This window comes from Halpernia sp. GG3, assembly GCF_052976925.2.
This window is the reverse complement of the sequence record NZ_JBRIIR020000017.1, coordinates 576,714-692,056: the sequence shown is the minus strand read 5'-3', so window position 1 is coordinate 692,056 and position 115,343 is coordinate 576,714. Positions and strand designations below refer to the sequence as shown.

The following is a 115,343-nucleotide window of genomic DNA, read 5'->3' as shown; positions in this document are numbered from 1 at the left end:
AGTGTTTCACGAGTAAATTTCAACGCACACGGCTTCACTGACAGAAGAAATGTTGCTTATGGAGAAAGTCATGATGAAGAAAGATTGATATATAAAGACTTAAATTATGGTGCAATAAATGGCGCTTATAACACTAAAGATTTAGCAACTGCTTTACAAAGACAAAAAGCCTATGGCGCGATATTCTTAACCGTTCCGGGACCTAAAATGATTTGGCAGTTTGGTGAACTTGGTTATGATTTCGGTATCAATAGATGTGTTGATGGAACCTATAATAACAATTGCCGATTAGATTTAAAACCAGTCGCTTTTACTTTAGGTTATGATCAGGATCCTGCGAGAAAATCGGTTTATGATACTTGGGCAAAAATTTTAGCAATAAGATTAGGAAATCTAGTTTTTGACACTAAAACATTCACCGTTAACTCCGGAGACTTAATGCCAAGTATTTATGTTTATAACGACGCCTTACCAACAACCACATTGAAAAACGTTGTTGTTCTTTCTAATCTTACGTTAACTGTTCAAAATATCAATCCTAATTTGCCGTATACTGGCACTTGGTACAATCTGATGGACAACTCTTCTAAAGGTTATACTTCTACAACTACGCCAATTACTTTACAACCTGGTGAGTTTATTATTTTAGGAAATCAACCTTCTGCTACTTTAGCAACCGATGAAACTAAAGGAAATATAAACAGTGTTAAAATTCAGTTAGAGCAAAATCCGGTTTCAAACGGAGAAGCTAGATTAAAATTAAGCAATGCTAAGAACGGAACTGTTTCAATTTATGATCTCAGCGGAAAAATAATAAAATCCGCAAAAACAGAAACTGATAATGGAACGCAAGTCTTACCATTAAATAATATTAAATCGGGAATGTATTTAATACAGTTGAAAACCGACAAAGGAAATGCAGTAACAAAAATGATTGTGAAATAATTACAATCATGCATCCAAAAGAAAAGCAGGAAAATAATTTTCCTGCTTTTTTTATTTAAATTTTAGAAGCTATTTATAATTGCACCATTTCCGTCACTTCCACATCGTAACCAGCGACCAAAGGTTTCAACTTAGGATTTTGAGTAATAACCCTAAAATTATTAACGCCTAAGTTTTTCAAGATCTGTGTTCCAATGCCGTAATCATGAAAGTTAGATGCCAAAGTTGGTCTTGCTTCTTTCCCATTTTGAAAATCTAAAAATTGCTGTAATTTTCTTAAAGTATTTTCCGAAGTTGAAACATTATTGATAAAGATCACAACGCCTTTTCCCTCGTCATTTATTTTGTTAAAGACTTTTTCCAGCAAAGGTTTTTCGCCAGTATTTAATCGGCTTAAAACATCGAAATAAGAATTTGAAGATTGCACCCGAACTAGAACAGGCTCATTTTCAACCCACGTCCCTTTCGTTAAAGCAAAGTGAATCTGGTCGGTACTCGTTTCTTTAAAAGCGAAAAATTGAAAATCGCCGTAAAAAGTTTGCACTTCTTTTTCCTCAATTCTTTCTATTAAATCACCTTTCTTGAGTTGATAATGAATTAAATCTTCAATCGAAATTATTTTTAAATTATGTTTTTTTGCAAGCACCATTAAATCTGGTAAACGCGCCATTTCGCCATCATCATTCATAATTTCACAAATAACACCACCTTCTTTTAAGCCTGCTAATTTTGTCAGATCAATCGCTGCTTCTGTATGGCCGGCTCTTTTAAGAACGCCGCCTTTTTTTGCACGAAGCGGGAAAATATGTCCCGGACGCATAAAATCTTCTGGCGAAATAGTTTTATCCATCAATGCCAAAATCGTTCTCGAACGGTCACCTGCAGAAATACCAGTGGAAACACCTTTACCTAAAAGATCAACGGAAACTGTAAAAGCCGTTTCCTTTGGATCGCTACTTCTTGTTACCATAATATCTAAACCTAATTCATCACAACGTTTTTCAGGAAGCGGCGTGCAAATTAAACCTCTCCCATAAATGGTCATAAAATTGATTATTTCTGGTGTTGTCAACTCTGCTGCAGAAAGAAAATCACCTTCATTTTCACGGTTTTCATCATCTACAACTATTATGATTTTGCCATTTTTAAGATCTTCAATGGCTTCTGGAATCGTATTTAAAATAACTTCTGACATTTCTTTTTTAAATTTTCACAAAGGTACTTACAATTAGGGCAGTAAGCAATTTATTAAAAGAGTAAAGTCAGGATGTAGATTTATAAATTTTCGATGAATTTCTTCCGTTCTTCAGGAGTCGGAAGATAGCATTTTGCAGAAGCTATTTTTTGCCGGTTCTTCGCAACTATGTCGTAAACTTTATCGGAAAGAAATGTTGGGATAATTTTAAAAATTCCCATTAAAGAAAATCTTCCGCCCAAAACAGAAGCAATTTTTAAAACCGCTTTTGATTTTTTTAAATAAAATTTACCGGAAGAAAAAAGATATAAAGTACTTAAATCATGCTTTTCAAGATTTCTATCTTCTAAAAACTTTTGCCCAAAATCAGATTGCAAAGCTGAAAAAAGAAACTCATCTTGATGGTCATTTTGTAAAATCCAGCCCACCCAAAAATTACAAAAACCACAGTCGCCGTCATAAAAAACCACGTATTTATTTTCTAAATTCAAAGCACTTTATTTTTTTACCTTAATTTGGTCTGGAGATACATTATTACTTATTCTAGTGTCATTTTCAATTTTTCGAAAATAATTAACAACTAAAACTTTTTGTTCTGCGCTGAGATTTGCGTCAGTATGTATAATTGTATACGAACTTAAGGGCATTTCGCCACTTTCTACTTCTTCTGCTGCATCACTCAACTTGTGTGCTTGTCGCTCTGGTGTGTAAGTTGCAAAATTAGAAAAGTTTAAATTTTTTCTAGCTTCATCAATATGGTCTTTTAAAAACCAAGCAACTGGCTGAATATTAGTATACCAAGGATATATTGTTTCGTTAGAATGACAGTCATAACAAGAAGTTTTAATAATTTTTGCTACATTTTCAGGTGTGTTCTTAATTACCAAAAAATCTGCACCTTTATTAACCATCGGATTTGTTTTATCAATTCTAAAAAATTGTATAATTACGAAGGCAATCAAGAGGACAATTAATACTTTTTTCATGATTTTTAATAATATATAAATTTATGAAAATTTTGTATAATTCTATAAAATTAAATTTACGATTTTATGGAAGTCTACTTGTAATAAATTAAAACTTACCTTTGCAAAAATTTTTGGGCTTCAATACTTGAAGTAACCCATTAATAATTACTTTATTAAACAAAATTTTATGTCAAACATTGTAGCCATTGTCGGCCGCCCAAATGTGGGTAAATCAACCTTATTTAATAGACTTTTAGAACGCAGAGAAGCCATCGTAGATTCCGAAGCTGGAGTTACCAGAGACCGTCATTACGGGAAATCTGACTGGAATGGTGTAGATTTTACGGTAATTGACACAGGAGGATATGACATCGGAACCGACGATGTCTTCGAAGTAGAGATCCGCAAACAGGTTGCGCTGGCTGTTGAGGAAGCCACTTCAATTATCTTTATGGTGAACGTTCACGAAGGCTTGATTGAAACTGACGAAGAGATTTTCAAACTACTAAGGAAAGCAAACAAACCAGTTTATCTGGTGATCAATAAAGTCGATACGAATAAAGAAGAACTTGCAGCGACAGAATTTTACCAACTCGGTGTTGAAAATTATTTCACATTATCTTCTGCAACTGGTTCTGGAACGGGAGAATTATTAGATCAAGTCGTAAAAGATTTTCCAACTACAGAATACAAAGATTCATTTGAAGGTTTGCCAAAAATTACCATTGCCGGTCGTCCAAATGTCGGAAAATCGACCATGACAAATGCACTTTTGGATGATAATAGAAATATCGTAACTGATATTGCCGGAACAACGCGCGACAGTATTCAAACATTATACAATAAATTTGGGCATGAATTTGTATTAGTTGACACCGCAGGAATGCGCCGTAAAGCCAAAGTAAAAGAAGATCTGGAATTTTATTCCGTCATGCGCGCCATTCGTTCTATCGAATATTCTGATGTCGTAATTATCATGGTAGATGCCACACAAGGTTGGGAAAGTCAGGATATGAATATCTTTGGCCTCGCTCAAAAAAATCGAAAAGGCATTGTGATTTTGATTAATAAATGGGATTTAGTGGAAGATAAAACCACCAACATGATGCGGGATTTTGAAGAAAAAATTAAAGATCGCATTGGTCAGTTTACAGATATTCCAATTTTATTTGTTTCTGCATTAACGAAACAACGTATTCTAAAAGCCGTTGAAGTAGCAATGCAAGTTTACGAAGACCGTAAGAAACGCATCAAAACTTCAAAATTAAATGAAGTAATGTTGCCAATTTTCGAAAGAACGCCGCCGCCAGCAAACAAAGGGAAATATATAAAAATTAAATACTGCGTTCAATTACCGACACCATCGCCGCAGTTTGTATTCTTCTGTAATCTACCACAATACGTCAAGGAAGCGTACAAAAGATTTACCGAAAACCAGTTGCGTAATGAGTTTGGTTTCACTGGAGTTCCTATCGAAGTTTATTTTAGACAGAAATAATTTTTTCAGCAGCAACAAAATTTGTTCGTCTTAGAAAATCAGTCCCGCTTTCCGCTGTATCTTTTTCTTTTAAAAAAAGAAAAAGGATGCCGCTTCAATCGGGGCTAATTCGACTTATATTTTTTTGTCCGACCTTTTACAAAATCAAAACTTCAAGGTTTAAAAACTTTTTCCGAAATTAGCAAATCACAAATCATCAAATCAAATGACTACAATTCTCTCGGAACAATTTTCACTCGTCAATTCTTGGATAAACGATTTACGAAACGTAGAAGTTCAACATGACCGCATGAAATTCCGCAGAAATATGGAACGAATTGGAGAAATTGCAGCTTTTGAAATCAGCAAAACTTTAGAACAAAAAGCAGTTCAAATTACGACACCTTTAGATAAAATAACCGCTCAAGAAATAGCAGTACAACCAGTTATTACCACTATTTTACGCGCAGGTGTTCCACTTTTCCAAGGATTATTAAATTATTTTGATAAAGCCGATTGCGGTTTTGTTGCCGCTTATAGAAAACACGACGCCAATGATTATTTCAGTATCAAACAGGATTATTTAACGTGTCCAGATTTAAACGACCGACCTTTAATCGTCGCAGATCCGATGCTCGCAACGGGTGCCAGTTTAATTGAAGCGCTGAAAGATCTATTAAATCACGGTAAACCGACGGAACTTCATATTGTCGCCGCAATTGCGAGTCAACAAGGTGTAGAAACTATTCAAAATGCTTATCCCAATGCAAAACTTTGGGTTGGCGTTATTGATGGAAAATTGACTTCAAAAGGCTATATAACGCCAGGTTTGGGCGATGCGGGCGACTTAAGTTACGGCGAAAAATTGCAGCGGTAATTTATAAGTTTTCTTTTTCCTTTAAATATGTAAAATGATTTAAAAGCAAACGGATTTCATTAAACTCAAAATCATTTGGTAATTCGCGCTTCCAGTCATTTAAAGATTCAAAAGAATTTTTATTAAAACTTTCTTTAAAAGTATTTAATTTTTCTTTGGCGAAAATTCGTTTTACATCCAAAACACCTTGCTCAGCAAATCGAGCCAAATGTCCATAAATAGTTTCCGTGACCAAACCGCGCTCTTTGGAAATTTCGGGAATTGTTTTACCTTCTTCAAATAATTTAAAACTTAAAATATGCGACGGCACTTTTATAATTTTAGTAGAAATCTGAACATTATTTTTAGAATCAAATAAGTCACGTTCCAGTAATTTTAAATCGCGCAAACCTTTCAGATAGTCTTCCAGATCATCGATAAAAGTTCGTAGATCTTCATTGTAGGCTTTTAAACCTTTTATTCCTTTTGTTTCAGAATAGAATTCTTTTAAATCTGAGAATATTTTCTCATTCGTATTTTTAAAAAAGAAATTCACCGCGCCGCCGGATTTATCCTCAATTTCCTGCCATTCAATTTTATTTAAAGAAAACTGATAGGATTTTTGAAGCAATATTTTTTCAAATTTATCATAAACCTGAACCAAAGCATCGGTATCAATTTTTAATTTTAAATAAAGTTGTTTGGCTTTTACTTTATCTAAAAATTTACTTTCTTGCGCAGAAATATTCCAAATAGTGAGAGATTCTTGAAACCAGCGACAATCTGTATATCTTAAAACTTTTCGAATGCTGTAATCAAATTTTTCCGCACTTAAAATAGTTTCCAATTGGTCGTTTGCATTTGTTGCACCTTGAAAAACTGAGATTCGCGCATCACTAAAAATAACTTCAGGTGTGATTTTAGATTTTAAAACAATTCCTTCTAAAGTTCGGCAACGTGATAATGCGACATAAACTTGACCCGAAGCAAAACTTTTTCCCGCATCAATTATCAATCTGTCAAAAGTTAAACCTTGAGATTTGTGAATCGTAACCGCCCAAGCCAAGCGAATTGGATATTGTTCAAAACTTCCTAAAACTTCCTCTTGAATATTTTTTTGGCCGTCTAAACTATATTTTTTCTGTTCCCAAACTTCTTTTTTAAGCGTAATTTCTACATCGCTTTCATCTAATAAAACGGTCACTTCTTCTTCATCGAGATAAATAACTTCTGCTAATTTTCCATTAAAATAGCGCTTTTCTGTAGCATCATTTCGGATAAACATTACTTGTGCGCCAACTTTAAGTTCTAAAACATCTTCGTTTGGATATTGATTTTCTTTAAAATCACCGACGATTTTTGCCTCGTATTTAAAAAGCTTGGTTTTTAAATCACGGATTTTTTTGTGGTTAATATCATCCGCCATTTTATTGTGCGAAGTGAGATAAACGTAGGCTTCTTCTTTCGGTTCAAAATCCGGAAGATAGCGGGAATTTAGTTTTTCAAAATCGATTTCACGTTTGTCGCCTTCGCGAATCGCATTTAAAATAGAAAGAAAATCTTCGTCCGTTTGACGGTAAACTTTTTCTAATTCAATGGTAATAAACGGCAATTCTTTAATGGCTAAACTTTCAAAAAAGAAAGGTGAATTGTAGCATTTTTTTAAAATATGCTCATCCCGAACAACGGGCGGAAGTTGGTATAAATCTCCAATAAAAAGCATCTGAGCGCCACCAAATTTCTGCTGATTCCGTCTGATGTGTCGCAAAGAAAAATCCATCATATCTAAAACGTCGGCGCGCAACATTGAAACTTCATCAATAATTATAATTTCAATCTCGCGAAGTAATTTTAATTTGTCTTTTCTGTATTTAAAATGCGGCATTAGATCCGCAATATTCATGGCGTAATTTGTATCAATTCTTTCGGTAGTGGGAAGAAAAGTGCGCAATGGCAAACTAAACATGGAGTGAATGGTAACGCCACCAGCGTTTATAGCAGCAATACCAGTTGGCGCAACAACAATGTGCTTTTTCTGTGTTTTTTTAACAAAATCATTTAAAAAAGTCGTCTTGCCGGTTCCGGCTTTTCCAGTCAGAAAAATACTGCGGTTGGTAAATTCTAGTAAATCAAATAGAGAATCATTCATCTCTACAAAAATAGGAAATGAGAATTAAAGAAAGTAAGTTGTCGTTAAAATTAATTGGTTTATCGCATTATTTTGTCAGATCTTGCTCTCTTAAAATTTTTGTAGCAGCCCATTTTGCATGGGAAGAAGGTTGAATATTATAACCCATTTCTTGCGCATAAACTTTTGTGAATTCTGCACCAAAAAATATCAACTGACATGAATAATTAATCCAAATCATCAATAAAATAACGCTTCCGGCAGCACCGAATATTGAGGTGGGATTTGACACTTCAAAATAATAACTTAAAATAAATTTACCAATATTAAAAAGTAAAGCCGCAACGAAGGCGCCCATCCAAACCGATCCCCATTTTATTTCAACGTCTGGCAATACTTTAAACATCATCGCAAAGAGAATCCAAATCACACCAAAACTAATAAGGAAATAGATCACTTTCATCAAAACAAAAGTTTCTAGACCAAAGAAATGAGTGAACCAGTTATTAGCAATGCCAATTAATGATGATAAGATTAAACTTACCAAAAGCAAAAAACCAATTATTAAAATCATTCCTAACGAATTAGCGCGGTCTAAAAGGTATCTTTGAAAGGCTTTTTTTGGTGCAGATTCTACCTCCCAAAGTTGGTTTAAGGTTCTTTGCATTTGAAAGAATAAGGTGGTTGCGCCAAAAATTAAAGCAAAAACGCCCACAATTTTCATAGCTATATTGTCATTATTTATGACCGCACTTGCAACCATACTTTGAACATTTTTTGCAATCTCAGGTCCCATAAAAGCGCTGATATTTTTCGTAATTTGTCCGTTTATAGCATCATCACCGAAAAAAATTCCAGCAATCCAAGTGATAATTATAAGCAATCCAGGAATAGAAAAAATGGCGAAATAAGCGATTCCAGCACTTTCTTTCATGGCTGATGAATTGTTCCATTCTGTGAAAGTCTTTTTGAAAAGTTGCCAGGTAAGTTTGAGTTTTTTCATCAAATGTTTTTAAAGTTGAACTTTTAGCCAAAACTCATTTAACATTATTTGTACCAACTCGAATATTTTACATAATTATCAGCAATTCGCTCTACCTCACCTTCTAAAAGTTCCGGTGAAATATCTTTTATTCTTCTTGCTGGAATTCCTGCCCAAACTTCGCCTGAACGCACATGCGTAGATTGTGTAACGACAGAGCCTGCGCCGATAATAGAATTTTCTTCAATCAAACAATTGTCCATTACAATGGCTCCCATTCCGATCAAAACATTGTCTTTTACAGTGCAACCGTGAACAATAGCATTGTGTCCGATTGAAACATTATTACCGATTATTAAAGGAAATTTTTCATAAGTGCAATGTAACATCACATTATCCTGAACATTGACTTTATCACCCATTTTGATAAAATTCACATCTCCCCTAATTACGGCATTATACCAAACACTGCAATCTTTTCCCATTTCTACATTTCCAACTATCACGCACGTTTCCGCTAAAAAAGTATTGTCACCAATTTTCGGTGTGTGTCCTAAAACCTCTCTTAAAAAAGCCATTCTATTATTTTTTAAAATTAAATTATCAGTAAAATTCAAAGACTAATTTACGCAATATATATCATTAAAAAAATCTACTTACATTGCGATTCTTCTAATTTTGAAAGCGTATTTTTGTAGAGTAAACTTAAAAAATAAAATGCAGCAAATATTAATAGAGCCTACCGAAAACAAAAAAGTAATGAAATTTGTAACGGATTACACTCTAATACCTGGTTCGGTAGAACTGGACAGAGATTCTGATATTTCAGAAATACCTTTAGCAAAAGACCTTTTTAAATTTCCATTTGTCGAGAAAATTTTTATAACTGCTAATTTTATTGCCATTGCAAAACAGGATTCTGTCGAGTGGGAAAATGTTATTGACGGTTTGAAAAGCATTATCGAAGAAGAACTTTCAAGCAATCCAAGAATTTATCAGCAAAAAAAGAAAGAGGTTTTTCAGGTTTATTCCGAAATGACACCTAATCCAAATGTGATGAAATTTGTTTCCAACAAAACATTATTGCAAGGTTTTGTAGAAGTAAAAACGAAGGAAAGTGCCGTTGTAGTTCCCTTAGCAGATGAACTTTATAACAAATTTGATTTTGTAAAAGAAGTTTTTATTTCAGATAATTTTGTAGCAGTTACGAAAACTGAAATTACAGAATGGCATGAAGTAATGGTTGATGTTACGGCATTTATTTCAGACTTTTTAAAAGAAGGAAAAACTGTTTCTCATGCAAAAGCCCAATCTCATGAAAAGCCAGTTGAAAATTTAATTGACAGAGATTATACTGAAACAGAACAAAAAATTTCTGATATCTTAACAGAATACGTTGCTCCAGCAGTGGAAAGCGATGGTGGAAAAATTTCATTGATCGGTTATGATGAAATTACCAAAACTGCTAAAATGCTTTTGCAAGGCGCTTGCTCCGGTTGCCCAAGTTCTACAGCGACTTTAAAAGGCGGAATCGAAACGCTTTTAAAGCAATTTTTACCGGAAATTGTGGAAAATGTGGAAGCGGTAAATGGATAAAAAAAATCAGTAATGAATAGTAATTAATTGTTCATTATCAATCACTTATAAATATGAAAGGAATATTATTAGTTAATCTTGGCTCGCCAAAATCTACGAAAGTAGGAGATGTGAAAACCTATCTTGATGAATTTTTGATGGATGAAAAAGTGATTGATTATCCTTGGTTTTTCCGTTCACTTTTAGTTCAGGGAATTATCCTAAATTTTCGACCTAAAAAATCTGCCGCTGCTTACCAAACGGTTTGGATGGACGAAGGTTCACCACTTATCGTTTTCACGGAAAGAATCCAAGTGAAACTTCAAAAATTATATGATATTCCCGTAGAAATTGGAATGCGTTACGCGCAACCGAGCATTGAAAGCGGAATCAGAAAATTAGTAGAAAAAGGAGTGACTGAAATTGTTTTGTTTCCACTCTATCCGCAATATGCCATGAGCACGACGGAAACGGTAATTGACAAAGCTGAAGAAGTAAGAAAAAAATATTTCCCGGAAGTTAAAATAAATTACATCGAACCGTTCTACAATCGAGAAATTTATATTGATTGTTTAGCCGAAAGTATTCGTGAGAAATTACCGGAAAACTTCGATGCTTTGCAATTTTCATTTCATGGTTTGCCAGAACGTCATTTATACAAAACTGATCCTACAAATACTTGCAAAATCGGCGAATGTTGTTTCCGGGAAAATAATCCGGCGCATCAATTCTGTTACCGGCACCAATGTTATAAAGTAACAGAAACCGTCATCAAAAAATTAGGTTTACCTAAAGAAAAAGTACTTGTTACCTTTCAATCCCGTTTGGGAAATGATAAATGGATTGAACCTTACACGGATTTTACATTAGAAAACTTACCCGCCAAAGGCATCAAAAATCTCGCAGTGGTTTGTCCCGCTTTCGTTTCAGATTGTCTGGAAACTTTAGAGGAAATCTCTGTGGAAGGCAAAGAAATTTTCGAACACGCAGGTGGCGAAACTTTCAATTATATTCCATGTTTGAATGACGAAGACCGCTGGATAGATGTGGTGAAAATATTGTGCGATGAGAAATTAAACGAGTTCTATCTGGTTTAACAACTTACCTGACAGGTTGTCTATATTCGCCATAACCGATCAATCCATCGTAACTTCGGCCAAAAGGTTGGTAATATAAAAAAGCCTGGTAAAGATTTTCAGTTTGCCAGAAATTACCATTAATTTCTCCCAAATTTAATTGACCAAAAGTGTCTTTTGTTCCAAGAATGTAGTTGTAAAATCCCTGTTTTAAATAAATTTTCGCAGTATATCTTTTTGAGGCTGAATCATAAGACATTTCACTTTCTTTATTTGGAATATAATCATTAAACTGACCTAAAACATAAAGTTGCTTATCGGTTCTTTCTGAATTTAAATTGAAATAAACCCAAGAATAATCTGCTTCTTTATCGGCATTCCTTTCGATTCCTAAATCATTTCTTCTAAAGTAAAACGCGCCATTCACATCGCCCTGATTTTGATAATTTAAAGGATTAGCGAAAACCGGGAATAAATATGTCTGATTTTTTCCTTCGGTATTTTCTACATTTGCCACCTGATCAAAAGCTTGGTTAATAATTTTATTGTCGAAATAATAAAACTCATTATTTCCTGGAAACGCCAGATTCAGTTGCTGAAATAATACTTTGCTTCCTAAACTTGAACTTGGTCTTTGATTGAAAATACCATTTTGAAAATTATTGTTTTGAATGACATTTAAACTAATAGAATTTAAGTTTGAAGATAAATCCGTTCCATTGGAAACTGCTTGCACTTCTACTCTTTGGTTTAATTGTGGATGTCTCGCATCTTGAAATCGTGTGATATTTAAGGCCAAACTAACGCCATCTTCTACAACGCAAAATCTTTTTGTAAATAATGGTTTAGAAGCCGAATCTTGATAAACTATGATCTTATAATTTCCTGAAATCTTTGGTTGAATCTTATCATTGGGGAAAGTCAAAGTATAATTAGTATACGGTTGAGTTGTATTAAAAGAATATTGAAACTGATCAATTAATCCATTTAAACTTCCAACGGCAAATTCTGTAAAAAACAGATTATCATCTTCCCAATTTCGATCAAAATGCTTGATGGTATATCTGTAAGTTTGGCTGGAATTAGATAAATCATCAAATTTTAAAATTAACTGTTCATTAAGCCTAATAACCGGCGTTTCATCATTTGTTTTTGGATTAAAAAGCTGAACACTTCTGATATCTTGCGCGAAAATAAGCACAGAAAATAAGCAGAATAATAAATTAAAAAACTTCATAAAACGAAGATAAGAATTAAAATTTGAAAATTTGAAAATCAGATAATTTGTAAAATTATAGGCATAAATTTGTAGCTAAATTAAATAAAATGCTGTACATAAAATCTTTTACTTTCAATCCGTTTTCAGAAAATACGTTCGTCGTTTATAACGAATTTAATAACGCTTATATTATTGATCCCGGAAATTTTACGCCTGAAGAAAATAATATTTTAAAACATTTTATCTCAGACCATGATCTGAAAATTGAAAATATCCTTTTAACGCACGCGCATATTGATCATGTTTTAGGTTTGCAATGGGCTTATGATGAATATGAAGTTCCGGTGATGATTCACGAAATTGAGCGTGAAATTTTAGATAGAAATCCGATTGATGCGATGCGATTTGGTTTTCAGTTTAAAGCTTTTATGGGAGAAATTCTTTATTTAAAAGAAGACGATATTTTAAAATTAGATGAAGATGAATTGAACGTTCTGCATCTTCCGGGACATTCGCCGGGACATATTGCATTTTACAATGAGGCACAAAAAATAATAATTTCCGGTGATGTTTTGTTTGAAGGAAGCATTGGCAGAACTGATTTATATAAAGGCGATCATGCACAACTTTTAGAAAGTATAAGAATGAAATTATTTAATTTACACGCTGAAACGCAAGTTTACAACGGCCACGGAAATCCAACAAATATTGGTTTTGAAAGAGATTATAACCCGTTTTTTAAATGAGAAAACCGCCAAATACTTGACGGTTCCCTTGGATTATGAAAAAAACTAAAATTAAAAATCTAAGGTGATGCTTCCTCTCACAGCGGCCCCCATTATTGGTCTAGCCATGATAATTCCGTTTCCGCTAGGTGAGCCAGCTCTTGGATCTCCTTCCGTAATGCCGATTGTATTAAAGACATTAGTCGCATCAACAGCGAAACGAATTTTACCTAATTGATAAGAAGTTCCTGCGCCGAACTCACTAAATGCAGGTAAAACTTGCACGTTTTTTTCATCCTGAAATCTTTTGCCGTAGTAATTATAACTTACATAAGTGCGCCATTCTTTGGTTAAATTATACGCTGGTGAAATATTAAAATATAATTTCGGCATTCTTCTTACCACTTTACCTTCCAAAATACTTCCGCTTGCTAGGTTTTTATATTCGGGATTTTGATAAGTTCCATTGGCAGTAATTTCTAATTTGTAATTAAATAACCGTGCATAAGTTTCAAACTCCACACCATAATTTCTGGTATTTGCAAAGGTATTTTCTGAAGAACCATCAGAAAAAACATCTGTAAAAGATAAGTTTTTGAGTGTAGAATAAAATGGAATTACAGAAACGTCAAAAGTGGACGTGTAATATTTGTAACCCGCTTCTATTTGGTTGGTTAGAGCCGGTTTTATTTTGCTTAAATCTGAAATATTATTATAATACGCTTCCTCATTTGGTGATCTAAAACCATGAGAAAATCTTGCGTAAACTGCACTTTGTTTACTGAATTGGTAATTTCCTGCGAAAGTATAAGAAACCTTATCCACGTTGTAGTTCCAATAGGTATATTGATTTCCTAAAACACTCATATTATCATCTGCAGTAGTCGTGTTAAAACCGTGCGTTCCATCAGTAGTAAGACCAGAATTATTAAGATTTCCTGTCGTAGTATTTACAGAATAACCTTTATAAAAATCTCTGCTATATCTAATACCACCATTTACACTAAAACCTTCAGAAATATTATAATCTATATCGGTATAAACGTCATTTAGACTGCCTTCTATTTGAGAATCCCGCAATAAAAAAGACATATCTTTTACGCCATTATAAGTTTTAGAATAGCCTGTAGAATTTGGGGTGAGTGAAGTATCTACTAGATTTAAAAGTTGTGGTTTGTCTGTAGCTGTAGTTAAAATATTGCTCCAATTCCAATATTGGTGTGATTTCCAATTAGATTTATAAAATCCTGCGGTAATATTTCCTTGATCTAGTTTGTAATTAAATTTTAAATCATTTACGAAATTATTCATTTGCTTATCAATGGCCCAAAAACCTAATTTCTGAACATATTGTGGATTTACAACTGCTCCACCTTGCACTAAAGAATATTGATAATTATTTCCTGCAATTCCATTATCATTAGCAAAAGTCTTCCCATCTTGCGGGCCGCCCGCAGGGAAAATTGCAGTGTAATTCATATTGATATCTGTAAATCTGGTTTTATTTGTAACACTAAAATTATCACCAAGATCATACTTAAATTCTGTCGTAAATACATCCATTTTTGGATGAATCCCATTTTCTAAATCTCTGCTAAAAAAACCACCACCAGCTTGTGGAATATTGAGCTGACCAATTGTTCTATAACTATAAGTGCCATAATTAGGATCAAAACCGGGGAATTTTGATAATTTATTTCCATTTTGTATTAGAGGAATTGGGAGATAAAATGTAGTCCTATCGTCTAATTTTTTATAAGAAACTTTAGCATAGCCTTTATCAAAAACATATTTTAAATTTGCTCGAAACTGACCGCCTTGGTTGGCTTTGTAACCAGTTTTTCTAATACCATTATCCGATCTGTAAAAACCACCAATATTAAAAAACAATTTATCTTGCACTATCGCACCGCCTAAATTAATGTCAGTTCGCATTAATCCGTAACTGCTAGTTTCTAATTTCGCTGTTCCTTTAAATTTATTTGTGCCTTCTTTAGAAATAAAATTGATAAGTCCGCCCGGTGAGTTATTTGCATAAATAGAACCAGAGCCTCCGCGCAAAGCTTCTAACCTACCTGTTGTATTATCTACTCGAAAGAAATTATCTGCATTTGCAAATTGAAGTGCACCGTCTTCAAAAACAGGTAATCCATCTTCTTGCACTTGTACAAATTCATATGCACCTGCCGAAGGGATCCCTCTTGCGAAAAGATTATTTCCCGTTTCACCACCCGAAGTTTCTACAGCAAAACCTGGAACTCTTTGTAACAAAGCCGCTGCACTGATCGGATTTTGCTTTTCGATATCCTTCGCCGTAAAGGTAGAAATAGCCGTGCTGGATTCTATTTTCTTTTTGGGTCGTGAGTTTCCTGTGATTACCACCTGATCGATAGATGAAGTTTTCACAGAATCTTGCACCGTTTCCTGCGCGTAAGTATTGTTAAAATACAGCGATGCCACTGCAGAAATTAAAATAATTGATTTTGTTCTCATTTTTAAAAATTTTTATGATTTTTTTAATTTTATATAAACGCCATTAGTCCAACCAAAACCATCTTGATTTGGATATTCTCCACCTCCAGCAACTAATTGTTTATCGATAGCATTATATTTTTCCATAATTCTTCCAGTTTCTTCATAAACCCTTTCAACATTACTACACCAGTTTGATTTAATTTTTTCAGCTAAAGAATGGAGGCCATAATTTTTCATTGCTACAAAACCAATCCATTGGAAAGGCGCCCACGCGTTTGGATAATCCCATTGTTGACCAGAATTTTTCGTGGTCGTAACCAGGCCACCGTCAAAAAGAAACTTTTTCGATATCGTTTTTGAAATTGCCTTTGCTTGATCGAGATTTGACAAGCCAAAAAACATAGGATAAAGCGTTACAATATTTTCAGAAATACTTTGACTATTTGTTTCAATATCAAAATCTTGATATAACATTTTATCTTCGTTCCAAAAATATTTGTTGATTAAATTTTTTCTGCTTTCTAACCGATTACGATAAAACTCTGATTTTTTATCTTGCTTTAAATTTGCAGCTATTTTTGACAAGGTACTTTCCAGATGCCATAAAAGACAATTTAGATCTACCGGTAAAATATTTAAAGTATTAATGGTTTTGAGATTTTCATTATCAGAAAACCAACGGCTAGAAAAATCCCAACCTGATTCACACGCTGCCCTAATATTTCTATAAAATTCAGAATTTGTACTGTTTTTTTGATCCTCTAAATCAATACGATAACTTTCCGGACGTGGTTCGTTCTCTGAATCATAATATCTATTGAGAAAATAACCTTCTTTAGTTTTATAAACTCTATTTAATGCTTCACCATTTGATAATTTTTCTGAGCCGTTCATCCAGAAATTATATTCCATTTCTAAAATCCCAAAATATTGGATATAAAAGCTCTCATCTTGCGTAGATTCCACCATTAAATCTAGCATTGTCGAAAAAAAAGGTGGTTGTGAACGGGTAAGAAAATGCGATCGGCTTGCATTTGGCACAAAACCAAATTCCTCAATAAGGTAAGCGCAATTCTCCAATATATTTTTCATCATTTCTAGCTTCCCAGAAATCTGTAAGCCCAGCATTACAAAATAGCTATCCCAATAAAAAAATTCATTAAATCTGCCCCCAGGAACAATATATGATTTCGGTAATTTTAAAAGAGTCCCAATATTATCTTCTGCTTTTTTAGTAAAAACATCCCAAAGCGAATCAATATAAGCTTCAATTTCTAACGATTTTCCAGATCTTAATTTCTCTTCAGATTCTGTAAAATTGAAATTATTTAAAACGAAATCTTTAAGATTAAAATAAGTTAAAGATTTTTCATTCTCATACTTACTCATTATTAATGAAATGGGAAATTTCGGTATTGCATCTGTCATCGTTTTTTGATCCTCAAATATTTGAGACATTTGCACATCTGCGAACAAACTTTGAATTTCTTTTATGTAAAATAAGTCACTCATTAAGATAATTTCGTTTTGTCCACTTTAATGTTATTCATTATAATGGCTGATATTAGAAGTAATAGTAAAGGAACAAGTGTTAAATAAAAAGCGTTTTGACCACTATAATTTTGGAATACAAATCCTGTCAAAATAGAACCTAAAGTCCCACCAATAGCAGAAAAAACCACAATTAATCCCGACATTGCACTATGAATATATTTTGGAATCGAAGCTAGAATAACAGAATTGATACTAGGGTAAATTGGCGCTAGAAAAACCCCCATTAACGGGAAAAAATAAACCACTAGCGGCGCATTTAGCCAATTAATATTAGAATTTATTTTTACATGATGAGTTAAAGGTAGTACCAACAAAATACTTATTGCGAAGCCAACAATGCAAAAAGAGACCACATAAATCCAATTGAATTTTTTTGAGAAGAAACCAGATAAAAATCTACCCAATGCAAATGAGCCTGCCAAAATTGCGCCCGCTTGCACACTCATAGAAGTCGGAACCTTTAAGATTTCTTTATAAAATGTGGGTGTCCAAGTCTGAAAACTTTGTTCTACTAATACAAACAGAAAAGCGCATATTAGAAAGAAAAATACCTTTTTTAACTTAAATAACCCTGTGCTATCTTTAATATCAGACAGAAAACTTGATTTTTCTTTTTTAGCCGCACTTTCATCTAACTTTGAGAAAAATAATATAATAAAAGACAAAAAAGAAAGTAAACCTAAAAGCCAATAAACATTCAACCAAGTTGTAGATTTTGGATTATTATCATCTATAAAAAGGCTAAATAGAAGATTTCCTGCCAAAACACCAATCATAAAAAAACCCTCCAAAAATCCCATAAAACTCGCATGCTCTTTATCGGTATTTGTTACAAGACCAATTGAGGTGAACACGGAAACTTTTATTAAAGCGAAAGAAATCCCAACAATTAAAAATAAAATTTTAAAAAACCAAAAGGCATTAGCGAAAGGCATTATTAAACACATGCAACCTACTGCAAATAAAGCGATTAGCATTGATTTTTTTATCCCAATTCGCGGTAAAAAAGAGGCTAATAAAAAAGAACAAATTGCAATTGGTAAATCTTTAAAACCCTCTAAAATACTTGCTTGCGACTTTGTAATATCAAAATTTTGCTGCATCTGTAAAATCACGGTTCCTACGGAATTCAGTAAAATTGCAAACACAAAATAATTTAGAAATAAAGAAATTTTTATTTTGATATTTTTCATTTAAATTTTTCTATTTACAAATCTAGAAGTTGTTTATTAAGATAAGTTTAACTTTGTAAACCAATATTTGAACAATATTAATATATTTGACAAATCAATACCGTAAAACCTATTAATAGATGAACGTTTCATTTGAAAGAATTACTCCAGATAAAAAAAGTTCATTTCGAACACTTCACAACACTGCACCCATAAAAGACTTTAAATGGGAATACCATTTTCATCCTGAGATAGAATTGGTTTGTATACCAGCGGGAAACGGAACTCGGCATGTCGGTTATCACAAAAGTAATTATACAGACGGAGATTTGGTATTGATAGGCAGTAATATTCCGCATTCTGGATTTGGTTTAAATTCATCAGACCCTCATGAAGAAATTGTCTTACAATTTAAACAAGAAATTTTACAATTCCCCGCGGAAGAAACTGATACAAATAACATTAAATTTCTGTTGAAACAATCTCAGTTTGGACTTCAGTTTACGGGTAAAACAAAAAGAGAAATTATTCCTAAGTTGAGAGAAATTTTAGATACAGAAGGCTACAAGAGATATTTACTTTTACTTGAAATTTTATTTTACCTCTCGAAATCAAAAGAGTTTACTATTTTAAACAAGCAAATTACGCCATATAAAATTATTGCAAAAAATAAAATTAGATTACAAAATATTTTCACTTTCGTAGAAAAAAATTATCATAAAGAAATTGATATTAATGAAGTTGCAAATCTCGCAAATCTCACATTACCTGCGTTTTGTAATTTTTTTAAAAAAACAACAGAAATAACATTTACAGATTTTGTGAATCGCTTTAGAATAACCAAAGCCTGTTTGTTTTTATCTCAAGGAATGACAGCTTCTGAAGTATGTTTTGCTTGTGGCTTTAATAGTGTTTCCTATTTCAGCAGAATGTTTAAAAAATACACCTCTAAAAAACCCTCTGATTATAGCAAACAATTATGATAATTTTCTATCCTTTTAAATAAAAAATTTGGCTCTATTCCAAATATACTATTTCCATTTAATTCCGCAACCAATACTCGGTTTTTGCACTTCTTCCTGATTTTCGCCAGCTAAAAGATTTTCAAAAGCGATAATTAAATCTTCGCCGGTTACTTCTTTTTGATTTCCCGGGCGAGAATCGTCCATTTGTCCACGGTAAATTAAATCTAATTTGTCATCGAAAAAAAAGAAATCTGGCGTGCAAGCCGCGTTAAATGCTTTTGCAACACTTTGACTCTCATCATATAAGTAAGGAAATTTAAAACCTTCATCGTCCTGAAAATCTGCCATTTTATCAGCAGAATCCACCGGATATTTTTCAGCATTATTAGAATTAATGGCGATAAATTCAATTCCCTTTTTGCTATAATCTTCATACAATTCTGCCAATTGATCGATCACATGCAACACAAACGGACAATGGTTGCACATAAAAATAACCAACGTTCCTTTTTCACCTTTTAATTCTTCCAAGGTTTGGGATTCGTTCTTTTCTGAAGGATTAGGAAGTTCAAAAAACGGTGCTTTTGTTCCTAAAGCAAGCATATTAGAATTGGTATCAGACATTATTTCTATTTTTTTAATATTAATTTAGCACTTCAAAGGTAAGATTTTAAGAACGTCTTCCCAAGAATAATTATGAGGCAAAATGCTTACATGTTCTAACTTTTTATTCCAGGTTGTTTGGCGCTTTGCGTAACGTCGGCTATTTTTTTTAATTTCCTCGATGGCAAAATTCAAATCATATTCGCCCTCAAAATAGTTGAAAAGTTCTTTATAACCAACCGTTTGCAGCGGCACTAAATTTTTAAATTTTTCTAAATTTTTGACTTCTTCCAACAAACCATTTTTTATCATAACATCAACTCTTTTATTGATTCTGTCATAAATTATTTCACGTGGCGCATCCAAAAGAATTCTAATAGTTTCAAAATCTCTTTTTGGTTGGTGCGCTTTAATATTTTCCGTATACGTTTTTCCAGTTTGCCAGATAATATCAATCGCGCGTAAAAGCCTTCTGGGATTATCTTTGTCGACAATTTTAAAATAGTTGTAATCTAAATTTTCAAGAATTTGCTGTAATTTTCCTAAACCTTCATCTTGCCAGATCTTCATTAATTTCTGTTGGTTTTCTTCATTGGCTTCGGGCAAATTGTTTAAACCTTCTACCACGGCTTTTTCATACATTCCGCTTCCACCAACCAAAACGGCAAAATCATTTTTTTCGAAAATTTCCTTTAATTTTTTTAGCGCCTCAATTTCATATTGCCCGATAGAATAGTAATCTTCCACTGAAAGATTTCCTATGAAATTATGCGGAACTTCGGCTAATTCTTCATCCGAAGGAACTGCGGTTCCGATTTTCATTTCTTTAAAAAACTGGCGGGAATCACAGGAAATAATTTCTGTATCAAAATAGTGCGCCACTTTTATGGCTAAACTGGTTTTGCCAATTCCTGTAGAACCGATGATGGAGATTAATTTTTTAGCCAAAATTTTTTTTCAAAAATACCTAATCGTTGGGATAATGAACTGCTTTATTTAATTCAATTGGATTATTATATTTCTTCAAAGATTTTCTAAACGCATCTTCATAAACTTTAAGTTCTTCCATACTCGAAATCCTTAGGTTGTCTTCAGTCATAAAATTACTTTTAGTGATATCAATAGTTCCGTCGTGCGCAGGCTTTACAGGCGTAAAATAGGTTTCCAGTTTCATTTTAGCATATTTTAAAACTGGGATTTCTACCGCTCTTCCCTTAAAACGTTTATAAAAATCAAGAATTTGCGTTTCTTTAATGTTTTCAGATTTAACCAATGTAAATTGGTAATTATTTTTATCATCAGAAATCTCAACTATTAAACCAGGAAGTCCGTTAAATTTATAAGGACCTTCTTGAAAAGGAATTTCTGGTGCAAACCAGCCTTCCCAGTTTCTGCCGCCCCAATTTGTAGTGGCTTTTTGAACTTTCAGATTTGCTAGCATTTTTGTTTCTGGAGAAATCTTCCATTTTTGGGTGGCATTTTCTACAATTTTAAAGGTATCAAATCCTTCAAATGCAAAAACTTCATAATCTTTGGAATTGGATTTAACTCGGATGTAATCATTCATTTTACCACCGAAAGTCATATCTCCAGTCTTTAAAAGTATTGAATCGGAAATAAAAAAGGGTCTTGCATAATAAAAACTTTCATCCGGATTTATATCCAAATAATAATTTTGTTTTGAAATTAAATTTTCTGCAGAATCTTTTTTATAGTGAATTTCATAAATAAATCGGTGTGTTTGCGCGGAAAAGCAAAGTGTCAGAAATAAAAAAATAAGGCTAAATTTTTTCATAAAATTTAATTTTATCAAATGTAAATATTTTAATTTAAAATTTTAATCAAAAAAATCCCAAGAACTTTATAATTCTCGGGATTCTCAACTATTAAAAAATAAACTTATGATAAACTATTATTTATACAACGGCGTAAAAATCAAATTATTATAATTTTTTTTTTCAAACCTGTCAGATTTCATTTTTTTTCAATTAAATCCTTATCTTTAAAACATAAATATTTTTATGAACTTAGAATTTAATAAACGAGAGGATATCAACAAACAAAAACTTTCAGACATCAATCATTTGCTGAAAGAAATTAACAAAGGCGGTGGTGAAAAACGTTTGCAAAAACAGCGTGATGAGGGAAAAATGACCGCGCGCGCGCGGGTTGATTATTTATTAGATGACAAAAAAGATTCCATAGAAATTGGTGCTTTTGCTGGTTTTGAAATGTATGAAGAAGAAGGAGGTTGTCCCGCAGCTGGCGTTATTGTAAAAATGGGCTACGTTTCTGGGCGCCAATGTTTAGTTGTAGCAAATGACGCTACCGTAAAAGCCGGTGCATGGTTCCCAATTACTGGCAAAAAGAATTTACGAGCGCAAGAAATTGCCATGGAAAACAGATTACCAATCATTTATTTGGTAGATTCTGCGGGCGTTTATTTGCCAATGCAGGATGAAATTTTCCCAGACAAAGAGCATTTTGGGCGCATTTTTAGAAATAATGCGAAGATGAGTTCCATGGGAATTATCCAGATCTCTGCGGTGATGGGAAGTTGCGTTGCGGGCGGTGCCTATTTGCCAATTATGAGTGACGAAGCGATGATCGTTGATAAAACGGGTTCTATTTTTCTTGCCGGAAGTTATTTGGTAAAAGCTGCGATTGGTGAAAGCATTGATAATGAAACACTTGGTGGCGCAACAACGCACTGCGAAATTTCTGGTGTTACTGATTATAAAGCCAAAAATGATGCAGATGCTTTAGACCGAATTAAAAATATCATGAAATCTTTGGGTGATTTTGAAAAAGCCGGTTTTGATAGAATTGAAAATTGTGAACCAAAAGAAAATCCTGAAAATATTTTTGGAATTATGCCAAGTTTACGCAATGAACAATACGATACAAAAGATATTTTAAAATGCTTAACCGACAATTCTGAATTTGAAGAATACAAAGCAGATTATGGAAAAACAATTATTTGCGCGACAGCCAGAGTTGATGGTTGGAGCGTCGGAATTATCGCCAACCAAAGAACTTTAGTTAAAAATGGAAAAGGCGAAATGCAATTTGGCGGCGTAATTTATTCTGATTCTGCGGACAAAGCGACGCGTTTTATTGCCAATTGTAATCAAAGAAAAATTCCTTTGGTTTTTCTTCAGGATGTGACTGGTTTTATGGTCGGCTCAAAATCTGAACAAGGCGGGATCATCAAAGACGGCGCAAAAATGGTAAATGCCGTATCAAACTCAGTTGTTCCAAAATTCACAATTATCACTGGAAATTCCTATGGTGCTGGAAATTATGCAATGTGCGGTAAAGCTTACGATCCAAGATTGATTGTTGCTTGGCCGTGGGCAGATTTAGCGGTAATGGGTGGAAGTCAGGCGGCAAAAGTTTTAGTTCAAATTCAGGAATCTACTTTAAAGAAAAAAGGAAAGATTTTGACTGATGAGGACCGTCAAAAATTATTAGATGAAATTTCCGCTAAATATAAAAAGCAAACAGAAGCAACTTACGCTGCAGCAAGACTATGGACGGACGCAATAATTAATCCAATCGATACCAGAAAATGGATCTCAATGGGTATCGAAGCTGCCAATCACGCACCGATTTTAGAGAAATTTAATTTGGGTGTGATTCAAGTTTAATTTTAAATAAATCAAAAATAGTTCGATATAAAAAAGGGTAAAATAAAAATTTTGCTTTTTTATTTTATAATCTATGAATAGTTTTTGTAAAAATTTAACAAGAAAAAAACTGCATTTTTGAATCAAATTTTAATCCTCATTAAACAAAAAGATTTCTAACACGGACAAAGGATTCAAACAATATGTGATTTTATAGCAGAAGTAATTACCTTTTTCATAAAGTAATCATACATTTGTTTTTAATTTTTACCGATAGGTGTTGAAACTATGAAATATTTACAATTTTTAATTATTTTTTTAATATTTAATAATTTTAACGCACAGGAATATAATGATCCTATTCCGTTGCATGATACTTTCACTATAGACTCAAAAAAAGTTAAAGAAGTAAGAACGATTAATGTCTGGACTCCGCCTGAATATAAACTAATTTCAAATTCCCTACCCGTTTTATATATGCTGGATGGCGGTGTAAAAGAAGATTTTCCACATATCGCAAATACACTGGCAAAACTTATAAAATCAAAAGAGATAAAACCCATTATTTTGGTTGGAATAGAAAATACAAAGCGCAGAAGGGATCTAACTGGATTAACAACAGTTGATGCAGACAAAAAAATTGCACCAATTGTAGGTGGTTCAGAAAATTTCAGAACGTTCATTAATGTTGAATTATTTCATGAAATCACTTAGCGTTACCAAACAACCGGCGATAAAGGAATTTTGGGTGAATCTTTAGCCGGACTTTTTATTGCAGAAACGCTTCTTATAAAACCAGAGATGTTTAAATATTACATCGCTTTTGATCCTTCACTTTGGTGGAATGACGAATATTTAGTTAAAAACACAAATAATTTACTTTCAAAAGCGTTGCCAAGTGAGAAAAGATTTTGGTTTGCAAGTTCAGGTACAAAAGAAATTTATAAGCCGGTGAAAAGATTTAAAAAAATACTTGGTTCAATGAAAATCACAAATCTAATCTGGAACTTTTCAGATGAACCGGCAGAAGATCACAGTACAATTTTCAGAGCAAATATAGAAAAGGCATTAATCTGGACTTTAAATAATTCTAATAACACCGTTAAAATCAAATGATTTTATCCGAAATTTTACCTCAAGAATCTTTAGAACAAAGAGCCGTTCACCAAATTATTTACAGTGTTGGTTTAATATACCATTTTATTTGGAGATCACTACTATATAAAAGAAGCAGCGTTTAAAAGTTGCTAATAATTTTCTATTATAACGATTTTTTATCATGAACCGGTGTTGACTGTATCTTTTTTATGAACGTCTCGGGATATTTATATAGGCGTGCTGTTTTTATCGTGGCCAGAGATTATGATGCGTAATGAAAGTAATTTTATTTAAATATTTTTTAGTTTTCAAGCACAAAAAAGCCTCAATCTAGTAAAAGATTGAGGCTTTAAAAAAAACTGGCGGCGACCTACTCTCCCGCGTTAGCAGTACCATCGGCGCTAGAGGGCTTAACTTCTGTGTTCGGAATGGGAACAGGTGAGCCCCTCTGCTAAAACCACCCTAAAGGCTGTTAAAGTTGTACAATGTAAGATGTACAAAGTATATGGGTATTAATTAGACTGAAGATTGAAGAGCAAGGAGTCAAGACTTTAAAGTCTTGGTTCTTGGTTCTTTTATCTTGATTCTAATTAAAAAATCGATAAAAACGTTCACAAAGAGCAAACCAGTATTGCACTTTTAAGCAGCTTAAAGTATATTAAGCTATAAATCTACGGGTAATTAGTACTACTCGGCTATGACATTACTGCCTTTACACCTATAGCCTATCAACGTTGTCATCTCCAACGACCCTTAAAAGATGTCTCATCTTGAGGCAGGTTTCGCACTTATATGCTTTCAGTGCTTATCCTTACCAAACGTAGCTACTCTGCGATGCACTTGGCAATACAACAGATACACCAGAGGTTTGTTCAAATCGGTCCTCTCGTACTAGATTCAAGCCCTCTCAAACATCTAACGCCCGCAATAGATAGAGACCGAACTGTCTCACGACGTTCTGAACCCAGCTCGCGTGCCACTTTAATGGGCGAACAGCCCAACCCTTGGGACCTTCTCCAGCCCCAGGATGTGACGAGCCGACATCGAGGTGCCGAACCTCCCCGTCGATATGAGCTCTTGGGGGAGACTAGCCTGTTATCCCCGGAGTACCTTTTATCCTATGAGCGATGGCCCTTCCATACGGAACCACCGGATCACTATGTCCTGCTTTCGCACCTGATCGACTTGTAGGTCTCACAGTCAAGCACCCTTATGCCATTACACTCTACGCACGGTTACCAAGCGTGCTGAGGGTACCTTTGAAAGCCTCCGTTACTCTTTTGGAGGCGACCACCCCAGTCAAACTACCCACCACGCAATGTCCTTCCTAAAGGAAGTTAGGCTCTAAATAAACAAAGGGTGGTATTTCAACGTTGGCTCCACGAACACTAGCGTGCCCGCTTCAAAGCCTCCCACCTATCCTACACATTGTTTATTCAAAGTCAATACGAAGTTATAGTAAAGGTTCACAGGGTCTTTTCGTCCCATTGCGGGTAATCGGCATCTTCACCGATACTACAATTTCACAGAGCTCATGGTTGAGACAGTGCCCAGATCGTTACACCATTCGTGCAGGTCGGAACTTACCCGACAAGGAATTTCGCTACCTTAGGACCGTTATAGTTACGGCCGCCGTTTACTGGGGCTTCAGTTAAGACCTTCGGGATAAATCCCTAAGCCCCTCCCTTAACCTTCCAGCACCGGGCAGGTGTCAGACCCTATACAGCATCTTTCGATTTAGCAGAGTCCTGTGTTTTTGATAAACAGTCGCCTGGGCCTCTTCACTGCGGCCCCATCATCACTGATGGGGCGTCTCTTCTTCCGAAGTTACGAGACTATTTTGCCTAGTTCCTTAACCATGATTCACTCTAGCACCTTAGGATTCTCTCCTCGACCACCTGTGTCGGTTTTGGTACGGGTTGCTTCAATTCGGCTTTTCTTGGAACCGCTTTCCCTACAACAACTTCGCCCGAAGGCTAGGTCTTGACTATTCCGTCAGTCTTCAGTAAGTACGGCAATCCGTCCCCTTTTTAGTATGAGCAAGTATGGGAATATTAACCCATTGTCCATCCACTACCCCTTTCGGGTTCGCGTTAGGTCCCGACTAACCCTCAGCTGATTAGCATAGCTGAGGAAACCTTAGTCTTTCGGTGAGGGGGTTTCTCGCCCCCTTTATCGTTACTTATGCCTACATTTTCTTTTCTGTCCGCTCCACCACATCTCACGATGCAGCTTCTGTGCAAACAGAATGCTCCCCTACCAGATATAACTCAAAAGTTATAAATCCATAGCTTCGGTACTATACTTATGCCCGATTATTATCCATGCCGAACCGCTCGACTAGTGAGCTGTTACGCACTCTTTAAATGAATGGCTGCTTCCAAGCCAACATCCTAGCTGTCAATGCAGTTCAACCGCGTTATTTCAACTTAGTATAGATTTGGGGACCTTAGCTGTTGGTCCGGGTTCTTTCCCTCTCGGACATGGACCTTAGCACCCATGCCCTCACTGCCACGAAACATTTATTAGCATTCGGAGTTTGTCAGGAATTGGTAGGTGATGAAACCCCCGCATCCAATCAGTAGCTCTACCTCTAATAAACTATATCGCAACGCTGCACCTAAATGCATTTCGGGGAGTACGAGCTATCTCCCAGTTTGATTGGCCTTTCACCCCTACCCACAAGTCATCCGAAGACTTTTCAACGTCAACCGGTTCGGTCCTCCACTTTGTGTTACCAAAGCTTCAACCTGCCCATGGGTAGATCACAAGGTTTCGCGTCTAATCCTACTAACTAAGCGCCCTATTCAGACTCGCTTTCGCTCCGCCTCCGTACCTTAAGTACTTAAGCTCGCTAGTAAAATTAACTCGTAGGCTCATTATGCAAAAGGCACGCCGTCACCCAACTTGTGGGCTCCGACCGCTTGTAGGCGTACGGTTTCAGGTTCTCTTTCACCCTTCTATTCGAAGTGCTTTTCACCTTTCCTTCACAGTACTTGTTCACTATCGGTCTTTCAGGAGTATTTAGCCTTGGAGGATGGTCCCCCCATATTCAAACAGGATTTCACGTGTCCCGCCCTACTCATTTATCACTTATGTATGCCTTTCATATACGGGGCTATCACCCTCTATGGCTGTTCTTTCCAGAACATTCTACTAAACATATAAAAGCTTTTGGGCTAATCCGCTTTCGCTCGCCGCTACTTACGGAATCTCTTCGATTTCTTTTCCTCCGGGTACTTAGATGTTTCAGTTCTCCGGGTTTGCTCTCTAAATAAATTTAGAGTGACTGGTCTTCAACCAGCCGGGTTGCCCCATTCGGACATCTGCGGATCAATTCGTGTGTGCCGATCCCCGCAGCTTTTCGCAGCTTACCACGTCCTTCTTCGCCTCTGAAAGCCTAGGCATCCGCCATACGCCCTTAACGATTTCTTTCCTAATATTTTTATTTTCTTAAAGCACTTAAAAGTGCTTTGGTTTTCTCTTTGTGATGTCTTTATCGTTATTGTCAATGATCTTTTATTCTTACAAGTCATCTAATACGCAGTGTTGTTTTTGGCTCCACCGCAACTTTAAAATCAGATTCCTAAATAGTGAAAAATAAAGGTACGAACCTTTCTGAATTATAAATTATTAGCCTTTTGGCCCGTAATTCTTAATTCTGCATCTGTTAATGCTTAATCTTTCGTCTATGTAATGGATATTTTTAAATATCTTCTTCGCTTGTTACTTTTCGTAACTATTTTTTTGTCTTTATTCTATTACTTTCGTAATTGTGGAGAATATCGGAGTCGAACCGATGACCTCCTGCGTGCAAGGCAGGCGCTCTAGCCAGCTGAGCTAATCCCCCTCTAAATTGAGTGTGTGAGTTTTTGATTAAATAAAATAGAAAGTAATTAAACTCATTATCTTTTCTGATCCTTACTCCCTTACTCTTAATTAGTAGTCTCGGGCAGGCTCGAACTGCCGACCTCTACATTATCAGTGTAGCGCTCTAACCAGCTGAGCTACGAGACTGTCTTTTAGACTAACAGATTCAAGATGCCAGATACAAAACATTGTCTTGATCTTGGCTCTTGCCTCTTGTATCTCTTTCCCTCCTACTAATCTTTAGGGGTTTATTTTTATAAAATACCAACCGAAGTAAAAAAACTAAAGCGACTAAACTTTTTTGTTAAAATGTTGTGCACTATTTAAAGTACTTGTTTGTTTATACTCGTCCTAAAACGAGTCTCTAAAATGAGATGTTCCAGCCGCACCTTCCGGTACGGCTACCTTGTTACGACTTAGCCCTAGTTACCTGTTTTACCCTAGGCAGCTCCTTTTACGGTCACCGACTTCAGGTACCCCAGACTTCCATGGCTTGACGGGCGGTGTGTACAAGGCCCGGGAACGTATTCACCGCGCCATGGCTGATGCGCGATTACTAGCGATTCCAGCTTCATAGAGTCGAGTTGCAGACTCCAATCCGAACTGAGACCGGCTTTCGAGATTCGCATCACATCGCTGTGTAGCTGCCCTCTGTACCGGCCATTGTATTACGTGTGTGGCCCAAGGCGTAAGGGCCGTGATGATTTGACGTCGTCCCCACCTTCCTCTCTACTTGCGTAGGCAGTCTCACTAGAGTCCTCAACTTAATGGTAGCAACTAGTGACAGGGGTTGCGCTCGTTGCAGGACTTAACCTAACACCTCACGGCACGAGCTGACGACAACCATGCAGCACCTTGAAAATTGTCTTGCGAAAGGTCTATTTCTAAACCGGTCAATTCCCATTTAAGCCTTGGTAAGGTTCCTCGCGTATCATCGAATTAAACCACATAATCCACCGCTTGTGCGGGCCCCCGTCAATTCCTTTGAGTTTCATTCTTGCGAACGTACTCCCCAGGTGGCTAACTTATCACTTTCGCTTGGTCTCTGAGCCCTAAAGCCCAAAAACGAGTTAGCATCGTTTACGGCGTGGACTACCAGGGTATCTAATCCTGTTCGCTCCCCACGCTTTCGTCCCTCAGCGTCAGTTGAATCTTGGTAACCTGCCTTCGCAATTGGTGTTCTAAGTAATATCTATGCATTTCACCGCTACACTACTTATTCCAGCTACCTCAAATTCACTCAAGACCTGCAGTATCAATGGCAGTTTCACAGTTAAGCTGCGAGATTTCACCACTGACTTACAGGTCCGCCTACGGACCCTTTAAACCCAATAAATCCGGATAACGCTTGCACCCTCCGTATTACCGCGGCTGCTGGCACGGAGTTAGCCGGTGCTTATTCATATAGTACCTTCAGCTAGATACACGTATCTAGGTTTATTCCTATATAAAAGAAGTTTACAACCCGTAGGGCCGTCGTCCTTCACGCGGGATGGCTGGATCAGGCTTTCACCCATTGTCCAATATTCCTCACTGCTGCCTCCCGTAGGAGTCTGGTCCGTGTCTCAGTACCAGTGTGGGGGATCACCCTCTCAGGCCCCCTAAAGATCATTGACTTGGTGAGCCGTTACCTCACCAACTATCTAATCTTGCGCGTGCCCATCTCTATCCGCCTGAGCTTTCAATATTAAATGATGCCATTCAATATGTTATGGGATATTAATCTTCCTTTCGAAAGGCTATCTCCCAGATAAAGGTAGGTTGCACACGTGTTACGCACCCGTACGCCGCTCTCTAGAATCCGAAGATTCTATACCGCTCGGCTTGCATGTGTTAGGCCTCCCGCTAGCGTTCATCCTGAGCCAGGATCAAACTCTCCATTGTATGTTTGTCCACCCTAACTCAAAGTTTATTAATTGACGCTTTAGTCTTTTTCTTACTTGGTTGTTATTTGTATTTTCAATGATCTGTTTCGCTCTTCGCCTCCTCGTATGAACTTCTGTCGTTGTTCTTAATCACGATTTGCGAGTGCAAAAGTATAAAGTTTATTTTAATCTCACAACTATTTTTGAAATAAATTTCTGAATAATTTTTCTGACTATATTATCGCTTCATCTTCGCTTCAATATCTTTCGATTTTGGTTTGCAAAAGTATAACTTAATTTCGAACTTAACAACTCTTTCTAAATAAATTTATAAAAAAATTTTTGCCCTTATTAATGCCTCTTCTTCGCCCCCTCTTCTTTCGATTTGAGAGTGCAAAAATACACCATCTTCTAACACCTCACAACTATTAATTATCCCTGCACACAAATTAAATCCTAAACACCTGTCAATCACCTCTAAAAATCTTCGCGTTCCTATCTCAGTTTTAAATTTAAACCCAACACCACTATCCAAACAGCAACATCAACAAAAAAAAACCCAACATAAAAAATAAATCTCTATTATTTATATTGCTAAAATAAATCGCGACCTTTAAAAAAGTTAAAAATAATATCAACTTAAAAATTTCAAAAATATCCTATAAGTCATTAAACCTAAGGATGAGCCTATCACATCTGCTAATATGTCGAGTAACTCAAATGACCGTCCCATATGCATCACTTCCTGTAAAACTTCTGTTCCTAATCCGTAAAAAAAAATAATGGTGAAAAAATAAATGATATTTAATTTTTTAAAGGAGATTAACAGACAAAATCCTAAGAAAGCAAATATAGATAGATGTATTAGTTTATCGATACCAGGAAACATAAACCAATATTCCTGATTTTCAACGCCAGGTTTTAAAAGCATATAAGTGAGAAATGCCCAATAAATGGGCAAAACTACTTTTCTAAATGTGGGCCGAAACTTATCCAACAATTTCCTTATATTCATCTGAAGTTAAAAGCTCACCTTCTGATCCACCATCACTTAGTTCTACTTTTACAATCCATCCTTTACCGTAAGGATCAGAGTTTAGTAATTCTGGCTCACCCTCCAAGTCACTATTAAATTCCAAAATTTTTCCTGATAAAGGCAGAAACAAATCTGAAACAGTTTTTACAGCTTCTACGCTCCCAAAAACATCACCTGCATTTAATTCATCATCCACACTATCTACATCTACAAAAACAATATCGCCAAGTTCGCCTTGTGCAAAATCTGTAATGCCTATCGTCGCAACATTATTTTCAATTTTAACCCACTCGTGGTCTTTTGTGTACTTCAACTCTTCAGGAATAGTCATAATTATTTTTTTTAAAGTTTAATCAAGCAAATTTAATTTAAAAATTATAACACACCAATCTATTTTGCTGCAAAATAATTTAAAACATAAAAAAAACCAAATTGTAAACCTCACATCTGCTATATTATAAGTCTTAGATTTATTTTTTAAATGAATGTTGTAAATAAAAAGTGGAAATTTTTTAATATTTAAAAAGTAAAAAAATATTTAATCTTAAAGAATTTTATATATTTGCAGCATTAACAATTATTAATAAAAACAAAAATTATGTCAGACATTGCATCAAGAGTAAAAGCTATCATCGCGGATAAGCTTGACGTTGAAGAATCAGAAGTAACTCCAGAAGCTAGTTTCACTAATGATTTAGGCGCAGATTCTTTAGATACTGTAGAATTAATCATGGAATTTGAAAAAGAATTTAATATTCAAATCCCAGATGATCAAGCAGAAAAGATTACAACCGTAGGTCATGCTATTGCATACATAGAGGAAGTAGTTAACAAATAATATTTGCAGAAAAAAAATTTATGGAATTAAAAAGAGTAGTTGTAACTGGTTTCGGAGCGATAACGCCTATTGGTAATAATGCGCAAGAATACTGGGAAAATCTAGTAAAAGGTGAGAGCGGTGCCGCTCCGATTACTCTTTTTGATACTGAAAATTTCAAAACAAAATTTGCTTGTGAAGTTAAAAGTTTTGATCCCCTTAATTATTTGGATAAGAAAGAATCCAAAAAAATGGATCGGAATACTCAGTTTGGAATTGTGGCTGCGAGAGAAGCAGTTGAGCATTCCAGAATTATAGATGATAATTGCGATAAGAATAGAATTGGAGTTATTTGGGGTTCAGGAATAGGTGGTCTAGAAACTTTTGAAAAAGAAGTTTTAGGATGGGCAGCTGCTACCGGAATTCCCAGATTTAATCCATTTTTCATTCCAAAAATGATCGCTGATATCACGCCAGGTCATATTTCTATTGAATACGGCTTTCATGGTCCGAATTACACAACCGTTTCTGCATGTGCGTCTTCTGCTAATGCTTTGATTGATGGCAAAATGCTGATTCAACTTGGAAAAGCGGACATTATCGTTTGCGGCGGTTCAGAAGCAGCAATTACTGCGAGTGGTGTTGGCGGGTTTAACGCTATGATGGCACTTTCTACAAGAAATGATGATCCAAAAACAGCATCGCGACCTTTTGATAAAGACCGAGATGGTTTTGTTTTGGGAGAAGGTGCAGGTTCTATAATCTTAGAAGAATATGAGCACGCAAAAAAACGTGGAGCTACAATTTATGCGGAATTAAAAGGAGGAGGTTTAAGTGCAGACGCACATCACATGACAGCACCACATCCTGAAGGACTTGGAGCATACCTTGTTATGAAAAACTGCTTAGAAGATGCAGAAGTTTCTGCTCATGAAGTAGATCATATAAATATGCATGGTACTTCTACACCCCTTGGTGATATTGCCGAATCAAACGCCATTTCAAGATTGCTGGGTGATCACGCCTTTGACATTCAAATCAATTCGACAAAATCTATGACAGGACATCTCTTAGGAGCGGCTGGTGTAATTGAAGCGATTGCCGTTTTAGGAAGTATTACGAACTCAATCGTTCCACCAACTATCAATCACTTCACCGATGACGAAAGAATTGATTCCAGACTTAATTTTACCTTTGGTAAAGCAGTTAAGAAGAATGTTGACATTGCGATGAGTAATACATTCGGTTTTGGCGGCCATAATGCTTGTGTATTGTTTTCAAAAATCTAAAATCTTCACATGGAATTTCAGAAATATTTTTCTAAATTCCTTTTAAAGGACAAGAAGAAAAAATTTTCTGAAGAGGATTATTTATTTAAAACCGAACTTGAAAAAATTTTAGGTTTTCAAATAGAAAATATTGAGATCTACAAAGAAGCTTTTTCCCTTCGTACTTCATCAAAATTAAAAAATAAAAAAAACTACGAACGCTTAGAATTTTTAGGCGACTCTGTTTTGGGCACTATTATCTCCTGCTACCTTTTTGAGAAATATATTTCCTCCAACGAAGGTTATCTTACTCAAATGAAGTCTAAAATTGTTAATCGGAAAAATTTAAACCGATTAGGAGACGAGTTAGGCTTAAAAGAACTTATACGAAACAATCACAGTTTAACTTTAAGTGAAAATATTTCTGGTAATTTACTTGAGGCGCTTATTGGCTCAATATATTTAGATTTAAGCTATGAATTTTGCCATAAAATAGTACTTGAAAGGCTTTTTAAAGCAAGTGACATCATTAAACTTGAAAATAAAATTATAAGTTACAAGGGCTTGCTGTTAGAATGGAGCCAAAAGAAAAAGGTCGCTATATGTTACGAAACCTGTGAGGAATTTCAAGCCAATAATAATTTAGTTTTTAGAAGCTATGTAATTTTAAACCAAGGGAAAATTTCGAACGCGACAGACAGTTCCAAGAAAAAAGCTGAAGAAAAAGCAGCACAACGCGCTTTCTACATTTTAAACAAAAAAGAAAATATTGTCGAAAACCAAAAAATTATTTCTTGATGAAGAGGAAGAAGAAAATCTAAACTTAGGTCTTTTAAGGCTTTCGCTTGAACTTCCCTCACATGAATTGTTTTATAAAATCAATATTTTAAATGCCTTTAAATTTACCCGGATAAAAGATCTAATAATTCACGGTAATTACTTCCAATATAATTTCCCACGTTTTGAGGCCTATCACCATCTTAGTAAAACCTGCATTCAAATTATCGGTAATAAATCAGAAGTTAGTTACATATTGAAGGAACAAAAAGAACTGTTTAATTCCGAAAGCGAAATGGCTGATCTTTTTAATGAATTGCCGGATGTTGATTATCTTATAAAAACCTCAGATTTAATTGATGATTTTTCGCTAATTTTGTTGCCGGAAAATTCTGTGTTTAATATCCAGACTTTCTCCTTAAGTTCAACAGATGAACGCTACCAACTAATAAAATATTATGAATAAATTTTTAAAGAAAACTAAAATCATCGCCACCTTAGGACCTGCATCTTCCTCAAAAGAAGTAATGCTAGAAATGGTAAAAGCAGGTGTTGATGTTTTTAGAATAAATTTTTCCCACGCCGATTATGATTTAGTGCGTACGAACGTAAACACGATCAGAGAGATCAATCAAGAATTCGGTTACACAATTTCAATCTTAGGAGATTTACAAGGACCTAAACTTCGTGTAGGAGTTGTTAAAGAAGGTTCTTATTTAAATCCTGGTGATATTCTTACCTTCACTAATGAAAAAATAGAAGGAGATTCGAAGAAAGTTTACATGACTTATCAAAAATTTCCGCAGGACGTAAAAGTCGGCGAAAGAATTTTGATTGACGATGGTAAACTGGTTTTAGAAGTTATTGAAACCAATGAAAAAGATACTGTAAAAGCAAAGACAATTCAAGGTGGACCACTGAGTTCTAAAAAAGGAGTAAACCTTCCGAATACAAATGTTTCCCTTCCAGCATTGACGGAAAAAGACATAGAAGATGCTAATTTTATCTTAGATTTAGAATTAGACTGGATCGCACTCTCCTTCGTGCGTCACGCTCAGGACATTATAGATTTAAAAGAGATCATTAATAATCATCCGACTAATAAACTAAAAACACCAATAATTGCCAAGATTGAAAAACCGGAAGGTGTAAAAAATATTGAGCAGATTTTGATGGAATGCGATGCAATAATGGTAGCTCGGGGAGATTTAGGTGTAGAAGTTCCAATGGAAGAAGTTCCTGCCATTCAAAAAACTTTGGTAGAAAAAGCAAGATTTCATTCAAAACCGGTTATCATCGCAACTCAAATGATGGAAACAATGATCAACAGTCTTACGCCGACGCGTGCCGAGGTAAATGATGTTGCAAATTCCGTTCTTGATGGCGCAGATGCAGTAATGCTTTCTGGTGAAACGTCCGTGGGAAGATATCCTGTAGAAGTCGTAGAGAATATGACTAAGATTGTAAAAAATATTGAAAGCACTAATTTTTATCAAAATAAAAATGCTCCAATTGAGAAAGACATAAACTGCATTGATGAACGTTTTTTAACAAATAGAATTTGTCTTGCTGCAGTTAGAATCGCAAAAACAACCAATGTGGAAGCCATTGTGACCTTAACTTATTCTGGTTATACAGCATTTCAAATTTCAGCGCACCGTCCCAATTCGCATATTATTGTTTTCAGTGCTAATAAACGCGTTATTACGATGCTCAATCTTCTTTGGGGTGTTCGTGCCTATTTTTATGACATGAATAAATCTACTGATGAAACAATCGTACAGGTGAATACTCTCGTTCACCATTACGGTTTTGTAGAAAGTGGAGATTACGTCATCAATCTAAATGCAACGCCTGCTAATGCTGATGGAAAAACCAACACACTCAGATTGACCACTATTTAAAATTATTTGGGCGTATCCCGCACGGCTTTTCAGCCGTTTGGGTCGCGCTATTCATTACAAGTCCTCAGAAAATACACAGAGCGCTGCTTTTCAAGCAGCGCTCTGTGTATTTTCTTCCGGGCTTTCCATTACTATCGCTTACGCAGTGTGTTTTTTCTATCACATATATTTTTAAAAAAAAATTCTTTTACTTTCAAACTAATTTTTACAAAATAGATAGATAAAACATTTTTCAATCTCTACAACCTTTTATAAGTGGGCTGGCTCTGCGAAAATAAAAGATGTAAAATAAAAAATCTGAGAACTCTGCATTCAACAGCTCGGTATTACAATAATCTTTAAGCTCTAAAATTTTCTTACCTTTCATAAAAACAAAATTTATGATTTGGCAAGGCAGATTCGATGGAGATAATCCATTATACCACCGCATTTTTCAGCGTGTAACTTTAGAAAATAATTTCGATAATCTTTCCGAAAATGATTTTGCACTTCAAGGATTTGCCGTTGATGAAGGCGTAAAAAGAAATAAAGGTAGAATTGGCGCCGCAGAAGCGCCGGATTTTATCAGAAAAAATATGTCTAATTTTCCTATAACGAAAGCCGGATTTGTTTTGAAAGATTTCGGAAATATTACCTGTGAAGATCTAGATCTAGAAAAAGCACAACAAAAACTAGCTGAAAATGTCCATAATTTATTAGCAAAAAGAGCTAAATCTATCGTTTTAGGCGGCGGTCACGAAGTCATGTTCGCTCACTATTCTGGAATTAGAAAAGCCTTCCCTACTTCAAAAATCGGAATTATAAATATTGATGCACATTTTGACAACCGTGAAATTAACACAGAAATTGGCGCTAGTTCAGGAACTGGATTTTATCAAATTGCGGAAAGCGAAACTTTAAATTCTCTACATATTGGTATTCAAAAAAACTCAAATACCTTAAAATTATTTGATTACGCGCATCAAAATAACATGAAATACATTCTCGCAGACGAACTGTTTTTTGAAAATCTTCCAAAAGTCTACGAGAAAATAAATGCCTTTTCGGATTCTGTTGATGTACTTTATCTCACCATTTGTATGGATGTTTTCAATGTTGCGATTTCACCAGGCGTGAGCGCGCAATCTTACAACGGAATTTTTGCAGATGCATCATTTATGCATTTTTACCGCCATATTTTAAATAATAAAAAATTAGTCGCTTTAGATATAGCCGAAGTTAATCCCAGTTTAGATTTACAAGAGCGAACTTCACGTTTGGCTGCAAGTTTGGTGAATGAATGGTTAATGGAAGATTAAAATAACTTTAGTGGTTGCAACTAAAAAGTAGTCTATCTTACAAAAAGGGAGAATCTATCTATTTAAATTGTTTTCATTTCAATTTTTTCCGAAATTCACTATATAAATAAAAAAAAATGAATCTAGATAAATCTCAACATACTTTTGAAATCTGGCGTAAAATTCCATTTACTGAACGCCAAAATCTACTGTGTAAGTTATCTCAAACTTTATTAGAAAAAAAAGAAATCTTCGCAGAAATTATTACTAAAGAAATGAATAAACCCATTTCCCAGTCGCTTTCGGAAATAGAAAAATGTGCAGCAATGGCAACGTTTTATTCAAAAGCAGAAAACGTTTTAGAAACAAATAAAATACAATCCGAATTTGATTATTCGGAAATTCACTTTGAACCAATGGGAATTATTTTAGGCGTGATGCCCTGGAATTATCCCTTCTGGCAAGTCTTAAGATTTGCAGTTCCTGCAATTTTAGCGGGAAACGTGATCATAATGAAGCACGCAGCTATCTGTTTAAGATCAGGTGACGCGCTACAAGAAGTTTTTGAAGAAGCCGGATTTCCCAAAAATGTTTTTACCCATATAAAGGTTTCCCATGATGAAATCGAAACCATATTAGCAAATCCATTGGTTCAAGGTGTGAGTTTAACCGGAAGTGAAAAAGCAGGAAGCGCAGTTGCCGCCGCCGCCGGGAAAAATATTAAAAAATCTTTATTAGAATTAGGTGGAAATGACGCGTTCATTGTTTTAGATGATGCTGATTTAGATAAAGCTGCAAAAAGCGCGGCGCTTGGAAGATTGCAAAACTGCGGACAAACCTGCGTAGCTTCCAAACGTTTCATTATTCAAAGTTCTATTTATGACAAATTTTTAGAAAAATTTGTGGCAGAATATAAAACTTATATCGTCGCAGATCCGATGGATAAAGAAACCAAAATTGCAGGAATGGCGCGGGAAGATCTTGCCGATGATTTAGAAAAACAATATAAAAAAGCGGTTGAGAACGGCGCAGAAATAATTTTACCTTTAGAAAGAATTGATAAAATTTCATTCCAACCAGGTTTACTCAAAATGAATGTTCGAAATCCTATTTTAGATGAAGAATTATTTGGACCTGTCGGAATGATTTTAGAAGCAAAAACTGATCAAGAATTGTTGGAAATTGCCAATAACACGAAGTTTGGTTTGGCAAATGCCGTTTGGTCTAAAGATAAAAAACGCTTAGATTATTTCATAAACGGTTTAGAATCCGGAACAGTTTCTATTAACCAAATTACAAAATCTGATGCGCGCTTTCCTTTTGGCGGGACAAAAAATTCGGGTTATGGCATTGAACTTTCACTTGACGCTTTGAAAGAATTTACGAATACGAAGATGGTTTTAGGGAAAATTTGAAGCATTAAAGAAACACTATTTTGTCATTCCGTAGGAATCTAAACCATTAATTCCATTGCTGAGATTTCTACGCAATGACAAAAAATAGATTAAAGTTGCGCTAAAATTTTATTTTAAAACGGTCATTAATAAAATCTAAAATTTCTACGAAACTTTTTAATTCATTGATTTCAGGATATTGCTTTATGTAAGTTTCAGGATTAGAATAAAAGAAACTGTTAAAATTATCACCATTTTTATATCTTATATAATATCCACTACCATCCATAACCTTCATTTCCTCTGAAATTATCTCATTTTGCTTATTTTCTTCATTGTAGGAAATTGTTTTTTTTACTTTTTTATAATTGAAGAATTCTTCTTTTGGTAAGAATTGAATATTTCTTACTTCAAAATTTAAAAAAGTTTCATTTGAACATTTAAGTTTAGTTATTTCCGGTTTTACTTCAATATTTTTACCAGATTGAGATGGCATTCTTATGCTGATTAACTCAGCGTTGCATGAGTCTTTATTTAAATAAATTCTAAATATTTTTTTTACATCACTAATTGCAAAATCTTTATAAATTCTAATTTCTCTTTCATTTTCAATTTTTTCTGGAATTTGAGCGTAATAATCTGCACTTCTCTCTTGTTGAGCATATAAAGAAATTGGAATAAAAAATAAAAATATTTGTAAAAGAAATTTCATTTAAAAAAACTAGATTTTTTATTTATGCTATTTTGCTCATAATATTCTGTTTCTCAGCAAAAGCGATCGCTGCTTCTTTTACCCACATATTATCTCGCTGCGCTTTATTTTTAGTTTCTAAACGCTTTTTATTGCAAGGTCCGTTTCCTCTCAGAACTTCCATAAATTCATCCCAAGGTAAATCACCAAAATCATAATGTTGTCTTTCTTCATTCCATTTTAGATTTTCATCGGGTACTTTTAAACCTAAAAAATCGGCTTGCGAAACGGTAACATCAATAAATCTTTGTCGAAGATCATCGTTACTTTCACGCTTTACTTTGTAATTCATTGATTTTTGTGAGTTTGGAGAATCAGAATCATTCGGTCCAAACATCATTAAAGACGGCCACCAAAAACGATTAAGGGCTTCCTGCGCCATTTCTTTTTGCTCTTTTGTGCCTTTACAAAGTGTCATCAAAATTTCATAACCTTGTCTTTGGTGAAAAGATTCTTCTTTACAAATACGCATCATTGCTCGGGAATAAGGTCCATAAGAGTTTCCCATGAGCATAACCTGATTCATAATTGCAGCGCCATCTACGAGCCAACCAATTGCGCCAATATCTGCCCAACTAAGTGTTGGATAATTAAAAATACTTGAATATTTTGCTCTTCCAGAGAGCATGTCATTGTAAGTAGAATCTCTATCCGCGCCGTTTCCGCCGTTATTTAAAGTTTCCGAAGCGGCGTATAAATAAAGTCCGTGACCCGCTTCATCCTGAATTTTGGCTAAAAGCGCCATTTTTCGGCGTAAAGACGGTGCTCTGGAAATCCAGTTGGCTTCCGGTAACATCCCAACAATTTCTGAATGGGCGTGTTGCGAAATTTGACGAACCAATAATTTTCTGTAATCTTCGGGCATTACATCTTTTGGTTCCACTTTATTTTCGGCCTGTACGTAATCTAAAAATTTATTATTTTCCATTATATTGAGATCTTAGAATTGAGAGGTTAGATGTGGACTTTAAATATTTTGCAAAGTCCATTTCAATTAGCTTAAATATTACAATTTGCTAAATTAGCTATTACTATATAATCTATAGCAATTTTCTTTCCATAATTTCATCTTTAGTAAAAATTCCTACTTTTCCACTTGAAAATTCGCCTGCGACAAAACTTACTAATTTATTGCCGTCGCTAATTTCATATTCTTTGAATTGATATAAAGTCAGTTCCTCGGGATGTCTCACTTCAACATTTTTATCTGTGCAAGCCCAATAGAAATTCCAAATATTTAGACCTTCTACTTTAAATTCTTTGTCAATTTCTATAAAAGAGTTAAATATCCAAGTTTCCATAGCAACACTTTTTATTTTTTTTAACTTAAATTTTCATTTAAACATCATAACTTAACATTACAATATTAGTTGTTGGATGACATTGGCAGGTGAGCACAAAACCTCGCGCAACTTCATCATCCGTTAAAGCGAAATTTTTATCCATAAAAACTTCACCTTCCATAACTTGCGCCTTGCAAGTGCAACATACGCCGCCTTTGCACGCAAAAGGCACGGGAAGTTTATCATTCAAAGCCTGATCTAAAATACTTCTTTTCTTTGAATTTAAATGAAATGAATATTCATCATCGTCAATAATCAATGTCACCATACTTTCTAAGTTAGGAATTGCTTTAAATTCATCGCTCATTTCAGCATTTTCTTCATCATCTGGCGCCGCATAATATTCAAACATTACCTGAAGAGATGGTACCTTCTTTTCATTTTTTAAATAAGTTGAAACATCTTTGATCATTTCTGATGGTCCACAAATAAAGAAAATACTTTCTTTTGGATTAATTTCTGGAAATCTTTCAAATAACTGCTCTAATTTTTGTGATGAAATTCTGCCTTCAAATAATTCATCTTCAAAATGTTTTTCCCGCGATAAAAGGTAAATAACTTTTAATCTGCCTTGAAATTTTTCAACCAAAGCATCAATTCTTTCTTTAAAAATAATATCATTTAAACTTTTATTGCTGAAAAAAAGATAGGCCGTACTTTCCGGTTCTTGATGCAAAGCCTCAATTAAATTAGAAAGTACTGGCGAAATACCACTTCCAGCGGCCAAACCAATATAATTTTTTCGATTGCTTTTATGATAATTGGTATAAAAATGTCCTGCTGGTGGCGAAACTTCTATTACATCACCCAAATTTAAATTTTGATTTAAAAAAGTGGAAAATTTCCCTCGATCTAAATGCTTTACTAAAATTTCCAGATTTTCATTTCCGTCTGTTGGGGAATTTACGATAGAATAAGAACGGCGCAGATCTTCGCCATTCAAAATCATTTTTAAATTTAAATATTGTCCCTGTTTAAACTGAAAAGTATTCTTTAAATCGTCCGTAATTTCAAAAACTATATGCGCAGAATCATTGGTTTCTTTTATGTAATTATTGACTTTTAAATCGTGGAAATGATGCATTATTTTACTTAAAGTGATTATTAACAAATATAAGGAATGCTAAGCGAATTCTCTAAAAAATTTAATGAGTGTTTTTCGGAAATTATGTCTCACAACAAGAGATAAAATTTAAATTATTCGGAAAAAATGACTTACTTTATTATGAAATTTTAAATAGAATAGATTTTGACGTTATAATGAAATCACAAATAATATAAGCAATAATGAATCTAAATCAATATACCACAAAATCCCAAGAGGCAATCCAGAAAGCACAGCAAGTGGCGATGGAATTTGGGAATCAAAGCATAGAGCCACAGCATTTATTAGAAGGCATTTTGCAGTCAGAAGAAAATATTTCTGTTTTTTTAATGAAAAAGTCTGAAGCAGAATTGAATTTAATTCGTGAACGTAATAGAGAAAATATTGAAAAATTACCAAAAGTAGAAGGTGCAAATATTTATTTATCACAAACGGCAAATAAAGTTCTACTCGATGCACCAAATATTGCCAAAAAAATGGGCGATGAATATGTAACGATTGAACATCTTTGGCTGGCTTTATTTGAAACAAATTCAGAAGTTTCAAAAATGCTTAAAGATATGGGCGTTACTAAAAATTCCTTGGAAAGCGCCATAAAAGAATTACGAAAAGGCTCGAAAGCGACTTCTTCAAGTTCGGAAGAAACGTATCAGGCTTTAAATAAATATGCGAAAAACTTCAATGAATTAGCCGCTGAAGGAAAACTCGATCCTGTAATTGGTAGAGATGAAGAAATCAGACGGGTTTTGCAAATACTTTCCAGACGGACAAAAAATAATCCAATTTTAATTGGTGAACCCGGCGTTGGTAAAACCGCGATCGCAGAAGGAATTGCACATAGAATAATTTCCGGCGATATTCCTGAAAATTTAATGGATAAAACAATATATTCTTTAGATATGGGTTCATTGATTGCGGGCGCAAAATTTAAAGGTGAATTTGAAGAGCGTTTGAAATCCGTAATCAACGAAGTTATAAAATCCGACGGACAAATTATTTTATTCATTGATGAGATTCACACATTAGTTGGCGCAGGCGGCGGTGAAGGTGCAATGGACGCAGCAAATATTTTAAAACCAGCTTTGGCAAGAGGTGAATTAAGAGCAGTCGGTGCAACTACTTTAAATGAATACCAGAAATATTTTGAAAAAGACAAAGCCTTAGAAAGACGTTTCCAGAAAGTAATGGTTGAAGAACCGGATACAGAATCTGCAATCACAATACTGCGCGGAATTAAAGATAAATACGAAGCACACCACAAAGTTCGGATAAAAGATGAAGCGATAATTGCGGCTGTGGAACAATCTCAACGCTATATTTCTGATCGGTTCTTGCCAGATAAAGCCATCGATTTAATTGATGAGGCTTCTGCAAAACTAAGAATGGAAATTAATTCCAAACCTGAAGAATTAGATACTTTGGACAGGAAACTTATCCAAATGGAAATAGAATTGGCTGCAATTTCTAGCGAAGGAAATGACATAAGAGTGAATCATCTGAAAGAAGATATCGCAAAAGTGTCGGAAGACAGAAACGAAATTAATGCAAAATGGTTAAAAGAAAAACAGAAATCTGAAGATTTAACTGCTATTAAAAAAGATATTGAAGCCTTAAAATTAGAGGCAGAAAGGGAATCAAGAGCGGGAAATTACGCGAGAGTAGCTGAAATTCAATATGGGAAAATTAAAGAAAAAGAAAGCGATTTGCAAAAACTGGAATTAGAAATGCAAAATCACCAAAATGAATTAATTAAAGAAGAAGTTACGGCAGAAAATATTTCCGAAATCATCTCTAAATGGACCGGAATTCCAGTCACAAAATTAATACAATCTGAACGGGAAAAATTATTGCATTTGGAAGATGAACTTCATAAAAGAGTGGTCGGTCAGGAAGAAGCGATAGAATCTGTTGCAGACGCTATCCGTAGAAATCGAGCAGGTTTAAATGATGAGAAAAAACCAATTGGATCATTTTTATTTCTTGGAACGACTGGTGTTGGTAAAACTGAGTTGGCAAAAGCACTTGCAGAATTATTGTTCGACGATGAAAATAATCTGACCAGAATTGACATGAGTGAATATCAGGAAAGCCATTCTGTGTCGAGATTAGTAGGCGCGCCGCCAGGATATATTGGTTATGAAGAAGGGGGGCAATTAACGGAAGCCGTTCGAAGACGACCATATTCTGTGGTGCTTTTAGATGAAATTGAAAAGGCGCATCCGGATGTTTTCAATACACTTCTACAGGTTTTAGATGATGGAAGATTGACCGATAATAAAGGAAGACTGGTTAATTTTAAAAATTCAATTATTATTATGACTTCCAATTTGGGTTCCCATTTGATACAGGAAAATTTTGAAGGTTTAACGGAAGAAAATCACGATGAAATTTTAGAAAAAACGAAAATTGATGTTTTGGCTTTATTGAGAAAAACTTTGAGACCAGAATTTCTGAACAGAATTGACGAAACGGTAATTTTTCAGCCATTAACGAAAAAAGAAATTGGCAAAATAGTTCACTTTCAATTGCATGGTTTCAATAAAATGTTGGAAAGTAGAAATATTTTTATGACAGCAACTGACGACGCGATACAATATATTACGGATAAAGGCTACGAACCAAGTTTTGGTGCAAGACCTTTAAAAAGAGTGCTTCAACAAGAAGTTTTAAATAAATTATCAAAAGAAATCCTAGCGGGAAAAGTGAATGACGGCGACAGAATTACGCTGGATTATTTTGATGAAAGCGGCCTGGTTTTCAGACCTGTAGAATAAAAATTAGTTTTCATAGTTAGATTTTAACGGTTGAAATCCGTTCTCAATTTTTTTTGAGGACGGATTTCTTATTTTTATAACTTGGCTTAAAATTAAAAATCATGAATCCAAAGGTTAATTTTTATTTTGAAAAAGAGGCCAGATTTCAAATTGAAATGCAGGAATTAAAAAAGATTGCATTAAAAACAAGACTTAGTGAAGAATTGAAATGGATTCATCCTTGCTACATATTAGAAGGAAAAAATATTTTTCTAATTCATTCCTTTAAATATTATTGTGCGTTTTTATTTTTTAAAGGTACACTGATGAAAGATCCTGAGAAGATTTTAATACAGCAGACTTCAAATACGCAGGGTCCGATGCAGCTAAGATTTACCAATTTAAATGAAATAAAAAATGTAGAAAAAATAATAGCGAACTATTTTAAAGATACAATAGAAATTGAAAAATCTGGCAAAAAAAATAACTTTTAAGAAGACTGAAAATTTTGAAATACCGGAAGAATTTTCTGCCGTTATAAAAGAAGATTCTGACTTAAAAAATGCTTTTGAAAAATTAACGCCAGGAAGACAGCGTGCTTATTTACTTTTTTTCGCCGCACCTAAACGATCTGAAACGCGTGTGAGTAGAATTGAAAAAAATAGAGAAAGAATTTTGGAAGGGAAAGGTCTAATGGATTGAACTACACATTAAAGCTAAAAAAACTTCTCCATTGCTGAAGAAGTTTAGAATACATTAATTTAAAAATTCGTTTATTCTTTCGTAAATTTGTAAGATTTACCCCCTTGCATTAAAGAAAATCCTTTTTTATCGGCATCAAATTGAAGCTCAATCTGTGCTTGCTCAAAAGTAAATTTATTTTTACCCACATATTCTAAAGAAAAAGATGGCTGGCCAGCTACTTGAGCGATTAATTTTCCGCCTTCTTCGGACATCGCTATTTTTATTGGCGCTTCCTTACTAGAGAAAGTACCCATAAAATCTGAAACTTTAATGGGATCAACTTTCACTAATTTATCAGAAGTCCACACATTATTTTTACGGTTTACGTCTGGTATATCGTTTTGCGGATCTAACGTAACGGTTGAAATTTCTTTAGTAGAATTCACTCTAAAATCCCAAGATTTATTTCTTTTCCAAATCTCAACAGGTAATTTGATGTTCTCTAAAGTACCATCTGCATATTTAATTTGAACGTCAACCGGCATTGGCATTTGTTCTAAATTTGAAATAGAAACGATTGCGCCATTTTTAAAGTCGCCATTTTCATATTTCACATTATCAACTGACTGATCAATTTTCCAATTATTTAGAAACCAACCTTTCCAAAACCAGCTTAGGTCTTCACCAGAAACATTTTCAATAGTTCTGAAGAAATCTTCTGGTTGTGGGTGTTTAAAAGCCCATCTTTGAATGTATGCTCTAAAAGCTTTGTCAAATCTTGCTTCACCTAAAACACTTTCCCGTAACATATTTAATCCTGAAGCTGGTTTGTAATATGCTAGAATACCAAGATTAGCTTCCTTTAAACCGTCTGGTGCATTTAAAACAGGCTCAAGCCTATCGCTTTCCAGATAATTTGCAGCAGGTCCCAGTTTTGTAGGCGCAGCATATTCTCCTTTGTTAAAATCTTCATCAGAAATGCCGTTTAAAAATGTATTAAAGCCTTCATCCATCCAAGCGTAACGTCTCTCATTAGAACCAACGATCATCGGAAACCAGTTGTGACCGAATTCATGATCTGTTACTCCCCAAAGAGATTTTCCTTTATCTTTATAACTGCAGAAAACGATTCCCGGATATTCCATTCCACCTTCATTTCCTGCAACGTTTGTTGCATTTGGATACGTAAAAGGAAACCATCTTTTGGACATATTTTCAATAGAATATTTTACATATTCTGTAGATCTTCCCCAAGCATCATTTCCTGTACTTTCTACTGGATAAGCAGAAATTGCCAAAGATTTTTTACCATCCGGTAAATTAATTTTTGCGGCATCTAAAATAAACGCCGGTGAAGAAGCCCAAGCAAAATCACGCGTATTTTCAATTTTAAATTTCCACGTTTTCGTTCCGTTTGCAGTTTTTGGTGCATTATTAACCTCATCTGCAGAACGTATTGTGATTGTTTTATCACTGTTTCTTGCATTATCCCAAAGTTTGTTTTGAGCAGAAGTATAAACATCTTTCGAGTTTTCTAGTTGTCCTCCAGCTACTACGAAATGATTTGAAGGAACGGTAATCGCTGCTGTAATGTTTCCATATTCTAAATAAAATTCACCTGCACCTAAGTAAGGAAGCGTGTTCCAACCCATAATATCATCGTAAACACACATTCTTGGAAACCATTGTGCGACTGTAAAAACTCTGCCATTTTTAGTTTCATTTACACCCATTCTGTCAGAACCGTAATCTGGCGAAACGAAAGAATAATTAATTTTAAATTTAATCTCGCCACCTTTTGCTTTTAAATCTTGTGGTAAATCTACCTGCATTCTTGTATCAACAATCGTGTATTTTGGCGCTACTTTTACAATTTTTCCATTTTCAGACAGTATCTCTATGCTTGAAATAGTGTAGCCGCCATCGAAAGCTTCACCGTGAGCGCCGTTTCTACTTCCAGCAACCGGAATTACTGCGTTACCACGGGAATCTTTTTTAAATAAATTTTGATCTAATTGTAACCAAAGAAATCCCAAATCATCAAAACTGTTATTGGTATAAGAAATCTCTGCGGATGCAGTAATTTCTTTTTTTACGTCATTTAAACTGGCAACTAGATTATAATTAACGCTGTTTTGCCAATAATTATGACCAGGTTGTCCACTTGCCGAACGGGTTTCCGTGGCATTATTTTGATAAAAATCTTGTTTAAAAGCATCTGAGTAATCATACTTAGAGGCTTGTTCCTGAGCGAAAGCAGACGCAGAAAATGTCAGTGCAATTACCAATAAAGGTTTTGAGAGTTTAAAATTCATTAGATGTTAATTTTTTAGATAAGTATAGTGGAAGATTAGGTTTGTTACAGCGAAATTACATTATTATTTGATGAATAGTATTTGAAATGAAACCTTTTGTGTTTAGTGAACTCAAACCATTTTAAAATAGTGCAGTCTTCTAAGAATTCTTCTTTGCTTTAATCATCGCTTCCATCGTATTCCACATTTCTTGAGGTATGGCTTCAAGCATATTAAATTCCCCTGCACCTTGCAACCATTCGCCACCATCGATGGTAACGACTTCTCCATTAACATAAGCGGAAAAATCTGACACTAAATAAGCCGCAAGATTTGCCAATTCCTGGTGATCTCCTACTCTTCTTAATGGTACTTTTTTCTTCATATCAAATTTTTCGGCTAAATCTCCGGGTAATAATCTTTCCCACGCGCCTTTTGTGGGAAACGGTCCCGGCGCAATGGCGTTAAATCTAATATTATACTTTGCCCATTCTACGGCTAAACTTCGCGTCATTGCGAGAACGCCAGCTTTTGCACACGCAGAAGGAACAACATAAGCGGAACCTGTCCACGCGTAAGTAGTCACGATATTTAAAACCGTTCCGGGAATTTTATTTTCGATCCAATATTTCCCTATGGAAAGTGTGCAGTTTTTTGTGCCTTTTAAAACAATATCTAAAATAGAATCAAATGCAGAATGGGTTAATCTTTCGGTTGGTGAAATAAAATTACCTGCGGCATTGTTCAATAAAATATCAATTTGCCCAAATTCTTTTATGGCGGTATCTTTCATTGCTTCAACTTCATCCCAATTTCTCACATCGCACTGAACACACAAAACTTCTCCGCCCGTTTCCTTTTCCAATTCTTTAGCAGTATTTTGAAGTTTTTCTAAATTTCTGGACGTGATCACGACTTTTGCGCCAAGCTGCAGAAAATATTTGGTCATCGCTTTTCCAAGACCGCTTCCGCCGCCAGTTACGATGGCCACTTTACCTTTTAAGGCGTCATCCCGAAGCATTGGTTGTGTGTATAAATTCATATGTTTTTATTTATTATTTTTAAAGGTCATATGCAATCGCTTAACTCCACGGGTTTTTATTTGCAAAATTTATTAATGGCGATGTCATTTTTTTGATTTTTAATTTGATTTAAATTTAAGATTAATTTTCTGAGTTAAAAAATTTTATAAAATGCTCTGAATATCATAAAGGAAATTTCTCGAAATTAAAAAAACCGAAATGTTATTTTTCGAAATCTGCGCCCCGACTTGACTCTTTTATTTATATTTTTTTATTTGAATCGTCGAACCACTTTGTGGTTTGAGTGGAAATCCTTTTTTGTTATTGCGATGAAATAAATATTCAACAGATTGCTTCGCTTCGCTCACAATGACAAAAAAGATTGGGAACGGAAGGCGGAAATGTGCGCCAAAATAATAAATACACATTTCACGAAGCGAAAAAGGCGCCCCAAAAAATTAAAAAAACTGCAGAAAATAAATCCTGCAGTTTTAAAATATTAATTATTTAAAAAAATTTAGTACCCGAAAATCTCTTCTAAAGTTAAGACTTTCACATCGCCCAATTTTTTCAGTTGATCCATTGTTACATTTTTATCACATGCAACAACAGCATAAGTGTAAGGTTTTCCAGAAAAATATTGGTCATGGAAGATTTTCAAATCATCCATATTAACATTTCCCACGTCAGCGTAAACTTTCTTGCGAATGTCTTCATTTAAACCTAATTCTTTGGCGCCTAAATAATTAAAAATAATGCCGTCTTGCGTAATTCTCTGCGTTTGGATGTCTTTTTTTACCTGATTTTTAGCCAATACTAAGTTGCCTTCTAAGTTTGGCAGAGTGGTTAAAAGTTCATTCATCGCCGCAGTAGATTCGTTAAATTTATCTGCCTGGCTTCCCACGTAACTCAATACATAATAATCCTGATTTTTTTTCTGTGGACTTACGTAATAACCGTACGTGCTGTAAGCCAAAGCTTTACTCTCACGTATAGTTTGGAACACAACAGAGCCCATTCCACCACCGAAATAATTATTGTAAACGTCAATTAAAGTAGTTTTGTCTGGCGAATAAACATCAGTATTTCTAATCCATCTGGTTTCCGCTTGAACCATATCATAGTTAGCAAACAAAACCTGATTTTTCTTCAGTTGAACCTGTTCAAACTTTTTAGTAGATAAATCTGCAGCGAATGTTGCCGGCACTTTGTGTATTTTTTCTAGACTTGAAACCAATTCATTTAATGGTTTTGGTCCGTAATAAATCACAGTTTGCTCGAAATTATTTAAATTTCTAAGACGGTCAACTAATTCTCTGGCGGTAGTTGCAGACAAATCCTTCGCAGATAAAGCATAATTAAATTTGTTATCTGAACCGTAAATCGCATAGTTTGTAAGACCCTGCATTATTGCACCTTTATTTAGTTTACGGTCTTTTCTTCCCTTTTCTATTCTCGTTTTTAAACTTGCTAATGCGGCGTCATCTGGTTTTACATTATTAATTATTGTTTCGTAAAGCGCTACTGCCTTGTCGAAATTATCTTGTAAACCTTCGATGGAAACGGTGGTGTATTCTTCACCTGCAGAAATATTAAAACTGCACGCGATTTTATAAAATTCTTTAGAAATCTGTTCTGCAGTCATTTTATCAGTTCCTAAAAACTGAATGTAACCTGTCGCTAAAGATTCTTTTAGATCACTTAAAGTTCCAATTTTATATCTGTATTTTAAACGAAAAATAGAGTTGTCTTTGTTTGGAACATAAAGAACTTCTGCCGCACCCATTTTAGATTTTTGCAGATCTTTATTATAATCTAAAAAGACTGGCGTGGATGAATTGCTAGGCATATCATTTACAAGTTTCACAAATGCCGACTGTTTATCTGCATTAGTTTCGACCGCTGTAATATGCGGTTTATCAACTTTTTCGCGATTTTGTTTTTCACCTTTTCTTTTGAAAATTACGACGTAATTATTACCTAAATATTTCTTTGCAAACTTTACCACATCTGCTTTTGTAACTTTAGATAAATCATTAACGTAAGCTACTTGGTCTCTCCAGTTTTGTTCAGAAGTAAAGGCGCCCATCAAAGAAGCAGCGCGGCTTCCGTAAGATTCACTTTCGTAAATTTTATCTTTTTTAATGTTATTTACAATAGAAGTAATTAGAGTGTCATCAAAATTTCCTTTTTTTAGATTATCAATCTGGCCTAAAAGCAAAGTTTTTACCTCCTCTAAAGATTGACCAGTTGTTGGTTTTGCATCTAGAAAAAGTCCCCCGTGATCAATCAATATATAAGTTTCGGCTGAAGCACTTAATAATTTTTGTTTTTTAACTAAGTTTAAATCTAAAAGTCCAGCTTTGCCATTGGTTAAAACTTGACCAACTAAATCTGCAATTAAAACATCTTTGTCTTTATTACCTGGAAGTCTAAAACCCATGGTTAAACTTTCTGCATCTGGACCGACAATTTCTTTAATTATTGGTGCTGTAATCGGATTTTCCTGCGCAAAGGTATATTTCGGAACCGGCTTTGCAACCATATTTTTAAAAGATGCATCAATTTTTGCGATTACTTCATTAGGGTCAAAATCACCAGACATGATTACGCCCATATTATTGGGAACATAATAGGTATTAAAATAATTTCTTATTTTTAATAAAGACGGATTTTTCAAATCGTGAATAGTTCCGATCGTTGTTTGTTTTCCGTAGTTATGTTTTTTAAATAAATTAGCAAACAATGTTTCAAAAACCTGACTTCCATCGTTGTCTAAACCACGATTTTTCTCTTCATAAACCGCTTCCAATTCAGTATGGAAAATCCGTAAAACAGGATTTCTAAAACGCTCCGCCTGAACAGTAATATATTTGTCAATGGAAGTACTTGGAACATCATCAGTATAAACAGTTTCTTCAAAACTTGTAAAAGCATTCGTTCCCTGTGCGCCCATGGAAGACATTAATTTATCATATTCATTAGCTATCGCAAATTTGCTTGCAATGCCGGAAACAGAATCTATTTTTTTATAAATCGACTTTCTCGCAGCGTCGTCAGTCGTTTTATTATAAGTTTCATACAACGCATCAATTTTATCTAATTGTGGTTTTTCTTTTGTCCAATCTAAAGTGCCGTATTTATCGGTACCTTTAAAAAGCATGTGCTCAAGATAATGCGCCAAACCGGTGTTGGTGGCAGGATCGGTTTTACTTCCTGCTTTTACCGCTACATAAGCCTGAATTCTTGGATCTTTAGGCGTCGGACTTAGAATTACTGATAGACCATTTTTAAGCGTATAAAATCTCGCTTTCATTGGATCATTTGTCACGTATTTATAAGTGTAACCTCCACTAGTGGCAGTTTTCCATTCAATTTTACTTTGAGCAAAAAGATTGACTGCCAAAAATAAGAGTAGAAAATGTAATGATTTATTTATCATATTAAATATTTTTTAAAGTGTTAAGTAAATGTAATAAAATTTAACTTCTATCAAATAATAATCTTTCTCCACATTTTCCAGAGTCAATTTTCCCATTTTCAAAAACTAAATTTCCATTCACGAAAGTGTGCGTGATTTTAGAATGAAACGTCTTTCCTTCAAACGGACTCCAACCACATTTGGCTAAAATATTTTCTTTTGAAACGGTATATTTTTGATTTAGATCAACCAAAACCAGATCGGCTTTATAACCTTCTTTAATAAAACCACGTTGTTTTATTCTAAATAAAATGGCTGGATTATGACACATTTTTTCAACTAATTTTTCTAAAGAAATTTTTTTATTTTTATAATGCTCCAACATTTGATTTAAAGCATGTTGTACTAAAGGTCCGCCAGAAGGCGCTTGCAAATATTTTTGAGATTTTTCTTCTAAAGTGTGCGGTGCGTGATCAGTTGCAATCACATCTATTCTGTCATCTAAAAGTGCTTCCCATAATGCATCTTGATCATTTTGAGTTTTAATTGCTGGGTTCCATTTGATGAAATTTCCTTTTTCTAAATAATCTTTATCCGAAAAACTAAGATGATGAACGCAAACTTCAGCCGTAATTTTTTTTTCCTTTAATGGAATGTTGTTCTGGAAAAGTTCCATTTCTTTTGCAGTGGAAAGGTGAAAAATATGTAATCTTGCGCCCGTTTTTTTTGCCAGTTCAATTGCTTTTGAAGAAGAAATGTAGCACGCTTCTGCGCTTCTAATAATTGGATGCATTTCCACCGGGATTTCTTCGCCGTATTTTTCTTTGGCTTTTTCCAAATTTACTTTTATCGTAGCTTCATCTTCACAATGAACTGCAATTAATAATTTAATATTAGAAAATATTTTCTCTAAAGTTTCAGGATTATCAACTAACATATTTCCCGTAGAAGAACCGAGAAATAATTTTATTCCTGCTACATTTCTAGGATCTGTTTTTAATAATTCTTCCAGATTATTATTCGTTCCGCCCATCATAAAGGAATAATTAGCGTAAGAATTTTTTGCGGCAATTTTATATTTTTCCTCTAAAATTTCTTGCGTCACGGCATTCGGAACCGTGTTGGGCTGCTCGATAAAACTGGTTATTCCTCCCGAAATTGCAGCCCGAGATTCACTTTCAATATCTCCTTTCCAGGTTAATCCCGGTTCCCGGAAATGAACTTGGTCATCAATTATTCCTGGCAATAAATATTTTCCTTCTGCATCAATAATTTTATCTAAATTTTCTTCTGAAATATTTGTTCCAATTTCTTTTATGACATCGTTTTCAATAAGCAGATCACTTTTGTAAATTTGATTTTCATTGATTAAAGTCGCGTTTTTTATTAAAATTCTCATGTGTTAAATTTACCAATTATATTTAACTTTTAAAACTTTGAATCGATGAAAAGTGTTCGGTTTTTGGACTAATTAATTAAAACTTTACATTTGCAAAAAACTTGATGAACTTTGTATAAAAAATTATTAGGACAAACTGCGATCTATGGTTTAAGTACTGTAATTATTCGCCTTTTCCCGTTTGTAATATCGCCGATTGTAACGGCTAAATTTGGACCTGCTGCATTGGCGCCATTTATCGATTTTTATTCTGTTGCCGGAATAATCATTGTGTTACTCTCCCACGGCATGGAAACCACATTTTTCAGGTTTGCAGAAAAAGAAGAAAGTACTAAAAAATTAATCTCTACTTCCACTTTAAGTGTCGTTTTTGCCTCCTTGATTTTTGTTATTTTTTCTTATATTTTCCGAACAGATTTAGCAATTGCTTTTAAAACTCCAGATCAGGTTAATCTTTTGATTTTGATTGTTTTCGTCCTTGGTTTAGATGGTTTAAGCACTATGCCTTTTGTGATTTTAAGAAAGACCGGCCGACCAAAAAAGTATGCCACAATTAAGATTATTAATGGCATTATCAATTTTTTACTGGTTTTATTTTTTTTAGTGCTTTTACCAAAGTTTGGCAATACTAGTTTTTTAGGGTTCAAATACAACGTTAATTTAGGGATTGGTTATGTTTTTATAGCAAATCTCGTTGCGAGTGGCGTTACCTTTTTATTGCTATTTCAGGAATTAAAAAGCGTTAGCTTCAGCGCATTTGATTGGTCTTTATGGAAAAAAATGATGTCCTATTCCTGGCCAATTACGATTGCTGGTTTGGCTGGCGTGGTTAATGAAACGATGGACCGTCAGTTTTTAAAATACCTTTTACCAGACGGAATAAATACAGAACAAATGGCAATCTACGGCGCAGTTTGTAAAATTGTAACATTTTTGACATTATTCCGCCAAGCCTATTTGTTAGGAATTGAGCCGTTTTTCTTCTCACATGCGAAAAATGAAAATTCGGGAAAATCTTATGCAAAATTAATGGATATGTTTGTGGTTGTAAACGGCATTATCCTTTTAGCGTTATGCGCAAATTTAAACTGGCTGGCTAAATTATATTTACAAAATTCCGCGTATAATATTGGAATTCCAATTGTACCTATTGTTTTAATGGCAGCTGTTTTTCTTGGAATTTATCTAAATATGTCTGTCTGGTATAAATTGTCTGATAAAACCATCTTCGGGGCGTATCTTTCAGTCTTAGGTGCCGCCGTGACGATAGGAATAAATGTCTATTTTATTCCAAAATATGGATTTTGGGCTTCAACCTGGGCAACATTTTTCTCCTATTTTTCTATGATGACGGTTTCCTATTTTTTAGGGCAATATTTCTATCCTGTTCCTTATCATATGAAGAAAATTTTACTTTATTTAGGGGGAAGTGTTTTATTTTCAGTCCTTTCTTTTTATGTATTTAAGGGAAATCTTCTAATTGGAAATTTGTTCTTAATCATTTACATTGCTATCGTATTATACGTAGAGAAGGACCAAATAAAAAGACTTATCCATTAATTTTAGAAAATTACTGTAGTTTTGTATTTTCACAAATTAAAAATTAGCAAAAAGATATAATGAAAATAATCGTTCCAATGGCCGGCAGAGGCTCTAGATTAAGACCTCATACTTTAACAGTTCCAAAACCATTAATCCCAATTGCAGGAAAACCAATAGTACAAAGATTAGTAGAAGATATTGCAAAAGTAGCAGGGGAAAACATTGAAGAAATTGCATTTATCATCGGAGATTTTGGCGCAGAAGTTGAAAAATCATTAATAAAAATTGCAGAAAGCTTAGGTGCAAAAGGAACTGTTTATACTCAGGATGAACCACTTGGAACTGCTCACGCTATAAAGTGTGCAGAGCAATCAATGCAAGGTGAAGTTGTAGTGGCATTTGCCGATACTTTATTTAAAGCAGATTTTACTCTCGATACTAATTCTGACGGCGTAATTTGGGTAAAAAAAGTTGAAGATCCATCCGCATTTGGAGTGGTAAAGTTAGATGATCAAGGTTTTATCACAGATTTCGTAGAAAAGCCAAAAGAATTTGTGTCAGATTTAGCAATTATTGGGATTTATTATTTCAGAAGCGCGGAAAAATTAATGGATGAAATAAATTATATTATGGACAATAATATAATGGAAAGCGGAGAATATCAATTAACTCGTGCGCTGGAAAATCTTCGTCAAAAAGGTGCAAAATTCTCCCTTGGAAAGGTGGATGACTGGATGGATTGCGGAAATAAAAATGCGACTGTAGAAACCAATGGAAAAGTCTTGCAGTATGAAAAAGAAGAAATGTCTCAATTTCCGGCTTCTGCAACCATCGAAAATTGCATGATCATTCCACCTTGTTTTATTGGTGAAAATGTAAAAATTAAAAACTCAAAAATTGGTCCTTGTGTTTCTATCGGAAATAATACTGTTGTAATTAATTCTAATATTGATAATTCTTTAATTCAGGAAAATACAATAATTGACCACGGTAATTTAAGTAATTCTATGATCGGAAATTCTGCTCATTATTACGGTGTTGCGCGTGAAATTTCATTAGGTGATTTCTCGGTTTTAGACTTTTTATCAAAAGGTAAAAACCTATATTAGCGTGATCTTTAAATAATATCAGCATTAATTTAAACCAGAAATTACCGTAAATCTTGTTTAAAAACCGGTCTAAAAAATAGTTATGAGAAAGTTCTTAATTTTAAGTTTGTGTGCGTTTTTCCTCTGGTCATGCAAAACAAAAACTGTCGTTAATACTCCTTCGGGCAGTAATACAGCAGTTGCGTCAGATTCATTTTTTTACAATAAAATTTTAGCTGAATCGAGCTATGACGGTTTAAAAATAAACAGTAAAGTTGATGTACAAAATGGTAATTTTATTCCTACTTTAAACGCAACAATATACCTTGAAAAAGACAGAAAAGTTTGGTTAAATCTTTCAGCTTTATTCATAAACGTTGCGCGTGGATTGGCAAATGCAGAGGGCGTAAGAGCTTACGAAGTTTATAATAAATCTTACATAGATTCAGATTTCAGTTATTTAAATAAATTATTGAATGTCAATTTCATAGACTTAAAATCACTACAGAATTTGTTGATCGGGAAGACATTTATTCCAATCAATGAAAAAGATTTTAAACTGACAAAAAACTCAAATGGCTATAATTTAAAATCACAGAAAAACCAGATAATCAGCAGTAACGGGAAAAGAAGTGAATATCAAATTGAAATGAATTATACTTCAGAGTTTCAGCTTGTGGGTGTTATACTTCAAGATGCAAAATCTGCAGATCGTTTGGAAGTTTCTTATAGTAATTGGGAATTAAATAATAATATATCATTGCCTAAAAACGTTAAAATTATTATAAATGGAAAGAAAAGAAGCGAAATTTTATTAGAAAACACGAAATTTGATTTCTCGAAAATGGACACTCCATATTCAGTTCCCAATAATTATCAGAAAACTGAAATAAAATAATGCACAGGAAAATATTAATTTTTATAAGTCTTCTATTCCTTAGCCACTTTTCTGCGCAGAAAAAAGAGCAGCTACAGCAACAAAACGCGGATCTTAAAAAACAGATTTCTTCTATAAATGCTAATTTAGCAAAGACGAAAAATGACTCTAAACTTTCAGTTGCTTATTTAAATGCTGTTAATCAAAAAATAAATCTTCGTCAAAAAGTCTATACCAACACACAAAAAGAAAAAAGATTCATAGAAGATGATATTTATCTTCGTCAGTTGGAAATTAACCGTCAAAATAGAGAATTAGAAGTTTTAAGAAAAAATTATGCTGATGTTTTAGTTAATGCATATAAAAATAAAGGTGTTCAAAATAAAGTAACATTTATTTTATCATCTAAAAATTTAGGTGAAGCTCTACGACGGGTTCAATATCTAAAACAATATTCTGACTATCAGGACAAAAAAGCCGCGGAGATTACTGATGCCGCTATTTTACTTAAAAAATCAGTTTTGTCCCGACAAAAATCGATGACAGAGAAGGAAAATTTACTTTCAAATCAAGAGAAAGATCTTCAGACAATAAATATAGAGAAGCAACAAAAGGAAAAATTATTAGCAGATTTCAAAGCGAATGAAACGCAGTTAACAGCAGAATTAAAGCAAAAGCAAATCCAGTCTAATGCATTAGAAGGCAGAATCCGAACTTTAATTAATGAAGAGATTAGATTATCTAAAGCAAAAGCTGAAGCTGAGAAAAAGGCTGAAGCTGAGAAAGTAAGATTAGCTAAATTAGCCGCAGACCGAGAAAAAGCGAGAATTGACGCTGAAAATAAGGCGAGGGCTGCTGCTTTAGAAAAAGAAAGGATTGCCGCTGATAACGCTGCTAGAAAAGCAACTGAACTCGCCAATAAAAAAATAGAAGAAGAAAGGAGAAGGACTGTAGACGCGGCAAAGGCTGACGCTAATGCAAGAGATGAAGAACGTAAAATTAGTGCCGGAAAAGATGCAGTTGCTGCGGCTAATGCTGCAAAAATAGCACAAAATAAAGCCACTGAAGCCCGTGCCGCCGAAGCTGAGTTAGAGAAAAGTAAAGATGCTGCTAAAAAAGCGGCAGAAAATAAAGCAAATTCTAGCTATGGTGTAAATACAAATATGGCTGGGAATAATTTCTCCGCTAACCGTGGTAGAATGAGCATGCCAGTGAGAGGGAATATCACACATAGATTTGGCCGTCAACCCCATCCCGTTTTCAAAAATATCATGGAGGATAACAATGGTATAAAAATAGCAGTGAGCCCCGGAACTAAAGCTCAATGCGTTTTTCCAGGCGTGGTATCCGGTGTTATGGTCGATGGAAATTTAAAAACAGTAATTGTAAAACATGGTGATTACTTCACAGTTTACAGTAATCTGTCGAGCGTATCAGTTTCTGCGAGTCAACAAGTTGCCGCCGGAACGGTTTTAGGACAGGTCGGAAAAGACTTTGATGGAACAAATACTTTGGATTTTCAAATCTGGAATGGCACAAATCCCGTAGATCCTTTAGGATGGATTTCTTATTAAAAAATAATATAACTTTGTTAAAATTAAAAAAATGATTACAATTACAATACTTGCCCTTTCTTGGGAACACATCGTAGTGATAGGTTTAATACTCGTGCTGCTTTTTGGTGGTAAAAAAATTCCAGAATTAATGCGTGGAATGGGTTCTGGAATAAAAGAATTTAAAGATGCCGTAAAAAAGGAAGATGAAGTACCTACACCTCAAAATCCAGTCAATAACCCTGTAAACAACCCTGTTAGCACTCCTGTTAATAATCCTACAGAAAACACTGAAAAAACGATTTAAAAAATTTCTATGTCTTTTTCTGAAACTGCGTGGGAGGTTTTTAATCTCTCAGTAGAAAATTACCATCTGCATGATGATGTTAATTATATCATCAAAAATCCTTACGGAGAAGCTTCTTTGGAACAAATCTTGTATGCAAAAAACTGGATTGATTCCGTTCAATGGCATTTAGAAGATATCATTAGAGAAGAAGAAATAAATCCAGAGGAAGCTTTGGTTTTAAAGAGGAGAATAGATACTTCTAATCAAAAAAGGACTGATTTAGTAGAATACATTGATGCCTGGTTTTTTAAAAAATATCAGGATGTTATTCCCAATTCAGATGCGAAAATAAATACTGAAACTATAGCGTGGGCAGTTGACAGGCTATCCATTTTGGCTCTGAAAGTTTATCACATGAAGCAGGAGGCTTTTAGAGATAGTGCTTCGGTTGAACACCGGGAAAAATGCGAAGTAAAATTAAATGTTTTATTGGAGCAGCATAAAGACTTGTCACACGCTATAAACCAATTGTTGGTTGATATCGAGAACGGAAATGTTAAGATGAAGTTATACAAACAGATGAAAATGTATAATGATGAATCCCTCAATCCGATTCTATATCAAAAAACAAAAAAATGAAAAGAATTCTCGCCGTAGGTCTTGTTTTACAGCTTTTACTAATAAGTTGCTCTATTGAGAAGATAAATCTTTCACCAATCTCTGACGAGATCACTAAAGACTTGTATTCACCAGATGATGTGGGAATAAAAACCGAGATAATTGCCTATCAATCAGAATTATCAAATTTAATATCTTCTTTTCCGAAATTTAATAACCGTGCTGTGGATAAGGAAGTGAGTAATTTAAAAATTTCATTGACCTCTTATATTGAAGCAATCTCTAAAAAAGATAATAAGACGCGTCAAAATTCTTATAATAATTATGTCGTCGCCTATAAAAAAATTCAGATATTACGAAGTTATTTAAATAAGGACATGGGCGAAATTCTCAACCGTTACATGGTTCGCATCAAGACGAATGTCAATTTATTAGAGTCAATTAGTTAGTAGTTATAAAAAATATTACCTTTAAATGATTACAAAACAAGCAGAATCATTGGTTCCAACGGAGTTTGGAAACTTTAGAATTATTGCATTTTCAGAAGTTGAAAATAACTGGATGCCTCATATGGCAATTGTGGCAGAAAATACCGATTTAACGAAAATCGTTAATGTCCGTTTTCATTCCGAATGTATTACAGGTGAAGTTTTTCACTCTAGAAAATGCGAATGTGGACAGCAGCTAGACTTTGCCATGCAGTTCATGAATAAAAACGAGGGTGTAATAATCTATCTTCGTCAGGAAGGTAGAAATATTGGAATTATCAATAAGTTAAAGGCGTATGCGCTTCAAGAGCAAGGTTTTGATACCGTGGAAGCTAATTTAAAATTAGGTCTACCAGCTGACGACAGGAATTTCGATGTTGCAGTTGACATTCTGAAAAAACTAGGTATAAAAGAAATTAATCTTTTAACTAACAATCCATTAAAATTGGAAGCTGTAGAAAAAAGTGACATTATCTTAAAAAGTAGAATTCCATTGCAAATCCCTTCAACAAAAGAAAGCAAAGATTATCTCGATACGAAAAAAGCCTATTTTGGGCATTTATTGGAAGATGAGATTACTGAATAATAAAAAAGACAATTGATTAATTTCAATTGTCTTTTTTTTATCACTAAATTGTAATCTTACTTATTATACACCTTCACATTTGAGTCATCAATGTGATATCTCGCAATGACATCATTATAATTTTGATAATTTGCAGCTTGACTATTTTTATTTCCAAATTCCGCAGGAACTAAAACAACGCGGAAAGTTTGATTATTTAAATAAGTAGCATTAAAACTATTACTTTGTACTGACAGATCAAAATTTGCATCTGCAAAAATTTGAAAATCAGTTTTTGTGAAATCAAAACGATAATTTAGTTCACCTTGGCTTAGGAAATCCGTTGTAGGTAATAATCTCCAAATAGGGTTTCCGTTAGATACACCACTTTGACGATAAATTAAAAGAACGTCACTGCTAAGTAATTGGGTAGGCAATTGTCTGTAAAATCCATATAAAGAGCTGTCAGTCGTGCTCTTGACCATATTTCCAGTAAAATCATACACTTTAGAATATGTGTTAGTAGCGGGTTGCACTACGTCAGAAGTTCTAGTGCAACTAACAGCAATAACTGTCAGCAAACCAATAAGAACGAGGGAAAAAAATTTTTTCATAATATTAATTTTATTAACATAAACTACACAAAATATATACCAACGAATATTGAATTTAAAATAATTTAAAAACGTATTTTTGTTTTTGTTCAAACCATTTAAGATGCAGAAAATTTTCGTCGCTATACTTGTAATTTCTTTTTCATTTTCTGAATATTGTAAAGCGCAGTTTTTACCTAAAAATATTACAAATTCAGAAAAGATATTGGCTCAAAAATGGGTAGATTCTACTTATAATAATTTAAACCAGAATGAAAAATTAGGTCAGCTTTTCATTATCGCACTTTATACTAATAAAGATGATGCTCATGTTGATTTTGTCAGAAAACTTGTTTTAAATGAAAAAATAGGTGGATTAATTTTAATGCAGGATGATGCGGCTAAAGAAATCAACTTGGTTAATGAATTTCAGCAAAAATCTAAAGTTCCATTAATGATTGGCATGGACGCGGAATGGGGACTTTTTCAAAGAATTGCAGCAGCTCATAAATTTCCTTGGGCGATGACTTTAGGTGCGATTCAAAACAAAAAACTAATTTATGAAATCTCTTCTCAAATTGCGACAGATTGCAAAAGAATGGGTATTAATTGGGATTTTGCACCCGTTGTGGATGTTAATACAAATCCTAATAATCCAATTATTGGCAACCGAAGTTTCGGGTCTAATGTAAGAAATGTGATAAAATCTGCAACCGCCTATTTTGAAGGCTTGCAAGATCATAATATTTTAGCAGCCATGAAACATTTTCCTGGTCACGGTGATGCAGACACAGATTCTCATTTAGATTTACCTGTTATAAATCACACACTTTCACGCTTAAATTCGGTAGAGTTGGCGCCTTTTAGAGCATTGGCGCACGAAGGAATTGGTGGCGTAATGGTCGCTCATTTGTACGTTCCGACCTTAGAAACTAAAAAAATTCCCGCTTCACTTTCCTACGAAATTGTCACCAAACTTTTAAGAGAAAAAATTGGTTATAAAGGTTTAATAATTACTGATGCTTTAAATATGGGTGCAGTTGCAAAACGTTACAAGCCTGGTGAAGTTGATGAGATGGCTTTTAAAGCGGGAAATGATATTCTGCTTTTTTCAGATGGCGTGGTTGAAGCGAAAAAATTAATTCAGCAAGCGATTGACAAGGGTGATATTTCAGAAGACAGACTGACGGAAAGTGTGAAGAAAATTCTTTTAACGAAATATTATTTAGGTTTAAATAAATATGATGCAAGAAGTCCAGAAAATATCAATCATGATTTGAATAACGAAACGCATGTGAAATTAGCACAAAAACTTTACAGCAATGCCTTGACTTTATTAAAAGATAAAGAAAAATTATTGCCTTTAAATTGTAAAGAAACTTATTATTACGTTCCCTTAGAAGAAGCGCCTTATCAAACCTTCCTTGACCAACTCAATTTAAAAACAACCGTCATTTTAAAAAATCCTTCAGAAATCTCAACGATTCCTGCTAATTCAAAAGTAATTGTTGGTTTTCACAAAGACAATTCTTCGGCTTATAAATCATTTAAAATATCAGAAGAAAGCAAAAGCATTTTAAAGGAATTAAATAAAAATCAGAACGTAATTTTAACTGTTTTCGGAAGCCCATATGGTTTAAAAGACGTGGATATTTCTAAAACTTCTACGGTTTTAGTCGCTTATGAAAATAATGATGATTCCCAAACTGCCGTTGCAAATGCACTTTTAGGCGAAACTAAAATTCATGGTAGAATTCCGGTTTTGGTGAATGATACTATAAAAGAAGGAATGGGAATTGATTTGAAAGCTAATTAGAAGACCGTGATAAAGAAAAATAATCTTTAATCCTAGCCCTGAGTGAAGTGAAAATCCTTTTCATTTTTAGAAAAAAAAATGAAAAGATTGTAACGGAAAGCAGGACTGATAGTGAAAAATAGCAGTAACTTTCTGCTTGAAAAAATTTAAAAAAAAGAAATGAAAATAGGTATTCTCTGCTATCCAACTTACGGCGGAAGCGGCATTGTAGCGACAGAATTAGGAATGTCTTTGGCAAATAAAGGCTATGAAGTGCATTTTATTTCGAGCGCAATGCCAGCAAGATTAGACATCGCCAATCCGAATATTTTTTTCCATAAAGTGAATGTGCAGACTTATCCACTTTTTCAATATCAACCTTATGATATTGCTCTGTCTTCAATGATATATAGAGTTGTGAATCTTTACAAATTAGATATTTTGCACGCTCACTATGCCATTCCTTATGCTTACGCAGCCTTTACCGCAAAACAAATGCTGAAAGAAATTGATAAAGATATTCCTTTGGTAACCACACTTCACGGAACGGATATTACTTTGGTTGGTCAACACCCGAGTTACAAACATGCCGTAGAATTCTCAATAAATCAATCAGATACAATTACTTCTGTCTCTGAGAGTTTGAAAAACGATACGCTTCAAAAGTTTAATATTAAAAAAGAAATTGAGGTAATTACGAATTTTATAGATAATTCTGAATTTACAAATTACGAAGAATGTGCGCGAAAACAATTGGCAAATGATGATGAAAAAATACTTATTCATGTTTCAAATTTACGTCCAGTAAAAAGGGTATCAGAAGTTTTAGAGATTTTTAAAAATGTTCACAAAAAAATAAAATCTAAATTAATAATTATCGGGGAAGGTCCGGATATGGAAGTTATTACTGAATTTTTGGAAGAAAATCCAGAATTAATTGACAAAATTCGATTGATGGGAAAAGTGAATGATCTGTATAAAATCTTAGAACTTTCCGATGTCTTTCTTTTGCCTTCCGAACAAGAAAGTTTCGGACTTGCTGCTCTCGAAGCTATGGCCGCATCAACGCCGGTAATTAGTTCTAACGCAGGTGGAATTCCAGAAGTAAATATCCAAGGTGTGACCGGATTTCTAGCGGAAATCGGTAATGTAGAAGCCATGACAAATTATACCATAAAACTTTTAAGCAATGAAAAACTTCTCGCAGAGATGAAATTAAATGCTAAAGCACAAGCCATAAAATTTGATCTAAAAAACATTTTGCCGATCTACGAGAAAATGTACGAGGAAACTTTAAGCCGTTTTCATTCAATAGCTGAATAAAACGACATCATTTAATTTATTATAATGAATGAAAAACTTCTTCAATACCTCTGGAATTTCAAAATTTTTATCAGTTTTGATTTTAAAGATATTGAAGGAAAATCAATAGAAATTATTAATTTCGGGCAATGGAATTTTAATTCCGGGGCTGATTTTCTGGAGGGAAAAATAAAAATTAATGACTTAGTTTTAGCCGGAAATATCGAATTACACGTCAAATCTTCAGACTGGATTTTCCACCAACATTCCGGCAATCAGGATTTTGATAATCTAATTTTACATGTTGTTTATGAGCATGATCTAGAAATTGGAGAATTTACTGAGAAAAATATTCCAACGCTTGAACTTAAAAATTATATTGACCAGAATACAATTCAAAAATATAAAAATTTATTAGAGGGAAATCAATTTATTCCATGTGAACAAATTTTTAATCCGGAAAAAATTCCTTTCAATTTCGCGGATGAAACTTTAATAAAAAAATTAGATCAAAAATCTGAAAAAATTAGCCTGCAATTAAAAGTGTCTAAAAATAATTATGAAGCTGTTCTTTTTCAAAATTTAGCTTATGCTTTTGGCTTGAAAGTAAATGCCGAAATTTTTCAGCAGTTTGCTACACAGATAGATTTTAATTTAATTAGTAAAATTAAGCAAAATGAGGAGCAGTTAGAAGCCTTGTTTTTTGGTATTTTTGGTTGGCTCAAAAATGCTGAAGATGAAAAAATGGTAATTTGGAAAAGAGAATTTGAGTTTTTAAAAGCAAAATATAATTTAACAGAACTCACTTTTAAACCAAAATTTCTGCGATTACGTCCGCCAAATTTTCCGACACTTCGCTTATCCCAATTGGCAAATCTTTACAATTCGAAACCAAATCTTTTTTCAAAAATAATAAATGCAAAATCCAAAGCAGATCTCTATTTGATATTTAAAAATATAAAGGCCTCTGCTTATTGGGATGATCACTTTAACTTTGATAAAATTTCGACAACTAACCACGCAAAAATTGTCAGCGAAGAATTTATCAATTTAATTATTATAAACGCAGTTTTACCCTTAAAATACCACTATCATAAAAATTCAAACGAAGAAATTATGGAAGATATTTTAAAATTTTATGGTGATTTGCCAACTGAAAAAAACGCAATAATTACAAATTGGAAGAATTTAAAAATCCCTCTAGAAAATGCAGCTGACAGTCAAGCTTATATCTATCATTACAACCATTTTTGCGTAAAGAAAAATTGCTTAAATTGCAGTATTGGTTTACAGTTACTGAAAAATTAAAATGATAGAACCTAAAATAATCACCGCTTTTCGCCATCGTGTTGAAACAGAATGGTTTGGTGTACTTACCAGAATGGGTGCAACACTAGGAATCCCCGTGTCAAAACTGCGCGTATTTTTTATTTATTCTACTTTTGCGACCGTTGGTATTTTCTTTATCATATACTTATTTCTGGCATTTACACTTTGGATAAAAGATATGTTCATCCTGCGTCGACCAAATGTTTTTGATCTCTAAAATGGAATTTGAACCAGTTGTAAATTTTTCAGACTCGCGTGTTAAAATAATATTTAAATCCTATTGCAATACTTTTCCTGAAAATGAAAGACGAAGTGAAGCACAATTTGAACATCTTTTTCAACAAAAAAAAGTAAAATTATTTTCTATTTTAAATGTTTCAGATTTCATAGGATATTTAATTATCTGGCAATTAGACGATTTTATATTTTTGGAACATTTTGAAATATTTAAAGAATTTAGAAATCAACAATTCGGCGCTAAAGTTTTAAAAAGAGTAACAGAAGTCAACCCGCATGTTATTTTAGAAACCGAACCAGAATTATTGAATGATGATTCAAAAAGACGCATTAAATTCTATGACCAAAATGGTTTCCATCAAATCTCAGATTCCTATATTCAACCAAGCTATGGCGAGGGAAAAGAAAGTTTAAAATTGCTTTTATTTGCTAATTTTCAGCCTCAGAATTTGGAAAGAATTATTAAAAATATTTACGATGTAGCTTATGCAGATAAAGAGTTGTAGTGAAATATTTACTACTAAAACGCCGGAAAGCGCAGATTCATTTTCATTATAAACATTTTCAGAAACTAAAGTTTGGGAAAGAAAAAATGTCATAGGGAAAATAAGTAAAAAAAATAAATATAATTTCAAAGGCAATTAATTGTTGTAAAAGTAAATTTAAAAATGATTGCTTTTTAAACTTTAACCAGCATTAATCTCATTTAAGATTTTTTGGAAATTATTTAATTCAAATTGTCTTAAAATCTATCAAAATTTATTTTAAAGCTTTTAATTTTCGTTAAATTGCAGTGATTCAAAATTAAAAAAATGCAAACTTATTTCGCTATAAATGCTTCTGCCGGTTCCGGAAAAACCTATTCTTTAGTGCAAAAACTTCTCATGATCTGCCTGCAATCGCCGGATAAATCCGACGGAATCAGTCATATTTTGGCATTGACTTTTACGAACAAAGCGGCGAATGAAATGAAAGCCAGAATTCTTGGTTGGCTGGAAGATTTCACCAAAGAGAATTTTAAAGAAAATCAGGAATTACTTGGGATCCAGAAAAAATTTAAAGAAAAAAATATTGAGATTTCCCTTGAAGAACTGCACAGACGGTCTAAGAAAGTTTTAGATTATATTTTGCACCATTATTCTACTTTAAATATTGGCACAATTGATAAGTTTAATGCGCGACTGGTCCGAAGTTTTTCTAATGAATTGGGTTTGGCGCAGAACTTTAATCTGGAAATTCAAAGTGAACCGTTTTTAATAGAAGCCGTTGATAAAATGCTCGATAAAATCGGTGCAGATGAAACTATTTCAGAAGCGTTTATAGATTTTATCAATTATAAATTGGATAACGAAGAGCGCGTTTATATTAACCAAAGTTTGTATAAAAAAGCGAAACAATTTGTAAGCGACGTTCATTACGAAGAACTGAAAAGCAACAAAGATTTCAATTGGGAAATTTACGATAAAGTAAAAATAAAACTGCGCGGTGAGATTGAAAAGCACAAAACGCAAGTTAAGGAAATTGCAAAAGACGTTTTAGATTTGTTTCAGGAAAAAAATCTAACGGCTGATGATTTTGCAGCAGCAAGCGGTGGAAGTTTGCCAAAATTTTTTAAATCTGTTCTTGATTTTACAAATAATAAAATCGATAAATTCCCTTTTCCACTTGACGAGAATGTTGCTATAGATAAAATATCAAAAGGTTCTTCTTCAAAATCTAAAAATAGACAGGGTGAAATTTTAGAAATTCTTCCTTTTTTAATTGATAAAAGAATGGAAATTTTTAAGCAATATATTTCTTCCATTAAGAAAGAAAAAATTCTTCAGGAATTGTTGCCTTTAAAAATTAATAAAGAAATTCAGGATCAATTGGCTTTAATTGAAGAGGAAAATGATCTGGTTTTGCTTTCAAAATTTAATGTTTTAATTAATGAAAATCTGAAAAACGAACCGTCTTCATTTATTTACGAGAAAGTGGGGACAAAATACAGCCATTATTTTTTGGACGAGTTTCAGGATACCTCTAAAATGCAGTGGGACAATATTTTACCGCTTCGTGATCACACCATAAATTCTGAAGACAACACTTTTACTTTGGTTGGCGATCCGAAACAAAGCATTTATAGATTTCGTGGCGGCGAAAGTGAAATAATGCTTAAGATTTTAAATAAAAGTGAAGAAACCAATGTTGAAGTTAGTTTAGAAAATCTGGAACACAACTGGCGAAGTGCGAAAAATATTGTGGATTTTAATAATGAACTTTATGAATTTTTGTCCAAAGGTCTAGCAAAGGAACACGCTGAATTATTTAATGAAAACGCACACCAAAATGCACAGAAAAAATTTACTGGACGCGTTAAGGTGAATTTACAAGAATACAGTGGAAAAAATGCTGATTTTTTTGAAAATGCTGTTGTACAGATGCAGAAAGATATTCAGGAATGTTTGGATAATGGTTTCGGACTTTCAGATATTACAATTCTTTGTCGTGGTGGAAATGAAATAAAAGCATTTTCTCAACTTTTAGGAAAAGAAAAAATAGTTTATAATGAAAAAGAGCAATACATTAAAAGCATTTCTGAAAAAGGTTTAACGCTGGATCTGTCCTTAACAATTAAAGCTTTGATTGAGTTTTTACAATGGAAAGTACAGCCAAAAAACAGGCAACATTTAGTAAAATTATTTTACTATTTAAAGGAATCCAGCCGGATTTATATTAAAGATTTTACAGCTGTGATGTTGAAAATTTTAGATATAAAAGAGCAGGGAGACTTAGAACAATATATTTTAAACAATTTTCAACTTAATTTAAATCCGAAAGACCTGCCAAAATTAAATTTGTACAATGAAATAGAATTTTTCGTGCATGAATTTTCCGTGAAAAAATTTGAAACAGATTTTCTGCTAAATTTTTTAGAAATGCTTTATAATTACAGTCAAAATAGCGGAAAAACTTTGAAAGATTTCCTTCAATATTGGGATGAAGAAGCGCATAAAATTTCTATACAAGCGAGTGAAAATGTTGATGCAATAAGGTTAATGACAATTCATGCGGCGAAAGGTTTAGAATTTCCGGTCGTTTTTTTACCGATGAAAAATAGCAATAAAGACAAGAAAATAAATAACTGGCTAAAACTGGAAGGTTATGAAGAATTGAAATCAATTAACATTGATGGCTTTTCAGATAAACTGGAAAATTATGATAAAGAAATCGCCGGTTTTAATTCTGAAAATACATACAAAAATAAAATCGACCGTTTTTGTTTGCAATACGTAGCCACAACGCGTCCCGTAGAACAGCTATTTTTATACTTACAATCCAAAAGTAAAAGTGGGGAAAATTCGATAGAATTATTAGATTTTATTGAAACAAAAAACCCAGAGAATTTAATGGAACTGGAACTTTATCCCGAAGAAAAAAATTCCTTTAAAAAACAAAACACACAGAAAGAGCGAAAATTTAATACCAAAAACATTAGTTCATTAACGGAAAAAACTCAGGCAAAAAATAATTTAAAAATCGCAACGCCTTCTAAAAATTATCAGGTTCGAAATGAGAAAGTGCGTTTAGGAATTTTTACACACGAAATTTTATCAAAAATAAATCAGGAAAAAGATGTTGATTTTGTTTTGGAACAATATGTTTTAGATGGAAATATTACGCGAAACGAAAAGGAAATTATATCAAAACGCTTGTTAGAGATTATTAAAAATCCAAATAATGCAGATTATTTTAATTCTGATTTTAACATCATTAATGAGAAAGACATCTTACTTTCGGAAAATGGTATTTCTGAAATTTACCGTCCTGACAGGTTGATAGAAAAACCAGATGGTTGGCTAATCGTAGATTTTAAGACCGGTGAAGAAACCAATGAAAAGAAGAAAAAATATGAAAGACAAGTTCAGACGTATAAATCAGTATTAGAAAAATTGGGTAAAAAAGTTTTGAGGACTGAGATTGTTTACGTTTAAATAGAGAATTGAAATAAGATAAAAAAAGGACTTTGCTAATATTTAGCAAAGTCCTTTTTAAATAATTTTAGTAAAAATTTATCTTTTCACCGCTGTTACAACCTGACCTTCTAACTTTGTAATACTATCAAAAATTTGCTTAAAGGCCACATAATATTCTTTTGGATATGTAGAATCATCGACAGAAGTTGTCGTTTTAACTGTCAGCTTGTTACCTTCTTGAGTTACATTATAATCATAAACAATTTCATTATCTTCCGTTCTAATTTTCTTAGATTTTGGAACATTTTCAAATATATAGCCTTCTGGCAATGTAATAGTTACTTTTTTTGTTCTGTTGTACGCAGATAAAAATTCTAAAGGTGCTTTTCTTGGTTCTACTTGGTTAAAATCATGATTTTTAGAATAAAGAAAAAGTAAAGGATTAAAAACTAATTTACTGCCAATTGCATCTACAAATGTGTCTGCATCAAAATCAAATGACGTGGAAAAATCAGCATTTTCATTAGTACCTGATTTAATATTTTTGAAGGAAAATTTATACTCGTCCTTATATTCTTTTTGGTATTTTTCTTTGTTTTCAGTGTACGATTCATTTGCCATCATCGCAAAAATATTGGTATCTGTATCAGAAAAATGACCGCTGAAAGTGCTATTGTCATTAAGCTTTGCATCAACAGCTAAAACAGTTTCACTTACATATGGATAGACAATATTTAGCTGCTTTGCTTCACTATCTGTCATTAAAAATCCATAATAATTTAGGGCGCGCGGTGGAATTGTGTTTTGGCTGGAAAACTTACTTGTACCATCGTATAAATAGAGTTTACCACCACTTTCTACGCCTGCAATTACATAATTTAAAAGTGATAATGAAGGTGCATAAGAAGTCAACAGACCTCGATTAACTGTAGATAAAACGATAGGATTGACTTTTATTCCTGTCTCTTTCATCAGCATAATTAGTAGTAAATTGATTTCAGCGCTATTTCCGATTTTTGTAGAAATAAGATTTTTAACACCTTTATCTGTCGTATCATCTAGTTCATTATTCCATTTGTAAGTCGTTTGCACGAATTTTAAAATTGCATTAGCTCGATCTAATTCATTTGGAATAGATTTGACATTTGCAGGTAAAATATCTTTTACTGCATTCGTTTTTTTCAACTGCAGCCCAAAGTCTTCATTATCGTACAATCTTTTTCTTACATCCGACCAAGAAACTGTAAAGTTCGTCGTAATGTTATTAATATTACTGGAGTTTACCTCGGCTTTTATAGAAGTTTTATAATTGTTATTATTTTTTACAAAACTTTCTTCTTTATAAGCTGGAACATTTTCATAGGCAAAACGATAGCTAAAATAATCTCCACCGTAAATATTTTTCTCTTCTACTTCTCTGTAATTTGGGGATAAAGACCCTTTATAATTGATAGTATAACCCAATTGCTTAGGCGTTTCAAAAATATATTCAATATATTTTGACGGAATGTCACGCTCAATCATCACTTTTGGGATCGACCAATAAAAAGGGGTTTCAACTGTGTATTGATATTCGATTACTGAGCCATTTTTTACGTCGGGAAATGCAAATTTTGTAATTTGATAATTCTTGTCTTCCACCGATTTAAATTTCGAGTCTTTTTCAACCTTTGTCGCTTTTATTTTTCCATTTTCATAATTATAGGTAAAAGCTTTTAGGTTACTTAATTTTTCTCGTTGGCCTGAAGAAGATTCATAAAGTGGAATTTCTACATCTAGGTAATCATTTGCCTTTTCTTTATCATAGATTTTTACGCGGCTCACTATTTCATTATACATATTACCATTAAAGTCAATTCTGTAATGATATGATTGATATAAAATTTCTGCGGGTGCGTCTGCTTTAACTAGTGGAATCATGTTTTGAACATCTGCATCCGTTAATTTTGGTTCTTCTAAATAAGTGTGCTTTTGTGCCAGAAAACTCAAACTACAAAGTAAAGTTGATAAAAACAGTAATTTTGTTTTCATTATTTAATAATTTTTATTTGATGTTATGATTTTGTAATTAATACTTTGGTACTATCAAAACTCGCGGTTTTTTTACGAAAATCGACATAACCTTGATATTTTTCTTTTGGATAATTGCCTCGATTGATGGTTAAGATTCTACGAACCTTTAGTTTTCCATCTTCATTTTTAAATGAAATAGAATAAGCACCAAACTCGGATTGTATTTCCTGACTTTTAGGTATCTCTGAAAATTTATAACCTGCGGGAATTTCAAATTCTACATTATAATCATCTTGAAAAGGAAATGAGTTTTCGAAAGGTAATTTCCTGTTAGAATCCGCAGAAAGTGCAGAACTGCTGTAAAAAGGCATCACGCGGAAGAATATATCATTACCTAATTTTTTAGAAAAATTAATTGCTTTAAATTTTAGATTATAATTTATTTCTCCATTATCTTTATTATTAGTAAGATTGGCAATGTCTAAATTTTGAATAGTAAGATTCCCATGCGTGTTTCTTATGGCATCTTTTAACTCAGAATTATCATAATAGAAAAGACGCATATTATCATCATATTGTCCGCCTGTAAAAGAAAATTTAGTGTCTGTAGAAATGCTATTATCTACATTAATCTTAACTGTAGATTGCAATATTTCTTTGCTATCTTCTGGTTTGTAGATTGGTGTATCTATGAGTTCTATTCCATTTTCCATTACTGCCAAAACATTTCTGAACCTAGATTTATAGCTTAAGTGATTGAATGCAATGCTTTGCGAAGTATTTTCTAACCATATATTACCTTTTTCTGTTGGAATCATTAATATAGCATGATTACCCAAAAGTGAAACAAAATTTGGATCAAAAGATGTTGCAGTTTCATTTAAATAAACAAAACAGAAGTAAGACTTTATTCCCGCAGCTTGTAACAAAATTCTCATATAATTTGTCAGCGCTTTACAATCCCCATATCCTTTTTTTCTAACATCTTCTGCGACCATCGGTTGCCATCCGCCAATTCCCATCAAGACAAGAATATAATGGGTTTTATTTTGCATATACTGGTAAATTTTTTCTGCTTTTTCTGAGGCAGTTCCCGTTAGATGTAAATCATCTACTTCTTTTTGAATTTCGGGAGTAACTGTAGAAACGGGTAATAATAAATTGTTGTAATACCACTTACCCAAGCTTGCCCAATTGCTGTTATCACCTTCTCTGTTTGAAATTGAAAACTTTTGTAAAGCAAAATCAACATGTGGCGACAGCACATCTAAACTTGGCGCTAAAGTTTCAGACCCTAAAGCAGGAATGTTTTCATAAGTATATCTCGAGATTCCAGCATCTTCCGATTTTGACACTTTTCCTAAAAATGTATCATAAACTCTAGAGTTTAAATTAATTCCAGATTTATTATTGATTGTGATTTGAGATTTTTCTAATGCAAGATTATATCCATTTATTGCTCTAAATAAGCTTAAATAAACTGTATTTGAAGTTGTGGTGGAGTAAGAATATTTTATTGTGTATGGATATTCCATTGCAACGGGTTTATAAAACAAAATCCTATCATCCACATATAAAGCGTTAGATGAATTATTAGAAGTATCAGAAAAATCTTTTTTGTAAAATTTACTTATTTCTTTACCATCTTTGTTGTAAATAAATCCCTTTATATCGCTTACTCTAGTAGTTGGATTGTATGGAATTCCGATTACTGAAAATCCTTCACCACTTGAGCTCAAAATACTAATAGTCATTTCTTCTTTGATCTCCATGTCTTTCACAGAATTAATAGTATAATTTTCTGTGTGATTTCTTATAACCGCATATGCATGGGAAAGCAAACTATCAGATATTGAACTGATGGGTTTTTCCTGCGAAAATATTAAGGAAGAAATTAAAGAGAAAAAGAAAATAAAATTACGCGTCATTAATTGTTAATTATATGTTAAAACAAATGTAAATAAAAATATTGATAATTTACAAATTGACATAAAAAAAAGCAGAGTTATAAAAAACTCTGCTGAAATAATAATTAATTGCTATTGATTTACTTAGATTCCATCCGCATTGATGATTTATCATTCTTCATCATTCTATTGTCCTTGCCTTTCTCCATTTTTTCCTTCATGTGGCTTTCCCATTTAGTGTACTGCTCTGGAGTAAGAATTTTTTTCATTTCTTCTCTAGCGTCCTTCCGTTTTTCCATTTTTTCAGTTTTATCTCCTGCCATCTTGTTTTTTCTGGCTTCCATCCTTTCGTCCTGCAAGGCTTTTATTTTCATAATCTGATCGTCATTTAAATTAAGATCAGATTTCATTTTATCCATTTGTTTTTGCTGATGCATTGCCATATTTTGCTTCATATCTCCACGTTTCATATTATTTGTAGTTGATTGAGATTGTTGCGCAAATGCAAATGTACTAAAGCCAACTAAAGCCATACTTAAAAATAATTTTTTCATTTTAATTTATTTTATATTAATAATTAATTCCTGTTCTTCTTTTTGATATCTCAATAGATATAAAGTTAAGCGGTAATAATCACAAAACATGTTAAAATTACATAGAAAATGGGCAAAATTTACTTTTGCCCATTATTACCATTAAAAATAACTATTATAAACTTAACTATCTAAATCCACCCCCGCGAGAATCGGAAGATTCGTGGGATGTCTCTACTTTTCTATTTGCACTCGCTTCTCTTTTTGCAGATCTTGCATTTTGTATTGCACCATCATTTCTTCGTGGGCCGGCATTTTCTACTTTTTGATTAGAACTACCAGTTTTAAAACTATTAGTTCGTGCATTATCTGAACTTCTTATGTTTCGAACAGATTGCATATTTCCATTTTGTTCAACATTTCGGAAACCATTTCCCTTTATATCTTCTGAAGGCTTGCCTGTCTTTAAAGGTTGTAAAGTTTCACTTTTAACCTCTGTGCGAAATCCACTATCTTTTGCATTTCCTGAGGTTATAGAATTTCTATTTGGTTGAGTGCTTTCACTTTTTGTACCGTTGCGAAAACCACTATTTTCACTGCTGTCTGTGTGATCGACATTATGCAATTTGCTTGCGCGAGGATTTACATAAGTATTTTCTATTTCTCTATAATTAATTATGTTCACAGTTCTATATTCATTTCTTCGTTTCACATGAAAACGGGGTACATAATAATCTCTTATAATTTCGGAAATACCTACCGGACTGTAGCATGGTAATAATTATTTCTCAATGAAATAAAGAATTTGCGGCCCTAAAAATATTGTAGCGCATTAGATCTTTCTTCATAATTACCATCTATAGGGACTTCCGTAATAAATAATTCCAATTATCGAAGAATTTTGATTGTCTATTCATTTAATAAATAATTTGATTCACCTGATATGTTTCAATTATATCTTCTATAAATTTGCTGCCAATTGATAGAAACGATGCTATTCCTGTAATCATTATAGTAACTTCATAATTAGGTATGCGGATAGTGATCTGTAGGATAGATCTATGATAGTCTCATCCATCCAAATATAATCATTTTATCGTTATTATAGTCAGAGTTATTATTAGAAGTAGAATTGCTGTAATTATTATTAGAATTGTAAGAATTATCAGAATTTCCCCAACCATTGTTTGTTTGATTTTTCTGCGCAAAAGCAAAAGCAGCAGTCATCATCAGAAAAAAAATAAGCATCTTTTTATACATGATCTTTTTATTTAATAGTTGAAAATACGAAGATTCTTTTCGATTTATTTTGCTTAATTTGATGGATGAGAATTGTTTCATTTATTAAGATGTAAAAAGGAGGAGAAAATTGAAATACGTTGGTTTGACTTCTTTGAGAATGATATTTACTTGATTATTTAATTTATTTTAGAATCTTCAATCCAAACTTCCAATTTCTTTGCGAAAAATATTTTCTTTTTTTCTAGATTTTCTAAATCAGAGATGCATTCTATACCGCCAATAATGCGGGAGAACATCGGATTGATTTATCCTCTGCATTATCCATATTTGTGTCTTGTAAGTTACTTTCTAAAGCGAAGTATTTCTGTATCGGGAAAAATACAACATAGATCATTGTATGAATGTTGCTTAATAATGATTCTGCTAGAGGCTGGAGAATCTTCAGATTTCCCACGGCGCAGTTCCATATTGATTGAGTTGATACTATAAAGTACTTTGAGTTGATTCCCTGTCTTCATGCCCACCACTGGCGAAGCGTGAACTATCATGCGATGAAGCAGTTACTAGATTAAGATATTCAGCATATTTCATTGCTAAAAGGAACTATTATCAGAAGGCATTCTTTGTCTCTTTCGCGCCACTGATCCCAATACTATCCATTACTTGCGGCACACAATGAGGAACTAATCCTACATCTTCAGCGCAGATGAGCATATTTTTGAATTAAGAGATCGGATCGTAATTTTTCCATTCCGCTAGCATACCAAAGTCCATCTTGTCTTTTAAAAAAATAATCGACGTAGAGATCATAAACTTGTTTCTTTTGCCAATCATTTAAAAAACGGTACGAGTCCGTTTTGTTAATATTAAATCTTGGGTGATAAACATAATCGCCATCCTGTTCTTCTACAAAAATAAAATTATTAGCACAAAGACTTATGAGTTTTCCTCCTCCAATATTGAGATTTTCTACGAAATGATCTTTAAGTTTTCGTAGCGTATCAAATTCTTTTTAAAGGTATAGTTTCCATTAAAATGGTTGTACATAAAATTTATCAACATATTGTTTTTCCTCTCAAAAATGATTCCAAAGAATATCTTGTTAATGGAAGGGCTTGCAATACCTGTCGAAGTTGAAAAGGGATGTTGCCTCCCATTTAGAATTCTTCCGTTGCTCGCAGGAACGGCGGGATAGAAATAACCAAGAATTCCTTGCGTTGCGCTCATCGGCATTCTCCAGATCCGGAAAAAACCAAGAATATGATCAATCCGCATCGCATCAAAATACTGTTCTAATGCTTTAAATCTTTTTTTCCACCACGCATAATTATCTTGTTTCATCACTTCCCAATTGTAAGTCGGGAATTCCCAGTTCTGACCTAATTCTGAAAAATTATGTGGCGGAGGCAAGCAGGCTTGAAAATGCATACCAAAGGTTCCGGTTCAGCCCAGAGCTTCCGCAGAATATCTGTAAATGCCGAATCGCAAATCACCTTTAACGAAGTCCCTAGATTTGTAAATAATACCGCGCTTCAGAAGATTGCAGATGCAATTGGTATTAACCCAAGAATGAAGCATTACCTGATCATATCTTATGCTTGCTAGCCGAAAGTGCGCTTATTTTCCCAGCAATGTATTTTTTATGCGTTTTCCACTCATTGAAGTTGGGCGTTTTATATTTATCTCGTAATAGACAGAATGCAGCATAAGGGAAAAGCCATTTCTCATTTTCTTTTAAAAAGTTTTTAAAATTTTTGTCTTTTAATATCTCAGTTTTATTGACGTTAAAAATATCTTTTATAAACTCCCATTTAGAAGCCATTACCCTTTCGTAATCAATTAATTCACAGTTATTTAACTCATTTTTTAATATTAAATATTTTTCTTCTGTGCCTTTAACTAATTTAAAATCCAACCTTTCTATAGACAAGTATTGCGGATGCAAAGCGTAAACTGAAATTGCGGCGTAAGGATAAGAATCTGTCCAAGTATAATTTGCTGTCGTGTCATTTATTGGTAAAATCTGAACCATCGAGAGTTTACTTTCTTTCGCCCAATCACCTAATAATTTTAAATCAAAAAATTCGCCTACTCCAAAACCATTTTCACTTCTTAAGGAAAAAACAGGTACCGCAACACCTGCTGCGTGGTAAAGTTCACCGATTCTAAATCTAAAATAATGATCGGCTTGCACATGCAGTAGATTTTCATCTTTATTGGCATCACTTCTACGGTTATTTCCCGTCTCCATCGCGACAACACTATTTGATAAATTATCTAAAATTGCATATTTATATTGAAACGGGTAATCTGCAATAATTTCTACAGCTATTTCCCAAATCCCAAAATCCGTTTGTGCCATTTTTAAAGATTCTTCAACTTTCCAATTACCCAAACCATCGGCATTTCCCATGAGCATTATGGACCAATTTTTCTTGAAAAGTGGCGCCTCTAATCTGAAAAGATGTGTATGTTTCTTCAGAATATTTACTTTTTCTGGCTGAAAAGGTTGTAGAGTATTCTCTAAAATTTTATTGTGAAGGTAGTTTTCAGGAAAGTTTTTTAAATTCCAAACATCAAAAATTTTAAATTCTTTAAAGTTATTCGGAAAAATTAAATTATGTAATGCATATTCTTCGTCAAGTACCGTATCTTCTTGGTTTTTAAGAATGTAACGATATGATATTGATTTTGAATAATGATCTAATTCTAAAACCCAGGTATTATTTACTTCATATTTCAAATTATATTCCCTGATTTCTGCTTTTTCGTCGGTAACTTGAAGCACCATTTTTTCTCCAAACTTCGTCTCGAAGTTGATGTTTAAATATAGTTTCATCCGTTTTTTTCTGTTTGTTTTATATGGTCAGATGCTACATCCATCATCTTGTGTCTAAATAAGAGGACACTATTTTCATAGATGTTTCATTAATGTTTGTTTTGCCGTGCTAAAATAAGAATTTTTAAAAGTACAAAGCATAAATTATTAAATTATTTATAGAATATTTATAGTTTAATATTTAATAATCAATACTTTATACGTCTCATTTTGAGACATAAAAAAACTCTTTTAAATATTTTAAAAGAGTTTGCAGTTTAAAAATTATTTTTACGGGAAAAAATTATAAATGGGTATTTGTGTTAATTCTTTATGTGATAGAATAGCTCGTTCCTTCTCTTCCGTCTTTTAACTCAATTCCTTCAGCTAATAAGCGATTTCGAATTTGATCAGATAGTTCAAAGTTTTTAGATTTCCGGGCTTGATTCCGCAGCTCAATTAAAACCTTTAAAGTCTGGTCTAACTTTGTATTATTATTTTGCTCTAAATAGTCTAAGCCTAAAACGTCAAAAATATAAATATTTAGAGTCAATTTTAATTGTTCTAAATCCTCAGAATTTAATTTCTCTTTTCCTTCTTTTAGATTAAAAATAAATTTAACGGCTTCAAAAAGATGCGCAATTAAAATAGGACTATTAAAATCATCCGCTAAAGCATCATCAGATTTGGTTTTCCACTCCAAAAAATTGAAAGTAGATTCTGATAAAACTTCGCTAAAATCATTTAAGAATTTATTAGCTTCTAAAAGTCTTTGTAAGCCCTTTTCACTAGCGAGCATCGCTTCATTAGAAATATCTAAAACACTTCTGTAATGCGCCTGCAAAAAATTAAACCGAACCACAGACGGATGAAAATCTTTTCCAAAAAAATCATTTTGACCAGAAATAAGTTCTGCAGGTAAAATATAATTTCCAGTAGATTTACTCATTCTTTGGCCATTCATGGTGAGCATATTGGCGTGCATCCAATAATTTACGGGTTCAGTTCCGTTTACCGCTTTTCCCTGGGCAATTTCACATTCGTGGTGTGGAAATTTCAGATCCATTCCACCGCCGTGAATATCAAATTTCTGACCTAAATACTTGGTGCTCATTGCGGTACACTCCAAATGCCATCCCGGAAAACCAGGTCCCCAAGGTGAGTTCCATCGCATAATATGTGCGGGAGACGCTCCTTTCCAAAGTGCAAAATCTGGCGGGTTTTTCTTTTCAGACTGTCCGTCTAAATCTCGCGTATTTGAAATTAAATCTTCAATGTTTCTTTTGGAAAGTTCACCGTAATTCAAACCTTTTGCATTGTAAGCCAACACATCAAAATAGACAGAACCATTACTTACGTAAGCAAAACCAGTGTCTAGCAATTTTTGCGTTAATTCTATCTGTTCTAAAATATGGCCAGTTGCGGTTGGCTCAATTGTTGGCGGAAGTAGATTAAATTCTTCTAAAACTTTGTGAAAATCGACGGTGTATTTTTGTACAATTTCCATCGGTTCTAATTTTTCCAAACGGGATTGTTTTACAAAACGGTCGTTATTAACGTCGCCATCATCTGTTAAATGTCCTGCATCCGTAATATTGCGAACATAGCGAACATCGTAGCCGAAATATTTTAAACTGCGGTAAATAAAATCAAAAGATAAAAAAGTACGGACATTTCCCAAATGCACATTGCTGTAAACCGTCGGTCCGCAAACGTACATTCCGACTTTATTTTCGTGAATGGGTTTAAATAGTTCTTTTTCTGAAGTGAGTGAATTGTATATTTTTAGTTGCATTTGTTTCTTAGTTGTTGGTTGTAGGAAAATAAAAACTAATTTTTATAAAGGCTTCAATCAAGTTTTGTATGGTTTCCTACATAATGTAAAAATTCCTGTCTCGTAATCGGATTACTTCTAAAAATGCCGCTTAATTCAGCAGTAATAGTAGAACTGGTGGTGTCTTTTATACCACGACAATTTACACAAAGGTGCTTTGCATCAATGATACAGGCAACATCAGTGGTTCCGAGGGCTTCTTTTAAAGCATCGACAATTTGCATGGTTAACCGTTCCTGAACTTGTGGTCTTTTTGCATAATAATCAACAATACGGTTAATTTTAGAAAGTCCAATTACTTCTCCGTTTGAAATGTAAGCCACGTGAGCGCGTCCAATAATTGGTAAAAAATGATGTTCACAAAAGGAATAAACAGTGATGTCTTTTTCTACAAGCATTTGGCGGTATTTGTATTTATTTGAAAAACTAGAAATTGTCGGTTTATTTTCGGGTAATAAACCACCAAAAATTTCATTTACATACATTCTAGCGACTCTTTTCGGCGAATCTTTAAGCGAATCGTCAGTCATATCTAAACCTAAAGTTTCCATAATCTTACCAAAATGGTGCTGAATAATTTCAATTTTTTCAGCAGGCAATTTATCAAAAGCATCGGCTCTTAAAGGCGTATGTTCTTTACCAGTGAACACATCATCGTCATTATCTACAAAATCTTGCATGTCTTTAATTTAAAAAACAAAAGTAGGTATTTAAAATAAAAGAAATGTGAGGCATCTTCAAACATAATGAATTTGCAAAAAAAAATTATTCAAAAAAAAATGCCAAAGAAACTAATTTTCAGCAATTTAGATATTAAATCAATTTATTTAAAATCCAGTGCCTCCAAAAGTAAAAGTAGCGGTAATTCCAGACCTTACAGTAGAAAGCGGAAACGCGGTAGATATTTTATATTTGGTCATCAATTGATTGTAAAAGAATTTTAAATTAAAGTTTTTAGACATGTTATAATCTGCAGTAAGATTAACAGATAACAATTTTTGACCGCCCGTAACTTGAGAGTCATTTTGCAAAATATTTGTAATTCTTGTCCGGCTATCACGGATAGAAAAATCTCCACGGATATTTAAATCACTTTTTACTTTCTTTTCTTTTCCTTTAAAGTTAAAATTCAGTACTAAATCCTTTAAAATATAGCCGAAACCTACAACATATTCATTTCCAGAATCTTCCGTTAAAGTATGGTTTATAAGTCCTAATAAAAAAGCGCGGTCTCTATTATACATCACCCGAAATTGGAAATTATTCCGCATCGTGAAATCGGCGCCAATTAAAGGCGCGAAGGCTTCAACATATCCGACCTGGGAAAAAGAATATGGATTAAAAAAATCACCAAATGTATCCCGGTTTGCACTTCCATTATTTTGTACGTTGTAAAAATCTATGCTGCTCTGGATTCCCGTCGCCGTGTAAGTTGAGGTATATGCATGAAGAATATCAAGTTTAGAAAACTGGCTGTTTACAAAAGGAATATTTTTTAATCCAGAATAAGTAATTCTCCAGTTTGGTAAAGGAAAACCTGATTTTTTAGCATCGCCAATTGCATTTGTTCCTGTTTTACCTTCCACTGCATTTTGAAATGCCGGAATCAAAACATAAGCATTTGCTAAACTGTGACCATCTGTGAAACCATTCGCATCAGTTGCTCCGCCATACGATTGAGAAATTTGACGTGCATTTCCAATAATGTTGTTAAAAATAGTTTTACCATCTACAAACGCAGTTTTAAAAGTCCATGCGGTGCGCGAATAGGATACAAACTCATTACCGTAAGAAAAATCAAAAAAAGAAGTATTGGGATTTGCATCCACGTTAAAACCACCTTGTGTGAAGTTCCTATTGTAATTTTTTAAAATATTAAAATCAATTCTAAAATCGTTGACGGGCATAATTTGCAGATTCGCGGTAAGATTTTTACTGTTGAGTTCCGAGTATGGATCATTTAAAAATGAAGAAGTAGAAAGCCAGCCACGCTCAATCGCAATCCTCCTGATATCTGCCTGCGAGCCTAAAAGAAAACCATAAGTAGGGCCGCCTAAGGTTTGGCCATATCCGAAACCGTTTGGCGCAGAAAGTAGGCCTGGAAGTACAATACCGTTATTTTCGTTATAAGAAACATCGAGTTGTTTTATTGAAGTTAAAGCAAATGCAATAGCTTGTAAGGGTGTTAGTTTATTTTTGAATTTGTAATATTTAAAATTAACCTTTTTGTTTTTCTTGCTCCATGCCTGTGTATAAACATTGTTTAAGGAATCGATTTCCTGACGGCGTTTCTGCACCGTTTTATTCATCTTCTCAAAGTATTTAAACTTGCTGAAAAACTTTGGAACATCTACCGTGCTTGTTGCCACAATATTATTGGTATTTTGACCGATACTTCCTAAACTTCCGCCTGGGCTGTTTAGCAAAACGGTCGAGCGCGCGTTCCAGTTGTATTGAAAACCGTAACCTAATTCTGCATTGATAAAATCCAAATAGGGGAAATATTCAAATGGCAATCTATAATTTAATTGAACTTTATGGTTATATAAAACCGGTCTTCCCGCACGGAAAGGATCTCTAAATATTGATGAAGTATTCATATCATAAACACTTACATTATCATTTAAAGTCCGCATGGCAGAATTAATTTCAAGTTTGAGCGATTTGGTAAAATTAAATCCAATACCATACTGCCAGCCAAAGTAGAAATTATTATTTTTAATAACATCAAAATCTTGCCCTGGAATACCAGAAATAAGCGCGTCTACATTTCGGTATTGCAACTCATTATAATTTCTATCCAACTCTGCACGGAAAGATAATCTTGTAGGGACTGGGTTAAAATTGAATTCTTTTATCCAACGCAGATATTTGTAAGATTTCGCCGTGTCGCTGATCATTTTATTAAAAGGACGAATAACATAGGGTTTAAAACTATAATTATAATCCGCATAACCCCGTAAATATTGACGGTAATTTCTAGTGGTATAAATATCCCGGAAATAGTCATCGTTATAAATAGTGGTCAATGAAAGGTTTTCTACATCGTAAAACTTTGGTTTTTTGACTGTATTGATACGTTCTTTGCGCATATTTACCACACCAATACTTCGCTGTTGCGTATAAGTTCTGGCTACTTTCTTCAGTTCCTCATTATTTTTTGCTTTCGTAAATTCAATATCATTATCTAAAGGATTGTACTTTGGATCTTCAATTGTTTGGGTATAAGAATAGTTAACAGGAATTTTTAAACCTAATTTTTCAGGTAAAAATTTGTCAAGATTAACAGCAGTATTGATACTGAAAGCAGAATTATTATTTTGGGAACGTTCCGCGGGTTTCTGTATAATACTTCCAAAGCCGATTGTTGAAAAAGAGCCGTTTGCATTAACCGTTGCAAAATCACCAAGATTAAAGTTCAAAGTTGCATTCCCGGCATAACCGCCTTTATTATCGATTCCTGATAAACGCATTTCATCCACCCAAAGAACGAGATCTTTTGGACCGGGAAGTGCTGCAGCTTTCTGACCTCTATTATCATAATTATTTCGAACACCTATCATAATAGTAGTAATATTACCTAAGCTCGGTCTTCCTTTTACATAGATTTTTTTGTTAGTATCACCATAAGTTGGGTCATTATAACGGTCTGTAATTAAATTTCCGGCATTTGCATCTCTACTTTGCTTTGCTTCTACAAATTTTTGAATTTCTAAATCGACATTATTGTCTATTGGCCAGATATCTAAAGCTGCTCGCGCATTTTGAGCAGTATATTTCAGAGAAGCTTCATATTCGTAGTAATTATCTGTCGCATCACTACCAAAACGGATAAAGAATTTTGCATTTGGATCTAAATTGTTAGACATGAGGTTTTTCAAATCTTCCGCGTGTACAAAAAGTTCTAATTTTTTATAACGACGCATATCAAGTTGTGTGTTTTTAAATACACCTCTTGCTTCATCACGTAAATCTGTTGCTTTTAGATAAAGTGACGCTTCATTCTGTCTTTGTGCCCCTGCATTTCCGCTCAAAACTTGTCTGTCAATTCCCGGAGGCAAAACATAAGGTGGCATTGCGCTGGAATTTTCTTCTAAATTTACACTTCCAACATCAAAATTATTATTTTGAGTGATTGGTGCGGCGGTTCCTTCATTTACAGCAGTTACAGATGAACTGGCAATATTTTTCGTATAAGCGCGCCAATCGCTTCGTACCAAATCAAAAGTTCCAAAACGCAAAGTGGAAGTTTGATCAAAACCTTTCATTAGCATTCTAGCAAAACGCACATTATTTAGAATTGAATTGTCATGGGCACCAGCATTTTGATCATATTGCGCAACGGGAACTCTAAATAAAAACCACTTATTTGTTCCGGTTTGTCCATTTTGAAACTTCACGCTTACTTGGCGCATATCAACGATATTGTTTTGGCCAACTACCAAATTAGTTTTTGTTAAATCAACCGTATATTGATTATAATTCTCATTTTGATCTAAATTATAATCCCCGTTTGCATCTTCAGAATCTGGTGTTTGAGAAGAAACTTCTAAAGAATTGCTTTGAGAATTTCCTTGTGGATTCCGGAAATATCTATATCTATCTGTTAATGAAGCAGCAAGCGCACCTTGAAATTTATCTGATAAAAAATATAAAAAATCATCCGATGCCGGGTCATTAACCTGCGTAACAGGATTTATCGCAGTAAAATGATATTTCTCGCTTTCCCCGGCATCATCCAGACCGTCAAGACCCAAATCCTGCGCAGTTCGTTCCGTACCCTCTGTAGAAAAAGCATATAAAATAGGAAATTGATTTGGCTGAATTCCTAAATTTGTGGTCGTTGTATTTGCCGGAACATTTGGTGTAGGCAATCCATTTTCATACTGTAATTTTCCATCTTTTAAAACATCTTCAGAAACATTACCTAACTGCAATAAAAGTTTTGGGGCCGCACCCAGCTGTTTACCGTCTGCGTAGGGATCCATCATCCAAAATTCTACATATTCAATATTTGAATTAACAAAATTAGACACAGAAATTGGCCGCATTAATCCAGCCCATCTCTGTTGTGTACTTTCTGTAGCGGGATTAAAATTGTAAGGCCCTCGCTCCGTCGGATAATAACTAACGTCAAATGTGTTTAAGAAAGTTTGATCACCAGCAACAAAATCTCTGTTGTTATAAAGCTCGGACAACTGGACTCTTCTCGAAGCATGGTTGGAAACTGCCTCTGCGTTAATTCCATTTGGAGCTTTTCCTCCAACTCCGTAAAATCTTGGATCAATATTATACCAAGAGATCAAACCTCTACCAAAACCATTTCGGATGTCATCATTTAAACCTGCGTTGGCAAAAACAGGATCGTTCAGATTTTGTTCGGGTTTTGACGCCAAACTCCAGGAAGAAGGTTCTTTTAAAGAAATTTTAGAAGTAGTTTGTTCAAAATCATCGATATATGATTGATCATCTGTACCTTTATTTTGTCCCGGAATTAAATAAGCCCCTTCCGCCATAAAATTTAAATTTGAGGGAGCCTCGGTTTTTACAAAAGGAATCTTATTTGTTAATCGCGTTAAAAATGGCAACTGGTTGTTATATAAAATATTAAAACCTGCCATTGTATTATTAACGGCTTCATCGCCAAAATTCACTTTTTGGGTTAAAGGTCTTTCCGCATAATTAACTACGGTTGCACCCAAAGTTAAGTGATCATTAAACTTCCGTTCTAAATTTAAACCGTAAAAACTTTTTCTTTGCGTATTAAAAGTCAGTTGATTTTCAAGGGAAATGTTAATCGCCTGTCCCGATTTTTTTACCGCTTCATTAATAATATTAACAGAACCAAGTAAATAATCGACAGTATAATCCTGACCTTCAACCAATTGTACGCCATTTGCAGTTACTCTTACCGAACCTTGCGGCACATTTATGGCTCCCAAAGAAATACCTGTTCCTTGTGTTCCCTTATATCGACCTTCTAAGGTATATCTCAGCGCGAGATTACTCTCTGAAGCAACTTGTTTCTGCTTATCATATAAATCATTAAAGACAAATTTTGGGTCATTAGTTCCTAAAACAGTCTGTAAATATTGACCAAATGGCTTTGCTTTTGTAAAAATTAATTTACCGTTTTCTGCATCAATAGTGATTCCACGCACGAAATCAAAAATACCATCACCAGTTTGATTACCATTCGTTTGCAAATCATTATTTAAATTTAAGCGGTCCCAGTTAAACAGTTTTAACAAGTTAAGATCTTGAACAGGAGTATTCGGTAAATAATTTACTTTTCCACCGCTCGTTGGATCTCGGTAAAAAACATTCATTATAAAGCCATCGGCACTAACTTGATTGGCATTAATCGGATAAATATTTTTCATCATTAAATCCCACATTGGTGAAGTGGTTTTCGTGATGCTGTTTGGTTTTAAAAGTTTTGTAATAATTACAGGGCTGTCCTCTGCAAACTCACCTACTTTGTAAACTCTGTTATCACCATTAATCGTGTAAGAGTAAGAAACAGCCAAAAGTTGATTGTCATTAAGTCTTTGGCTTAAATTGATGTAACCCAACTGCGCATTAAAAGTAAATTCTCCGCTGTTTAATTTCCTGGATTTTCTATTAAAAATAAAGTTTTCACCATCCTTGTAAATTTCAGAACCACCTGTTGCATTTGGTAAATTTTGTCCATTAATGGTATTGTAAGCCGTATTTACATCTCTTAAATTTGGACCAAGATTCTGCAAACTGGGGTATAGATTATTTTGAGAATTGTCTGGCAACCCAGAAATGCCATCGCCTAAATCCCTAATACCAATAATGCCCTTTTGATCTTGAAGATTACCCGAACCTTGGTCTAAAACCCAAGCTTCTATACGGGTAATATTAACTTTTGAATTGATCTGTGGATAATTAAGCAGCGCAGTATCATAATTATTTAGAAAATAATGTCCCAGATAATAATGCTGATTATCTTCATAATCAATTGCATTTAATTTAAAAGTATTTAATACGCCACCGCCTTGCACCACAATATTTCTAGCTTCACCTTGCTGCTGCGATAAAAGTAAAGTCCCTTTTGTTTTCCCTAACTGAAATTCGGTTTTCAATCCAAATAAACTTTCAGAACCTCTTATCAAATTGGTAGAAAGTGGCATATTTACATTTCCAAATTCTATTCTTTTAATAATTTTATCTTCGCCACCGGTCGTTTTGTCATTCAGACCTTTGCTTTGTAAATCTTGCCAGGTTCCTTTTGCCTGATAAACTAAATTTAATTTATTCTCAAACGCAAAACCACTTTGGGTATCGTAATTAGCCTTTAACTGAAGATTTTCGCCAACCTTTCCTAGCAAACCTAGCTGAATTCTTTGCTGAATATTAACAGCAAAACTGGTTCTGTTTTGTGGAAGTATTAAGGGATTATCAATTTTTTGATATAAAATACCCAAGTCAAAAGAAGCAAAACCTTGTGGAATTATTTCAATTTTATTGCCTCCAAAAATAGTTTGAAATAATTGATTTTTTATAGTAACACTTGGAACAAAACCTTGCTTTATAGCATCTGACTGATCTTTTCTGGTAAGCAGATCGTTTTTAGTAGATTTTTCCTGATAGTAAGATTGCAGTTGATTAGATTTTACATAAGCTGCATACTCATCAGCGGTCATTGCGACAGGATTTCCAGTTATTAAATTTCCTACTTTGGGATACAGAAAATACATGTTGCTTTGTATATCGTAAAAAGCATCATATCTAATAGGATTCGGGAGACTATAATTTTTCCTTACACTTATACTGTCTTCAGGCTTATTTTGCGCATAGTTTTTAGCAAAACCAAAGCACAAAAACATAAATATTAGTTGTCTGTACCAAAAAATATTTTTTTTCTTCAAATGTTAAATATGTTTTAAAATCTGTTTCACTAATTCCTCAGTTGTAACAGTCGCATTTTCTTGTAAAATTCTATCTGCGATCTTCTCACTCATTTTCTTCGGAATCCCTAAAACTTCTAAAGCAGATAACGATTCTTCTTTAATTTTATTATCTGAGAAATTAGAAATATTTTCATCAGAAAGCCTGAATTTTTGCACCTTGTCCCGCAAGTCTACAATAATTCTTTCAGCAGTTTTTATCCCTATACCTTTCGCTTTTTGTATTAAACCACTATTGCCCGATTGTATCGCAGAAGCAATTTCCTGAAGACTAAACGTGGAGAGCATAATCAGGGTGGAAACTGCACCAACTCCATTAACACTTATTAACAAATTAAACATTTCTTTTTCTAAAAGAGTGTTAAACCCAAAAAGTAAATTAGCATCTTCCCGAATAATTTGCTGAATGTAAATAAATATATTTTCATCCATTTTAATTTTATCTGAAGTTTGCAAGCTGATACCTACTGTATAGCCAACTCCGTTGCATTCTATAACGCATGAAGTGAGTGCCATTTCTAAAACTTTTCCTCTTAGAGAATAAATCATAATTTATTTTTTTGCTGATTCTTTTTTTTGCGCATCTAAAACTGCAATCGTTGCAAGATTTACGATCTCCTCCACGCTGGAACGCATTTGTAGCACGTGAACGGGTTGGTTTAATCCCATTAAAATTGGCCCGATAGTTTGTGCCACTTTCATCCCACGAATAATTTTATAAGATAAATTTGCACTTTCTAAGTTCGGGAAAATAAAAGTATTCGCTGGATTTGTTCCCAATTTTGAAAATGGATAATCTGAAAGATGATCGCTGTTCATGGCAAAATCCGGCTGAATTTCTCCATCAACAATCATTTTTGGGAATTTTTCATGTAAGATTTTTACGGCTTTTGCCATTTTTTGGGAAACTTCCGCTTTAGCTGTAAAATTCTCGTAAGACAACATGGCAATTCTCGGTTCGATAGCAAAAGATTTCACTGTGATTTCTGCCATTTTCGCGATGGAAACCAGATCTTCTGCAGAAGGATTTTTATTAATAGAAGTATCTGCGAAGAAATAAGGTTTTTTCTCAGATAAAATCATCATCATTGAAGCAACTTTTTCTACGCCTTTTTCTTTGCCAATAATTTCCAGAATTGGCTTTAAAACAGAAGAATAGTTTTTAGAGAAACCAACAATCAAAGCATCGGTGTCACCATTTCTTAACATTAACGGACCAAAATAGTCGCGTTGTCTAACATAACGTTTTGCTTTATATTCATTTACACCTTTACGGTTGCGCAAATTCCAAAGCATTTCTCTATAAATCTTTCTGTTTTCTTCCTGATCATCATCTGCCGGATCTATAATTGGGACATCTAAATCTATCCCAAATTTCTCCATTTGTTCCTTGATATACTTTTTCTCACCCAATAAAATCGGATGTGCAATTCCTTCTTCATAAAGAATTTGCGCCGCTTTAAGAACGTTGTATTCTTCAGCATTTGCAAGCGTTACTCTTTTCGGATTAGAACGCGCGCGGTTTTGCATCATCCGGATGAGTTTTTCATCACGTCCCATTCTGTCTAAAAGTTGATTTTCATACTGCTCAAAATCTTCAATATTTTTATGCGCAATTCCACTTTGCATGGCTGCTTTTGCAACAGCGATTGAAACTCTCGTAATTAATCGATTATCAAAAGGCTTTGGAATAAAATAATCTGGACCAAAATTTAGACTTTTAAGGTTATAAGTTAAAACAACCGCTTCTGGAACCGGTTCTTTAGCTAAATCTGCAATCGCATAAACGGCAGCTAATTTCATTTCTTCATTAATTCCAGTTGCCTGCACATCTAAAGCCCCACGGAAAATGTAGGGAAATCCTAAAACGTTATTAACCTGATTAGGAAAATCACTTCTTCCGGTTGCCATTAAAACATCATTTCGAGTTTCCATTGCCAAAGTATATTCAATTTCCGGATCTGGATTTGCCAAAGCAAAAACAATCGGATTTTTTGCCATTTTCTTAAGCATTTCAGGCGAAACCACATTTCCTTTAGACAAACCAACGAAAACATCGGCGTCTTCCATTGCTTCTTCTAAAGTCGTCTTATCAGTTTCTGCAACATAATCTAATTTTTCAGCGGTAAGATTTTGTCTTTTATGATTAATCACACCTTTGCTGTCACACATTAAAATATTTTCTTTTTTAAGACCTAAAGCCATATAAAGATTGGTACAAGCAATTGCTGCAGCTCCTGCGCCATTCACAACCATTTTAATATCTTCAATTTTTTTATTTGCAATTTGCAAGGAATTAATTAATGCCGCCGCGGAAATTATTGCAGTTCCATGTTGATCATCATGCATTAAAGGAATATTCAATTCTTCCTTTAATTTTCGTTCTATGTAAAATGCTTCCGGCGCTTTTATATCTTCTAAATTTATTCCGCCAAAAGTTGGCGCGATACCTTTTACAATTGCTATAAATTTATCCGGATCTTTTTCATTAATTTCGATATCAAAAACGTTGATATCTGCGAAAATTTTGAATAACAAACCTTTTCCTTCCATCACCGGTTTTGAGGCTTCTGGACCAATATCTCCCAAACCTAAAACGGCAGTCCCATTTGAAATAACGGCTACTAGATTTCCTTTTCCCGTATAATCATATACTTTTTCCGGATGTTCAAAAATTTCCATACACGGAATTGCAACGCCTGGTGAATATGCCAGGGATAAATCGCGTTGTGTGGAATGCGGTTTAGAAGGAATGACTTCTACTTTTCCCTTAGGCTCAGACTGGTGGTAATCTAAGGCCGCTTTTCTGAAATTTTTTTCGTCTCTATTTGTTTTATTACTCATAATATTTTTTAACCAAAAGTCGCCCAGCAAAGTCTATAAATTAGGCTTTAAAACAGCTCAAAGTTTTGATAATCGATTTTACTTTTTTTTAAAGAAAAGAATGAAAATATACAACATTCTTTCTTTCTCTAATTTTTTAATTGTGGCAAAATGTATTTTAAATGATAGTCTACCAAACTTTCAATTGGTTTTTGAACCACTTTTCCAACTTTTAAGTGCATTTCTGCAGCCGCTGAACGCAGAATATCTTCGTAATAATGTGCAATGGAACCGATGAAATTAATTTCACAGTTTTTACTTTCTTCATAAGGCAAAACCTGATAATCCAGAAAGTTTTTGATTTCTTCAAAAACTAAATGCTGCAAGTAAGGATGTTGTTTCCTCTCCAAAATAAATTTACTGAAATCTGCCAAATATGCATTAGCCCGCGGATTGTGATACATATTCCCGATAACTTCTTCTATATCTAAATTGTAAATTTCAGAAAATTCCTGATGCAGATCTTCAGGAAATTTTTTCATAAAGTAATTTTTAAGTAAAATCTTCCCAAGCGCATTACCACTACCTTCATCACCAATTAAAAAGCCCAAAGAAGGTAAATCCCGCCGAATACTTTCGCCATCAAAAAAACATGAATTTGAGCCCGTCCCAAGAATACAAATTACTGCAGGCTTTCCATCATAAGCCGCATAAGCTGCCGCAGTCATATCTTCTTTTACTGTAATTTGTGCATTTAGAAAAACTTTTTTTAATTCCTGTTCTACTAAAAGACAATTTTCACGTACACCGCAGCCAGAACCGTAGAAAAATAAATAATCTATTTTGTACGATTCGGATATTAGTTCAGGGTTTTTATTTATTTCTGCGGGGATGAGGTGCGCATCTATAATATTGGGATTAAAACCGATAGTTTCAGTTTTAAAAAGAATTTTGCCGAAATCATCAAGGATGACCCAGTCACATTTGGTAGAGCCGCCATCTACAATCGCAAACATATTTTAGCAAGTTTTAAGAGTGCTAAAATAGTAATTAATCTTTAGACTAAAATTGCTTTAAAAAATCACTTTTTTTCGTCAGAATTTAACCAATCTGCAATTTCTTCCTCTAAATAATTTGTTTGGGCATTTACTGCATTTAAAAAATCGTCTGAGACAGAAACTTCTGTGGAGTTTTCTAAGGTCCATAGCTCTTCAGACATGAATTCATACTCGCGGTAGACCCTTTTAAAACGAGAATTAATTTTTTTTAGTTCTGAGATTTTTTGTTTTAAAGGTGAAAATCTTTGTAAAGTTCGTTGATTTTTGAAAGTTGACATCATCAGGATTATTAAATTGTGATTTGAAATGATTTGCCTGAAAACTTTCAAATTTAGACCGCTTGATAAAAATTCTTTGGCAATTCTTATTTGTTGAATAAAATTAGATAATAATTAAATACCACAAAAAAAATTAACATCATTTTATTAATGTTTAACATTAAATTTTAAATTTGTAGCAGAATATGAAAAAATTCATAAAAAAACAAAAACAGATATTACTCTTCATTTTGGTGGGCGGCTTAAGCGCGGTTTTTGAGATTGGTCTGTTTAAAATGGGAAGTGTCTATCTGCCAAAAGTGATATCCTCGGAACTGAATTTCTACGGTATAAAATATCCTCTAAGCAACGTGCTTTCGACACTTTTTGCGATACTTTTTAATTATGCACTGAGCATTCGGTTTGTATTCGAACAGGGGAAATATTCTAAAAAAAGAGAGTTTCTTTATTTCATGATTGTGTCCTCAATTTCTACCATTTTAAGTTTAAGCCTCTTTCAGCTGTTTTTTCATTATGTATTTCTGCACAATTTTTCATTTTTATTCTTTGTTTTCAGTCCAGAAATATTGAGTAAAATTTTCGCTATCATTGTAGTATCAGTTTTAAATTACTCTGTAAAGAAAAAAATAATTTTTAATGGCTAATTCTCCTGATCAATGACCGTTTTTCTGAATTATTTATGGCGCCTTTGGTTCGTGATTTTGGCTTTTGTGGCGACTTTATTTTTTGGAATATTCGTTTTCATTCTTACGATCAACCCCAAACACTATAAATACTGTTATATTTTTATCAGACTCTGGTGTTTTACTATGTATTACGGGATGGGTTTTCGCTATGAATTGATCAAAGAAACACAGAAAAAAATTGAAAAAAATCAACAGTATATTTTTATCTCGAATCACACTTCTATAATGGATATCATGCTTCCATGCATGCTAATGCCACGTCATCCTTTATGCTATGTCGGTAAAAAGGAGTTGGTGAAAATTCCAATTTTTGGACAGATTTACAAAAGAATTTGTGTGATGGTGGATAGAAGCAGTATGAAAAGTCGCGCAGAAGTTTACCGAAGATGCGCCGAACGAATGCGGGAAGGACAAAGTATTGTGATTTTTCCTGAAGGTGGCGTTCCCGACGACACATCGGTTTTACTGGGAGATTTTAAAGATGGTGCTTTTACTCTCTCTTCAAAACATCAGTTTCCGATTTTGATTTTTACATTTGTGGGGTTAAAAGAAATGTTTCCATTCAATAATAAAGTAGGACATCCTGGGAAAGTGAAAGTTTATTTCAGTGACATTTTAGAGCCAAATGACAGTGCAAAACATTTAAAAGATCTATCTCAGAAGGAAATTAAAAAAACTTTAGAAAAAAACATAAAACCGAATATTTAATTATATTTGTTTTTAAATAAAACTAAAAACATGAATAACAACGTGCAAACAAAATGGTCGCAGTTTATCTCGCTAATCATTGTTTTCTTTTTCTGGGGCTTCGTCGCGGCAAGTAATGATATTTTAATTCCAGTTTTTAAAAAATATTTCGTGCTTTCTCAAGTGCAGGCGCAATTAGTAGCGTGGGCATTTTACGCCGCTTATTTTGTAGGCTCTGTTATTTTCTTTTTAGTCTCACTTAAAAGTGATGTTCTGCAAAAATTCGGTTATAAAAAAACGTTGTCTTTTGGATTGGTTATTTCGGCAATTGGCGCATTTTTATTCGTTCCTGCCGCCATAAATGCAAGTTTTGTATTTTTCTTATCTGCTTTATTCATTGTTGGTTTGGGATTTTCGGTTCAGCAAATTGTAGCAAATCCACTGGCAATTAAAATGGGAAGTCCTGATACTGGGGCACACCGTTTAACTTTAGCAGGCGGCGTAAATTCTTTAGGAACGACCATAGGACCGATCATCGTGGGAATTGCGCTATTTGGGATGGGAAATAATTCTGATTCTACCTCGAAAGATAAAACATTAACAAAAACCGAAATTGTACAAAGTAATTTCAAGGATTTACAAAAAGAGTTAAATCAAAATAAAGATGAACTTGCTGTAATTTCAACGTCAGAAACTGCAGTTCTAAATAAATCTAAGGCAGACATTGACACAAATCTTACCAGCATCAATCAATCTTTAAATGAATTACAAAATAAGACAGAGGCAGAATTACTTCCATACATTGATAAATTTGATGTCGTGAAAAAATCGGCAACTTCTATTGTTTATCCAAAAGAATTTGTAAAAACACATTTATCTTTAGTAAAAAAGCCTTTCATCGTTTTAGGAATCGCTTTTCTTTTAGTAGCGGTCTTCATGCTTTTTGCGAAAATAGATGATCCAGCCAAAGATGAAGAAGAGAAAGTAGAAGAAACTACTGAAAAATTCAGCATTATGAAATATCCGCAACTTACTTTGGGAATGCTCGCAATTTTCCTTTATGTTGGTGTAGAAGTTTCGATTGTAAGTAATCTACCAGCTTTACTTCACACCCATGAATTCGGAAATATATTAGAAAATAATATTGCCCCATTTATTTCTCTTTATTGGGGAAGCTTAATGATTGGGCGATGGAATGGCGGAATTAACGTTTTTAATACGTCTAAAAGCACAAATATGCTGTTAAAATTTATTGTTCCTTTTATTGCTTTTGCGGTAATTTTAGGTGCTAATTATTTAAGCGGAAAAGACGTCTCAGCATTTTATATTTATCCGATTTGGATCATCATTTTTATTTTAATGAGTTTCTGGGGAGGGAAAAATGCTGGAAAAACATTGATGCTTTTTGGTTTCGCTGGAATTGTGATGATGATATTAGGGCTTGTGTGGCCTGACAAAGAAATTGCCAAATACTTCTTCATTTCCGGTGGTTTATTCTGCTCAATTATGTGGCCTTCAATTTTCGATTTGGCAATAGCCGGATTAGGAAAAAACACTGGAAAAGCCTCCTCATTCTTAATTATGATGATTCTAGGTGGTGGAATTATTCCTTTGATACAAGGATACATATGTGATTTTGACTTAACAAATCCGAAGGGAATAATGGGAATTACTTACACCCATTTTAGTTATGTGATTCCTATTGTTTGTTTTTTGTATCTCGCATTTTACGGTTTTATAACACCGAAGATTTTGAAAAAACAAGGTGTTATTTTGATAAATACAGAAAGCAGTGCGCATTAACAAGTATCTAAATATGAAACAAAAAAGATTTTGGGCAGGTGTTTTACTTGTCCAATTTTTTTTATTTTACTTTTTATCTAAAAGTGAAACTGCAATAAACTTTTTTTACCGATTATTCGAATTGAAAAAATATTTGCATCAAATTCTTTTTAGTAAAATCCCATTTTCTATTGGCGATCAGATTTACATCTTAATGGTATTTTTCTTAGTTATTTTAATCTTTAAGTTATTTAAAAAAGAAAAGCGACAAAAAGGCGCAATTTTCCTACTACTATTCTTAAATGTTTTTTATTTTATTTATCAAATATTCTGGGGAATGCTTTACTTTCAGAAACCTCTAACTGTTCAGCTTTCAAATAAAGATATTACTCAACAGTCCGCTAAACTATTATGTTTAAAATATTTAAAATTATGCATTGAAGACCGAGAATTGGTAGCGGGAAATAAACAGGGAGTGTTCGAGATTGCTGATATTAAAAAAGTTCAATCTGCTATTTTAATTGCGCAATCAAGTCTTCCCAAAAGATTTACAAATAAGAACGTTCATTTTATTAATGATTTTAAACCCAGCGTTTTTAAAAGTGCGATGAGTTTTACTGGTATTTTGGGTTATTACAATCCGTTTACTGCCGAAGCTCAATATAACTCAGATCTACCTGCTACTTTTTTACCTTTTACAATTGCGCATGAAAGTGCGCATCAGTTGGGATTTGCAAGAGAAAATGAAGCAAATTTTATAGGATATTTAATTGGTAAAAATTCACCGAATAAAGCCTTAAAATACTCTACAGACCTTTTTGTTTTAAAAAGTCTTTTAGCCTACATTAATATAAGTGATAATGGATTTCGAAAGAAAATTATAATGAATTTTTCCCAAAAAATGGAAAGTGACCGGCAGAACGATTTAACTTTTATAAAAAACCATCAAAGTTTTCTTATTGCTATTTTTGATATTACTAATAATTTATTTTTAAAATCTAACCAACAGGAAGGAAATATTACCTACTCATATTTTACAGAAATGCTCATAGAATATGAGTTACAACAGCATTAAAAAAAAAGAATCGCGTCTTGCGACGCGATTCTCAACACAAATGATGAAAAAAAATTATGCCTGAAGAAACAATGTTATTGTTCTCTCCAAGCATGACAAAGCTACGTCTATTTTATTGAGTAGCAATAGAAATATTAACTACATCCTAAAAATATTTGATAAATAAAACTTTTTAGATAATTTTTTTTATAATATTGGTCGTAGAGATAAAATTGATTTAATTCGTAAAATAAATGAAAAAATCAAACTAATATCGCAACTATTTTCGAAGCGGTTTTAACAAGTCATCTAATCCATTAAGTTTTATTTCGTAAACGGTAGAGAGTTGCATACCAAGTTTACCTGGCGGCATACCTTTCCGCTGAAACCACTCTAAATAGTACATAGGCAAGTCTGCCAATATGTAGTCTTTGTATTTACCAAACGGCATTTTCTGCACGCAGATTTCCTGTAAAATTTCTGGATTCAAACTATAAATATTTTAGACAGAAAGATCAATTTTCTCCTCTATTTCAGAAGATTCGGGAAGTATAAGCTCGCGATCCTCACCATTAAATTCATCTCTATACACCTGAATGAGTAAAACTGTAATTGAAATTAAAATCGGCCCAAAAATAAGACCCATAAAACCAAATATATTAATACCCATGATAATCCCAAAAATAGTATTTAGAGGGTGAATATTTTCAAGTTTTTTTAATAAAGTGAAGCGCAGCAAATTATCTGTTAAACCAACCACACAAACGCAAAAGGCCAACAAACCTAAGCCATCACCCAAGTTTCCTTGCGCAACCATAAAAACACAAACTGGTACAAAAACAATTGCAGCACCAACGATGGGAATCATGGCAGTAATGCAGGTTAAGGAAAATAATAATAAAATATTTGGTGCGCCAAAAATATAATATCCAATAATCGCAACTATTCCTTGTCCCACCGCCACAACGGGAATACCTATCGCATTTGCAGTAACCATCGAGCGGATCTTTCCGCCAATTAAATTTATATTGGATTTTTTAAGAGGTGCAGAATTTTTTAAAAGTCTTTCAAAAAGCCGTGGTTTTTCCATCATAAAATACAAAATAAAATAAGTTGAAAAAACAATGGTAATGGTATTAAAAGTACTGCTTAATGCAGCGGTTGAAAACTTAGCTACGGTATCTTTCAGTTTCGCCATGTTTTCTTTACTGAGAAGATCAAAATTTGTTTTTTGATAAACGTAATCGTGAATTTTGTCAATGAAAACATTGAATTTACCCATATACTCTTTAGCGTTACCTAATCTTTGAATCAAAATATCACCCAAAAAATAGATGGGTAAAACCAAAATAACTAGAGAGATAGATATTATTAAAAGTGTTGACACCCAAGGTTTCCATTTTTTAGTTTCCTGCAAATAGAGATTATACTTTCTGGTTATAATGTAAAGCGTGATCGCTCCCAAGACAGATGGAATGAACAGTGCTAGATTAAACCCTATTAAAAGAATTAAAACAACAATAAGTATAAGTAGAAATACCTGTTTAATTTTTTCGTCACTGATGGGCAAATTACGCTGCATTCTAAATTTTAAAATTATTAAAAAATTATTGGGTAACAATTGGTTTCGGTGCACCAAAATAAGCACAATATGCGGAATAGATTGCAGCATATAAGAATGGCGCAGTCACAAATATCCCTACGCAACAAATTATTAAACCTGACATTGAGATTAAAAATGCAAGAATCGACATACCTACAACAGCCCAGTAATAACGCTTTGCCATTTCATAAGATTTTTGCGATAATTGAGAGTGCGTATGATAATATACTAACCAAAACTATCATCAGAATGGCATAAGGCAAACCTTTTTTATAAATATTAAAAGCGTGCGCAATTACAGAACTACTGTCTTTTTGTGGAGTTGTAGCCAAATTATCAAATTCATTAAAGTTATCCATAATTTTTTTTGATAAAAGTAACTAAAAAAACATTATCTAGAAACTTCCTTTTTGATTTCATTAAAATATTTTTGGTACATCGTGTAAATCACCGCATTCCAAAAAGGAAATGTGATCATTATACCTATAAAGAAAAATATAATTCCAAAATAACTAAATATACAGGCTAAACAACAGCATGTGAAAATGGTGAAAAAGTCCATTTTAAAGGCTTTAAGTGTTAATCTAATGCTTTCAAAGATTGAGACATTCATGAAAAACATTAGAGGCGCAGAAAAAACCGTCAGCAATATCCAGAATAAAACTAAAACTGGAGAAACGTGTGCATAAAGATTAATGAACCCCCAGAAAATGGCGAATCCTACAAATTTAAAAAAATTAAAACCCCTATAACCGGCATATAAATCTGAAATATTATACGGTATTTTCTCGTCAATTTTTCTGTAAATCTGAAATAAACCAATATTTAAAGGAAACATTATAGCCTTTATAACGACAAGCGCAATCACGAAACTTGAAAAATTAGGATTTTTTGCCCATTCCATTATTCCTTTTTGCATCGCAGGAATATCAGTTTCAGAAATTTTCACCAGACGAATAAATTCATCCTGTAGTCCATAATATTTAAAAAAGTACAACCCTAAAAGAAATATTATAGAAAAATATAATATACTAAATAAGATCTGAATATTTAATGTCACTGCCCAATAATTCACAGCTTTCCGCAGAATTTCTTCGATGTTACTTTTCCACGTAAGTTTCTTTTCCATAAAATAATTTGTGTAAAAGTACGCATCAATACTTACTTTTGCAGAATGTTTTCCAAGATAAAAGATAAATTTCAAGAAATGAACCTGCTTTCTCAAAATGGAAAGGCTTTTTTTTTCTTTGTCGATTTTAAAGTAGAAAATATTTTAATTTATGACGAAGCAGCATTATTAAAAGAAAACATTGCTGTTGATTTCCCAAATTTTAAAAATACTGAGCCTCAGAAAATTGATAAAACCCTCCTATTAAAGTCATTTCCACAAAGCAAAGAAGACTACGAAATGGGTTTTAACAAAGTACAGAAAAACCTGAAACGCGGCAATTCATACCTTATCAATTATACTTGTGAAACGCCGATTGAAAGTAATTTTACTTTAAAAGAATTTTTTAATTTGGCTAATGAAAAGTACAAAGTCTGCAAAGACGACGACTTTGTTTTTTTCTCCCCGGAAACTTTTATTGAAATAAAAAATGACAGGATTTTCACGCATCCGATGAAAGGAACAATTGATGCGTCCGAAGAAAATGCCATTGAAACTTTAAAAAATGACATTAAGGAGAAGGCGGAACATTACACCGTTGTAGATCTGCTGCGAAACGATTTATCAATGGTTGCCGACGAAGTAAAAGTGGATGAATTTCAAAGAATCGACTTTATCAAAACCAAGCAAAAAAATCTTTACGCCATGAGTTCGGAAATTTCTGGTAAACTGAAACCTGAATTTCAAAATAAAATTGGACGTATTCTGCAAACTTTGCTTCCCGCAGGTTCTATTTTAGGTGCACCCAAACAGAAAACTTTAGGCATAATTTTAGACGTAGAAACCCACGAACGAATTTTTTACACGGGCGTTTGTGGCTACTTTGATGGCGAAAATTTGGATTCTTGCGTGATGATCAGATTTATAGAGAAAAAAGAGAATGCACTTTATTTCAAAAGTGGTGGCGGAATCACACATTTAAGTAAGTTAGCAGACGAATATCAAGAAATGAAAAATAAAATATATGTCCCAATTCATTGAAAGCATAAAAATAGAGGATCAAGAGATTTATAATTTAGAACTTCATCAAAACCGTGTGAATGTGACATTTGCTAATTTTGGTAAGGAAAATCTAATTGATCTAGATAAAATTTTTAAAGACTTACAACACGATGAAGACGGTCTTTACAAACTCAGAATTGTTTATGATCTGGAGTCAAAATTTACTGCGCGACTTATTCCTTATGCTTATTCTGAAATTAATGCATTTGCTTTGGTTGAAAATAATACGCTGGATTATTCTTTCAAATTTGAAGACCGAAAAATATTTGATGTGATGAAGAATAAATCAAAGTTTGTAGAAATAATTATTGTTAAAAATAATCATATCACAGATTCTTCTTACGGAAATCTTCTTTTTTTAAAGGGAAAACAATGGTACACGCCAAACACATTTTTGCTAAACGGTGTTCAAAGACAATCACTTTTGAAATCAAAAAAAGTAAAAGAGACCAAAATCAATCTACAAAATTTAAAAGAATTTTCACATTTTCAGCTAATAAATGCGATGATTGGATTTGATGAAATCATTTATCCAATTGAGATCATTAGTAATTTATCTGAAAAATAAAATTAGTAAAAAAAAATAGTTTTGAAGATATTTTTTAATATTTAATCTATATATATTTTAGGATCAAATATTTCCTTTCTATATTTTAAAATTTCATCAAAACTCACGTTTCTAGTAAAGTCTCTTGAGAAAAATTTTTCTTTTCGTTTATAAATTTCAATAATTTTTATTTTAGTTTTTTGAGATGGGTTTTTAATATAGTCCGAACATAAGCATAATGCAAGTTCCCGATAAGCAGACTCCTTTTCCCATTCATTAGAGACAAAATTCTTTTTAATAACTTCTATTCCACCTTTTGCATAAATAGGATAATCTATTTTGCAATTTTGAATGATGAGCGTTTCAGTTTGATCTTGTTTACAAGAAGTAAAACAAAAAATAAAATTTAAAAATAAAATTTGTCTCTTCATAATTTAATTCATACAAAACTAAATCTATCATTTTAATTAAATCATAAAACACTCTTTTATAATCTAAACTATTTCATTTCAATAAAATAATTTTTCAGAATTTGAGCGTTTTCTACATCTTTCGTAATCACTTCCAAAATTTTTGGCTGATAGCTGTGCTGAAAAAAATGCTCTAAAACGCGCTCCATCGTCAGTTCATCCTCCACTTTAAAATATTCAAATTTAAAATCTTCTGCTAAACGTTCCGCTGTTCTATTATGTTTTGTTAAAATAAATTCGTCCAAAGCATTAGTGGAATCTGGCCCAGGGATAATTTTAAAAATGTCACCGCCACCATTATTAAAGACAATAATGCGCACATAAGGCGGAATATATTGATTCCATAAGCCATTAATATCATAGAAAAAACTGATGTCACCAGTTACCAAAAGGGTTGGATTTTCACTTTTCATTGCAAAACCCATTGCCGTAGAAGTTGAACCGTCAATTCCACTCGTTCCCCGATTGCAGTAAATGTGTTTTTGCTCAAAATGAAATAATTGCGCATAACGAATTGCAGAGCTGTTACTAAAATGAATATTATAATTATGCGGAATTTTTTCTGCTAAATTTTCAAATAATTTAAAATCTGAAAAGCCAATTTTTCTGCAATATTCTGTATGTTTTTCATCTTTTTTATCACGTAAACTGTCCCACAAATTATAATAAGATTGCGGCTCAAGGCTTATTTTATTTAAAAACTGACCGAAAAATATCTCAGGTTTTACTTCAATTTTTTCTGATAAAGCGAAGAAAGTATCTGGTTGCCAGAAGGGATCGATATGCCAATGACTTTTTGGCTGTGCTTTTCTAAGAAAAAATTTTACCTTTTTAGAAACAACATTCTGACCAATTGTAATTAACAAATCTGGCGCAAAAGTTTTGATATCTTCGTCTGAAAAATTAAAAATATAACGGTCAATATGTGAGAAAAACTTATCGTGCTTCAAGTTAGAATTAACTTCGCTTAAAACTACCACGCTGTGATTTTTTACAAATTGAGAAAGTTGGATCTCAAGTTCTTCACTAAAATCACGTGTTCCTACCAAAATTAAAACCCTTTTGGATAAATGCCATTCTGCTATTAAATTTGAAGGAAGTTCATATGGTTTTTTCTGAATCGTTTTTTCAACCGTTGCAAAAACTGGCATTTCCGAAGCCAAATTATAAAGCGGTTCCTCTAAAGGAATATTGATATGGACCGGCCCTTGCTTTTCGATGCAAAGTTCTACAGCTTTTTTAATGGTATTAAAATTTTCAGTTTCAGAATTCTCGTGCGAATCTTCTAAAAGTTGAAAATCACCGTAAGAATGGTTTTTATAAATATCTTTCTGACGAATGGTTTGTCCGTCAAAAATATCCACATAATCTGCTGGTCTATCTGCCGTTAAAATTAAAAGTGGAATATTTGAATAGAAGGCTTCGGTAATTCCTGGATAATAATTTGCAGCGGCAGAACCGCTTGTACAAGTTATTGCTACAGGTTTTTTCAATTTTTTTGACATTCCTAGAGCCACAAAAGCCGCGCTGCGTTCGTCTATGATGCTGTATGAATTAAATTCATCTAGCTCAGAAAAGTGAATTGCTAAAGGCGCATTTCTAGAACCTGGAGAAATAATAATATTTAAAATTCCGTAGGATTTTAAGATATGCCCCAGCAACTGAATACTTCTTTTGGCGGAAAATTGCTTCATTTGATATTTATAATTTACTTTAAAATAATCTACAAAAATAAGAATAAGAAATTGCTTCTGCAGAATTTTTAAATATTATAAATTACAGTAAAAAAATATTCCAGCTAGAAATTAACTGGGACTATATTTAGTAAAACATTAATTTTTTATTTTAATCCGAAATACTCAATCCCCTCATCAGCAGACTGCATTTCCTGAAGAGATTTAAATTGGTGATAATAATTATTAAGTTTTTTATTGCTTAAAAATTTTTTCAAAGCGAGAAATCCCAAAACAGCAAATACTCCAAAGCTTCCTGCTAATAAAATGGTGGTTTCCTTTTTCATAAGTATTTTAATTTAATCTTCAGATTTAGATGCAAATTTTGTTCCTTTTTAAATAACAGTGAATTAAATTTTTGTTAAAATTATGTTTCATCAATTATATTATTTTCACTATTTTTGGTAAAAACACGTTTCCATGAGAAAAACTTCATTCTTCTGTATTATAGCGATCGCCATTGCGATTCCTGCTGCTTCACAAACAATGTCAAAAAACCAAAAATACCCAGAAACCAAAAAAATTGCGCATTCAGACACCTATTTTGGAAGTGTGGTAGAAGATCCGTACCGTTGGTTGGAAGATGATCAGGCAGCAGATAGAAATGATTGGGTAAATCGTGAAGCTGCGTTCACAAAAGATTTTTTTAGTAAAATTCCTTTCCGGGAAAAAATTCGAACGGAAATGAAAGATATGTGGAATTACGAAAAAATTGGAGCGCCATTTAAAGAAGGGAATTATACCTATTTTTACAAAAATGACGGTTTACAAGCACAGGCGGTTTTATATAGAACAGATAAAGAGGGTAAAACTGAAGTCTTCTTAGATCCAAACAAATTTTCAACAACCGGCACAACATCTCTTGCAGGAATTACTTTTAATAAAAAGGGAAATTTAGTAGCCTATTCTATTTCGGAAGGTGGTTCTGACTGGAATAAAATTATTATTCTGAACGCAGATAACAAGGAAAAAATCGATGAAACAATTCTCGATGTAAAGTTTTCTGGTGCATCATGGCTTGGCGATCAAGGCTTTTTTTATAGCAGTTATGACAAGCCAAAAGGAAGCGAACTGACAGCAAAAACAGATACCCATAAGGTATATTTTCATAAATTAGGAACTAAGCAATCTGATGACAAGCTAATCATCGGCGGCGAAAATTTTAAAAGACGCTACATGGGAATTGGCGTGTCGGATGATGAACGTTTTGAATTTTTAAGCGCCTCAGTTGCAACAAACGGAAATGAACTTTATGTAAAAGATTTAAAAAATAATACTGATTTTATACCCATTCAAAAAGGATATGATTTCAATACGAATATTGTCAATACAAAAGGTGATTTTATTTATGCAATGACTGATAAAAACGCACCAAATATGAGATTGATAAAATTCAATATCAATAATCCTACTATTTGGATAGATGTTATTCCAGAAACTGAGAACGTACTTTCTATAACTAAAGGCGGAGGTTACATCTTCGCAAATTATATGAAAGATGCGTTAACAAGCGTAAATCAATTTGATTATGACGGCAAATTAATCCGAACAATCTCTCTGCCCGGTAAAGGAACTGCAAGTGGTTTTAGCGGAAAAGAAGATCAAAAGGATTTATATTATTCTTTCACTAACTATATTACACCAGGCACTACTTTTAAATTTAATGCAGACAGCGGAAAATCAGAAATTTATCAAAAACCTAAAGTGAAATTTAATCCTCAAGATTATTTGTCTGAACAAGTTTTTTACATATCAAAAGACGGCACAAAAATTCCGATGATGATAAGCTACAAGAAGGGACTAAAAATGGATGGGAAAAATCCAACCATTTTATATGGTTATGGCGGTTTTAATATTAGTATAACACCCACATTTTCTGTAGTGAATGCAACCTGGATGGAAAATGGCGGTATTTATGCGGTTCCAAACATCCGTGGTGGTGGCGAATATGGAAAAAAATGGCACGACGCGGGAATAAAAATGAATAAGAAAAACGTCTTTGAAGATTTTATTGCAGCAGGTGAATATTTACAAAACAAAGGCTATACTTCTAAAGATTTCATGGCACTTTCCGGACGCTCAAACGGCGGTTTATTAGTCGGTGCAACTATGACAATGAGACCAGATCTAGCAAAAGTAGCAATTCCGGGAGTAGGTGTTTTAGATATGTTGCGCTATAATAAATTTACCGCAGGAGCAGGTTGGAGTTATGATTACGGCACCGCGGAAGATTCAAAAGAAATGTTTGAGTATTTAAAATCGTATTCACCTGTGCAAAATGTGAGAAAAGGAGTTTGCTATCCTGCAACTTTGGTTATAACGAGTGATCATGATGACAGAGTTGTTCCTGCCCATTCATTTAAATTTGCGGCGAATTTACAAGAAAAACAGTCTTGTGATAACCCGGTTTTAATCAGAATTGAAACTAATGCCGGACACGGCGCTGGGAAATCTACCGACCAAGTCATCGGCGAAAACACTGATATTTTGAGTTTTGCGCTCTACGAAATGGGAATTAAAAAATTAAAATAAACAAAAAGCCAGTTGAGATCTTCAACTGGCTTTTTTTTAAATAGAACGAGGAATTATGGATTTAATTTCCCTTCAATACTGTCATCTAAAGTTTTACCTGTAACTGCGCCAACTGCCATTTTTGCGAAAGCGACAAATTTCCCATGCTTACTATCCCAATAATAACCTTCTGATGGTGTTACTTTGACAACAGTGATTCGGGAATCTTCTTTACCATCTGTAAACCAGATTTTTAAGAGAGGATTCCATGGTTCGTTAATTTTTACCTGATCTTTACTAACTGTTGCGTGACCAAAAAGACTCATGAAATCCGCATGCGGATCACCCTGAAATAATAATTGAACGGTATCATTATTTTTTAATTGTTCATTTTTATGACTATCTACCGAACTAAGAAACCACAGATTTCCTTCATCATCTACTTTCTGCACAGCCATTGGTCTAGTTTGAAATGACTCATTAGATTTTAGATTTGTGCAGAAGAAACAAGACTCAGCAATGCTTACTAAATCTTTCATTTTTTTTATAGCTTCCTAACTGTTTAAATCTTCGTGGTTTTTTTCCGGTTGGTTTTGATTAATAGAATCCATAATAGTTTTTTGTTTAATGTAAAATTTCGTATCAAATTAAACACCAAAACAAAGAATTAAGTGAAAAATAATACTAAAAACTAAATCATTAAACAGCGATAATCATTTTAAAATCTAATAGCGTTTAATTTGTATTTTTACAAAATGGAACAGAAAAAAATTGCTGATTTTTATGATAATTATGTTCAAAAACAATTAAAGATAGGGGCAAATGAAAGATTAATTTCTTTGTTTAAAAGATTGATTAATCTTGGATTAAATAAAAATTCTAAAATTTTAGAATTGGGTTGTGGTGTGGGTATCTTCACAAAACTTTTAGCTTCTAAAATTAGCATGGGGAAAATTGAAGCAGTAGATCTTAGCAAAAAAAGTATTAAATCCGCTAAAACAATTCTAATTAATAAAAAAAATATTCATTTTGCTACGGGCGATGTTGTAAAATATGAACCTGAAAATTCTGATTTTCATTTCATCACTTTAATGGATGTTATTGAGCATATTCCTTTAAGTGAACATGACGAACTTTTTAAAAATTTAGCGAAAATTGCAACTGAAAAGACGCAAATAATTATTAACATTCCCAATCCAAAATACATTTCATACCTTCAAAAAAACAAGCCCGAAAGCTTGCAAATAATTGATCAGTCAGTTGAACTTATCCCTTTGATAAAACATTTAGAAAATGCAGATCTTGAAATAATATATTTTGAAAAGTACAGCATCTGGTTAAAAGAAGATTATCATTTCATGGTGATAAGGAAAAACAGAAAATTCTCAGTTATAAATATTGCTGGTGAAAGAAGTTTAAAAAACAAAATTTTAAATAAAATCAGTAAAAAAATTGATTATTTTAAATATTCTTAATTAATTTCTATTTTTCAAAAAGACCCACATACTTTTTTGTAAGGTTTCTGCAGAATTTTTTAAACTATATGAATATAAAACCCAATAGGTTCCGATAGGTAGTGGACCTTTAATCGCATTTTTACCATCCCAAAAATAATCTGCAGAATCAGTTGTTCTTTCATATACCTTTTTACCAAAACGATCGAATATTGCTAATTTTAAATTAGAATAATCTTTTAAAAGTGAATAATCCCAAACATCATTAAAACCATCATTATTTGGGGTGAAAACATTAGGTAATTGTACCTCAGCCAGAATTTCTGGCGGACGTTTTAAAAGTTTAATATTTTTAATCACAAAACAGCCATTTATGGTTGAGATTCTCACAAATACTTCCGTTGGATTATCTGTAGAAAAAGCAAGGACGGCAAATATTTCGTTGGCTTGTTTTTCTGCCTCAGACTGCGTCAAATAAAAATGAAATTCTTCGCCATTTGCTTTATTAATGGCTAAGTTCAAATTATATATGTAATTTGGATCTATAAAACTATAGTTTAAAATTTCAGATTTAACATCGGCAATTGGTGTAGCAAAAACAGAAAAATTTACTTTTACAACTTCATAAAAACCATTGGCATCAGTTATTTTATAAACCAACCGATCATTACCTGTAAAACCTACATTGTTTGTGACTTTAATTACGTTATTATCAATCACCGCAGCGCCATAATTTGGCTGTGTTAAAATTTCCAATTTATTAAAATCTAAAGTTTCGTTGGGCGAAGAAAACTTTGGAGTTACCGTAAAATTCGGACAGACATTTCCTAAATCAGTTGTTGAGATCACATAGGGACAATCAGCAATTTGAACAGGTTCTGTTGTATAAATAAAAGTAGAATAAGACAAAACACAAGTATAACTTCCTACTAAAGTTGGCAGATATGTAGGAGAATCTGCGCCCGTAATATCAACGCCGTCCCGTTGCCATTGGAAGCCTTCAAAATCAATATTATTTAAGGATAGCAAGACATCTTCCTGAATGCAATTTCCATTAACCAAAATAAATGGATCGTTAGAATAACCGGTGTAACTACTTCCAAAACCTGTAAACCTTCTACCACCTACCACATCTACGTTTATTCCCAAATCAGAAGTTACATTTACAGATCCAGTCAGTAATGGTGACGTAAAATAAGACCATCCATCTTTACCAAGCATCGGCGAATTTTCTGGTTTATTCCCATTAAATTTTACATCTGCATCTGTAGGTGCCTTTACAGAGAGTTTAGTTTGGTAACCGGTATTTCCAATTTGATCAATTCCGGGAATTTGCACCAAGTTTTCTAATTTTTGTCGTGGATCAGATAAATAATTTTTGTCGATAGGATAAGACAGCAGCATTCCGGTTGCGTAATAGGTTTTGTCTACTACACCAGCCTTATCCCAAAAACCACCTGTTAATTGATACACATAAGCAGGCTCGGATGTGCGAATATACATTCCGCTTGTGCTTATCACGCTCCCAGCAAGATTGGTAAATGTGGGTATAGTTCCCAAAATATACTTTGGTGGCGTGTAAGGGTAAGTGAAAAAACGTTCACCAGCATTTAAAGTTTTAGTAGGCATATTCTCATCATTGAAATAAATCTTCGTATTATCTTTTGTTGCGATTATAAGTGCACGCTCCGTTCCGATGAAACTTTTTGGATTATTATTATTAACAAGGGCTGGCGTCATCCCTGTTACGAGAAAATATTCTTTACCAATTTTCGAAGTTGGAAGATCTTGGTCTAACGTAAAATCTGCTCCACCTTTGTAAGGCGGCGGTGCGGTAGGTGAATCTGGCGGTGGAGGTCCATCACCGAAATAATGACTGCTAACATTGCCACTGTTTACAATAATGGGTTTATCTGAAGTTATTTTAGCACCTATTAAATCCGGTTCGAATTCATCAAACTGACTCTGAGAAACCTGATCAATTTTTTGTTGTACTGCAATATAAGATTCTCCTTTATTTAAAGTGAAGATTAATTCTTTAGCCTTACTACCGTCTGAAAACGTAATACCACTTGCGTAATTAGATATTTTAACGTGTGTGCTATCTTTTGTCGCCATTACAGCTATTTGATAATTCATCCGTGAAGGATCATAGCCATATAAAATCACCTGCTCCATTCCTGTAAAAAATTCTGTTCCCAATCCCGATTTTCCTTTGGATGCCATTACTTCAGCGCTGGAACCATCTATACGTAAACTGGCAACAAAACTTTTTTCTCCTGCCACATGTAAACCCATTTTAGAAGGCTTCATTGTATTTAGTGTGCTGGTAGAAAGTATTTGGGAAAGTTTATCAATTTTAAATTTGACGGGAGAATTCTTACTCAGGCTTACAATTCCGATTCTTTGGTTATCGCTAAAAATCTTAACCGTGAAAGGGGTAGTTTTTTCTGTTGATAAATAAATGTAAATCTCCGCAATATTATTATCATAGGCGCTGGGACCAGATTTAAATATTGGCGGAAACCAATGCTCCAGATCCCGTTGTGCTTTAGCAGAAAAACTGCAAAAAATAATTAGAAATGTGATAAAAAAATTTTGTTTACCTCGCACTTTGTAAAAATAGCAATTTTAAATACAAAAAAAAACCACCCTAATGGATGGCGAAAAATAATTTGACTGAAAAATTTATTTTGTACTTGCGTTTATTAAATTACTAATATCGTCAGGTGTGAATTTTCCGCGGATATCTATGAAAACCAAATCTTTACCAGAGTTGACGGTTAACATTAATTTTTTGATATAATCTCCATTCTGTTGGGCTTTTATATTGACGTTCTGGCCGTCGTGTTTTATAGACATCCAATCTTCGTAATTATTATCCGTTAAATATTTTGAAAAATTCTTCACCAGTTGTGTGTCTCCATTTTCTACAGTGAGAATTTTCACTTTAGATATTTTATTAATTAAGTTACTTATTTGCTTAGAATCTTCGTTATTATCTTCACGCAAAGCTTTTCTGATCATCGGTTTAGCCAAAAATAAAGGCAAATTAACACTCAGGAATTGGGCGTTAGAATTCGATATATTTTCCCCTTGAAAGTAGTCAATATTGGGTTTTGAAGAAACGATACAGGATTGTAGCGTGATAAAGAAAAGGGCGAAAATTATTGTTTTAAATATAAATTTTGTGTTCATAATATTAGAATTTTACAAGTTTACCACCAGAAATAGTAATGATATTGCTATCAATTTTAGGATTTCCTTTGTAGCGAATTTTTCCGCCAGAAGACGCATTTGCTTTCAAATTATCCGTCACATTTAGAGATAAGTTTCCTGCGGAAGTCACTTGTGCAGTTGCATTTTGAACTACTAAATTTTGTGCATTGCAATTTGCCGCACTGGTTAATTCAAAATTAACTTCTGCTACATTTCCGTTGATAACAGCATTGCTTCCACTTGTTCCTTGAAAATTTAACTGATTTGATTTCACATTAGCGTTAAGATTTGCGCCGGAAGTCACTAATAAATTTGCAGTATTTGTAATATTAAAATCACCGTTAAGAAGCGAACCGGAAGTACTTTCTAAATTAATTTTATCTGCATTCAAGGTATTTAAAACCGTTAAATTCGACCCTGCAACTGTTGAAATCTCGTTAATTTCCGGCGCCACAACATTCACAAAAATTTTATTAAAATTTAAATTTTTGTTAGAAGGGTTTTTTACATAAATATTTAAAATTCCACCTTGCACTTCTGTCGCAATATATTGCAATTTGTCTTGATCCGTTTCTACGCGAACTTCCTGCTTATCACCTTGTGTTAGGTTTACTTTGATGCCGGAAGACACTTTAATGCCTGTAAATTTCCCCACATTTCTTTCTTCAGAATTACGATTAATAACGGTTGAAGAGGAAGAAGAATTTGAATTTGTCTTAGTATTGGTAGTGAAAGTTTGAGTTTCATTGACCAATTTATTAACATCATCAATTGAAATTTTTCCATCAAGCATCATTAAAACCATGCTGTCATTAGAAGAGATATTGAGCAGTAAATCATCTAAAATCCCGTCTTTTGCACCGGCAGAAAGAAACTTTATTTTATTGTCTTTGCTGTTTACACTCATCAGCTCTTCATAATGCAAACCTTTTAGGATAGCCGAAATATCTGATTGAACTCCACTATAATTTAAGTTTAATTTTGTGCTTTTTCCATCTATCAATTTGCCTGAAGGCTTTTCAATAATTAATATTTTCAAACCGTTGATTTTTCCTAATAATGGTTTTATTTGATCTAATTCTCCATCACCCAAATTTAATTTATTCAGCATGCTGAACATTGGTTTCGCGATTTTGATCGACGTTATTCCTTCAGAATCTTGGTAGCGATCAAAAAGTTCGTCTAATTTTTCTTTTTGCGCAGATACATTTAGGATGGCGCAAAAGAAGAATGCGAACAGAACTATAATTTTTTTATACATGATTTTTTTGTTTAAATTTTTACTTTTACCTTTTTTCTTTAATTATCCATGTTGAGTGTATTCAGTACGTCTGCTTGCCCTATACTTTGGTTTACGTTATTAGCTAAAATTTGAAAAGAATATTTCGTGACATCTATTGCTTCTTTTTCACTGGTGATTTTGTGACCGTTGATGATGACGTAATTACTTTCGTATTCTGATTTTTGTTTAGTTTTTTGCGGGGTTGAATTTTCAACATATCTGGTGATCACTCTTTTCTTCATACGGGATTTTTTAGGCAAAATATCATCCAGCACATCATCGGATTTTGCTATTTTTCGTGCTTTCGTTTTAGATTTTTCAGCAGAAGGTTCGTAAATATTTTCCTGCATAATCTCCACTTTTTGCTTTTTATAAACTTCATTTGTTGCCATTTGAGTTTTCATTTTTACCTGTTGATTTTTATTCTGACTAAGCCAAAAAGCAGCGAGTGAAAATATAAAAATTAGACTTGCCGCTAACCAAACCCATTTAAAATGAGCAGATTTTTGAGTTGGAATAATACTTTTTTCCATATCAGCTAAAGCTAAAAATTGATTAAAATCCAAAGGTGATTTTTCAGTTTTTTCAGTTTTTAGGGTTTCAAAATAAATTGATTCTTCCGCTGATAAATGCTCAGATTCCTGTAGTGATTTTTCTTCTGTAGAAGTCGTTTCTCCTTCGTAAAATTTCTGAAGTAACTTATGATATTGTTCTGTGTTCATAATTCAATAATTGGGTGATTTGTGTTTTTACTTTCTGCCGAGCTCGCATCAAATTGACCCGTACTGCATTTTCTTCCATGTCTAAAATTTCAGCAATCTCTGAAACGTCGTGTTCTTCTACATCTTTTAGATGAATAACTAGTCTTTGCTTTTCTGGTAATTCACTGATATATTTTAAAATATAATCTTTAAGATTATTGGTTTCCATTTGAAATTCTTCCGAAGTGTGAAGTTTTATTTCCGCAAAATTCATTTTCACCTGATGGTGCTTTAATCTATTGAGACAATCATTCTTCACGCATTTTAAAATATAAGATTTTAGATTTTCATAAGCCAAAAGCTCTTCTTTTTTCTGCCAAAACTTTAGCAGTAAATCTTGCACTAAATCTTCTGCTTCATCTGAACTTTGCAAGAATTTTTTTGCAAAACGGTACATTTCATCCTTTAAGGAAAATACCGTGTTTTCAAATGTTTGTGCAGTCATATTTCAGTTTCTATTATTAAGACACTTAAAGATAAAGTTTTATTACATCTGTATTTTAAAATTTTTATTTACCTGTAATATATTTAGATCTTTATTAGCGTTTCTAAAATTTAATGGATATAATTTCATTTAACTTAAATCGATTATGTTGAACTTGTAAAATATTTTAATGCTAAAGTTTCATAAATTTTGAACGAAATCACCCGTTAAGTTTTAAAATTGCATAATTCTTGTTAAAGTATCGTTAAATATGAAACAAGGAAACTTTTTATAATACCTATTTATCATTAATTTTGAATTTTAAAATCATAAATCAAGAATAGAAAAATGAAGAACAGTTTAAAAAAGTTATTACCTCTTGCAATTGTGGGGGTGATCTCTGCGGCTACTACTTTTGGTGCCATCAGTTATTTTAGTCCATCCTCAAACAATGGGGATTCATCGTACTTCCACAACTCAAATAAGGACGCAAGGTTTGCTTCCATGAACACAGCTGGTGCAAGTGACGATTTCGTGAAGGCTGCAAAGACAGTTGTACCGGCTGTCGTAACTATCAAAAATTATCAAAACAATTCTTCCAATCAAGATAATTCTTCCAATCAAGATATGTATGAGTGGTTTTTTGGCGGTGGTGGTGATCCATTTGGAGGTAGAGGCCAAAAACAACCTCAGCAGAAAAGACAGCAACCACCGAAAAATATGCCTACAAGTTTAGGTTCAGGAGTCATTATTTCTACCGATGGTTATATCATTACAAATAATCACGTTGTAGCTGGTGCCACTAAGTTAGAAGTAATTCTGTCTAACCAAAAGAGTTATACGGCAACATTAATCGGCCGCGATCCAAACACGGACATTGCACTTTTAAAAATTGAAGAAAGCGGCTTACCTTATTTAAATTTTGCTAATTCTGATAATGTCGAAGTTGGTCAATGGGTTTTAGCAGTAGGAAACCCTTTAGGTCTAAATTCAACTGTTACTGCAGGAATTATTTCGGCAAAAGGTAGAAGTATCGATTTACTGAGCCAACAGAGCAAAACACCAATTGAAAGTTTTCTGCAAACAGATGCTGCAATTAATCCCGGTAATTCTGGTGGCGCATTGGTTAATACGAACGGTGATTTAATAGGAATTAATTCTGCAATTTCCTCCAATACAGGCTATTACGAAGGTTATGGTTTCGCTGTTCCAGCAAATTTAGCAAGAAAAGTTGTTGAAGATCTTAAAAAATATGGTCTTGTACAACGGGGTTTTTTAGGTGTAAATTCTTTAGATCTATCTAACGACATGCAGGTTGCAGGTTACAATCAGGAAAAGAAAACGAATATAAAGGCTGGAACAGGAATTTATGTAGTGGGAGTTACTGACAAAAGTGGTGCAGAAGATGCGGGTCTTAGAACAGGCGATATCATTACACAAATTGACAGTTCTCCAATTTTAAGTTTCTCAGATTTATCTGTCGCGGTTGGAAGTAAAAGACCTGGCGATAAATTAAATGTAACTTACAAGCGAAGTGGAAAAGAATATACCACAAGTGTTACTTTAAAAGATCAAAATGGAGGAACTTCTGCACGAAGTAAAGCGGATCTCAGCGTTACTGAAAAAATTGGTGCCGAATTCCTAACTTTAAACGAAAAGGTTAAAACAGATTATGGTCTGGAAAGTGGAGTACTTGTACAAAATACAGTTGATGGTGGTGAACTTTCAAAAATAGGTATTCAGGATAATTATGTCATCATGGAAATTAATAGTAAACCTATTAACTCACAGAAAGATGTAGAGAAAATTTTAAATGGCTATAAAGGAAATGTCTCAGTGAAATTTGTAGATGGCTATGGAAGAATTTACACAAAAGGGTTTAAAATGCCGTAAATAGCAATCGATGAAAGACGAATAAATTTTAACCTTTATTCAGTTACTCTAAATAAAAAACGCAACTCCAAAAGTTGCGTTTTCTATTTTTTCTTAAGCAATAATTTTAATTTTAATCTTTTCTTGCGTTCAAATATTACCTCTGTTATTTTTCCGCCCATCCAGGCAAATGGAAAAAAAGTGAGAAAAATAGAAATTTTATAAAAAGTGGGATGATAGGGGAATATAATGATGTCCAGCATCGCTATAAAGAGTAAAATAAAGCCAATTAAAATTGCATAAGCAACTTTTGCATACTTCACGATAACTGCCGCAATAACACCTCCAACGGTAGATGCAACGCCCGTAGAAATAAGTAAGGCAACAAAAAAATAAGGTTTGTGCTGAACAGATTTTAAAACACTATCCCATTGCTGAAATGCAGAATATCTACTATAAGTCACCCATGAAGGGTTTAGTCTTATACCCACAGTAATGATTAATCCTGCCACAAAAAGCCCCACAATTACGGCAAAAGTATTTCTTAAAAAGTTCATTTAATTTTGATGTGCAATCATTGAAATTTCTATATCAACATTTTTCGGCAAACAGGAAACTTGTACTGTTTCTCGTGCAGGATAAGAATCTGCTTCTAAATAAGAGGCATAAATCTCGTTCATCTGCGCAAAATCATCCATATTTTTTAAAAAAATAGTTGCTTTTACTACATTTCTAAAAGTCATTCCGGCTTCCTCTAAAACAGCTTTCAAGTTTTTCATTACCTGATGCGT

95 protein-coding genes, 2 tRNA genes, 3 rRNA genes and 1 pseudogene (2 of these 101 cut by a window edge) are annotated in these 115,343 nt (G+C 33.5%); 42 read left to right on the top strand and 59 right to left on the bottom strand.

The window, feature by feature from the left end; genetic code table 11:
- On the top strand, positions 1-945 hold the 3' portion of the coding sequence (locus ACVBED_RS12555) for an alpha-amylase family glycosyl hydrolase (RefSeq protein WP_473095068.1). The gene continues 1,896 nt to the left of window position 1, outside the view; 945 of the gene's 2,841 nt are visible here — the last part of the coding sequence; the start codon falls outside the window, past its left edge; its stop codon occupies positions 943-945.
- A 73-nt stretch (positions 946-1,018) separates the two neighbouring features.
- Here the strand turns inward: ACVBED_RS12555 and ribB are convergent, their stop codons facing one another.
- The 3 genes from ribB to ACVBED_RS12540 all read right to left on the bottom strand — a co-directional run bounded on the left by ribB (position 1,019) and on the right by ACVBED_RS12540 (position 3,126).
- Positions 1,019-2,140: a 3,4-dihydroxy-2-butanone-4-phosphate synthase gene (ribB, locus tag ACVBED_RS12550; RefSeq protein WP_447120602.1), complete on the bottom strand. Its 1,122-nt coding sequence runs from the start codon at positions 2,138-2,140 to the stop codon at positions 1,019-1,021.
- An 80-nt stretch (positions 2,141-2,220) separates the two neighbouring features.
- Positions 2,221-2,631, bottom strand: a complete 411-nt coding sequence (locus ACVBED_RS12545; protein WP_447120601.1) for a thiol-disulfide oxidoreductase DCC family protein — start codon at positions 2,629-2,631, stop codon at positions 2,221-2,223.
- 6 nt (positions 2,632-2,637) lie between these two features.
- Positions 2,638-3,126 (bottom strand): heme-binding domain-containing protein, encoded by a 489-nt coding sequence (locus tag ACVBED_RS12540; protein ID WP_447120600.1) that lies wholly within the window; start codon positions 3,124-3,126, stop codon positions 2,638-2,640.
- Positions 3,127-3,295: 169 nt separating this feature from the next.
- Between ACVBED_RS12540 and der the strand changes: the two genes are divergently transcribed.
- Positions 3,296-4,606, top strand: a complete 1,311-nt coding sequence (der, locus tag ACVBED_RS12535; protein ID WP_447120599.1) for a ribosome biogenesis GTPase Der — start codon at positions 3,296-3,298, stop codon at positions 4,604-4,606.
- Positions 4,607-4,811: 205 nt separating this feature from the next.
- Positions 4,812-5,462 carry a uracil phosphoribosyltransferase gene (gene upp, locus ACVBED_RS12530; RefSeq protein ID WP_447120598.1) on the top strand — a complete coding sequence of 217 codons (651 nt, stop codon included), beginning with the start codon at positions 4,812-4,814 and terminating at the stop codon, positions 5,460-5,462.
- A 1-nt stretch (position 5,463) separates the two neighbouring features.
- On the opposite strand, the gene ACVBED_RS12525 is transcribed toward upp, so the two are convergent.
- The 3 genes from ACVBED_RS12525 to ACVBED_RS12515 form a co-directional block, all read right to left on the bottom strand.
- The gene (locus ACVBED_RS12525) at positions 5,464-7,590 is read right to left on the bottom strand and encodes a helix-turn-helix domain-containing protein (RefSeq protein WP_447120597.1); all 2,127 of its coding nucleotides are present in this window, start codon (positions 7,588-7,590) and stop codon (positions 5,464-5,466) included.
- 67 nt (positions 7,591-7,657) lie between these two features.
- Positions 7,658-8,575, bottom strand: coding sequence for a YihY/virulence factor BrkB family protein (locus tag ACVBED_RS12520; RefSeq protein WP_447120596.1), 918 nt, complete (start codon positions 8,573-8,575; stop codon positions 7,658-7,660).
- Between the two features lie 41 nt (positions 8,576-8,616).
- Entirely contained in the window at positions 8,617-9,129 is a 513-nt protein-coding gene (locus tag ACVBED_RS12515) for a gamma carbonic anhydrase family protein (RefSeq protein ID WP_447120595.1), read from the bottom strand.
- Between the two features lie 139 nt (positions 9,130-9,268).
- On the opposite strand from ACVBED_RS12515, the gene ACVBED_RS12510 reads away from it, so the two are divergent.
- Positions 9,269-10,147 (top strand): NifU family protein, encoded by an 879-nt coding sequence (locus ACVBED_RS12510; RefSeq protein WP_447120594.1) that lies wholly within the window; start codon positions 9,269-9,271, stop codon positions 10,145-10,147.
- A 47-nt stretch (positions 10,148-10,194) separates the two neighbouring features.
- Entirely contained in the window at positions 10,195-11,223 is a 1,029-nt protein-coding gene (hemH, locus tag ACVBED_RS12505; protein ID WP_447120624.1) for a ferrochelatase, read from the top strand.
- A gap of 4 nt (positions 11,224-11,227) precedes the next feature.
- Here hemH and ACVBED_RS12500 read toward each other — a convergent pair whose 3' ends face one another.
- Entirely contained in the window at positions 11,228-12,439 is a 1,212-nt protein-coding gene (locus tag ACVBED_RS12500; protein WP_447120593.1) for a type IX secretion system plug protein, read from the bottom strand.
- Positions 12,440-12,528: 89 nt separating this feature from the next.
- On the opposite strand from ACVBED_RS12500, the gene ACVBED_RS12495 reads away from it, so the two are divergent.
- Positions 12,529-13,167, top strand: coding sequence for an MBL fold metallo-hydrolase (locus ACVBED_RS12495; RefSeq protein WP_447120592.1), 639 nt, complete (start codon positions 12,529-12,531; stop codon positions 13,165-13,167).
- Between the two features lie 51 nt (positions 13,168-13,218).
- Here ACVBED_RS12495 and ACVBED_RS12490 read toward each other — a convergent pair whose 3' ends face one another.
- The 3 genes from ACVBED_RS12490 to ACVBED_RS12480 are packed head-to-tail and all read right to left on the bottom strand — an operon-like array spanning position 13,219 to position 18,368.
- Positions 13,219-15,639: a TonB-dependent receptor gene (locus ACVBED_RS12490; protein WP_473095067.1), complete on the bottom strand. Its 2,421-nt coding sequence runs from the start codon at positions 15,637-15,639 to the stop codon at positions 13,219-13,221.
- 12 nt (positions 15,640-15,651) lie between these two features.
- Positions 15,652-17,133: a trehalase family glycosidase gene (locus tag ACVBED_RS12485; protein ID WP_473095066.1), complete on the bottom strand. Its 1,482-nt coding sequence runs from the start codon at positions 17,131-17,133 to the stop codon at positions 15,652-15,654.
- Positions 17,133-18,368 carry an MFS transporter gene (locus tag ACVBED_RS12480; RefSeq protein ID WP_447120588.1) on the bottom strand — a complete coding sequence of 412 codons (1,236 nt, stop codon included), beginning with the start codon at positions 18,366-18,368 and terminating at the stop codon, positions 17,133-17,135. Before ACVBED_RS12480 ends, ACVBED_RS12485 begins: the two co-directional genes overlap by 1 nt.
- A 119-nt stretch (positions 18,369-18,487) precedes the next feature.
- Here ACVBED_RS12480 and ACVBED_RS12475 point away from each other — a divergent pair, with 119 nt between their 5' ends.
- A complete protein-coding gene (locus tag ACVBED_RS12475) occupies positions 18,488-19,330 on the top strand; it encodes an AraC family transcriptional regulator (protein WP_447120587.1) in 843 nt (280 codons plus the stop codon).
- 48 nt (positions 19,331-19,378) lie between these two features.
- On the opposite strand, the gene ACVBED_RS12470 is transcribed toward ACVBED_RS12475, so the two are convergent.
- From ACVBED_RS12470 to ACVBED_RS12460, 3 genes are read right to left on the bottom strand one after another with little or no spacing between them, the layout of a single operon-like run.
- Positions 19,379-19,936 (bottom strand): thioredoxin family protein, encoded by a 558-nt coding sequence (locus ACVBED_RS12470; RefSeq protein ID WP_447120586.1) that lies wholly within the window; start codon positions 19,934-19,936, stop codon positions 19,379-19,381.
- A gap of 24 nt (positions 19,937-19,960) precedes the next feature.
- On the bottom strand, positions 19,961-20,863 hold the full coding sequence (miaA, locus tag ACVBED_RS12465) for a tRNA (adenosine(37)-N6)-dimethylallyltransferase MiaA (RefSeq protein WP_447120585.1): 903 nt from the start codon (positions 20,861-20,863) through the stop codon (positions 19,961-19,963).
- Positions 20,864-20,882: 19 nt separating this feature from the next.
- Positions 20,883-21,710, bottom strand: a complete 828-nt coding sequence (locus tag ACVBED_RS12460) for a GLPGLI family protein (RefSeq protein WP_447120584.1) — start codon at positions 21,708-21,710, stop codon at positions 20,883-20,885.
- A gap of 226 nt (positions 21,711-21,936) precedes the next feature.
- Here ACVBED_RS12460 and ACVBED_RS12455 point away from each other — a divergent pair, with 226 nt between their 5' ends.
- Entirely contained in the window at positions 21,937-23,565 is a 1,629-nt protein-coding gene (locus ACVBED_RS12455; RefSeq protein ID WP_447120583.1) for an acyl-CoA carboxylase subunit beta, read from the top strand.
- Positions 23,566-23,832: 267 nt separating this feature from the next.
- Positions 23,833-24,660 (top strand): annotated as a pseudogene (locus ACVBED_RS12450) (alpha/beta hydrolase).
- A gap of 339 nt (positions 24,661-24,999) precedes the next feature.
- Here ACVBED_RS12450 and rrf read toward each other — a convergent pair.
- The 7 genes from rrf to gcvH form a co-directional block, all read right to left on the bottom strand.
- A 5S ribosomal RNA gene (gene rrf / locus ACVBED_RS12445) occupies positions 25,000-25,107 on the bottom strand.
- Positions 25,108-25,303: 196 nt separating this feature from the next.
- Positions 25,304-28,077, bottom strand: a 23S ribosomal RNA gene (locus tag ACVBED_RS12440).
- A 341-nt stretch (positions 28,078-28,418) separates the two neighbouring features.
- A tRNA-Ala gene (locus tag ACVBED_RS12435) sits at positions 28,419-28,492 on the bottom strand.
- 93 nt (positions 28,493-28,585) lie between these two features.
- Positions 28,586-28,659, bottom strand: a tRNA-Ile gene (locus tag ACVBED_RS12430).
- A 220-nt stretch (positions 28,660-28,879) separates the two neighbouring features.
- A 16S ribosomal RNA gene (locus ACVBED_RS12425) occupies positions 28,880-30,396 on the bottom strand.
- Together the 16S, 23S and 5S rRNA genes with 2 tRNA genes alongside form the textbook arrangement of a ribosomal RNA operon.
- 615 nt (positions 30,397-31,011) lie before the next feature.
- Positions 31,012-31,392, bottom strand: a complete 381-nt coding sequence (locus ACVBED_RS12420; RefSeq protein ID WP_473095065.1) for a VanZ family protein — start codon at positions 31,390-31,392, stop codon at positions 31,012-31,014.
- Entirely contained in the window at positions 31,367-31,744 is a 378-nt protein-coding gene (gene gcvH / locus ACVBED_RS12415; protein ID WP_447120581.1) for a glycine cleavage system protein GcvH, read from the bottom strand. The genes ACVBED_RS12420 and gcvH overlap by 26 nt, the downstream gene beginning before the upstream one ends.
- Before the next feature lie 267 nt (positions 31,745-32,011).
- Between gcvH and ACVBED_RS12410 the strand changes: the two genes are divergently transcribed.
- The 7 genes from ACVBED_RS12410 (at position 32,012) to ACVBED_RS12380 (ending at position 38,871) form a co-directional block, all read left to right on the top strand.
- Positions 32,012-32,251, top strand: coding sequence for an acyl carrier protein (locus ACVBED_RS12410; RefSeq protein ID WP_090079800.1), 240 nt, complete (start codon positions 32,012-32,014; stop codon positions 32,249-32,251).
- A gap of 20 nt (positions 32,252-32,271) precedes the next feature.
- Entirely contained in the window at positions 32,272-33,519 is a 1,248-nt protein-coding gene (gene fabF / locus ACVBED_RS12405) for a beta-ketoacyl-ACP synthase II (RefSeq protein ID WP_447120580.1), read from the top strand.
- Positions 33,520-33,528: 9 nt separating this feature from the next.
- Positions 33,529-34,296 carry a ribonuclease III gene (gene rnc, locus ACVBED_RS12400; RefSeq protein ID WP_447120579.1) on the top strand — a complete coding sequence of 256 codons (768 nt, stop codon included), beginning with the start codon at positions 33,529-33,531 and terminating at the stop codon, positions 34,294-34,296.
- A complete protein-coding gene (locus ACVBED_RS12395; RefSeq protein WP_447120578.1) occupies positions 34,268-34,741 on the top strand; it encodes an IPExxxVDY family protein in 474 nt (157 codons plus the stop codon). The genes rnc and ACVBED_RS12395 overlap by 29 nt, the downstream gene beginning before the upstream one ends.
- Entirely contained in the window at positions 34,734-36,179 is a 1,446-nt protein-coding gene (gene pyk, locus ACVBED_RS12390; protein WP_473095064.1) for a pyruvate kinase, read from the top strand. The genes ACVBED_RS12395 and pyk overlap by 8 nt, the downstream gene beginning before the upstream one ends.
- Before the next feature lie 380 nt (positions 36,180-36,559).
- Positions 36,560-37,477, top strand: coding sequence for a formimidoylglutamase (gene hutG, locus ACVBED_RS12385; protein ID WP_473095063.1), 918 nt, complete (start codon positions 36,560-36,562; stop codon positions 37,475-37,477).
- Positions 37,478-37,593: 116 nt separating this feature from the next.
- Complete coding sequence (locus ACVBED_RS12380) at positions 37,594-38,871, top strand: aldehyde dehydrogenase family protein (protein WP_447120577.1); 1,278 nt, start codon at positions 37,594-37,596, stop codon at positions 38,869-38,871.
- 100 nt (positions 38,872-38,971) lie between these two features.
- Here ACVBED_RS12380 and ACVBED_RS12375 read toward each other — a convergent pair whose 3' ends face one another.
- The 4 genes from ACVBED_RS12375 to ACVBED_RS12360 all read right to left on the bottom strand — a co-directional run bounded on the left by ACVBED_RS12375 (position 38,972) and on the right by ACVBED_RS12360 (position 42,028).
- Positions 38,972-39,562, bottom strand: a complete 591-nt coding sequence (locus ACVBED_RS12375; protein WP_447120576.1) for a hypothetical protein — start codon at positions 39,560-39,562, stop codon at positions 38,972-38,974.
- Between the two features lie 22 nt (positions 39,563-39,584).
- A complete protein-coding gene (gene paaA, locus ACVBED_RS12370) occupies positions 39,585-40,529 on the bottom strand; it encodes a 1,2-phenylacetyl-CoA epoxidase subunit PaaA (protein WP_447120575.1) in 945 nt (314 codons plus the stop codon).
- A 112-nt stretch (positions 40,530-40,641) separates the two neighbouring features.
- The gene (locus ACVBED_RS12365; protein WP_447120574.1) at positions 40,642-40,902 is read right to left on the bottom strand and encodes a hypothetical protein; all 261 of its coding nucleotides are present in this window, start codon (positions 40,900-40,902) and stop codon (positions 40,642-40,644) included.
- Positions 40,903-40,939: 37 nt separating this feature from the next.
- Positions 40,940-42,028, bottom strand: coding sequence for a 2Fe-2S iron-sulfur cluster-binding protein (locus tag ACVBED_RS12360; protein WP_447120573.1), 1,089 nt, complete (start codon positions 42,026-42,028; stop codon positions 40,940-40,942).
- Between the two features lie 203 nt (positions 42,029-42,231).
- Here ACVBED_RS12360 and clpB point away from each other — a divergent pair, with 203 nt between their 5' ends.
- The 3 genes from clpB (at position 42,232) to ACVBED_RS12345 (ending at position 45,504) form a co-directional block, all read left to right on the top strand.
- Positions 42,232-44,823, top strand: coding sequence for an ATP-dependent chaperone ClpB (gene clpB / locus ACVBED_RS12355; RefSeq protein WP_447120572.1), 2,592 nt, complete (start codon positions 42,232-42,234; stop codon positions 44,821-44,823).
- A 101-nt stretch (positions 44,824-44,924) separates the two neighbouring features.
- Complete coding sequence (locus ACVBED_RS12350; RefSeq protein WP_447120571.1) at positions 44,925-45,296, top strand: DUF1801 domain-containing protein; 372 nt, start codon at positions 44,925-44,927, stop codon at positions 45,294-45,296.
- Positions 45,265-45,504: a YdeI/OmpD-associated family protein gene (locus ACVBED_RS12345; RefSeq protein WP_447120570.1), complete on the top strand. Its 240-nt coding sequence runs from the start codon at positions 45,265-45,267 to the stop codon at positions 45,502-45,504. The genes ACVBED_RS12350 and ACVBED_RS12345 overlap by 32 nt, the downstream gene beginning before the upstream one ends.
- 71 nt (positions 45,505-45,575) lie before the next feature.
- Here the strand turns inward: ACVBED_RS12345 and ACVBED_RS12340 are convergent, their stop codons facing one another.
- The 4 genes from ACVBED_RS12340 to ACVBED_RS12325 form a co-directional block, all read right to left on the bottom strand.
- Positions 45,576-47,801 carry a M1 family metallopeptidase gene (locus tag ACVBED_RS12340; RefSeq protein WP_447120569.1) on the bottom strand — a complete coding sequence of 742 codons (2,226 nt, stop codon included), beginning with the start codon at positions 47,799-47,801 and terminating at the stop codon, positions 45,576-45,578.
- Between the two features lie 139 nt (positions 47,802-47,940).
- Positions 47,941-48,822, bottom strand: coding sequence for an SDR family oxidoreductase (locus ACVBED_RS12335; protein WP_473095062.1), 882 nt, complete (start codon positions 48,820-48,822; stop codon positions 47,941-47,943).
- Between the two features lie 497 nt (positions 48,823-49,319).
- Positions 49,320-52,244, bottom strand: coding sequence for a M16 family metallopeptidase (locus ACVBED_RS12330; protein WP_473095061.1), 2,925 nt, complete (start codon positions 52,242-52,244; stop codon positions 49,320-49,322).
- A gap of 40 nt (positions 52,245-52,284) precedes the next feature.
- Entirely contained in the window at positions 52,285-53,622 is a 1,338-nt protein-coding gene (locus ACVBED_RS12325) for a dihydroorotase (protein ID WP_447120568.1), read from the bottom strand.
- A 111-nt stretch (positions 53,623-53,733) separates the two neighbouring features.
- On the opposite strand from ACVBED_RS12325, the gene ACVBED_RS12320 reads away from it, so the two are divergent.
- The 8 genes from ACVBED_RS12320 to ribA all read left to right on the top strand — a co-directional run bounded on the left by ACVBED_RS12320 (position 53,734) and on the right by ribA (position 60,663).
- The gene (locus tag ACVBED_RS12320) at positions 53,734-55,182 is read left to right on the top strand and encodes an oligosaccharide flippase family protein (RefSeq protein ID WP_447120567.1); all 1,449 of its coding nucleotides are present in this window, start codon (positions 53,734-53,736) and stop codon (positions 55,180-55,182) included.
- Positions 55,183-55,241: 59 nt separating this feature from the next.
- A complete protein-coding gene (locus ACVBED_RS12315; RefSeq protein WP_447120566.1) occupies positions 55,242-56,273 on the top strand; it encodes a sugar phosphate nucleotidyltransferase in 1,032 nt (343 codons plus the stop codon).
- An 82-nt stretch (positions 56,274-56,355) separates the two neighbouring features.
- The gene (gene lolB1, locus ACVBED_RS12310) at positions 56,356-57,150 is read left to right on the top strand and encodes a lipoprotein insertase outer membrane protein LolB1 (protein WP_447120565.1); all 795 of its coding nucleotides are present in this window, start codon (positions 56,356-56,358) and stop codon (positions 57,148-57,150) included.
- Positions 57,150-58,703, top strand: a complete 1,554-nt coding sequence (locus ACVBED_RS12305) for a murein hydrolase activator EnvC family protein (protein ID WP_447120564.1) — start codon at positions 57,150-57,152, stop codon at positions 58,701-58,703. The genes lolB1 and ACVBED_RS12305 overlap by 1 nt, the downstream gene beginning before the upstream one ends.
- A gap of 31 nt (positions 58,704-58,734) precedes the next feature.
- Positions 58,735-58,989 carry a Sec-independent protein translocase subunit TatA/TatB gene (locus ACVBED_RS12300; protein ID WP_447120563.1) on the top strand — a complete coding sequence of 85 codons (255 nt, stop codon included), beginning with the start codon at positions 58,735-58,737 and terminating at the stop codon, positions 58,987-58,989.
- Positions 58,990-58,998: 9 nt separating this feature from the next.
- A complete protein-coding gene (locus tag ACVBED_RS12295; RefSeq protein WP_447120562.1) occupies positions 58,999-59,610 on the top strand; it encodes a DUF4254 domain-containing protein in 612 nt (203 codons plus the stop codon).
- On the top strand, positions 59,607-60,038 hold the full coding sequence (locus tag ACVBED_RS12290; RefSeq protein ID WP_447120561.1) for a hypothetical protein: 432 nt from the start codon (positions 59,607-59,609) through the stop codon (positions 60,036-60,038). The genes ACVBED_RS12295 and ACVBED_RS12290 overlap by 4 nt, the downstream gene beginning before the upstream one ends.
- Positions 60,039-60,063: 25 nt before the next feature.
- Positions 60,064-60,663: a GTP cyclohydrolase II gene (gene ribA / locus ACVBED_RS12285; protein WP_447120560.1), complete on the top strand. Its 600-nt coding sequence runs from the start codon at positions 60,064-60,066 to the stop codon at positions 60,661-60,663.
- A 56-nt stretch (positions 60,664-60,719) separates the two neighbouring features.
- Here ribA and ACVBED_RS12280 read toward each other — a convergent pair whose 3' ends face one another.
- Positions 60,720-61,256, bottom strand: a complete 537-nt coding sequence (locus tag ACVBED_RS12280; protein WP_447120559.1) for a hypothetical protein — start codon at positions 61,254-61,256, stop codon at positions 60,720-60,722.
- Between the two features lie 103 nt (positions 61,257-61,359).
- Here ACVBED_RS12280 and ACVBED_RS12275 point away from each other — a divergent pair, with 103 nt between their 5' ends.
- From ACVBED_RS12275 to ACVBED_RS12250, 6 genes are all read left to right on the top strand, one after another.
- The gene (locus ACVBED_RS12275; protein WP_447120558.1) at positions 61,360-63,051 is read left to right on the top strand and encodes a glycoside hydrolase family 3 protein; all 1,692 of its coding nucleotides are present in this window, start codon (positions 61,360-61,362) and stop codon (positions 63,049-63,051) included.
- Positions 63,052-63,210: 159 nt separating this feature from the next.
- The gene (gene bshA, locus ACVBED_RS12270; RefSeq protein ID WP_447120557.1) at positions 63,211-64,353 is read left to right on the top strand and encodes an N-acetyl-alpha-D-glucosaminyl L-malate synthase BshA; all 1,143 of its coding nucleotides are present in this window, start codon (positions 63,211-63,213) and stop codon (positions 64,351-64,353) included.
- Between the two features lie 24 nt (positions 64,354-64,377).
- Positions 64,378-65,640 (top strand): DUF2851 family protein, encoded by a 1,263-nt coding sequence (locus ACVBED_RS12265; RefSeq protein ID WP_447120556.1) that lies wholly within the window; start codon positions 64,378-64,380, stop codon positions 65,638-65,640.
- Position 65,641: 1 nt separating this feature from the next.
- Entirely contained in the window at positions 65,642-65,878 is a 237-nt protein-coding gene (locus ACVBED_RS12260) for a PspC family transcriptional regulator (protein ID WP_447120555.1), read from the top strand.
- Between the two features lies 1 nt (position 65,879).
- Complete coding sequence (locus ACVBED_RS12255) at positions 65,880-66,404, top strand: GNAT family N-acetyltransferase (RefSeq protein WP_447120554.1); 525 nt, start codon at positions 65,880-65,882, stop codon at positions 66,402-66,404.
- Between the two features lie 306 nt (positions 66,405-66,710).
- Positions 66,711-69,872 (top strand): UvrD-helicase domain-containing protein, encoded by a 3,162-nt coding sequence (locus tag ACVBED_RS12250; protein WP_473095060.1) that lies wholly within the window; start codon positions 66,711-66,713, stop codon positions 69,870-69,872.
- A gap of 78 nt (positions 69,873-69,950) precedes the next feature.
- Here ACVBED_RS12250 and ACVBED_RS12245 read toward each other — a convergent pair whose 3' ends face one another.
- The 15 genes from ACVBED_RS12245 to ACVBED_RS12175 form a co-directional block, all read right to left on the bottom strand.
- Positions 69,951-71,885, bottom strand: coding sequence for a DUF3857 domain-containing protein (locus ACVBED_RS12245; RefSeq protein WP_447120552.1), 1,935 nt, complete (start codon positions 71,883-71,885; stop codon positions 69,951-69,953).
- A 23-nt stretch (positions 71,886-71,908) separates the two neighbouring features.
- Positions 71,909-73,795, bottom strand: a complete 1,887-nt coding sequence (locus tag ACVBED_RS12240; protein ID WP_473095059.1) for a DUF3857 domain-containing protein — start codon at positions 73,793-73,795, stop codon at positions 71,909-71,911.
- 119 nt (positions 73,796-73,914) lie between these two features.
- On the bottom strand, positions 73,915-74,328 hold the full coding sequence (locus tag ACVBED_RS12235; protein ID WP_447120549.1) for a hypothetical protein: 414 nt from the start codon (positions 74,326-74,328) through the stop codon (positions 73,915-73,917).
- A gap of 166 nt (positions 74,329-74,494) precedes the next feature.
- Positions 74,495-74,992, bottom strand: a complete 498-nt coding sequence (locus ACVBED_RS12230; RefSeq protein ID WP_473095058.1) for a hypothetical protein — start codon at positions 74,990-74,992, stop codon at positions 74,495-74,497.
- Between the two features lie 374 nt (positions 74,993-75,366).
- Positions 75,367-75,648 carry a hypothetical protein gene (locus ACVBED_RS12225; protein WP_473095057.1) on the bottom strand — a complete coding sequence of 94 codons (282 nt, stop codon included), beginning with the start codon at positions 75,646-75,648 and terminating at the stop codon, positions 75,367-75,369.
- Between the two features lie 242 nt (positions 75,649-75,890).
- On the bottom strand, positions 75,891-76,097 hold the full coding sequence (locus ACVBED_RS12220; RefSeq protein ID WP_473095056.1) for a hypothetical protein: 207 nt from the start codon (positions 76,095-76,097) through the stop codon (positions 75,891-75,893).
- A 421-nt stretch (positions 76,098-76,518) separates the two neighbouring features.
- Positions 76,519-76,977 carry a 4-alpha-glucanotransferase gene (locus ACVBED_RS12215; protein WP_473095055.1) on the bottom strand — a complete coding sequence of 153 codons (459 nt, stop codon included), beginning with the start codon at positions 76,975-76,977 and terminating at the stop codon, positions 76,519-76,521.
- 157 nt (positions 76,978-77,134) lie between these two features.
- On the bottom strand, positions 77,135-78,388 hold the full coding sequence (locus tag ACVBED_RS12210; RefSeq protein WP_473095054.1) for a 4-alpha-glucanotransferase: 1,254 nt from the start codon (positions 78,386-78,388) through the stop codon (positions 77,135-77,137).
- Positions 78,389-78,698: 310 nt separating this feature from the next.
- The gene (cysS, locus tag ACVBED_RS12205) at positions 78,699-80,162 is read right to left on the bottom strand and encodes a cysteine--tRNA ligase (RefSeq protein ID WP_447120542.1); all 1,464 of its coding nucleotides are present in this window, start codon (positions 80,160-80,162) and stop codon (positions 78,699-78,701) included.
- Between the two features lie 53 nt (positions 80,163-80,215).
- Positions 80,216-80,881 carry a GTP cyclohydrolase I FolE gene (gene folE / locus ACVBED_RS12200; protein WP_447120541.1) on the bottom strand — a complete coding sequence of 222 codons (666 nt, stop codon included), beginning with the start codon at positions 80,879-80,881 and terminating at the stop codon, positions 80,216-80,218.
- 147 nt (positions 80,882-81,028) lie between these two features.
- The gene (gene sov, locus ACVBED_RS12195) at positions 81,029-88,057 is read right to left on the bottom strand and encodes a T9SS outer membrane translocon Sov/SprA (RefSeq protein WP_473095053.1); all 7,029 of its coding nucleotides are present in this window, start codon (positions 88,055-88,057) and stop codon (positions 81,029-81,031) included.
- A 45-nt stretch (positions 88,058-88,102) separates the two neighbouring features.
- Positions 88,103-88,687 (bottom strand): Holliday junction branch migration protein RuvA, encoded by a 585-nt coding sequence (ruvA, locus tag ACVBED_RS12190; protein WP_447120540.1) that lies wholly within the window; start codon positions 88,685-88,687, stop codon positions 88,103-88,105.
- A gap of 3 nt (positions 88,688-88,690) precedes the next feature.
- A complete protein-coding gene (locus ACVBED_RS12185; protein WP_447120539.1) occupies positions 88,691-90,982 on the bottom strand; it encodes an NADP-dependent malic enzyme in 2,292 nt (763 codons plus the stop codon).
- A 128-nt stretch (positions 90,983-91,110) separates the two neighbouring features.
- Positions 91,111-91,977, bottom strand: coding sequence for a BadF/BadG/BcrA/BcrD ATPase family protein (locus ACVBED_RS12180; RefSeq protein WP_447120538.1), 867 nt, complete (start codon positions 91,975-91,977; stop codon positions 91,111-91,113).
- Between the two features lie 65 nt (positions 91,978-92,042).
- Positions 92,043-92,300 (bottom strand): hypothetical protein, encoded by a 258-nt coding sequence (locus tag ACVBED_RS12175; protein ID WP_473095052.1) that lies wholly within the window; start codon positions 92,298-92,300, stop codon positions 92,043-92,045.
- Positions 92,301-92,482: 182 nt separating this feature from the next.
- Between ACVBED_RS12175 and ACVBED_RS12170 the strand changes: the two genes are divergently transcribed.
- From ACVBED_RS12170 to ACVBED_RS12155, 4 genes are read left to right on the top strand one after another with little or no spacing between them, the layout of a single operon-like run.
- On the top strand, positions 92,483-92,941 hold the full coding sequence (locus ACVBED_RS12170) for a GtrA family protein (RefSeq protein WP_447120537.1): 459 nt from the start codon (positions 92,483-92,485) through the stop codon (positions 92,939-92,941).
- Between the two features lie 12 nt (positions 92,942-92,953).
- Positions 92,954-93,691 (top strand): lysophospholipid acyltransferase family protein, encoded by a 738-nt coding sequence (locus tag ACVBED_RS12165; RefSeq protein WP_447120536.1) that lies wholly within the window; start codon positions 92,954-92,956, stop codon positions 93,689-93,691.
- Between the two features lie 30 nt (positions 93,692-93,721).
- A complete protein-coding gene (locus ACVBED_RS12160; RefSeq protein ID WP_447120535.1) occupies positions 93,722-95,473 on the top strand; it encodes an MFS transporter in 1,752 nt (583 codons plus the stop codon).
- 13 nt (positions 95,474-95,486) lie between these two features.
- Positions 95,487-96,527, top strand: coding sequence for a DUF3810 domain-containing protein (locus tag ACVBED_RS12155; RefSeq protein WP_447120534.1), 1,041 nt, complete (start codon positions 95,487-95,489; stop codon positions 96,525-96,527).
- A gap of 259 nt (positions 96,528-96,786) precedes the next feature.
- Here ACVBED_RS12155 and ACVBED_RS12150 read toward each other — a convergent pair whose 3' ends face one another.
- The 4 genes from ACVBED_RS12150 to ACVBED_RS12135 form a co-directional block, all read right to left on the bottom strand.
- Positions 96,787-96,996: a DUF3820 family protein gene (locus ACVBED_RS12150; RefSeq protein ID WP_447120533.1), complete on the bottom strand. Its 210-nt coding sequence runs from the start codon at positions 96,994-96,996 to the stop codon at positions 96,787-96,789.
- A 12-nt stretch (positions 96,997-97,008) separates the two neighbouring features.
- On the bottom strand, positions 97,009-98,088 hold the full coding sequence (locus ACVBED_RS12145; RefSeq protein ID WP_447120532.1) for an AI-2E family transporter: 1,080 nt from the start codon (positions 98,086-98,088) through the stop codon (positions 97,009-97,011).
- Between the two features lie 206 nt (positions 98,089-98,294).
- Positions 98,295-98,468 carry a hypothetical protein gene (locus ACVBED_RS12140; protein WP_447120531.1) on the bottom strand — a complete coding sequence of 58 codons (174 nt, stop codon included), beginning with the start codon at positions 98,466-98,468 and terminating at the stop codon, positions 98,295-98,297.
- Positions 98,469-98,500: 32 nt separating this feature from the next.
- Positions 98,501-99,238, bottom strand: a complete 738-nt coding sequence (locus ACVBED_RS12135) for a hypothetical protein (protein ID WP_447120530.1) — start codon at positions 99,236-99,238, stop codon at positions 98,501-98,503.
- A 45-nt stretch (positions 99,239-99,283) separates the two neighbouring features.
- On the opposite strand from ACVBED_RS12135, the gene ACVBED_RS12130 reads away from it, so the two are divergent.
- On the top strand, positions 99,284-100,258 hold the full coding sequence (locus ACVBED_RS12130; protein ID WP_473095051.1) for an aminodeoxychorismate synthase component I: 975 nt from the start codon (positions 99,284-99,286) through the stop codon (positions 100,256-100,258).
- Complete coding sequence (locus ACVBED_RS12125; protein WP_447120529.1) at positions 100,242-100,847, top strand: aminotransferase class IV; 606 nt, start codon at positions 100,242-100,244, stop codon at positions 100,845-100,847. Before ACVBED_RS12130 ends, ACVBED_RS12125 begins: the two co-directional genes overlap by 17 nt.
- Before the next feature lie 41 nt (positions 100,848-100,888).
- Here the strand turns inward: ACVBED_RS12125 and ACVBED_RS12120 are convergent, their stop codons facing one another.
- The 3 genes from ACVBED_RS12120 to ACVBED_RS12110 form a co-directional block, all read right to left on the bottom strand.
- Positions 100,889-101,257 (bottom strand): hypothetical protein, encoded by a 369-nt coding sequence (locus tag ACVBED_RS12120; protein WP_447120528.1) that lies wholly within the window; start codon positions 101,255-101,257, stop codon positions 100,889-100,891.
- 68 nt (positions 101,258-101,325) lie between these two features.
- Entirely contained in the window at positions 101,326-102,990 is a 1,665-nt protein-coding gene (menD, locus tag ACVBED_RS12115) for a 2-succinyl-5-enolpyruvyl-6-hydroxy-3-cyclohexene-1-carboxylic-acid synthase (RefSeq protein WP_473095050.1), read from the bottom strand.
- Positions 102,991-103,136: 146 nt separating this feature from the next.
- Entirely contained in the window at positions 103,137-103,316 is a 180-nt protein-coding gene (locus tag ACVBED_RS12110) for a hypothetical protein (RefSeq protein ID WP_473095049.1), read from the bottom strand.
- Between the two features lie 199 nt (positions 103,317-103,515).
- Here ACVBED_RS12110 and ACVBED_RS12105 point away from each other — a divergent pair, with 199 nt between their 5' ends.
- Positions 103,516-105,561 (top strand): prolyl oligopeptidase family serine peptidase, encoded by a 2,046-nt coding sequence (locus ACVBED_RS12105; protein WP_473095074.1) that lies wholly within the window; start codon positions 103,516-103,518, stop codon positions 105,559-105,561.
- A 53-nt stretch (positions 105,562-105,614) separates the two neighbouring features.
- Here the strand turns inward: ACVBED_RS12105 and ACVBED_RS12100 are convergent, their stop codons facing one another.
- Positions 105,615-106,088: a pyridoxamine 5'-phosphate oxidase family protein gene (locus tag ACVBED_RS12100; protein WP_473095073.1), complete on the bottom strand. Its 474-nt coding sequence runs from the start codon at positions 106,086-106,088 to the stop codon at positions 105,615-105,617.
- 207 nt (positions 106,089-106,295) lie between these two features.
- Here ACVBED_RS12100 and ACVBED_RS12095 point away from each other — a divergent pair, with 207 nt between their 5' ends.
- Positions 106,296-107,015, top strand: a complete 720-nt coding sequence (locus tag ACVBED_RS12095) for a class I SAM-dependent methyltransferase (RefSeq protein WP_447120525.1) — start codon at positions 106,296-106,298, stop codon at positions 107,013-107,015.
- Here ACVBED_RS12095 and ACVBED_RS12090 read toward each other — a convergent pair whose 3' ends face one another.
- The 5 genes from ACVBED_RS12090 to ACVBED_RS12070 form a co-directional block, all read right to left on the bottom strand.
- Positions 107,016-109,607: a T9SS type B sorting domain-containing protein gene (locus tag ACVBED_RS12090; RefSeq protein WP_473095048.1), complete on the bottom strand. Its 2,592-nt coding sequence runs from the start codon at positions 109,605-109,607 to the stop codon at positions 107,016-107,018. It lies immediately after the preceding gene.
- Positions 109,608-109,682: 75 nt separating this feature from the next.
- Positions 109,683-110,192, bottom strand: a complete 510-nt coding sequence (locus ACVBED_RS12085; RefSeq protein WP_473095047.1) for a DUF4252 domain-containing protein — start codon at positions 110,190-110,192, stop codon at positions 109,683-109,685.
- A gap of 4 nt (positions 110,193-110,196) precedes the next feature.
- Complete coding sequence (locus ACVBED_RS12080) at positions 110,197-111,474, bottom strand: DUF4252 domain-containing protein (RefSeq protein ID WP_447120522.1); 1,278 nt, start codon at positions 111,472-111,474, stop codon at positions 110,197-110,199.
- A gap of 38 nt (positions 111,475-111,512) precedes the next feature.
- A complete protein-coding gene (locus tag ACVBED_RS12075) occupies positions 111,513-112,217 on the bottom strand; it encodes a hypothetical protein (RefSeq protein WP_447120521.1) in 705 nt (234 codons plus the stop codon).
- A complete protein-coding gene (locus ACVBED_RS12070) occupies positions 112,195-112,701 on the bottom strand; it encodes an RNA polymerase sigma factor (RefSeq protein ID WP_473095046.1) in 507 nt (168 codons plus the stop codon). The genes ACVBED_RS12075 and ACVBED_RS12070 overlap by 23 nt, the downstream gene beginning before the upstream one ends.
- Positions 112,702-113,028: 327 nt before the next feature.
- Here ACVBED_RS12070 and ACVBED_RS12065 point away from each other — a divergent pair, with 327 nt between their 5' ends.
- The gene (locus tag ACVBED_RS12065) at positions 113,029-114,573 is read left to right on the top strand and encodes a trypsin-like peptidase domain-containing protein (protein WP_447120519.1); all 1,545 of its coding nucleotides are present in this window, start codon (positions 113,029-113,031) and stop codon (positions 114,571-114,573) included.
- Positions 114,574-114,656: 83 nt separating this feature from the next.
- On the opposite strand, the gene ACVBED_RS12060 is transcribed toward ACVBED_RS12065, so the two are convergent.
- On the bottom strand, positions 114,657-115,109 hold the full coding sequence (locus tag ACVBED_RS12060) for a hypothetical protein (protein ID WP_447120518.1): 453 nt from the start codon (positions 115,107-115,109) through the stop codon (positions 114,657-114,659).
- Positions 115,110-115,343, bottom strand: partial view of a RidA family protein gene (locus tag ACVBED_RS12055; protein WP_447120517.1) — the 3' portion only. The gene runs 150 nt beyond the window's last position; 234 of the gene's 384 nt are visible here — the last part of the coding sequence; its start codon lies beyond the right edge, outside the window; it ends in the stop codon at positions 115,110-115,112.

What these genes read in the sequence shown, in the direction of transcription:
- ACVBED_RS12160 (WP_447120535.1), top strand. Translation starts at nt 93,722, where the DNA reads ATGAATAACAACGTGCAAACAAAATGGTCGCAGTTTATCTCGCTAATC.
- ACVBED_RS12125 (WP_447120529.1), top strand. Translation starts at nt 100,242, where the DNA reads ATGTCCCAATTCATTGAAAGCATAAAAATAGAGGATCAAGAGATTTAT.
- ACVBED_RS12300 (WP_447120563.1), top strand. Translation starts at nt 58,735, where the DNA reads ATGATTACAATTACAATACTTGCCCTTTCTTGGGAACACATCGTAGTG.
- paaA (WP_447120575.1), bottom strand. Translation starts at nt 40,529, where the DNA reads ATGGAAAATAATAAATTTTTAGATTACGTACAGGCCGAAAATAAAGTG.
- ACVBED_RS12470 (WP_447120586.1), bottom strand. Translation starts at nt 19,936, where the DNA reads ATGTCTGATACCAATTCTAATATGCTTGCTTTAGGAACAAAAGCACCG.
- lolB1 (WP_447120565.1), top strand. Translation starts at nt 56,356, where the DNA reads ATGAGAAAGTTCTTAATTTTAAGTTTGTGTGCGTTTTTCCTCTGGTCA.
- ACVBED_RS12185 (WP_447120539.1), bottom strand. Translation starts at nt 90,982, where the DNA reads ATGAGTAATAAAACAAATAGAGACGAAAAAAATTTCAGAAAAGCGGCC.
- ACVBED_RS12330 (WP_473095061.1), bottom strand. Translation starts at nt 52,244, where the DNA reads ATGATAAATAAATCATTACATTTTCTACTCTTATTTTTGGCAGTCAAT.
- ACVBED_RS12360 (WP_447120573.1), bottom strand. Translation starts at nt 42,028, where the DNA reads ATGCATCATTTCCACGATTTAAAAGTCAATAATTACATAAAAGAAACC.
- ACVBED_RS12260 (WP_447120555.1), top strand. Translation starts at nt 65,642, where the DNA reads ATGATAGAACCTAAAATAATCACCGCTTTTCGCCATCGTGTTGAAACA.
- ACVBED_RS12495 (WP_447120592.1), top strand. Translation starts at nt 12,529, where the DNA reads ATGCTGTACATAAAATCTTTTACTTTCAATCCGTTTTCAGAAAATACG.
- ACVBED_RS12380 (WP_447120577.1), top strand. Translation starts at nt 37,594, where the DNA reads ATGAATCTAGATAAATCTCAACATACTTTTGAAATCTGGCGTAAAATT.
- ACVBED_RS12095 (WP_447120525.1), top strand. Translation starts at nt 106,296, where the DNA reads ATGGAACAGAAAAAAATTGCTGATTTTTATGATAATTATGTTCAAAAA.
- pyk (WP_473095064.1), top strand. Translation starts at nt 34,734, where the DNA reads ATGAATAAATTTTTAAAGAAAACTAAAATCATCGCCACCTTAGGACCT.
- ACVBED_RS12375 (WP_447120576.1), bottom strand. Translation starts at nt 39,562, where the DNA reads ATGAAATTTCTTTTACAAATATTTTTATTTTTTATTCCAATTTCTTTA.
- rnc (WP_447120579.1), top strand. Translation starts at nt 33,529, where the DNA reads ATGGAATTTCAGAAATATTTTTCTAAATTCCTTTTAAAGGACAAGAAG.
- der (WP_447120599.1), top strand. Translation starts at nt 3,296, where the DNA reads ATGTCAAACATTGTAGCCATTGTCGGCCGCCCAAATGTGGGTAAATCA.
- ACVBED_RS12255 (WP_447120554.1), top strand. Translation starts at nt 65,880, where the DNA reads ATGGAATTTGAACCAGTTGTAAATTTTTCAGACTCGCGTGTTAAAATA.
- ACVBED_RS12130 (WP_473095051.1), top strand. Translation starts at nt 99,284, where the DNA reads ATGTTTTCCAAGATAAAAGATAAATTTCAAGAAATGAACCTGCTTTCT.
- ACVBED_RS12500 (WP_447120593.1), bottom strand. Translation starts at nt 12,439, where the DNA reads ATGAAGTTTTTTAATTTATTATTCTGCTTATTTTCTGTGCTTATTTTC.
- ACVBED_RS12220 (WP_473095056.1), bottom strand. Translation starts at nt 76,097, where the DNA reads ATGATAGTTCACGCTTCGCCAGTGGTGGGCATGAAGACAGGGAATCAA.
- ACVBED_RS12280 (WP_447120559.1), bottom strand. Translation starts at nt 61,256, where the DNA reads ATGAAAAAATTTTTTTCCCTCGTTCTTATTGGTTTGCTGACAGTTATT.
- ACVBED_RS12340 (WP_447120569.1), bottom strand. Translation starts at nt 47,801, where the DNA reads ATGAATTTTAAACTCTCAAAACCTTTATTGGTAATTGCACTGACATTT.
- ACVBED_RS12240 (WP_473095059.1), bottom strand. Translation starts at nt 73,795, where the DNA reads ATGACGCGTAATTTTATTTTCTTTTTCTCTTTAATTTCTTCCTTAATA.
- ACVBED_RS12250 (WP_473095060.1), top strand. Translation starts at nt 66,711, where the DNA reads ATGCAAACTTATTTCGCTATAAATGCTTCTGCCGGTTCCGGAAAAACC.
- ACVBED_RS12085 (WP_473095047.1), bottom strand. Translation starts at nt 110,192, where the DNA reads ATGAACACAAAATTTATATTTAAAACAATAATTTTCGCCCTTTTCTTT.
- ACVBED_RS12265 (WP_447120556.1), top strand. Translation starts at nt 64,378, where the DNA reads ATGAATGAAAAACTTCTTCAATACCTCTGGAATTTCAAAATTTTTATC.
- ACVBED_RS12540 (WP_447120600.1), bottom strand. Translation starts at nt 3,126, where the DNA reads ATGAAAAAAGTATTAATTGTCCTCTTGATTGCCTTCGTAATTATACAA.
- ribB (WP_447120602.1), bottom strand. Translation starts at nt 2,140, where the DNA reads ATGTCAGAAGTTATTTTAAATACGATTCCAGAAGCCATTGAAGATCTT.
- upp (WP_447120598.1), top strand. Translation starts at nt 4,812, where the DNA reads ATGACTACAATTCTCTCGGAACAATTTTCACTCGTCAATTCTTGGATA.
- ACVBED_RS12145 (WP_447120532.1), bottom strand. Translation starts at nt 98,088, where the DNA reads ATGCAGCGTAATTTGCCCATCAGTGACGAAAAAATTAAACAGGTATTT.
- ACVBED_RS12305 (WP_447120564.1), top strand. Translation starts at nt 57,150, where the DNA reads ATGCACAGGAAAATATTAATTTTTATAAGTCTTCTATTCCTTAGCCAC.
- ACVBED_RS12475 (WP_447120587.1), top strand. Translation starts at nt 18,488, where the DNA reads ATGAACGTTTCATTTGAAAGAATTACTCCAGATAAAAAAAGTTCATTT.
- ACVBED_RS12165 (WP_447120536.1), top strand. Translation starts at nt 92,954, where the DNA reads ATGACCGTTTTTCTGAATTATTTATGGCGCCTTTGGTTCGTGATTTTG.
- ACVBED_RS12140 (WP_447120531.1), bottom strand. Translation starts at nt 98,468, where the DNA reads ATGGATAACTTTAATGAATTTGATAATTTGGCTACAACTCCACAAAAA.
- hutG (WP_473095063.1), top strand. Translation starts at nt 36,560, where the DNA reads ATGATTTGGCAAGGCAGATTCGATGGAGATAATCCATTATACCACCGC.
- ACVBED_RS12060 (WP_447120518.1), bottom strand. Translation starts at nt 115,109, where the DNA reads ATGAACTTTTTAAGAAATACTTTTGCCGTAATTGTGGGGCTTTTTGTG.
- ACVBED_RS12070 (WP_473095046.1), bottom strand. Translation starts at nt 112,701, where the DNA reads ATGACTGCACAAACATTTGAAAACACGGTATTTTCCTTAAAGGATGAA.
- ruvA (WP_447120540.1), bottom strand. Translation starts at nt 88,687, where the DNA reads ATGATTTATTCTCTAAGAGGAAAAGTTTTAGAAATGGCACTCACTTCA.
- ACVBED_RS12065 (WP_447120519.1), top strand. Translation starts at nt 113,029, where the DNA reads ATGAAGAACAGTTTAAAAAAGTTATTACCTCTTGCAATTGTGGGGGTG.
- ACVBED_RS12290 (WP_447120561.1), top strand. Translation starts at nt 59,607, where the DNA reads ATGAAAAGAATTCTCGCCGTAGGTCTTGTTTTACAGCTTTTACTAATA.
- clpB (WP_447120572.1), top strand. Translation starts at nt 42,232, where the DNA reads ATGAATCTAAATCAATATACCACAAAATCCCAAGAGGCAATCCAGAAA.
- ACVBED_RS12525 (WP_447120597.1), bottom strand. Translation starts at nt 7,590, where the DNA reads ATGAATGATTCTCTATTTGATTTACTAGAATTTACCAACCGCAGTATT.
- menD (WP_473095050.1), bottom strand. Translation starts at nt 102,990, where the DNA reads ATGAAGCAATTTTCCGCCAAAAGAAGTATTCAGTTGCTGGGGCATATC.
- ribA (WP_447120560.1), top strand. Translation starts at nt 60,064, where the DNA reads ATGATTACAAAACAAGCAGAATCATTGGTTCCAACGGAGTTTGGAAAC.
- ACVBED_RS12315 (WP_447120566.1), top strand. Translation starts at nt 55,242, where the DNA reads ATGAAAATAATCGTTCCAATGGCCGGCAGAGGCTCTAGATTAAGACCT.
- gcvH (WP_447120581.1), bottom strand. Translation starts at nt 31,744, where the DNA reads ATGACTATTCCTGAAGAGTTGAAGTACACAAAAGACCACGAGTGGGTT.
- ACVBED_RS12110 (WP_473095049.1), bottom strand. Translation starts at nt 103,316, where the DNA reads ATGAAAAAGGAAACCACCATTTTATTAGCAGGAAGCTTTGGAGTATTT.
- ACVBED_RS12295 (WP_447120562.1), top strand. Translation starts at nt 58,999, where the DNA reads ATGTCTTTTTCTGAAACTGCGTGGGAGGTTTTTAATCTCTCAGTAGAA.
- ACVBED_RS12170 (WP_447120537.1), top strand. Translation starts at nt 92,483, where the DNA reads ATGAAAAAATTCATAAAAAAACAAAAACAGATATTACTCTTCATTTTG.
- ACVBED_RS12175 (WP_473095052.1), bottom strand. Translation starts at nt 92,300, where the DNA reads ATGATGTCAACTTTCAAAAATCAACGAACTTTACAAAGATTTTCACCT.
- ACVBED_RS12075 (WP_447120521.1), bottom strand. Translation starts at nt 112,217, where the DNA reads ATGAACACAGAACAATATCATAAGTTACTTCAGAAATTTTACGAAGGA.
- ACVBED_RS12245 (WP_447120552.1), bottom strand. Translation starts at nt 71,885, where the DNA reads ATGAAAACAAAATTACTGTTTTTATCAACTTTACTTTGTAGTTTGAGT.
- ACVBED_RS12210 (WP_473095054.1), bottom strand. Translation starts at nt 78,388, where the DNA reads ATGAAACTATATTTAAACATCAACTTCGAGACGAAGTTTGGAGAAAAA.
- fabF (WP_447120580.1), top strand. Translation starts at nt 32,272, where the DNA reads ATGGAATTAAAAAGAGTAGTTGTAACTGGTTTCGGAGCGATAACGCCT.
- ACVBED_RS12180 (WP_447120538.1), bottom strand. Translation starts at nt 91,977, where the DNA reads ATGTTTGCGATTGTAGATGGCGGCTCTACCAAATGTGACTGGGTCATC.
- cysS (WP_447120542.1), bottom strand. Translation starts at nt 80,162, where the DNA reads ATGCAACTAAAAATATACAATTCACTCACTTCAGAAAAAGAACTATTT.
- ACVBED_RS12410 (WP_090079800.1), top strand. Translation starts at nt 32,012, where the DNA reads ATGTCAGACATTGCATCAAGAGTAAAAGCTATCATCGCGGATAAGCTT.
- ACVBED_RS12335 (WP_473095062.1), bottom strand. Translation starts at nt 48,822, where the DNA reads ATGAATTTATACACACAACCAATGCTTCGGGATGACGCCTTAAAAGGT.
- ACVBED_RS12490 (WP_473095067.1), bottom strand. Translation starts at nt 15,639, where the DNA reads ATGAGAACAAAATCAATTATTTTAATTTCTGCAGTGGCATCGCTGTAT.
- ACVBED_RS12215 (WP_473095055.1), bottom strand. Translation starts at nt 76,977, where the DNA reads ATGCATTTTCAAGCCTGCTTGCCTCCGCCACATAATTTTTCAGAATTA.
- ACVBED_RS12135 (WP_447120530.1), bottom strand. Translation starts at nt 99,238, where the DNA reads ATGGAAAAGAAACTTACGTGGAAAAGTAACATCGAAGAAATTCTGCGG.
- ACVBED_RS12420 (WP_473095065.1), bottom strand. Translation starts at nt 31,392, where the DNA reads ATGAATATAAGGAAATTGTTGGATAAGTTTCGGCCCACATTTAGAAAA.
- ACVBED_RS12225 (WP_473095057.1), bottom strand. Translation starts at nt 75,648, where the DNA reads ATGAAACAATTCTCATCCATCAAATTAAGCAAAATAAATCGAAAAGAA.
- ACVBED_RS12235 (WP_447120549.1), bottom strand. Translation starts at nt 74,328, where the DNA reads ATGAAAAAATTATTTTTAAGTATGGCTTTAGTTGGCTTTAGTACATTT.
- ACVBED_RS12120 (WP_447120528.1), bottom strand. Translation starts at nt 101,257, where the DNA reads ATGAAGAGACAAATTTTATTTTTAAATTTTATTTTTTGTTTTACTTCT.
- bshA (WP_447120557.1), top strand. Translation starts at nt 63,211, where the DNA reads ATGAAAATAGGTATTCTCTGCTATCCAACTTACGGCGGAAGCGGCATT.
- folE (WP_447120541.1), bottom strand. Translation starts at nt 80,881, where the DNA reads ATGCAAGATTTTGTAGATAATGACGATGATGTGTTCACTGGTAAAGAA.
- ACVBED_RS12155 (WP_447120534.1), top strand. Translation starts at nt 95,487, where the DNA reads ATGAAACAAAAAAGATTTTGGGCAGGTGTTTTACTTGTCCAATTTTTT.
- ACVBED_RS12080 (WP_447120522.1), bottom strand. Translation starts at nt 111,474, where the DNA reads ATGTATAAAAAAATTATAGTTCTGTTCGCATTCTTCTTTTGCGCCATC.
- ACVBED_RS12480 (WP_447120588.1), bottom strand. Translation starts at nt 18,368, where the DNA reads ATGAAAAATATCAAAATAAAAATTTCTTTATTTCTAAATTATTTTGTG.
- ACVBED_RS12275 (WP_447120558.1), top strand. Translation starts at nt 61,360, where the DNA reads ATGCAGAAAATTTTCGTCGCTATACTTGTAATTTCTTTTTCATTTTCT.
- ACVBED_RS12515 (WP_447120595.1), bottom strand. Translation starts at nt 9,129, where the DNA reads ATGGCTTTTTTAAGAGAGGTTTTAGGACACACACCGAAAATTGGTGAC.
- ACVBED_RS12510 (WP_447120594.1), top strand. Translation starts at nt 9,269, where the DNA reads ATGCAGCAAATATTAATAGAGCCTACCGAAAACAAAAAAGTAATGAAA.
- ACVBED_RS12485 (WP_473095066.1), bottom strand. Translation starts at nt 17,133, where the DNA reads ATGAGTGACTTATTTTACATAAAAGAAATTCAAAGTTTGTTCGCAGAT.
- ACVBED_RS12460 (WP_447120584.1), bottom strand. Translation starts at nt 21,710, where the DNA reads ATGAAAAAATTTAGCCTTATTTTTTTATTTCTGACACTTTGCTTTTCC.
- ACVBED_RS12105 (WP_473095074.1), top strand. Translation starts at nt 103,516, where the DNA reads ATGTCAAAAAACCAAAAATACCCAGAAACCAAAAAAATTGCGCATTCA.
- ACVBED_RS12350 (WP_447120571.1), top strand. Translation starts at nt 44,925, where the DNA reads ATGAATCCAAAGGTTAATTTTTATTTTGAAAAAGAGGCCAGATTTCAA.
- sov (WP_473095053.1), bottom strand. Translation starts at nt 88,057, where the DNA reads ATGTTTTTGTGCTTTGGTTTTGCTAAAAACTATGCGCAAAATAAGCCT.
- ACVBED_RS12325 (WP_447120568.1), bottom strand. Translation starts at nt 53,622, where the DNA reads ATGAGAATTTTAATAAAAAACGCGACTTTAATCAATGAAAATCAAATT.
- ACVBED_RS12455 (WP_447120583.1), top strand. Translation starts at nt 21,937, where the DNA reads ATGAACTTAGAATTTAATAAACGAGAGGATATCAACAAACAAAAACTT.
- ACVBED_RS12365 (WP_447120574.1), bottom strand. Translation starts at nt 40,902, where the DNA reads ATGGAAACTTGGATATTTAACTCTTTTATAGAAATTGACAAAGAATTT.